Genomic DNA, 115,343 nt, shown 5'->3' with positions numbered 1-115,343 from the left:
CAAAGAACGTTTTCCGGTAATTTCATATCGAAACTGTGTCTCCCCTTCTGAAACTACCGGTTCAAACTGCAATAAATTATGAATATGATTCTGTCGGCACATATGAATCTGATATCCGGAATACGCGGGATCTGATGTAATAAACATATAACTCTGATTCAGATTTCTCTTATAACATATCTCCAATATAAATTTCCTCCATACATTCTATTTTGTTCTTGCTGCTTTCTTCCGCTGCCACCTTTACCCTGTCATGCAGTTCGTAGCTGACTACAATCAGGGTACAGAATATTGCCAATATCATTGGCACTATAACTGCTGCCTCTATGGTATAAGAAGCCGGCAGATAACATTTCTTTTTCCATTGTCTTATAAAATCAACAGAATAAGATATGCCGCCAGCAGAAACGGAATAAAAGGAATGGTGTCTTTTCGTCTTTTTCTGTGCATGAACAGCAATACCAGTGCATACAAAGAGGACAGGAAAAGTCCTGTCAGAAGTAGACGCATGGTATTGATTCCTCCAATGTAAATTCCCGCTACACAAAGTACCAGTCCATCGCCAATTCCAATAATTCCACCAGACACCAATGACAGAATAATAACTGCTGCCCCGACGGCAATCCCTCCTAACATGCTGTATAATGACTGGTTTCTCTGCCAGAGATGCAGCAAAATCCCACCAATGCCAAAACACAATACTCTTATGCTTTGTATTTCTTTTTTTCGGATATCTTCGATGGAACATATCCCCAACATTCCAAGTACAGAACATATTGTCATCATCCCCTTATCTCCTTGTTATTCGTTATTTTCTATCTGCTACTTACTGCTTATAACCTGCTATCTGCCGTTTCTTTCTTCTCATATTTTTCTGATACATTTATTTCCTCAGGAAGCTTTTCTCTTTTCACATTTTCCACAGGGCGAATGATTTCCCGCTTCTTCCAGCAAAATACGGTATACGGTACGCTTTAACCCACTGCAGGAAAGACTATTGTGCACTGCCTCTCCATATTCTGTTACAAATACTGTTTTGGTATCTTTCTTTCCTATGCGGCATTTTTCGCAATCTTTATATTTCGCTCCGGAATCATTCCGTAATCCGGATACCGTCTCTTCCGGCACCGCCAGAATGCTCAAATCCAAATAGGTACAGTCCGAAAACCAGTGATAGGATTTCCCTGTCTCTGTAATATAGACATAAGTTCCATCTTCATTTCCACTGCCTGTATAACCAATCCATTTATGCACTTTTGCCCGCTGATCCATGTCATAAGAAAATAGTCCCAATAACTGCAATGGATTTTCAATCCGATAAGATACACATAAATCAATATCATTTCCCATTAATTCAGAACGCCAAAAAGAGAACCCCTTTTCTTCCCCTTCCACATAAATTACCGGTGCTTTCAGTTCTTCTAATTTTCTTTGAAACAGGATTTTTGCTTCTGCAATTGGCACAACAGATTCCAGCCCGCTTTCATGTGTCATATGTGCATGAATGGCACTTTTTCTGGCGGCATATTGCAAGGCATATTCCACATCCTGCTGTAATTCCAATACCCGGAAAAGAAAGATTACCGATAGTATACAGATTACAAACAGTGGCAATGCGATAGCTGCTTCTATTGTCATAGACGCCGTTGTGGAGGCACATAAAGGTGTCTCTTTTCTGTTTGTAGAATTGCTATACAATAGATTTGTATTATCTGGGTTAGAGAGAGTTTTTTTATATTGATTTTTTATTTGAATTCTGAGAAGAGACACCTTTATGCACCCCCTTTCTTCTTTTGTTAATAAACATAGGAAAATGAATTTTTTTCCTGAAAATGATAATCTCCTTTGAAGCTTTCGCCACTTCCAAACCACCCGAAGAACAATGATTTTGACAGATAACTGCACTGTATTTCCATACTACCAATCATGCAGTCCATCCGAAAATTCTCCCGGTCCGGCAGCAGCCTGACATTCTGCTCCATCAGATTCATTGCCCGATAGGTAAGCTTCTCCTGTCCGGTAAGATATAATAAAATTCTTAAATAATCCCCATAACTTAAACCACTTTCACTGGTCTTACTTTTCTCTTCTTTTGCAAAGGATTCCGACAATGCTCCAACGTCTAATGTCCACTCGGCCTTTCCTTTTAAAAAAGGAACCTTGCCACCCTTTAAAAGCGTTTTTACATCTTTTATGCTTTCTGAAAATGCCCATGCCACAAGAATTCCTTCTTCTACCACCTTGACTACCGCCGGATTAGCTGTCCAGCCCGCAGTTACAAGCGCTATGGTATTCGCCAATGCCGTTTTCTCGGCATCCCCTTTCAAATAAATATAGTTTGCCACCTCACGAATCGCCAGCATGCGTTCTGCAACGCCAGCAAGGTTTGCCACATCAGAATCTTTCCCTGCAATGAGATATTCCATCTCATATTGCAACACTTCCGACTCACTCTGATTTCGGTAATCACTAAACTGCTTCAGTAAATATTCCCGGAAGAAAAGTCCCGTTGTCATATCCTCCTGCTGTGCCTGCCCATTTCCTGTAAAACAGGTTCTCTTTGCAATATCATCGGATAAATCAATGGTCTGTGTCGATACCGCTGATACATCTTCTACCACCAGTGACAGGATACTTTTATTCTTAAGTTCTTTTACATAATCCAGTGGATTCTCATTCTTCTGATTTGCGGCATTCCGTTTTGTGTTTCTTTCCAGCCCACTCTGTGTATCGGTCTCCTGAATAGCAGCTTCGAACTTCTTCTCGATGTCTTTATTGTCTTCCGTCAGTTCCTTTGCTTCTGTTGCCTTTTCATATAATTTTTCAATGGCCGCAATTCCCATGGTACGCTTTACATAATCTGCTGCCTGCCTTCGAAATTCAGTTCCCGCATCATCGGTTGCCATCGTATAATTCGTAATATAGCAGTTCTCTAACTGCATCTCATAAAGATTGGTATATGACATTTTTAAGAATCCCGGCTTCGCCTTAAGGTTCTCTTCTCCAAGTTCCTGCAATGACTGTTCCAGACTACTAAGTTCCGGCTCTCCTTTCCTGCCTGCCTCCAGGAAATAGAGATGATACTGCTCAAAAAGCGCGGTATCATACTCTGCCATTTTGGATTCCAGCAAAAGTTCCGTTTCCATTTTGCTCTGCGCCTCTAATCCATAGAGGCGTGCAGATTCCAGCAGAGTAAATACCAGACTTAAAATCATCGTCAATGCAAGGCTTAAGAACAATGTAATACTCCCTTTTTCCCTTGTTCTTTCCATTTTCTACAAAGAACCGGTCCGCTGGGTAATTGTCGAAAAGATACTGTTTAAAAGAACCGTCAGTTTTGATTTAAAAATAACAATCAGTCCAATCAGAACCACCAGAATCAGAACCACTTCCACAACACCTACCCCATCTTCCTCTTTTAAAAACCGGGTCAGACTTCCTTTTATTCTTTTTACAACGTTCATTGGATTTGTCCGTTTTACATTTACTACACCTTTCATGTTCCTTCCTCCTTTATTTACCTATTGTTTTAGTTACATATTGTTTTAGTTACCTGTTATCTGCTTACAGCCGAAACCTGCCACTGACAGCTTCTTACGGCTGCCTGGTAACTTATATGTGCATGGTCATACATGCAGGCACAACAAGAATGACCATAATCACCACCATCATCATTAGCATAGGAAACAATAATTTTGTTCCTGCTTCCTCTCCCAGTCGCTGCGCCATAGTCTTTCGCTGGGAAAATGCATCCTCTGATTCTTTTGCAAGAATTCTGCCGATTCCTACCGTTCCCTTCTTGAGATTCTGTGTCAGAATAGATGCAAACCTGCGATAGGATGCCAGTCCGCATCGTTCTCCAAACCGCTCATATGCCAGGCTTTCCCCCATTCCATCCTCTAATTCTCTTCTGGTAAGCAGCATTTCCTCGTAACCGGCACGTTTTGGCAGTCTTTGTTCCTTCCGTTTACTCTCATATGTATCTGTCAGCTTCTTCCACGCCTGACGCAATGACATACCGGCTTCTAATAATAATCCCAATCGACTAACCATTTCCGGATAATCTTTTACCAATTCCTCTTCCCAACGTTTTTTTGCATCCTGCTGTTCCTTTTTCCCACTCCATAGAATCACTACTGCTGCAAATATCCCCAGGAAGAGAAAAATAACCAACGGCTTCTCGGTTTCTTCTTCCCAGCGAAGTGCTACACCATCCATATTCTGTGGCAGCTCCACTTCTTTTTCTTCTGCATTTTGATTGTAAAGATATTGTTCTATCTTTTTCCCCAGATTGGTTTCATTCTGATTTTCTGAAGGATAAAGACAGATAGGAAAGGAATACTCTGCCTGATTTTTTCCATTCGATAAAATTGCGGTAGCATTCACCACCTGTCCCGGCAAAAGATTTTCTTCCTCTATATTTCCCTGTAAATCAATCCAGATATCCGGTTCCAGCTTCCATTCCACAGAAATGAGACCATTTTTAACACGTTCGCATAAAACCACCTGTCCACTGACATGGTCTGCCTGCTGCCCGTTTCGAAATACTTCTTCTGCTTCTTTTTCTGCCTCCGGCAATAACTCTTTCCATTCCTCTGCTGTTAAAGTGCGTTCCTGCAGATTTAATACAATCTGCCCTTTTTCCCCACTATCTTCTTCTATATAATTTAAGGATTCCTGATAGTCTCCTTCCCCCGGTTCATTTCTTATTAAACGGTTCTCCTTAAAATGAGAGTCCTGCTTTTGCATCCACTCCGCTGCAATTCCCAGTAAAACTGCTGCCAAAAGTACCAGAATTGCCAGCTTTTTCTTTTGCTTTAACATATACTTTCTCCAATACGTCTTACGATTTTCTCTGACCAAAGATATGCCAGTCCATAGAGAATAAGACACCCTGTCATAATCAGCACCCCCGCCACATTCCCATACAATGCTTCCAAAAAGCTTCCCGATGTCACATTGACAAATGCCAGTATAAATAAGGGAATTACATTCATTACCTTCTGTTCCATCTTCCTTGCTGTCAATGCTGTCTCTATGGTTTCCTGCAATTCCATCCGGTCTGCCATCTGCCGAACTGTATTTCCCATAATTGCAGTAAAATCCCCGCCGCTCCGCTTGGCATAAGAAAAAATTCCCGCAAACTGCTCTACATCCTCTATCCGGCTCCGCTCTGCAAAATCCTCTAACAGCTGCTCCAATGGCACATTACAGTCCATTTGGTGTATCATCTGGCGCATTTCCACCGCCATATCACTTTCCATGCCATACTGCTGTATCACATCTTTTTTTGCTTCCCGCCACGCATTTTCAATGGAATATCCTGCCCGCATTGCTCCTGCTGCCGATAGCAGTGCATCCTTAAACTGAAGCTTTAAATCATTCTGGCGCTGTATCTTAGCAGAATTCCTTTTGTTTCGAAGAAATACTGGACATAAACCAAATCCTGCAAGAATTGCCAGAGTGGACTGATAAAACAGCCAGCCTATCAGAATATCCAGCAGCAGAAATTCTCCAACATATAATAAAAACTGTCTTTTCTTAAAATGATATTGACGATAATCCGGCAGCCTGTAATTTTTCCTGATAGAGAAGTTCTCCTTTCTTCTCCCAGATTCCGCCGATGCTTCCCTGTTCTTTTTTCTCCCGGAACCGGAAGAGCTCGTGTAAACATACCTTGCCATTTTCTACCCCCTTCACTTCCACAACCTGCAGCAATTTTCTGCTGCCATCCCGAATTCTGCCAAGTTGTATGATAATATCAATGGCCGATGCTATCTGACTCTGGATTGCTGCCAGCGGCATATCCATTCCCATCAGCACCATCGTCTCAAGGCGGCTTACCATATCCATTGCCGAATTGGCATGTCCGGTACTCAGGCTGCCGGAGTGTCCGGTATTCATTGCCTGCAGGACATCCAGTGCTTCTGCCCCACGGCATTCCCCGACGATAATCCGGTTTGGGCGCATACGAAGTGCACTTTTTATCAAATCCCGGATGGTAATCTCCTCTGCTCCCGGAAGCTTGATATCCCGGCTCTCCAGACGCACCAGATTGGGTAGCCCAAGCAGCTGCAGCTCCGCTGAGTCCTCAATGGTAACCACACGTTCTTCCTTTGGAATAAATTCCGACAAAGCATTTAGAAATGTAGTCTTACCGCTTCCTGTTCCTCCTGATACAAAAATGTTATAGCCGGCACACACCAGATGCTTTAAAAAATCTGCCACTTCCCTTGAAATAGAACCCCATTCTATCAGTGTCTGCATCCGGACAGGCTCTTTGGGAAAACGGCGGATGGACAACGCTGTTCCATCTATGGCAATAGGTTTTAAGACAATATTTACCCGGGAGCCATCCGGCAGTCTGGTATCTACAATAGGATGTAATTCATTTACCATACGGTTACTGCCTCCTGCAATCTGCTGTATGACATCCTGAAGCTTTTCTTCTGATGTAAAGTGTTTATCCCACTGATAAAGCCTCCCTGCCTTTTCATAAAAGATTCCTTTGGTCCCATTTACCATAATTTCTGTAATGTCAGCATCCTCAATAAGCTCCTGCAAAATATCCAGCCTCCGCAGGGAATGAAAGATTTCCCGAATCATATTCTGCCGCATGGAAATACTCATAGGCATTCTATGGCTGTCTTCTTCCAAAGTCTTTTGCACCAGTTCTAAGATTTCTTCATCTTCCATGGTTCTTGAAATGTCCATCCGTTCCATTACCTGATGCTTCAAGCGTTCCTTTAAATTCTCCTTTGTCTCCATCTGAATGCCTTTCCCCCATACATCTTCTTACTCATTTACTTATGTACTTTCTTATCCATTTCCTTATCTACTTCTTTCCTAAGGCATTTCTTTTTCATTGTCTTCTTCTCTTTCTATTTCCTGTGCTATCCACTCTTTGAAATAGCCTGCTGCTGCAACCGGATTACCGGAATTTTCATATCTTTCACCTGTCTGCAATCGTTCCGGAATCTTTATAATCTGAATCTTTCCTTTTACTTCCTGTGACATAAGCTGTTGCTCTACCGTATCCATTCCATATTCCTGCTTTAAAAATGCATACACCCTGTCACACTCTTCGATAATTCTTCCCGTATCAGCAAGCTCCGGCTGTATCTCTAATATCACATAATCAAAGGACAATTCCTGCCAGATAATTTCTAAAAGCCTGTGATAATCCTGTGCTTTTACTTCACCCAATAAAACTGCCTGTTCTACCGGAACCATAATGCCAAGTTCACCCACAGTAGTAATTCCGCTCATCACACTGGCACCCCCATTGGTACTTCCAAGCCGGAGGGATAGCAGAACATCGGATAAATTATGGCTTTCTTCCATTTCCGGCAGCTTCATGCCGCAATATCCTCTGGTATTAATGTATAAAACCTTTCCCTTCTCTGCCAAAACCTGTGCCACAGCCAGTCCTGCCAATAAAGACAGCCCGTCATACCAGGGTGACAGCAGTCCTATGGTATGACCCTTCCTGCTTCCCCGCAGACAGATTTCCGTTGGATGCTCCGCCAGTAATGCATACATTTCCTGCAGGATGACATTGGCAGACTGATACTTATAAATATGTGGCAGTGCTGCCTCTCTTGCTCCCAGCCGCTCTTCTGCCAGACATACCATTTCTTCCTTTAAAGGAAGGCTTTCCGCTTCTTTTAATATTCCTGAATTAATCAGCCAGATATCTCTTTTTTCTCCATTTAAATCTGCCTCCACACTGTTCCAGTCTGTATATACTTCCGCCTTTGCCACATTTCCTGTCTCCAGCAGATATTCTGCCAGTTTATTTCCATAGGCACTGTCCGCATCGCAGATTGCAATTGATATCTGATTCATTACACCACCCCCAATGTCAGTAAATAGCCGCCCAGTACCGCCGGTGCCAGATGCATGCAGGAATCATCCATACCGGACTGCTCCCGATAAGGCACCCACTGTTTTCTCACCAGACTGCTCTGCATATAAGTTCTAAAATACAATATACGCTGTATTAATGTTCCCTGCCTTATCAGCCGGAACAATCCGTATACTGCTGCCAAACATAAGGAAAAAATAATTGTGTGAAGCACAATAGAATAATCTGTCATGCAGGAGAGTGCCATAAAAAGCTTAATGTCTCCGGCTCCCATTGCATGCATCAAGAATAATAAATAGAATAGAATCACGGGAATTAACATCATTACTGTTACCAGTATAATTCCCTTTTCTCCTTCTCCCCGGATATGTGCTGCATATCCTGTCATCACCCCCATGCCCGTCAGCCAGTTCGGTATTTTTGACTTCCATAAGTCAAAGCAAACTGCCAGTCCAAGCATAATTATCACTAGTATTGTTATAATTCCTTCCCCCTTCGCTGTAATCGCATTATACGATGTCCCCATGACCTTGTACATGTCGAATTGGGAAAGTTTTTTCTTTCGTCACATTCCACAAAATATTACATCAGACGATATGCCATAATTCCATAAAGCAGGGTAAATCCTCCTGCTCCCAGCAGTCCCACCGTTGTAAGGCTCCATGGATTCAGTCCCACCATAACGTCTATGCCATTCTTCGAAAGCAGCTGGTTGCAAAAGACAATTGCCACCGCTCCTGCTGCCATCCGGACAACAAAATTTAAGACAAGGTCTGCCCTCTGTTTTAAGATTCCGATAAACAAAACCAGCAGACAAATGCCTATAATCACCATAATTCCTGTTTCTTTACTCATTACACTGCTTAAAATCCTTTTCAAGTATCCATTTCCTTACCATTAACATATTTTTCTGCAAAAAAAATATTCCTTTTTTTGTATAGATTGGATTTTTCTGATTATACTTAGTAAAAAGAGGATTTATTTTCCATAAAGAAAGTGGGGATCGTATTGTTTGGAATTGTAAAAAACACACCTGCGCCGGATGCCGGCTACCGCTTACTTTTAGATGATTTAAACCGGACAAAGAATGATTTGGACTTCGCATATGCGAATTTTCAGAATGTTGTAGAACCGGATCTGATTGATGCCTATATTTATGAAGTAAATGCCATGCAGCTGAAATATAAATTTCTGCTACGCCGCTTAAAACAAAAAACAGAGGATTCTTACGCGAAGAATCCTCTGGAAGTATCTGACTCCTGAAAATTTTCATTTAATTGTTCTTTTCCATACGTCATACCCGCATATACCTGCTGGGTATTGTGCATTAAGGGTTCTGAGGTATCCTGCTTTGCGACCTCGCAGAAGGCCTGATACAAACCGCTCAGAACTCTTTTTGCATGGGCGATGCCGTCACCGCTCTGTTGATACATACTACACATCAGCTCCCTTCTGCAATAGGAATAAAGCGGATAGAGCTGTGTGGAAAGTTCATATTGAAAATTCAATGCCGCCTGAAGTTCTCCAATCACTGCATCAGCTTTCCGGACGTCTTCTTTGTATACATCAAAATCTTTTTCGTTCAGATTTTTTTCTGCTTCATCAAGATAAGAAAAGCAGATATCATATAAAACCACTACCAGTTCACTGCGGTTACTCTGGGTAATCCTTCTGGTAAAGTCCTGCTTCGTTCTACTATCCATGACAGTCTCCTTTGATTACTGAAGTAACTGTAATACCTGCTGTGGAATGTCATTTGCCTGGGACAATACGGAAATTGCTGCCTGGGACAATACATTCTGCTGTGTATAATTGGTCATTTCCTCTGCCATATCTACATCTGAAATACGGGAAAGTGCAGATGTCATATCCTCGCTGGTCTCATCAAGACTTCCTACAGTAGAATCCAGACGGTTCTCACAGGCTCCAATGGCAGAACGTACGGAAGATACTCTTGCCAGTGCATTATCTAATGCAACGATTGCCCGGTCTGCTCCGGTTACAGTTGTTACATCTAAATCATCCAGATATAAGGTCTCGGTATCAATCTCCGGAATATCTACTTTAATGGTCTGGTTTTCATTGGCTCCTACCTGAAGATCCATGGTTCCAATGTCGGTCACTTCTAATTTAGCAGTACTTCCTGCGGCAAGTCCGCTCTTGGTAAGAAAAGACATTTCAAATCCATCACGGTCTGTAATAGTTACTTTATTGCCATCGACTGCTGCAGTTGCAGTGGTTGAAAATCCGCTTCCTGCAGCATGAATATCTACCTCAGCATTGGTTCCGTAAGATACTGCCGGTGTCATGGAATTAAATCCAAGCTGTGCTGCCAACGCAGCATCGCTGATTGTGATTTCTACTTTGCCTGTCTCGCCATATGCAGTGGATTCAAAGGAAAGCTTACCGCCATCTGCTTTTACGGTAGTCTCGCCTAACTCACCGGCTGTTCTGATTTTCTCAAAGACCTGCTCATAGGTATCGGTTGCTTCTATTTCTACGGATGAACTGTTAATTTTCATTTTACCGGACGCTCCGATTGTTGCTGTCATATCATTAAATGCAACGGTATCTGCATCCTTCTTTGCAGTCTCAGCTGCCTGATTGATGGTTACGGTATAATCTGCTGCGGTTACATTACTGGATACTGCCATTCTTGTAGCGTTAGTTCCATATACTCTTCGCTGGATGCTGCCATCCAGTAAGGATTTGGTATTGAACTCGGTATCCTTGCTGACACGGTTAATTTCTTTCTTTAATTCTTCTACTTCCTGCTGAATTGCTTTCTTATCATCCGGTGTATTGGAATCACTGGCTGCCTGTACCGAAAGCTCACGCATTCTCTGTATCAGGGAAGTCACTTCATTTAAGGCTCCATCGGTTGTCTGTAATACGGAAATACCATCAGACGCATTCTGGGATGCCTGGTCAAGTCCTTCAATCTGTAAATTTAATTTATTGGAAATTGCCATACCTGCCGGATTATCTTTGGAATGATTAATCTTTAATCCGGAGGACAGACGCTCCATTGCCTCGGTTACTTTATTTTCTGTACGCAATAACTGTTTATTTGTAATTACCGCTGACATGTTATGGTTTACTTTCATTTATCTTAATTCCTTTCTTCCATTCATGCCCGCATCCTTGCGGTCTATTGACGTTCCATGTCTTATGTATTGTATATCGGACTACCTTTCTAAGGACTTAACCGCTTTTAGGAAACTTTCTGCCATTCCATAAAGCGTCTTTGTCTGGATTTCCATATCCGAAGGATTTTTTTCTTCCGGCTTGTCTGGATTTTTAGAAAAAGCTTCTGTGTTGTGACGGATTCCGTCTTTCTTTATTTCTCCGGTCATATAGCTGATGCTGACTTCCTGTCCCGGCTCCTGTGCAAAAAGATTTTCCCACTCTTTCGCATAGCTTTCAAATAATGCCGTTGTCTCTTTGGATTCTGCTGCAATATAACCGGAAATCTTTTCCTTGCCGGCACGAAGCTGCGCTGCCACTCTTCCCAACCGGTCTGTCTCAAAAACAATATCCACCAGACCTTTCTTTTCTTCACCACGGACAATCTTAAGTGAAACGTTACAGGTCTCGCCCTGTACCAGCACCGGAACTGCATATTCTTCTTTCTTTGCTGCCGCACTTCCCAATGCAATCTGGGTATGCATCATTTTCAGTTCCTGCAAATCAAGGCTTGTAAGATTATCCTCCGACATCATCATGGTCTTCATGACATTCTCTGCGGTATCTGCCAGCTTCCGCTGAGCCTCTGCCATTTCCTTCGGTGTCTTAACTGCCTCTGCAAAATCAGAAAATATTTTTTCTTTGATATTTTCCAGTTCCTCTGACAGATTTTCGCTCCGGTCTGCCATCTTAAACAGACGGTTAAATACCTGATTCCGGTTATTCATATAATCTGCCGCTGCAAGCACCCGGTTGACGGTTGCCGGCATATCAAGCTGTTCTAACCACTCATAGACTTCCTGTGGTGCCGCCGCTGCCCGGGACAGTTCCTGTACCTGTTCCCTCCGGTAAGCTGCCTCTGTTTCCTCTTCCTGCTCCACTTCTTTCATGGCATCTGCAAGTTCTTCCGGTGTCATGGAAAGCCATTTTTCATCTTCCATAAATGGTGCAATCTTCTCCGGTACCAGTCCATCTTTCACATCAGAAAGCCTATTCTTCTGGTACGCTCCCTCAATCTGTTCCGTAATGGAAATGCCGGCTCCTTCTTTGGTCTGTACGCCTCCAAAATCATCATCTACCTGATAATCCATGGCACTATGCTTTGCGGAACGAACCTGGGTCAGAAGTCCACGCAATGTAATATCTCCGCCCTGCTGCAGCAAGGCTCCGATTGCTGCGCCGTCTGTCTTTTCTACCTGACGGATTAGCCGGTATACACCGATATAAGCACTTCGTTCTTCTTCGCTGATTTCCTTATTCTGCTCTAATTTATAAAGGTATTTACTGAATTTTTCCTCTTCGGTAATGCCCTGTTCTTCCTGAATCTGCTCAGATACGGTATTTATCTCTTCAAAGCTCATATCCAGTGGATTCATGCCTTCTTTTATCATGGTACGAACAACTGCCGGTTTTAAATGGTCAAATGCCCGCTGCACTTCTTCATCCGCAGCTTTCATTTCCGCAATATTTTCCGGTGTCAGCTCCATCTGGTTATAAGCTAAGATTCTGACGGCACGCTGATTTCCATAGCTTGTTTCCAGGTCTAAATCCTTTAAAATATCATCCACATTGCGGAATGCCTTGGAAATGGAATCTCCCATGTCCTGACGTGGTGCTGTCATCATGGTCTCATATCGTTCCCCTGCCTTTTCAAAGGTATCCTTTAAGGCAGCTCCATCTTCATAAAGACTCTGCAATGTTGTTTCATCTACCGGATGGATTCCAAGGGCATATGCCGGCATCGCTTTTAATGCTTCAGATGTGTCCATGACATTCCGGAACAATGCCACATCGGCTTCCTTTGGTGCAATGCCATCCCCGGAAAGGAGTCTGCTGTAATATTCATTTTCCTGTGTTTTCAGTTCTTCCACCAGCTGGGACAATTCCATGGTATCAATGGAAATTCCTTTTTTCAGTAAAGAAAGGTTCGCTTCACTGGTCATTTTCAGTCTGGTTTCCTCTAACTGTCTTCTTGCAGTCAGAAGGTCTAAGCCGCTTTTCGTATAAGCTGTTTTATCCGCTGCCGCTGAAACTTTTGTGTCCTTGTTCTTTATCTCATCCGCAGCTTTTTTCAGATTCTCAATAGTAAGCGGTTCTCCGGAATTTACCACATAGGCAAGTTCCTCATCCGTTACATTGGTAATGACGTCCAATGCATCCTGCGCCTGATCCTTGAAATCATTTCCGGAAAGTACGACATCCTGCGGACGGATTCCATCGGAAATTGCCTCTGCCGATACCGCTACAATTTCTTCCTCACCAAGCGGAAGCTGTAACTGCTGCAATGTGGATAACTTCTCTAAATTCTCTGCAGTCAGTGGAATACCATTTTCAATGAGCCATCTGCCATCTGCCATATTCTGCTCATTGACATCCATACCGCTTTCGGATATTACGGCTTCTATCTGCTGCTTTAACGCATCATAATCAAGGTCTGTCATCTGCTGCATTCCGGCATAGGTTGCACTCCCGGAAAATTCTGCTTTATATAAATTTGCAGTGGTAACCGGCAACTCATTATCCAGCATATATTTCATGCTTCCTTCATCCGGTGTATGAAGTTCTTCCATCATATTGGCAGTCTCTGTAATATCTTTTACATTATTCTCCGTCACCGGGATATTTACGGTATTCAGGGCTGATTCTATATGCTGTGCCATTGCAGTGCTTCCTGCCATCGCTTCAATCTGGGCATCACTGAGTCCGTCCCCGAAATAGCTGATGTCCTCTCCTGATTTTGCCAGACGCATCTTCATCTTATCGGTCTCGGTTACTACCGTTGGAATCTCGGTATCTGTCAGGGAAAATCCATCCTCTTCCATTGCTTTTACATCTTTTCCCGTAGTATGGTCTGATGCAAAAAGCATCTCATTTTTCATCTGGGTTGCGTCCAGATTGGATGCCTGCTCCTTAATCTTCTCTAAGGCATTTTCCTCTTTTTCCGGCTTGCCATAAGTCGGCTGCTCTAACAGACGATCTGCCTTTCTGTCTTTTTCTATTCTTACAATGGATGCATCTTTCTTTGTATCTGCAACATTTTCCTGTCTGGCAGCTCCTATCATTACAACATTTGCATCTGTTTTCTGATTCTGTTCTATCCGCATGAAGTTCCTCCATTTTCACGGTCTTATCAAATGTCCTGCTATTTTATTATGTCGGCTGATTGAGCGAAAAACTTAAGTAGGCAGTGAAAAACCAGATAGCCTTTTCTTATGAAAGAACTATCTGGTTTCATACACTTTTTATTTTATTACTATTTTTCTATAAATTACTTTTGATTTACAGCTCTTCCGGCTTTGACAAATCCGAAAGGCTCATCTCCTGAGATGGCTTCTCCGGTGCTTCGCCATTTCCCGGTGCGCCACCCATTCCCTGACGGCTGATGGTTGTATCATCCGTTACGGTTATGGTCTTTTCTTCTCCGCTCAGTGTATGCGTTCCGTCATCGGAACTGTATGTTCCAACCTCTATCGTAATGGAATCATCACTGACGCTACTGACCTCGCCATATAAGTTATCGCTTTCCTCTGCCTCCGTAGAAACCTCCGTGTCGGTTGCTGTATTGTTTCCGCATCCGCTTAAAGTTGAAAAACTAAGTACAAGTCCTAACATTATAATATGTGAAGTTTCTGTGTTTTTTAATTACAAATTTCCAATCTTAAAATTCTACGATTACAGTCTCGCTCTGTACTGCATCCATTCCGGTATGAAGCTTCATATCCGGGTACTCATCTCCGTTGGTAAATACCAGAATGCAGGTTTTCTCATATCCCTGGGCTTTGATTTTCTCCGGGTCAAATTCTAAGAGCTTGTCTCCCGCTTTTACTTTCTGTCCCTGTTTTACAAAGTAGCGGAAACCATCGCCCTGCATATTTACGGTATCGATTCCTTCATGAATCAGGACTTCTGCTCCGTTTGATAAGGTTAATCCAACCGCATGTCTGGAATCATCCATTAATAAAGATACTGTTGCGGCACATGGAGCGGTAACAATATTTCCTTCCGGCTCAATTGCCAGTCCATCACCTAACGCCTTTGAGGAAAATACCTCATCCTTTACTTCTTCAATCGGAATTACTTTTCCCGACAGATATGCTTTCAGAACCGGTGTCTGGTTCTCTTCTGCAGAATTTTCTTTATTTTTAAAAATGGAAAACATCTCTATTTCCCGCCTTTCTTTTCTTTTTTCACTTCTATGCTGCCAAGCCTGGTTGGTTTACATAACTATAGACAACATCCTCGTCTTTCTACTGCTCTTTGCTTTCTTTTATGAAATACGCCTTTTCCTTTGTCTCCTTTTCATTGCTTTCATAATCAAGCTGATACAAAAATGAAAACATGCAATCCAATATAAAATGGAATGCGCTATATACCGCAAACGTATCTATTTTCTCTTCATAAGAGCCCTGCTCCTGGATGTCCACCAGGATGACTTCCTGACACATTTTCGCCACGGAGCTGTCTGGAGTTGCCGTAATTCCTACGCTGTACCGTTTATTCTTTTTCAGAAGCTTTAAGCTTTCTACCACATCCCGGTTTTCACCAGACTGGGAAATTGCAAGATTGACGGTGTGCTCCGTTGCTGTCAGCGCATAGCCCGGCAGGAAACAGGAACTCATCGTCAAGTTTACTATTTTACCAAAACGCAGCATTTTCTGTTGAAATTCCAGTGCTACTGTGGCAGATGTACCCACACTGAAAACATTAATCATATCAGCTCTGCTCATCCGCTGTACAATGCGGTGCAGCTGGTTATAATCAAATCCAGACACTGTTTTTCTTATAGTCTCCTTATTTAATTTTGCAAGTTTCCTTGCTATCTGTTCAAAAGAGTCATTCCCTGAAAAAGGATAGTTTGCATCTACTACGCCCTGATTTGCAAATGCTTCATATTCTGAATAAAACAGAATCTGAAATTTTTTATATCCATCCAGTCCCAGCTTTCTACAAAATCTTGTAATAGTAGACGGCGACGAAAAAGTCGCACGTGCCAAGGACTGAATGGACATATTCTTTACATCAAACCCATTTTTCATCAAATAAGCCGCAATACTTTTTTCAACATCTGTAAAGTCTGCCTGCTTCATCAGTTTTTCTATAATCATAGCACTTCCCTTTCTTCCGGCAGCCTTTGCCAAATAATTTTACATTTATTTTAGCAGAGAATCCACCGGAAAAAAAGGGAAGATATTGTAAATTACCAGGAATATGCTTTGCGGGTTCCCCGCATCAATTATATTCTAGTCATATTCTTTTACTTTACCGCTCTTAAGCAGGAATGCTGTAATTCCGAATCCCAAAACAATGGATACGATAATTCCTACGCAGTACATTGGGAAATTGACACATCCAAACCAGCCACTGAAAGCAAGCAGTCCTGAAAAGGAGAAGTTTGTTGCTGCAACACCGCCGATTCCAAGAACTAATCCTGCTGCTGCACCGGAAACAATCATTGTTCCAAGCAACCATTTGCTTCTTAAAATGATACCGTAAAGTCCAGGCTCTGTAATACCGCAAAGTGCATTGGTAAATGCTGCTGAACCTGCAGTTGTCTTGTCTCCTGCATTTTTTGCAAATACTGCCACTGCAAGGCAGATTCCAAGTGCTGCGTAGTTACCCATTCCACCTGCTGCCAGCGCCGGCTCAAAGCCCTGCTCTGCCATAATTCCAAGGAGAATCGGAGTAACTGCCCAGTGCATACCAAGAAGGATTACCAAGGAGAATAATCCACCAAATACAATGCCTACAAGAATCTTGCTTGCGCTTACTACACCGTATACGGCATTAATTCCGTTTGCAACAAGTCCGCCCAGCGGTCCAAATACAAGAATGCTAAGTGGAACAAATACAATCAAACATAAGAATGGAACAAGGATAAACTGCACTACCTGTGGCAAAATCTTTTTCAGCCATTTTTCAAAATAACTCATGCAGAATATTGCCAGTAAAATCGGGATAAAGGAACCGCTGAAATTATATGCGGTAAAGTTAATTCCCAATAAGGAAGCTTTCTCACCGGTTACCAGAAGGTCTGCTACGCCAGGATACATAATGGATGCACCCAGTGTTACGGCTACATAAGGATTACATTTAAAATGCTTTCCTGCTGTAAATGCCAACAGAATCGGGAAGAAATAAATCAGCGAATAAAAAATAGAATAAAAGGTCTGGTAAGTAAGACCTGTGCTGTCTACTACGCCAAAGTTTGCCAGTAATCCAATTAATCCGGATGCGATACCACCGGTTGCCAGAATCGGAATATACGGTGCATATACATCGGACATCATTTTTGTAAATCTGTCTAAAAGTCCGACTTTCTTCTTCCCTTCATCCACAGCTTCTGCTGGATTTTCTGCTTTTAATTTGGATTTCAGTGCCGGAACTTCTGCAAGCTGTGCATAAACATCACCTACATTTGGTCCGATTAATACCTGATAATATCCGGAGCCGATTAAGGTTCCCAGTACACCTTTTACTTTCTTTAAGGAAGCCTGATCAAATTTTGCTCCATCCTTTAATGTAAAACGGAGTCTTGTTGCACAGTGAATACAACTTTCAATATTATCTGTGCCACCCACGCCGGCGATAACCGCCTGAATTAATTCTGAGTAGTCTTTCATTCGTATTACCCCTTTCTTTTGTGTAATTCACATTTTTCTTATATATTTAATCCTGCTGCAAACCCTTCAAAATTTGCATTCATAATGTTCGATGGACTGATACAGTCCCCAATTGCTATGGTATCTTTACAAATTCCGTAAAATGCTTCTACAAGCTTTTTCTGTGCCGAAAGTCCGGTAGAAAGAATCAGGTTGTCATAGGAAATACTCTTCTCTTCTCCCTTTTCATCCTTATAAACAACAACATCTTCTTCGATTCTGCTGCAACCGCATTTTAACAGGCTGTGAAGATTCTCATACTGCAAAAACTTTTGACGTAATGCTTCCCGGTATAAAGAGTTGGCATTTGCTGCCAGTGTATCGGTCAGTTCCAGAATGGAAACATTCTTTCCCTGCTCGGCAAGTTCCAATCCTATCTCGCATCCAATACTTCCTCCACCGAGGATTACTATCTCCTGTCCTAGCTGTTCCGGATATGCAATTGCTTTTGTTGCAAGCTGTACCTTGGAACCGTCAATTCCCGGAATCGGAAGAATCCTCTCTACGGCACCAAGGGCAACTATCAATGAATCCGGCTGAAGCTCTTTTATAGACTCCGGTGTTGCTTCTGTGTTCAGACGAACCTCTATCTTTCTTTTTGCCATCTGAGTCCGATAGTAATTTAACAGCCGCTTAATTTCTTCCTTGTGTGCTTCCTTTTCAATGAAACGAAGCATGCCGCCCAGTTCACTTTCCTTTTCCAGTAATGTAACCTGATGTCCCCGGTCATATGCTGTCATAGCAGCTTTCATGCCTGCCGGTCCTCCGCCAACGATTACCACATGCTTTTTCTCTTTTACTTCCGGCAAATCCAGTCCCGATGGAACAAATTCCTCATTATGATATCTTGGATTTACGGAGCAGCCTACATTCCAGTGGTCTGTGGAAATGTGATAACAGTTGGAGCATCTGAGACACGGAACAATGTCTTCCGGATGCCCCTCCAATGCTTTCTTCGGCCAGTATGGATCAGCCAGAAGTGTTCTTCCAAATGCCACCATATCCACATAACCCTTTGCAATAATTTCATCTGCCATTTCCGGCGTCATAACGGCGCTGACCACAGAAACCGGAATCTTAAGCTCCTGTTTTGCAATTTTTGCCCATTTGAGATTCGGCATTTCTTCTTCCAGATTGGTTGTGATGCAATGCACATTTGCTTCAAACACTTTATCAATTCCAGATGAAATCTGAACGGTATCCACATACTGCTCTGCCTGCTTCAGGAAGTACATCACATCCTCAAAGCTTATGGAATCTTCAATCCATTCATAGGCACTGACACGCATATCAATCGGATAATCTTTTCCAACTGCTTTCCGGACGGTTTCTAATATCCGAAGTGGAAAACGGCTGCGGTTTTCGATGCTTCCGCCGTAGGAATCTGTCCGGTGATTGTAATGTGGGGAAAGGAACTGTGCCGGAAGCCAGCCATGTCCGAAGTGAAGAAAAATGGAATCGAAACCAATTTTTCTTGCACTTGCTGCGGTCTCGGCATACCACTGCAACGTTTCTTCCATCAACGCTTCATCCATTTCCTTTACTTCCACTCCATCCGGGCGGATAAATCCAGACGGTCCTTTCGCATAATCCACCGTTCTTGCATCCTGTCCTGCGTGAAAGATTTCGATAGAAGCTTTCGCTCCGCCTTTGTGAATCTTCAACACTTTCTTTCTGGTGGCTTCTCTTTCATACTTGGCAAATGGATACGGTTCTTCCGGACTTGCAAAACTGGAACGTCCCGGTTCTACTATTGCATGTCCCGCAATTACAAGTGCTGCACCGCCCAATGCTTTTTCTTCAAAATCATCACCTGTCGGTGTTGCCACAATTCTATTTTTTAATATCATTCCATTAATAGAAATTGGCTGAAATAAATGATTATACACGTTCTTCTCCTTTCTGCTGTATTTTATTTACCTTCATCTTAAGGCACTTAAACCGCAGAAACAAGCCACTGAAAACAACTGGAAAATATTTTTCACAATCTCTATTTTTCATCATTTATTTATGAAATTTATTATCTTTTTATAATTTAGGGCTTCACTTTTTGTTTTTTTTGTTTTTTAAGTCAAAAAAGCACGTTAACCAACCTGGCTAACGTGCTGCTTTGTTTTCTTATTATTCTTTGCTTCCTACATTACCCGGAATACTGCGACGCCAAACGGTGGCAGCGGATAGGAAATGGAATATTCTCTTCCATCACATTCCGACTTCACCGCCTTATAGCTTGCCGGTCTGCTCTTATCTGCTTCTGTTCCGCCGAAACGCTCTTCATTGCTGTTCAGCAGAAGGTGATAGGTGCCTTTCTTCGGTACACCCACACGGTAATCATCTCTGGCTACCGGAGTCATGTTACAGACAAAGAGAAGTGAGTTCTTGCCATTCTTGCTCTTGCGGACAAAGCTGTAGATGCTTCTGTCTGCATCATCTGCATTAATCCACTCGAAACCGTTCCAGTCGCTATCCTGCTCATACATTGCCGGATATTTGCGGTAAATATGGAGCAGTTCACGGAAGTATTCATTCATCTGTCTGTGACGTGGTTCTTCCATAAGATACCAGTCTAATTCCCGTTCTTCACTCCATTCACGAAGCTGTCCGAAATCCTGTCCCATAAAGAGAAGCTTCTTACCCGGATGTCCCATCATAAAGGAGTATGCGCTCTTTAAATTGCGGAACTTGTCTTCCTCATCACCTGGCATCTTCTCCCACATGGATTTCTTCAGATGCACAACCTCATCATGAGACAGCACCAGTATGTATTTTTCAGAGCTGTTATAGCTCATGGCGAAAGTCATCTTGTGATGATTATTTTTACGGAAATACGGGTCTAAAGACATATAATCCAGGAAATCATGCATCCATCCCATATTCCATTTGTATGTGAAATTCAATCCACCCTTGTCTGCCGGTCCGGTTACCATCGGCCAGGCGGTAGATTCCTCTGCAATCATGACAGTACCGTGATTTCTTCCGGTGATTAAGGTATTGATATGGCGGAAGAATTCGATGGCTTCTAAGTTCTTGTTCTCACCATATTTATTGGCAATCCACTGTCCGTCTTTCTTGCCATAGTCAAGATATAACATGGATGCCACCGCATCTACACGGAGTCCGTCAATGTGATAATGTTCAATCCACATTAAGGCACTTCCGATTAAGAAGTTCTTTACTTCAGATTTGCCATAATCAAAAATCTTGGTACCCCACTCCGGATGTTCACCCATCCGTGGGTCAGAATATTCATATAAAGGGCAGCCGTCAAAATCAGCCAGTCCGTGAGCATCCTTCGGGAAATGTGCCGGTACCCAGTCTAAGATAACGCCAATGCCATGCTTATGCAGGTAGTTTACCAGATAAGCAAAATCCTCCGGCGTTCCATACCGTGAAGTTGGTGCATAGTAGCCGGTTACCTGATAGCCCCAGGAACCATCGTATGGATATTCGGAAATTCCCATTAATTCTACATGGGAATATCCCATGCCTTTAACATATTTTGTCAGTGCTTCTGCCATTTCACGGTAGGAATAGAATCCCTCATCTTCTCTTCCCGGATGGCGCATCCAGGAACCCAGATGTACCTCATAAATTGCCATTGGCTCTGCATAGACATCTTCTGTCTGTTTCCGTTTGTCCATCCACTTATCGTCAGTCCATTTGAAATGCTCAATGTCTGCAATACGGGATGCTGTTCCCGGACGTACCTCTGCATAGTTGGCATATGGATCTGCTTTATACAATTTCCGGCCATCTGGTGTGATAATCAGATATTTGTATAAGTCTCCCAGCTCTGCCTTTGGAATAAATGCTTCAAAAATTCCAATTCCCGTCGGCTCTAAACGCTGCATTGGATTTACTGTCTCATTCCAGTCATTAAAAGTTCCAATGACATAGACTTCTGCAGCATGTGGTGCCCAGACATCGAAAAGAATCCCCTTTTTCTTCCTTATCTCTGCCGGATGAGCTCCCAGTTTCTTGTAAATATCATAGTGTGTTGCCTGGCCAAATAAATACATGTCCAGTTCTGTGAAGTTCCCCATTTATACTACACCTCGTTTCTTTCTTTCCTATTCTTCGAAATCCTTTTCATGGAGAATGACGTAATCATCATCCTTGTATTTCTTTGAGAAAAATACTTTCTTAATGCTGAATTTCTCGGAATTGGCAATTGCTTCGTCCACGATTTCTTTCACCTCGGTCAGCGTGGTCGCTCTGTCTAAGCGTTGAATGTTACTAATTCTGTTGTATAGAGCAAGAACCGCCATCTCATCTATTTCATAGGTCAGTTCGTGGGCATACGATTTTGCAAAGGATACCAGCTCGTCACTGGTAAATATCGGAAGCGTAATCTTCTCGGTAAATCGTCTGGCAAAGGACTCATCTCTTCCCATTGCTTTGGTGATTCCCTCTCTGGTATCTTCTGCGATTACAAGAATTCCGGTATCATCTGCTTCTAATGCCAGTGATAATTTCACGGCTGTTTCCCGGCTGATTCCTCCGATTTTTTCTATAATAAGACATCCACCGGCAACTTTCTTTAAAAGCTCCGGGATATTTTTCTGATTTAATGAAACGGCATCTATCTTTCCGACACGCTTGCCCGGCTTTCCGATTTCATTCTGGATTGCCTTCACCAGTGCGGTGGCAAGTACGGTCTTACCGCTTCCTCTTGCTCCCTGAATCAGGATGTTGCCACCTTTGATTCCCTTTTCTAAATGTTCAATGGATCCTTCCATTGCCTGACAAATCTGCGGCTCCATTCCGGATACCGGAACAAAATAAGTAAAGATAGCTTTCTGCTCCTTGGAAAGATGGGTAATCGGTTTTCTCTCTCCGATGTTATCCTCATCTGAATCCGGCTCTGCAATCTCCGGAAGTTTCTCCTCCGGCTTTGCATCCTCTGTCTCAGCTTCCGGTTCTAACTGTATCTTCGGTAAGACTTCTTCTGATTCTGTTGCTGCCACTTCTTCTGCTATATCATCCGGCAGTGCAATCTCTGGGAGTTCTTCTTCCGGCGAAAGTTCTGTCATTTCTTCTGTGCCAGCCGGCTCTTCTTCATCGGCAGCTGCAATACCTTCTCCTTCCGGAATTTCCATCGCATCTGCTGCATCTGCAGCCGCCTCTCCGTTCTGTCCCGGTACACCGGCAGCTAGGAATTCATCGATTTTCGCATTTGCCTGACTGATGGAATCAATCTGCTGCTGCAAAATATCATTCATATTGGCAACAAGCTGTCCGGCTTCTTCCTCCGGCAGCTTGCCTAAGTATTCTTTTTCTAATAATTCTTTGGAGGTAAGTCCTGCATCCAGCTGCGGAATTACATCTGCAAGACGCTCCATGATATCTCCGGCTTCTGCTAATGCCTTTGCCTTGGCAGATTCTAACTTCTGCTGCTCCGCTTCCTGTAATGCTTTCTCTGCGGCACGCTTGGTCTTCTCCCACTCCTCTAAAATATCCTGTATGCTCATCTGTCCGGTAATCTGTGCTTCTAATGCACTCTTCTCCGGGACTACCATACGCATCTGACCATCATAATCTTCGCCTAACATCTCCTGGAAATTAATTTTCAGGGAGCCATCGATTTCTTCATCGGTTGGGATATCCGCAAAACGCTCTTTCTGTGCTTCTTCATCCTGTGGGAGCTGTAAATAAGGAATCTCTTCTACAATTTTCTTGATTCCCTGCATGGTATCTGCCACTTCTTCCTTCTCTGTGGCATTCATAATCTGCTGCATGCTGCGGGCTAATTCTTCCTGCAGGTTTACCGTATTAAATTTCTCTGCATTGGTGGTTACCGGTTTAATCTGTACCGGCTCCTTGATAATCTCACCGGATTCCAGATAATCCTCCGGCCGCACTTCCACGATGCCGTCCTTCCGCTGTTTAAACTGGCGGTACTTGTCCTCCTGTGCCCGGTTTAATGGCTGATAAAGCATCTTTAATTCCAGTGCTTTCTCTACATATGGACCATCGCCAAACCAGAGAATCAGTTCATCACAGGCATTGATACATTCTTCGCTGCGTCCTGCCTGATGATATAAATATGCCAGTTCAAATGCCCATTTCTCGGTATATTCCTGTTCCTTTAATTCTTCGAGAATCTGAATTAAGACATCCAGACCTGCACCCTTTGCTTTATTCATCTCATAGCGGAGAATATATTTCAAATTATCATGTGGTGCAATCTCTACAAACTCATCATAATATTCCTGTGCTTCATCAAATTCCTTCGTTTTGATGGCAATCTCTGCCAGCTTATAGATAATCATTCGTCCGATAGGAGAACGGTCATATGCCATCAGGAGAATCTCTTTTGCTTCATCATAACGACCAATCTGTGCATAAATATCTCCGGCTTTCATCAGTGCGTTGACATTACGGACCTTTCGCCAGTTGATACTGTCAGCAATTTCAGCAGCTTCTGTATACTGCTTCTTCGCCATCAGATTTTTTATTTCATCTAGTTTTAATTTGTATTCATATTTATCCAAAATATGTCACCTCAATATCTATTTCAAGTAAACTTAAATTCATCTTTTTTCGTCAGGGTATACTGACCCCAATTATTGTTTTAAGTGTACCATAAGGGGTGCCTTCTGTCAAAAATAATCGAACCGGCACGACGGACTTTTTCATGTTTAAAAAAGAATGTGCCTTGCACATTCTCGCGCCTGCGGCGGTCGCTTGCGACATCTACCTTATACGCCGCAGTGCTCAGCCTTGCGGAGCGTTTTTTACTTTACAGGAAAGCAATTTCCTATAAAGTAAAAAATCCGAAGAATCATAACCTTTTATCTGCTATGATTCTCCGGATTATTTATTTCTTTACCAGAATTTACTTTTTCTCTTTTTTCTTTATGGATGGAATATGAAGTTCCTTTTTCTCAGAGGCTTCCTCTACCGGTTCCTCCAAAAGTACGATTTCATTGGTCTTTTCATCGACTTTTTCCAGGCGGATATATTCGTCCGTATCCTCCGGCAGCTTTCGCTTCCGCAGACAGTAATCCACGGTCTTATCAATAATATAATAGATGACTGCGAAGGTCGGAACACCAAGAATCATTCCGCCGATTCCAAAGAGTCCGCCGCCTACCATGATGGCAAATACCACCCAGAAGGAATTCAGTCCGGTGGAATCTCCTAAAATCTTCGGTCCGATAATATTTCCATCTACCTGCTGCAAAATAAATATAAATATCAGGAAATAGATTCCCTTAATCGGATCTGCCAGTGCGATGATAATAACGCTCGGTATTGCTCCGATAAAAGGGCCAAAGAACGGAATAATATTAGTCAGTCCCACAAATACGGAAACCAGCAGGGTATATGGCATCTTCATAATCAGAAGACAGATATAACACAATACGCCGATAATGGCGGAATCCAATAATTTACCGGAAATAAATCCACCGAATATTTCATTACTCTTCCGGAAGGTGTCAATAATTACATTGCCCCGCACCGGTTTGAAAATGGCATATACAATCTTTTTGGACTGACCGATAAATTTCTCCTTCGTCATCAGCACATAAACGGATACGATAAGTCCGATGATTGCATTCATCAGTACCTTTACCATATTGATTACACCACTGGTAATAGATGTAATGTAGGTCTGGATGTTTGGCAGGAAAGACTCCTTTACCCAGTTTTCAAGGTACGTTACCATATCCATCATGTTCGTTTCTAAGGACTGTATGATTTCATTATCTGAATTTGTCAGTCCATTGAACCAGTCAATAAATGAATCCACCTGCTTTGGCAGGGAATTTACCATTCCAGAAATACTGCTGATTAACTGCGGAATCATCATGGCAAATAGCAGGATTACAATTAATACAAAGACAACTACGGCTCCACCGGTTGCAATACTTCTTGCAATCTTCTTGCACTTCTTCTCTTTCTGCACTCTTGGTTCTAAGAAATGCAGCAAATGCTTTTCAAAGAATTTCATAATTGGATTAATGAGGTATGCAATCACAAGTCCGAAGGTAATCGGCTGTAATACCCTCATTATAGTGTCCCAGCCCTTTGAGACACCATTGTACCGGTATATCATAAAGAAAAACATTGTGCAGCAGCAGAACAGTACAAATACCAGCACTGCAAGGCTGATGTACCAGCGCATCCCATGTTCTGTTTTCTCGCTCTTTTTCTTATCTTCTTCCATTCCGTTCTCCTTATTTTTCCGGAATTTTATTTCCGGTTATAGTTAATGAGGCATCCTTTACGGATAATCTCTCTCTCCTCATCAGTAAGGTCACCCAAAGTTAATGAGAACTCGGTTAACTGTCCGCCTTTTACGGCATACGCTTTTACTTCCGGAGCTTTCTCTTCTACTGCTTTGCGGATTTCCGGTACAAAGAGATAGTCTCCGTTGGCAAATGGCAGTTCTCCTTCTTTGATGATAAATGGAAGCATACCCCAGTTAATCAGGTTGGAACGATAACGCTTGGTTGCATATTCGTTGGCAATGTTTGCCCAGCCGCCTAATACTTTCTGGCAGGATGCTGCCTGCTCACGGGCAGAACCGTCGCCTGGTTTTACTGCAAAAATGGTACTTCCGATTCCGGTATTCTCTTCATTGATATCCGGGAACTGTGTACGGATTGCATCTACAGCTGCCTTTAATTCCGGCAGCACTGCGTATGGTTCTTCGCCTGCTTCTCTTGCTGCTTCTGCCTTCTGTACTTCTTTGGCACGTCCAACGTATGCAGGGTCTTTTCTGGAAAGTGTGAACTCTGCCAGTCCCAGCGGATTAGAACGATAAGAAGATGTCTCTCCGGAAGGAATCAGCTCATCGGTTGTAGTTACCGGATCATGAATCTCGGATACTACCTTTAAGATGAGGTTATCGGTTAATGCTACCATCTTCGGCCAGTCTTTAATGTTTGGTCCCATCTGGATTTCTACGGATGGATCTGCTACACCATGGCTGTCAAAGACACGGTTCTCATATATGGTCTTATCAAAGAAATATTTCGGCTTGCTGAAGTTTACATCCACATCAGTTGCTGCGGTTAAATATCCCTTGTTTGCTGCGGTTGCTGCAATAGAACGGGCATCCATCAATGCTACGGATGCAATCTGGCCGTTCTGTACCTTGGAACCTTCACGATTCGGGAAGTTTCTGGTAGAGTGACGGATGGAGAATGCATTGTTAGCAGGTGTATCTCCTGCGCCGAAACATGGTCCGCAGAATGCAGTCTTAACGATTGCTCCTGTCTCCATTAATTTTGCTACAGCTCCGTTTTTCACCAGTTCCATGTAAATCGGGGTACTTGCCGGATATACGCTTAAGGTAAATTCATCCGGTCCGATGCTGCTTCCCGCTAAGATGTCTGCTGCATCACAGATATTTTCAAATCCACCACCGGCACAGCCTGCGATGATTCCCTGGTCTACATATAGTTTTCCATTGCGGACTTTATCCTTAAGATTTAAGTCTACTGCTCCATTGAAGCTTACCTGTGCTTTCTTCTCGCAGTCATCCAAGATGTCCATAAGGTTTGCATTCAGTTCTTCAATGGTATAGGTATTGCTTGGGTGGAATGGCATTGCAATCATTGGACGAATGGTGCTTAAGTCAATTTCAATCATGCCATCATAGTAAGTAACCTGTCCCGGATTTAATTCTTTGTATTCTTCTACTCTTCCGTGAATGTCATAGAATTCTTTCACTTTCTCATCAGTTGCCCAGATAGAGGAAAGACAGGTAGTCTCTGTGGTCATTACGTCTACGCCGATACGGTAATCTACGCTTAAGTTTGCAACACCAGGTCCTACGAATTCCATTACTTTATTCTTTACATAGCCATTGGCAAATACTTCACCGATGATTGCCAGTGCGATATCCTGCGGTCCAACGCCTTTTACCGGTTCTCCGGTTAAATATACGGCTACAACGCCCGGCATATTGATATCATAAGTCTGCTCTAAAAGCTGTTTTACAAGCTCCGGTCCACCTTCGCCCATTGCCATGGTTCCCAGTGCTCCGTAACGGGTATGGGAATCAGAACCAAGAATCATTTTTCCGCCACCTGCAAGCATTTCACGGGCAAACTGGTGAATAACTGCCTGATGAGGTGGTACATAGATTCCGCCGTATTTCTTTGCACAGGTCAGTCCAAACATGTGGTCATCTTCGTTGATAGTTCCACCGACTGCACAAAGGCTGTTATGACAGTTGGTCAGTACATAAGGAATTGGAAACTTTTCCAGTCCGGATGCTCTGGCTGTCTGGATAATTCCAACATATGTAATGTCATGGGAAGTCAGCTTATCAAATTTGATTTTCAGTTTCTCCATGCTGCCAGATGTGTTGTGGTCCTTTAAAATACCGTATGCAATGGTATTTTTTGCTGCTTCTTCTTTGCTTACCGCAGTGCCTGTCATGGATGCAATAGCTGCGGATGCTTCGCTATTGTCTTCTACTACGGTACATCCGTTTACGAGATATGCCCCTGTCTCATGTAACTTCATGAATGTTTCCTCCTGTTTTCTGAACTGATTACTATTTTATACCTCTTCCTATATAGGAAGAAATCGGCGGGGAAAAAGCCACCGCCGATACTCTTTTTCTAATTCGTTATTATAAAGAAACGTCTGTTAAAAATCAACCCTTTTCAAGGATTCCCCACGGTTTGCAAGGTTCCTTATTATGCCAGTGGAAAGGTAATGGTAACAGAGAATAAATCACCGTCCAGAGTTACTTCAAAGGTTCCGCCCATAATCGTGGTAAGATTCTGGGCAATGGAAAGTCCCAGTCCGCTTCCTTCCGTGGTTCTGGATTCGTCTCCTCTTGCAAAACGCTCCGTCAGCTCTGCCGCACTTCCATGCAGTGGCTGCTCGGAAATATTTTTAATAGAGAAGATTACCTTCTGCTCCGATGTCTCCATGGTCACATAGACTCTGGTATGTGCCATGGCATATTTTGCCACATTGTTATAAAGGTTCTCTACCACACGCCAGATTCGTCTGCCGTCTGCCATAATGACAACGGATTCCTTCGGCAGCTTTGTAATCGTGGTCAAATCCTTGGCTTCGAATTTCTCATTAAATTCACCTGCAGTCTGGTAAATCAGTTCCACAAAATTAATTCTTGTCATCTGAAGTGTAATATTTCCGGAGCTGATTCGTGATGCCTCTACCAGATCTTCTGTAAGCTGCCTTAACCGCTGGGATTTTTCTTCCAGTACATTCAGATAATTCTGCATCCGCTCACTTTCCGGCTTCTCCATTTTCATAAGGTTTACATAATTCAAAATAGAAGTCAGCGGTGTCTTGATATCATGGGATACATTGGTGATTAAGTCTGCCTTCATACGTTCGTTTTTGGTATTCTCTTCCACCACAAGATGCAGGCTGTCTCCAATGCTGTTTACTGCCTCTGCCAGCTTTCTGCTGTCGCTGTGCAGATGTTCCAGCGGAATCTTATAAGACAAATCTCCTTCGGTAATCTGCCGGATGCCTTTCATGATTTCCTGTTTCTGTACCACATCCCTTAAATACATTATCCCGATAATGATAATCTGCAGTGCCAGAAGAATCCCGCCTGAGATATGTCTTCGTGCGAAGAAACTATATGCAAAAAACAGGAACAACAACGCATTAAATACAAAAGTTACAATGACACGCACCGATGCTTTCCATGTTCCAAGCACCCGCAATGTGCTGACATATACCCAGTTCGTAAAGCTGTATTCCCAGAAAATTCCGGCCTTCATACGCCTTATAACACTGGTATAGAAAATCTGGAACACGCCGTCATAGATAAAGGAAATCACTCCTACTACCACAAGCATTCCCGGAATATCCCACTCATAGGACGCCGCAGAAAAGCTTAAAACCAATATCAGCACAGAAAATACAATAAATATCAAAAAGAAAAATTCCGTCTTAATATGGTCAATCCAGTTTAAATGAATCTTATCATCCTTATTATTTCGTCCTGCTGCAAGGGTAAGATAAACCAGTGTTACAATCCAGCCTAAAAGGCTTACCACAATGGTAACAATCGAAATCATGCCCCAGGGATGCAGGGTCATAAATTCTGATTTTGCTTTTGTAAAGCCATCTTCATTTGGAAATGTGGTATCTACCGCTACCAGAAAGACTGCATTATTTCCAATGCCGGACATGGTTCCGTCGATGTATTTGTAATAATAATCTTCCATTCCTTTTACATTGCTGCGGAATTTCAAATCCTTATCATTACAGTAGAGATAACTTCCCTTTTCTTTTCCGTAATCTAAAAGGTTATGCGCTTTGTCTCCAAATACATAAGAGGTAATATCTTCTTCCGTATCCTCTAACATATTTGTGTAGATAACCTGCTCATTTTCAATAAAGACATAAGATAAATTCGTCTCAGAATCATCAAATTCATTCAGCGCTTTCCGGTAGGCAGTTTCTTCCTGTCCGATACGGTCCAAAGTCTTTGCCAGTGCCTGATACAGCTCCTGGCCTTCCTCTTCCGTAAGCCTTCCCTCCTGTATGCCCTGGGCAATGGAAACACCGCCCTGTGGCAGGTATTTTTCCTCGATTTTATCGGCATACTGCACATATCCTTCCTTCGACCATGCCACCAGGTCACTTAAGGTATAATTTTCAAACTGTGCCTTGTCATTTTCCCCGTCATATTCTTCTGTGCCGGAGATACTGCCGTCATCATACATCCAATATGCCGAAGCACCATTCCTCACCAGCGTCATGGTATAGCTTTCTTCTGTATCGTTACGGATAATGCCGCTTCTTGCGTATTTGATAACATTGACCTGTTTCTCTGAATCGTATTCCCCGTTCGTTTCAAAATTCTTCCGGGTCATTAAGAAATTAGTCAGTTCCGTTACCTTCTGCTCATAGACATAGCCGTAGTAACTGGAATCCACGTAGCTCTGATTCGTCAGATTATCCATGTCTATCATGTGTTTTCCGTTTAATGCCGCTACCATAAAAACGGACATCAGCAGCAGGACAGAAAACAGTAACTGCAGGAGAATAATGGTATTTTTCCAAGCATTTCCATAGTGTCTGTTCTTCATATTTGCTTTCCTTCGTTAATTCTTCTCAACTTTATATCCAACGCCCCATACTACTTTTAAGTATCTTGGCTCCTTCGGATTAATTCAATCTTTTCACGGATATGACGGATATGAACAGCAACGGTGTTATCTGCACCAATTGCATCTTCATTCCAGATATTTTCATAAATTTGTTCAATAGAAAATACTTTACCCTGATTCTTTACCAGAAGCAGAAGAATATTATATTCAATCGGAGTAAGCTTCACTAATTCACCATCCACGGTGACTTCTTTCAAATCATCATTAATCATAAGACCGCCAACCTGATATACCGTCTCATTGCTTTCGCTGACATTGCCAAGCTGGGTATAACGGCGAAGCTGTGATTTTACTCTTGCTACCAGTTCCAGCGGGTTAAAGGGCTTGGTCACATAATCATCAGCACCGATGTTAAGTCCTAAGATTTTATCAGAATCCTCGGATTTTGCTGATAAAATGATAATTGGAATGCTGCTTTCCTCCCGAATCTTTAAAGTTGCCCGGATACCATCCAGTTTCGGCATCATGACATCAATAATCAGAAGATGCACCTCATTTTTCTTAAGCATATCCAGTGCCTGTTCTCCGTCATATGCTTTCAAGACATGATAGCCTTCCTGTTGCAGGTAAATCTCGATTGCTTCTACAATTTCTTTATCATCATCACATACCAGTATATTCATTTCGTCCTCCTGTCCTCATGCTCTATCTTTACTGATTTTTGAATACTTCATACTGCGAACACATAAACTACCTCATAATTATCTATAGCGTATCAGATTTTTCTTAATAGGAAAAGCGTACTTTTCTTAAAAAACATTTAAAATTGTGTTATACTATATTAAATCCGTATCTTTCATAGCATTTTGTTGTGAAAATATCTGTTTTATGATTGATTATTTTTGAAAGGACTGTTTATGAAGAAGCATTATACCTTTATTCCTTTAAAGGAAAAAGATTTATCCTCCTTCCGGAAAGCATTAATCAGCAGCCTGTGGTTCCGCCCCTGTGCCTGCCTGCTTGCCCTGATTGTCATTGGCATTATCGGTTACCGGAAGCTTGCGGTGCTCACCAGTGAGATGTATTTTCTTATTCTCTATGGAATTGCCGCTGGTTTCATTCTCTACCGCATGATAAGAGAACTTGCCAATCTGCATCAGGTCAGCACCCTGCGTAAATCCAGCCTGCTTCCTTTTATTCATACTGCCAAAGAAGACGATACCTTCTATTCGGAGGAATTATCCGGCGGGTTTATTATCCAGACCGAGCCAATTAATCTGGTAGAGTTATCCACCAGCAAAGAAGTACTCGCTGAGCTTGCCGCCAACTGCGAAACTCAGAATCCACTCTTTGCTTATCTGGAATCCTGCATCAACAGCGGTGATGAAAAATTAATAAACAAAGGCGTCATCTATATTGAGATTATTAAAAAACAATTGGAAAAAGGAAATGTGGATATTCTTGCCACATATGACAAATTAAAAAATTGCAGGGAGGAACTTCTCTAAAGTCCTTCCTGCAATTTGGTTTACGTAGTTCTATTTCTTTTTGTTATCTTTTTCTTTTGCTTTCCACTTGAAGTACTCTGCATCCAGATCCACCGTAACTTCCGGAATCTCTTTCTTTCCTTCGGCTGCATCTTCCTCCGGTTCTTCATCCTCTAAAGGAATTCCGGCTTTCTTAAAGTATTCCGGATTAATCCGGATTTCCGGCTTGATTGCCTGATATGGGGATTTCTTTTCTTCCCTCGGCTCTTTCTTCTCCTTTTCACGTTCCTTTTCCAGTTCGTGATTACGTTCTTCGATTAACTTCAGATACTTTTCGGTATCTACCATATCCTGAAGCTGGCTCTTAAGCTCTGACTGGTTCTCCCGGATAACCACCTTCTGGGTCTTCATATCATCCTGGGCTTTCTTCAGAATATCCTGAAGGGCATCTGTTGTATCCTGCATAATATGCTGTACCCGCTGAAGGGCATCATCGGTATACAACACAGCGGCTGCATAGACATCTTCAGCATTCCGGCTTGCTTTAAAAATCATGGCATCGCCTTTTTTGCGTGCCTCCCGTTCTGCCTTGTCCCTGCTCTGCTGTGTCACTTCATATTCATCCATCATCTCGTAAATACAGGCATTCAGATGATTGAGATATTCAAACATTTTCTTCTTCTCAACAATAATCTTCTCACCGGTATTGTCATAAAGTTCACTTCTGGATATTAATACATGTATATCCCGTAATACCCTCTCCAGTTTGTCCTGTGTACTCATGATATTCTCCCTTCACCTTGGCTATATATATCGTACAATGTCCGAGCCTGTCTCTGCAAGACCTAATTCCACCGGTTCTTCTCCCGCTGCTTCTAACAGTTCTACCACCCGGTCTGTATCTTCTTCTGCCACCAGTATCAGCATCCCGATTCCCATATTAAAAATATTTCTCATCTGCTCTTTGCTGATATTACCATCTTTATGCAGCATATCGTAAAGTGGTGGAATATCTTCTTCCCGCTGCTTTATCACTGCACCGGCAGCATTATGCATCAGAGTATGTACTGCCTTATCAATACCTCCATGAGCCACCTGTACGCAGGATTTGATTTCTATCTCACTCTGAAGCAATGCTTCCATGGCATCCCGGTACATACGGGTCGGTGCCAGAAGCAGATCTCCTAACGTAGAACCTAATGATTCATAATAGATTTCCATAGAAGTCTTCGTCAGATATAGTTTTCTCCGGGCTGCCACATAGCCGTTATTATGAAGTCCATTGGATGGAAGTCCAATAATAACATCTCCAGCTTTCACCTGTGCTATTCCTATTTTCTTCTTTTTCTCTACAACTCCGGCAATAAAGCCAACCAGATCATACTGGTCATAAGAGAAAATATCGGAAAGCTCCTTAATTTCACTTCCGGCATAAGTCACATTTCCCTGCCGGCAGCCATTTTCCATACCCTCTTCCATGTCCCGGATATATTCAAACTTGGGACGGGCACAGGAAATATTGTCATAAAAAAGAAGCGGTTTTGCTCCCATGGCATACATATCATTGATACAGACAGCTGCACAATCATAACCTACCGTGTCAAATCTCGACATTTCCGAAGCCAGCAGCAATTTTCCACTTACCGCATTAGTTCTTGATACCAGCATCGGCTCATCATATTTTAAGAACTCTCCCAAAGGTATTTCATTTGTCAATTCTTTTAAGTCAAACTTATCTCGCACTCTCTAACTACTCCAAACTTTTTTCATCTGTTCTATAGCATACCACACTTCCACTCATGTGTTAACTTTTTTTCAATTTTCTTCTGCGGATGCGGCGTATGACTTTGACAATCAATACGATTATGAAAATCAGAACAAGGAGTACCACAAGAACAACTCCCACAATCATTGCTGCATATTTATTCGGATTTTTCAGTCTTGCGCCAAGGCTCTTATCATCATCTACCACCTTGCGGTCATGAAGTCCGTTATAATATTCCGGCATCTCTGCAATACCATTTTCTCCTTCTTCAAAGGATTCCATATAGCGGGCAATGGATACCCATGCCTTTAATTCCTGGTCACCATCATAAATAATGCAGTCTTCAAAATCTTCTACTTTACTTCCATCTGCATTCTTTGGCACAATGGAAAGCAGTCCATATGACATATCCGTTACTGCACTAAGCATCTGGCCGCTGTAAAGGTCAGCTACGACGCAGTATAATTTGTCATCTTCAATTTCTTCTCTCTTATCATTCTTCGTCAGATATACATCTGTTACCCGGTTTAATATCAGACGGTTGGGATTATAGGTCATATTCAGTCCGGAGCAGTAAAGTCTTGCCGTTGTCATATAATCGGAAATGGAAGCATCAATCTCTGCTACCGTCTTTAATTCTTTTCCGGTCAGGTATACCTTAATCAGCGGGTAACCCGGCACACCATCTGCCCCGATTCCAAGGGAGAAGGAGTTAAAGACATCTGTTACCGTAATATCCCCCGGCACATAGGTATCACGGACAGTTCCGCTTGGAACGACTGCCACATCAATTTCTTCTCCATCATAATCCTTCGTATGGGTTGCCCCGTAAATATAGGCATCCGCCATAATATCTCCCAGATTATGTTCCGTATGCTTCGTATATAAATCATCTACTGACGCAAATTCATAATCATTTTCACACAATACTTCAGAAGCAGTGTATCCAAACTGTTTCAGGTAAGTATCATCAATATTGGCTTCAAAAGCATCTATCTTCTCCTGGGCCGCCTCATCTGCCTCAATATCCGGGCGAATCGGAATCAGATTATAATCCTCTACCTCCCAGCGTCCTTCGGCATTCTGGGAAAGGTGCATACTTCCTACATTAATGCCATATTCTCCGGCAGATACAATAGCTGTATTTCCTTCGATAATCGGCTCTTCCAATGTGGTATGGGTATGTCCGCTGATGATAACATCCAGCTCCGGCACTGCCTTTGCAAGAAGTTCATCCTCAGATTTCTTCGGGTCTTCACTGGTTCCACTGTGGGAGAGGCAGACAATCATATCCACATCTTCTTTTTCCTTTATGGCTGCCACAGTCTCCCTCACCGCCTCGATCGGATCTTTAAACTCAAGCGCACAGGTTGGTGCACAGGAAAGGGAATCCTTGCCGAATACTCCAAGCAATGCGATTTTTACACCGCCCTTCTCGATGACTTCATAATCCTTTACACCATAATGATCAAAGGCATCTTTTAAAAGCTGTCTCTCATCATTCATCTCTGACCAGTCAACATTACAGACCAGCAGGGACGGCACTACATCACCGCTGGCTGCCGCTGTATCAAGCATCTGCGCTAAGCCTTTGCTTCGATAATCAAATTCATGGTTTCCAAAGGTCGTTGCATCATAGCCAAGATAGCCTAACATCCGAAGCTCAGATGCCTCTTCTTCATAAACTGTCTGGAACAGTGTTCCCATGGAAAAATCACCACCGTCTACCACCAGTGTATCCGGATTTTCTTCCTTCTTCTCATCAATGACTGTTTTGATTCGTGCAAATCCGCCTGCTTCCACATTTTCTCCATCTACTACCGTACGGAAGCTGTTCAAATGGGAGTGGGTATCATGGGTAAATACGATATCCACCGACTTCGGCTTTTCTTCTGTTGCGGATGCTGTTGTTACCTGCAGACTGCATACCCCCATGCATGCTGCCAGTAATAGTGCTTGTAGCTTTGCTCTTATTTTTTGTCCCCTCATATTGTTCTCCTTTTTTTCTATTTTAGATGCGAAAGAAATTTTTAGGGTATTGTAATTTTGTTTTCTGGATTTATCCATTAGATTTTCTTTTAAGCAGAATACGCCTGCTTCTTTCAGACATTTTTGCTTTCTGCCGTTTTGTCTTTCTGGTTGCTTTGACCGGATACTTCCGACTGTCCGTCTGCTACGGATACCAACATTATGTCTGCAAGGGACTCTAAGAATTTCGATATACAATCTATATTTTGCGGCAACCGGCGCAAATTCACATCCATGTTCAGTTGCGCCTCGCTGGCACGTCCCTGCGCCAGCGTTGCCGGTTGCTGTCGAAATTCTAAGAGTCCCTAACAGACTGCATAAATGGTATCCGTATGCAGACGAACCGCCGGAAGTATACTATCAAACATTGGAAAGACAGGACGCTATAAGAAAAATAAAAATGTCTGAATTAGAAGCAGCTGTGTTCTGCTTTTGGAAATCGTTGGATAAATCCAGAAAACGAAAACAATACATAAAATCTCTTCCGTATCGAAATTCGTTTAAATACGGACTAACTCGTAGTTACGGGTTCCAAGTCCGATTTTTTCTGCATGCTCTACACAGGATTCCCAGTTGGTATCCGGATGCACCATATGAAAATGGTCTTTCTCATGAACATGCTGCATCTGTTCTTCCAATACACTGCCGTGTACTACCGGCTGCTTATTGCAGGCATCTGCACATGCCATGTCCAGTGCTACCGGATCGAAGGATGCAAACATTCCTACATCCGGGATAATAGGAATATCATTTTCTGGATGGCAGTCGCAGTTCGGTGACACATCACATACCAGCGAAATATGGAAACACGGGCGGTTCTGGCAGACTGCCTTGGAATACTCTGCAATCCGGTAATTCAAAAGATTGGATGCATCCCAGTTGGTTGGATTGACTGCGTCTTTTGGGCATACGCCGATACATCTGCCACAGCCCACACATTTATTTTCATCAATACCTGCCTTGCCATCTGTGATATGTGGTGCATCATGGGCACAGATTCTTACACAGGCTCCACAGCCTACACACAGGCTCTGGTCTACCGCCGGTTTGCCGGAGCAATGCATTTCCATTTTTCCGGCACGGGAACCACAGCCCATTCCAATATTTTTTAAAGCACCGCCAAATCCGGCCCCCTCATGTCCTTTAAAATGTGTCAGGGAAATAAATACATCTGCATCCATCACGGCTCTTCCGATTTTGGCTTCCTTCACATATTCCCCGTCTACCGGAACCAGTGCTTCGTCTGTTCCTTTCAGCCCATCTGCGATAATCACATGGCATCCGGTGGAAAATGGTGTAAATCCGTTTTCATATGCTGTATCCATATGATCCAGTGCATTCTTTCTGCTTCCTACATAAAGGGTATTGCAATCCGTAAGAAATGCTTTTCCTCCACATTCTTTTACAAGATCCACCACTACTTTGGCATAATTCGGACGCAGAAATGCAAGATTTCCTAACTCTCCGAAATGAATCTTAATTGCTGCATATTTATCTTCAAAATCAATATTTTTCATTCCAGCTGTAATACAAAGGCGACGCAGCTTCTGCAACAAATTTTCTGAGCCGCTGGTTTTAAAACTGGTATAGTATACTTTGGACGCTTCCATACGTTTTCCTCCTACTTGTTTTTACTTACTATTTACACACTTTTTATACTTCATATCATAATATAATCCGCCGCTTTTTTCAATAAAACGCAGACTGTTTTGTATCTTTGTGCGTTCCTAAAATTATTTCAGCACTCATCAAATCTGCATGCAGGTTTGAATTTTCTTCTATATATTCCACCAGAAAAAAAGCAGCATCCGGTTTCGTGGAATAAGACTTTCGCTTTTCCCCGATCGTGACGCTGCTTCTGTTATTTTTATATTGGCTACATTGCTTTTCTCTGTTCAAAATGTACTTCTGTCATCATTTCCGGATTCAGTACATGCTCTAAATCCGTTTCACTCATCAGCTTCCGTTCCAGAACGATTTCTCTTACACTCTTGTTCTCCCGGAGTGCTGTCTTTGCAATGTCGGCAGATTCCTTATATCCAAGATACGGGCAAAGTGCTGTGGAAATACCAACACTCTTGTCTACCAGACTGCGGCAGTGTGCCTCATTGGCTGTGATTCCATGTATACAATTCTTTGTCAGTGTCTCAACCGCTTCTTTTAAAGTATCGATGGAATCAAAAAGGCTGTAAAATACCACCGGCTCAAAAGCATTCAGTTCCATCTGTCCTGCCTCTGCCGCCATGGTAATTGCTGTGTCATTTCCAATGACATGGAACGCTACCTGGCTTACCACTTCCGGAATAACCGGATTTACTTTGCCCGGCATAATAGAAGAACCATTCTGTCTTGCCGGAAGGTTAATTTCACCAAACCCGGTTCTTGGTCCGGAGGATAACAGTCTTAAATCATTACACATTTTTGAAAGGTCTACGGCGCATGCTTTCAGTGCACCGGATACCATCACGAATCCATCCAGATTCTCTGTAGCATCAAATAAATCCTCTGCCTGCTTCAGTGGATAACCGGTTATCTTTGCCAGTGTCGGCACCACGTTAGATAAATATGCCGGAGAAACATTGATGGCAGTTCCAATTGCGGTTCCCCCCAGATTTACAGTAAACATTTCACATCTTACTTCTTTCAGCCGCTCATAATCACGTTTTACCATGGTTGCATAGGCATGAAAGGTCTGTCCGAGGCGCATCGGCACTGCATCCTGAAGCTGCGTTCTTCCCATTTTTAAGATTCCATCAAATTCTGCTGCTTTAATCCGAAGCTCCCTCTCCAGTCCATCCAGTTCTGCCAGCAACGGTTTTAACAGTTCCAGCACCGTAAGTTTTCCGGCTGTTGGAATCACATCATTGGTGGACTGGGACATATTCACATGGTCATTCGGATGAATCCGGCTATAATCACCTTTTCTTCCTCCCATCCATTCATTGGCACGGTTTGCCAGCACCTCGTTCATGTTCATATTGGCACTGGTTCCGGCGCCACCCTGAATAGCATCTACAATAAATTCATCGGCAAAACATCCACGAATCACTTCATCACAGGCTCTTATAATTGCTTCTGCCTTATCTGCCGGAAGAGCCAGCGCATTCCGATTACTCTGTGCCGCTGCCTTCTTTACTTTTGCAAGGTTGCGGATAAATACAGGATGCAGACTCTGTCCTGTAATCGGAAAATTCTGTTTTGCCCGCAAAGCCTGTACGCCATAATAAGCCTCCTTTGGCACTTCCATTGTTCCAATTGAATCGGATTCCATACGCATTTCTTCTGTCATGATGTTTCCCTCTCTCTTTCTTATTTTTTAGCCCTACTTAGTAACGCAAATAGCGTCAAGACAGTCTTATCCTGTCCTGACGCCATTGTCACAAGGGTTTGTTTTCAATTTTTATTTTTTGTTTTTTGGTTCTGTCCAAGACTAGCACTCTTTGACCAGAAGGTAAATAGTTTTAAGTCAAAACGTGCTTTATATTTGTTTTTAGTGTAGTTTTGATTAATTATTTTAATATTGTTTGTTGTTTTCTTTATTTTCTTAAGTGTCTGTCTTTTCAACAAAATAGAGGTATGATATAATACTTGAAAATAAGCCAACATACTTGTATGTGTAAAATCCAGACAGTGTATACAGCAAAATATTCTCCTGCCTCTGCGCAGATATGTATTCCACGGCAAGGGGCACTAAGGCATTTTGATAGGAATAGAAAAATAACCGGCAACCGGCACAAATTCACATCCATGTTCATCTGTGCCTCGCTGGTGCGTCCATGCACCAGCGTTGCCTATGTTTCTACAAAATGCCAAGTGCCTCTAACCGTGTCATAAATATATCTGCCCGCAGAGTCAGGAGGATATTTTCTGCAGCTGCCTGCCATTTGATATTCACCGGCTACAAAATTTTATATATTACTTTACCTGCTATTTCATTTGTCATTTTTCAGCATTATATTTGCAGATAAATTCATTTTTTACATCAACTGTATTTTTCAGGAAACGAAAGGAGCCTCTATGGAAAAAGAATTAGACAACATTGATAAAAGCATCATCCGGATCTTACAGGAAAATGCCCGCACTCCGGTCAAGGATATTGCAAAGGAAGTCTTTTTATCTTCCCCGGCGGTTTCTGCCCGGATTGAGCGGTTGGAAAAACGAGGGATTTTAACCGGCTATCATGCCACTGTAAATCCCATGCTCTTTGGCTATCACATTAAGGCTTTCATTAATCTTGAGGTGGAACCGGCACAAAAAAAGGAATTCTACCCTTTCATCGATAGAATTCCCAATGTGATTGAATGTAATTGTGTCACCGGTGATTATGCCATGCTGGTGGAAGTCATGTTTCAGACTACCATCCAGCTTGACCACTTCATCAACGAACTGCAGCATTTCGGACGAACCAAAACACTAATTGTATTCTCTACTTCTGTGGAGCACCGCGATGTGCCCGTGAACTGATGAATTTTGCAATTCCTTCCACCCCGATTGTCAGGTAACGGAACAGTGACTCTGCAGCAAAAGCAAATACAATCATCAGAAGAATACTAATCTTAGACATCTGACTCATGGCAAATAACTGGTTTAAGCAGATGCCGCAGAAAAGCAGCCCGGCGATATTAAAAATTAAAATTCCATATTTAAACTTATTCATCGGATGGCTGATTTTAATCAGAATCATAAATCCTACAACACATAAAAGCATGGTGGATGCAGTTGCCACATCGGAGGCAGGTATAGAAAATACTTCTCCGCAGACTACCAGCGAACCAACGATTAATACATCGGTCAGTCCTGCCGGAAATGCTTTTAATAATACTTTCCGTAAAAACCGTCCTTCAATACGGTTGCAGTTTGGCTCCAATGCCAGTAAGAATCCCGGTGCCCCAATGGTAAACATACTGATGAGGGAAATCTGTGCCGGCTCTAACGGATAAGTAATTGTCGATACCACTGCAAAGATTGCCATTAACAGAGAGAATATATTTTTTACCAGAAACAGGCTGGCAGAACGCTGCACATTGTTTACTACCTGCCGTCCTTCTGATACCACATCCGGCATATGGGCAAAATCGGAATCTAAAAGAACTACCTGCGCCGCCTGTGCTGCTGCTTCACTTCCGGACGCCATCGCCACGCTGCAATCCGCATCCTTCATTGCCAGAATATCGTTAACTCCATCGCCGGTCATTGCTACGGTATGTCCCGCATCCTGCAATGCATGTACCAGCTTCTGCTTCTGTTTCGGAGTTACCCGTCCAAATACGGTATAGCGGTCTGCCGCATCATAAATTTTCTCATCGGTATCCAGTGTGCCTGCATCCACATATTTCTCCGCATGCTCGATTCCGGCACATCGTGCCACTTCGGATACGGTCTCCGGGTTATCACCGGAAATTACTTTCACTGCTACACCCTGAGTCTTAAAATAACCAAAGGTCTTCTTCGCATTTTCACGAATTGGATTGGAAAGAATCACATAACCCAGCGGCTCCGGTTTTTCGGTCAGGGTTCCCTTGATATCACTGCCCGGATATTTTGCCAGCAAAAGCACACGATAACCTTTTTTCGTATATTCCCTGATTTCATCTGCAATTTCTTCAAAGGCATTTCCCATCACAAATTCCGGCGCACCCAGAAGATATTTTCCATCCTCAAATACAACGCCACTGTATTTTGTTGCAGAAGTAAACGGCATAACCTCCAGTGCTTTCCGCCGGGCAGCCATAAAGGTCTGTACTTCCGCTGTTTTATCTTTATTGCTGTCGGTATCACTATCTCTATCCTTATCTTTGCCCTTCCGCTCCAGATGATCACGAATTGCTTCCATAGTAGCATTATTATCCGGCACTGCTGACGCATAATCCCGAAGCAGAGACTGAAGAAATGTATTTTCCGCATCCTTCGCCGGAACAATTTTTGCCACTTCCATACCGGCTTCCGTTATGGTTCCGGTTTTATCGACACAGAGCACATCAACTCTTGCCAGTGCTTCGATACTCTTCATGTCATGGAGCAGTACATGCCGTTTTGCCAACCGCATGGTTCCAAGTGCCAGAGCTATGGTTGTCAGAAGATACAAGCCCTCCGGTATCATTCCGATAATTGCTGCCACCATGGAAACGATGCTCTTCTGGAAAGTCTCTCCATTTACGATATAGCCCTGCCAGAATAAAATGATTCCAATCGGAATAATCACAATACCAATCCATTTTACCAACTGGTTAATAGAGCGAATCATCTCGGACTGTTCTTCATTTCCCATCGCTTTTGCTTCTGCAGTCAGCCTGGAAATGTAAGAATGCTTTCCTACCTTCTCCAGTCTCGCATAACATTCTCCGGATACCACAAAGCTTCCGGACATCAGCCTGCTTCCCGGTGTTTTCTCAATTTCATCGGCTTCTCCGGTCAGCAATGATTCATTTACCTGAATCGTACCTTCCAGAACAACGGCGTCTGCACAAATCTGGGTTCCTGCAGTCAGTAAAATGACATCATCCTTCACCAGCTGCTCCGATAAAATTTTCTTCTGCTCTCCATCCCGGATAACAATGGCATGGGGTGCATTCAGAAGGCTCATCTTATCTAAGACTTTCTTCGCCCGCAATTCCTGAATAATTCCAATCAGCGTATTTCCGATGATGATTGGCAGGAAAGTCAGGTTCCGGAAAGAACCGACCACACAAAGCAGAATCGTAATGACCAAGAAAATAAAGTTAAAGTATGTAAATACATTGGACTTTACGATTTCCTTTGTGCTCTTCTCTGTGCTGATGTCTGTTTTATTTACAAATCCTTCTATAAAGCGTTCTTCTACTTCTTCCTTTGATAATCCCCGCAGGATACGTTTTTCTTCCGGCATTCTGTTTTCACTCATAAACTGTTTCTTCATCCTTTTCATTCTGTTTGAAATTCATTATATAGCTTTCCCCTATGGTATGGTATAAATATTTTCTTAAATTATTATAAACTATGTAGAAACCTTTCTTAAAACATATCCCCCTTTTTCACTCTACCGGAAAACAATTTTCTGTAAAGGAAACAAAGAATGTGCCTCGGCACATTCTCGCGCCTGCGGCGGTCGCTTGCGACATCTACCTTATACGCCGCAGTGCGCATCTTCGCGGAGCGTTTTTTACTTTACAGGAAAGTAATTTCCTGTAAAGTAAAAAATACCCTCTCTACCGTTTTCTACGGTAAAGAGGGTACCTTCCTTACATCATATTTTATCTTTTGTATACACCGTTTTTAATGTTTCACTTCAATTCGCACCAGCGCCTTACGCAATGCAAATTCCGCACGGAGCATATCTGTATCTGCAGCCTTAGCTGCAATACGGGCTTCGGCACGCTCTTTTGCTGCCTCGGCACGCTTCTCATCGATTTCATCCGGCCACTCGGCAATCTCTGCCAGCAGTGTTACCTTATCGCCCAAAATCTCTGCAAAGCCTGCATGAACCGCAGCTTCTTTTACATCTTCGCCATTGGTAATGGTCACAACACCGGGAGCAAGCACCGTTGTCAGCGGAATGTGGTCCGGATAGACACCGATTTCTCCTTCTGTTGTATTGAATTCTATCATGGTTGCTTCCCCGGTATAAAAGATTCGCTCCGGGGTAATGATTTCTACCTCAAATGCTTTCTTCTCGTCTGCCATGGCTTCACCCCTTACTTCATACGGGCACGTACTTCGTCAATACTTCCGGCATTCAGGAAATAGCTCTCCGGTACATCATCATGCTTTCCTTCTAAGATTTCACGGAAGCCGCGGATGGTCTCGGCTACCGGTACATATTTTCCGTCAAGACCGGTAAACTGGGTTGCTACGAAGAATGGCTGTGACAAGAAACGCTGTACTTTTCTTGCACGGCTTACTACCAGCTTGTCCTCTTCTGACAGCTCATCCATACCAAGAATTGCAATAATATCCTGTAATTCTTTATATTTCTGAAGAATCTCCTGTACTCCACGGGCTACCTCAAAATGCTCCTGCCCTACAATACGAGGGTCAAGGATTCTGGATGTAGAACCAAGTGGGTCTACTGCCGGATAAATACCAAGTTCTACAATTGAACGATCCAGTACAGTGGTGGCATCCAGATGGGCAAATGTAGTTGCCGGAGCCGGGTCAGTAAGGTCATCCGCCGGTACATAGACTGCCTGAACGGATGTAATGGAACCATTCTTGGTAGAAGTGATACGCTCCTGCAATGCACCCATCTCAGTCTGTAAGGTCGGCTGGTATCCTACTGCGGAAGGCATACGTCCTAACAGTGCGGACACCTCAGAACCTGCCTGTGTGAAACGGAAAATGTTATCAATGAATAACAGTACATCCTTTCCACCTTTATCACGGAAATACTCCGCCATGGTAAGTCCGGTAAGACCTACACGCATACGTGCTCCAGGCGGCTCGTTCATCTGACCGAATACCATGGTGGTCTTATCAATAACTCCGGATTCCTTCATTTCATAATAAAGGTCATTTCCCTCACGGGTACGCTCACCTACACCGGTAAATACGGAATATCCACCATGCTCGGTTGCGATATTATGAATCAGCTCCTGAATCAATACGGTTTTTCCTACTCCTGCACCACCGAAAAGTCCGATTTTTCCACCCTTCTGGTAAGGGCAGAGAAGGTCAACAACCTTGATTCCTGTCTCTAACATTTCTGTAGAAGTTGCCTGTTCATCAAAGCTTGGTGCTTTCCGGTGAATCGGCATATATTCCACATCCTGTGGTGGAGCCTCATTGTCAATTGGTTCGCCTAATACGTTAAACATTCTGCCTAAGGTATGCTCACCTACCGGTACGGAAATCGGTGCACCGGTTGCTTCTGCATCCATGCCACGGATTAATCCGTCGGTTGGTCCCATGGCAATACAACGTACGACATCATCTCCTAAATGCTGTGATACCTCTACTACCAGAACTTCACCATCTTTTCTGGTAATACGGATTGCTTCGTTAATTGCCGGAAGCTTTCCTTCGGTAAATTTAATATCCAATACAGCACCTATTATCTGAGTGATTTTTCCAATATTTGTTTCTGCCATCTTTTTCTATCACTCCTTATTCTCTATTCTTATAGATATGATTAAGAAATTGCCGATGCTCCGGCTATAATCTCTGTCAGCTCCTGTGTAATGGAACCCTGACGGGCACGGTTATACTTCAGTGACAGGTCACTGATCATATCCTCTGCATTGCTGGTTGCAGAATCCATTGCCTGCATTCTAGCACCATTTTCACTGGCTACTGCTTCTACCAGTGCTCCATAAAGAAGGCTCGTTACATACTTTGGTATGATTAAATTAAGCGCCTCCTCCTGGTTTGGCTCATAATTCATCAGCACATTATCTTCTTCCTGCTCCGGCATATCTTCGATATCCACCGGAAGAAGCTTGATTAATTTTGGCTCATGTACCACCGTATTCTTAAAATGTGTATAAGCAAGGTAAATTTCGCCAACTTCACCTTTTTCATAGGCTGCCAGCACTTCCTTTGCTAATACGGACGCCTCGTCATAAGCCGGTGTCTCAATCAGTTCCGGAAGTTCTTTTACAATCGAATATCCCTTATGCTCTAAGGACTCTCTTCCCTTATTACCAACTGCATAAATGGAAAGCCTGTCCTTTGGAAGATCACTCTCTGTAATCAGCTTTACGACATTCGCATTATACCCTCCTGCCAGTCCACGGTTCGAGGTAATTACAATCACTGCCTTCTGCCCGGAATCTTTACCGGTAAGGTACGGATGATTGATGGAACCGCTCTTTGCCAGCATGGAAGTTACGGTCTGATACATATAATTAAAATACGGATTTGCCTGTTCTGCATGTCCCTTCGCCTTTTGCAGTTTTACGGTAGAAACAAGCTTCATGGCCTTTGTAATCTGCTGTGTGCTGGAAATACTGCTTTTGCGCCGCTTTATATCACGCATGGACGCCATAGTCTCTCACCGCCTTTTACCATATTACATGCCTATTTGAAATCTTTCTTACATGCTTCAATTGCTGTAATTAATTTCTGCTCTGTTTCTTCGTCTAACTGCTTTGTTTCACGAATGGATTCGAAAATCTCCGGATACTTGGTATCAATGAGCTCTAATAATGCTTTTTCAAATGCCAGAATTTCATCCACCGGAATATCCAGTAAATATTTCTTGGTTGCAGCATAGATAATTGCTACCTGTTTTTCCACCGGCATCGGCTGATACTGTGGCTGTTTCAACATTTCACGGATTCTTTCACCCTGTGCTAATTTCTCTTTGGTATCAGCATCCAGCTCAGAACCAAACTGTGCAAATGCTGCCAGCTCACGATACTGTGCCAGCTCTACTCGGATTGGTGCTGCAATCTTCTTGATTGCCTTAATCTGCGCAGCTCCACCAACCCGGGATACGGAAAGTCCTGCATTGATTGCCGGACGGAAACCAGCGTTAAACATATCTGTTTCCAGATAAATCTGACCGTCTGTAATGGAAATTACGTTGGTCGGAATGTATGCGGATACGTCTCCTGCCTGTGTCTCGATAATCGGCAGTGCAGTCAGTGAACCTCCACCCAAAGCATCGGAAAGTCTTGCTGCACGCTCTAATAATCTGGAATGCAGATAGAATACGTCTCCCGGATAAGCCTCACGTCCTGGTGGTCTCTTAAGCAGCAAGGAAAGGGTACGGTATGCAGCAGCATGTTTACTCAAATCGTCATAAACGATTAATACATCCTCTCCGTTCTCCATCCACTCTTCACCAATTGCACATCCTGCATACGGTGCAATATACTGTAATGGTGCCAGCTCACTCGCTGTTGATACAACAACTGTGGTATAGCTTAATGCACCGAATTCTTCTAATGTTTTTACCAGGGATGCTACGGTAGATGCTTTCTGACCGATGGCAACGTAAATACATTTTACGCCCTGTCCCTTCTGGTTAATGATGGTATCAATTGCAATTGCCGTCTTACCGGTCTGCTTATCTCCGATGATAAGCTCACGCTGTCCACGTCCAATCGGCACCATGGAATCGATTGCCTTAATACCGGTCTGTAATGGTGTATCTACAGATTTTCTGGAAATAACACCGGATGCCACACGTTCAATCTGGCGGTATTTCTCCGTCTCAATCGGTCCTTTTCCATCAATCGGCTGACCCAGCGCATTTACTACTCGTCCCAGTAATGCATCTCCGACCGGAACCTCTACTACACGTCCGGTGGTCTTTACTGTATCACCTTCGTTGATGGAACGCTTATCTCCTAACAGAACCGCACCTACATTATCTTCCTCTAAGTTCAGCACCATTCCATATACTTCGCCCGGGAATTCCAAAAGTTCTCCCTGCATTGCATTTTCAAGGCCGTGAATTCGTGCAATTCCATCTGCCACCTGAATGACAGTTCCTACGTCTGCCACTTCCAACTGGGATGCATACCGCTCGATCTGCTCTTTGATAACGGAACTGATTTCTTCTGGTTTCAATTTCATGAAGCGGTTTCACCTACTTTCAACTGTATTTTGGATAATTCACTGGTTAGCTTCTGCAGCCTGGTTTTGATACTGCTGTCCACTACCCTGTCTTTTATGCGGATGACCATTCCTCCAATGAGTGATGCATCCACCTCATAATTCATTTCAATTTCTACATAATGTGTGGTTTCTAATAGTTTCTTTACGATTTCGTCTTTCTGCTGCATTGACAGCTCCATCGCAGAAATAACATATGCCGTTCCGATATTTTTATATTCTTTTACGGAATCCACAAAGCATGCAAACACACTTTCCATGTCCTTAAAGTGGTCTTTTTCTATCAGCTGGCACATCAATCCCACGATTTCGTCCGCGGTCTTTCCCTTGAATATGTTTTCAATGATCTGAATCTTCTCTTCTTTTACAATCTGCGGATGATTCATCAATTTTGCCAGTTCCTCATTCTCATGGAGAATCTCAAGAAGTGCTTTCGCATCTTCTAACCAGGCATCTTCACATCCCTTTTCCACGGCGAGTTCAAACAATGCATCTGCGTATGTTTTGGAAACTAATTTTGCCATGTTGTATCACCCATCTCTTTCAAGGTTTCTTCCACGAGGGCATCCTGTATTGTTGTATCAATGGATGCGGCTACCACTTTGCCTGCCATCATAGATGCAATTTCTATCATTTCCTGTTTCATCTCATCCATCACGCGTTTTTTCTCCAGTTCTGCCTCTTCATTGGCACGCCGGATAATCCGCGCAGCCTCTTCCTTTGCCTCGCCAATGATGCGGTTCTCATTGCGCAGGGCTTTGGTTCTGGCTTCACTTAAGATAACCTCCGCCTCTTTATCGACGTTCTTAAGCTTCTCTTCATACTGCTGTCTTAATTCTGCTGCTTCTGCCTGGTCGCTTGCCGCAGATTCCAGTTCCGTCTTTATCTTCTCCTGACGTCCCTTTAACATCTTACGAACCGGCTCGAAAAGGTTATAAGACATTACGGTAAACAATACGAAAACGGATATCGCCATAAGGATGGTATCATGCAATAACTGAAAATCAAGATTAAATAATCTGGTCATTTTCTTCCTGCTGTGCCTCCTTTCTTTTCGTAATCATTCTTTCTCACTTTATACCAGTGGTTTTACGAAAAGCAGAAGCATTGCAATCAACAGACCATAAAGACCGGTAGTCTCTGCTACTGCCTGTCCAAGAAGCATGGTTGACATAATATCTCCCTTTGCTCCCGGGTTACGGCCTACAGCTGCTGCTGCGTGTCCTGCTGCAATACCCTGTCCAATACCAGGTCCGATACCTGCGATAACTGCAAGTCCTGCACCAATTGCTGAGCATGCTAAAATTAAATCCTGTCCTGTAATGTTCATAATTATAAATCCTCCTTATACTGTTCTATTCTGTTTCCATCTGCTGGTTCACATATGTCATAGTCAACATACAGAATACATACGTCTGAATTGCTCCTGAGAACAAATCAAAGTACACATGAAGCGCTGCCGGCCAGACAATTGCAATCTTGGACAACAGTCCATAGACCAATGCCATCATTACGGTTCCTGATAATACGTTTGCAAACAAACGAAGTGACAGGGAAATCGGCACGGCAATCTCGCTGATGATATTGATTGGCAGCCACAGTGGCAGCCATGGTGGTAACGGCGAACACATATCTTCCCAGATTTTCTTTGGTTTCTGGTACTTTATCTGGCAGATATGGATAAGCGAAAAGGTGATAAGTCCCAACGCCAGTGTCGTTCCATAATCTGCGGTAGGCGGTCTTAGCCCGAATAATCCAGATATATTACTCATGAGAATAAAGATAAAAATGGTGCTGATGTAATTCACCAGCTTCGGTGCATTTTTCCCCATGACACCGTCAACCACGCCATCTAATTTTTCCACCATAAGTTCTACTACATTCTGGAATCCGCCCGGTACCTCCGTTGCCGCTTTCATCTTATGCTTTACAATAAACGAAAAGGCAATCAGTATCAGCATGATTATCAGAATACATACATGAGAAGTAGTAATCCATACCTCATGTCCGAAAATCTTATAGGAAAACAGTCCATGAATCATAAAATCTATATCCTGGGCACCCGCTGCTAAAATTCCGTTATCCACGCTTTCACCTCCTTATATTATATTTTTCTTCACCCTAAGAAGATTCATCACCTCTCCCTAAAAGTTTTAAAATTACTTTATGTGTAAAGGGTTGAACGTAAGCTCCAACCTTCAATCCCATTACTCCCACAAATGCTACAATCACATTGCCTATTTCAAAGTATGCCGTAACAAAAAAGACTGCTACAACTACGAGATACCGCAGCACATACTGCAATGCAATCCGTCTTGTCCTTCCGGATTCTGCCATATCCATACTGTCCCGCAGAACCACTGCCATATGGACTGCCATTCCGATTGCGGTTGCTGCTCCAATCAGAAGGCCGATGGAATATCCCAATTTGTCCTTTACAAACCAGATACCGGTAAATTCCACCACAATTTCGTATATAAGGATTCCCAGAATCAATTCCGGTAATGCATCATTTATCCTTTTTAACATCTGATTTAACCTTTCCCGTGTCTTTTTTCTGCCAAAGCCTCTGTGCCATCCGGTAGCAATTCTGGAATCCCGCTGCCGCCCCAAGGAAAAACAGCAGAATCACCAGCCACGGATGCCCGTATCTTCGGTAAATAAAAACCCCGAGTCCAACACATAAAAAAATAGGAACTATCATGTTGATACCGAACTGCATGATTAAAATCAAGGAATCATACACTTTATTTCTGTTCTTCATGAATAGCTCCTTCCCTTACATTTTCGTGAAACGCTCTGCAAAACGTGCCAGCATGATGACTCGCTTACGCTCATTATATCATTTTTGAGGAAATTGTCTATAAAGATTTTATGAAAAATGTCTATAAATCAGCTTTACGATTTTACAATTTTACATATTTTTAACAAATATTACCAGAACATTTTTCCCTTACCTTCGTCATTTGTTCAATTGGTTGTAAACCTCTGCAATTGATTGTTTTCTCGCCTGTCCATTACAAGGTAATATTTATTTCCCGGTTGGTGTGGGTGTACTGATAGTAGCGCACGCCTGCCGCATCTAACATCCGTTTGGAAGCAATAACTGCCGGTGTATTCTGATACTTGTCACTGTCATATACGATAGTCTTGATTCCAGCCTGAATGATTGCCTTGGCGCACTCATTACAAGGGAACAGGGACACATACATTTTCGCTCCCTCCAATGAACCACCCCGGTAATTTAAAATTGCATTTAATTCGCTGTGGGTAGTATAGAAATATTTATTTTCCAGGGGTGCACCTTCTCTTACCCATGGAAATTCATCATCGGAGCAGCCCTTCGGCAGTCCGTTGTATCCCATGGAAAGGATCTTGTTATCCTCACTGACAATGCAGGCTCCCACCTGTGTATTCGGGTCCTTGGAGCGCATTCCGGATAACATTGCCACGCCCATAAAATATTCATCCCAACTAATATAGTCTTCCCGTTTCTGGCTCATTTTATTTCCTCCTTGCTGCGGTTTTTCTGTTGCTATTTTACCATATTTTTTTATGGTTTTATACGGTTTCTGTGAGATTTTTACGGAAATGACACAGTTCTTAGCTGAATAAAGTACTTGCCGGGGCGAAGCCCGCTTCCTTCACTTGGGATACATGATAAAGGCTGTTAGGGGCACTTGGAATTTCGTCTGTTTCTAGGCAACACCGGCACAGGGATGTGCCGGTGAGGTGCAGATGAACATGGATGTGAATTTGCACCGGTTGCCGGAATAGACTGTATCTTTTTCGAAATTCTTAGTGTCCCTTGCAGGCTTTATGCCGTATTCAAAGTGAAGGATGTGGACTGCGCCAGACAGTAATGTAAAAAAGGTTCTCAAGCCTTTCAACTTAAGAACCCTTCACATTTCATATATCTTCGAACTTATTTTGTTCCGAATATTCTATCTCCTGCATCACCAAGTCCTGGTACGATATAGCAGTGCTCATTCAATTTCTTATCTAATGCTCCGATATAAATGTCTACGTCCGGATGTGCTTCCTGCATTGCCTTTACACCTTCCGGTGCTGCAATGATGCACATAAACCGGATATTCTTTACACCTCTGTCTTTTAACATCTGGATAGCTGCTATAGAAGAACCACCGGTTGCCAGCATCGGGTCTACAACAAATACTTCACGCTCATCGCAATCCTCTGGAAGCTTGCAGTAATATTCTACCGGTTTTAATGTCTGTGGGTCACGGTAAAGTCCGATGTGTCCGACTTTTGCTGCAGGAATCATTGCAAGCATTCCGTCTACCATTCCAAGACCTGCACGCAAGATTGGTATCACTGCCAGTTTCTTTCCTTTTAACTCTTTTACAGTTGTCCTGCAGATTGGAGTCTCGATTTCGATATCGGTAAGTTTCAAATCCCTGGTTGCCTCGTAGCACATTAACATAGCGATTTCGCTGATTAATGTACGGAACTCCTTAGAACCCGTTTCTTTTCTTCTTATCCAGCCGATTTTATGCTGAATCAGTGGATGATCCATTACAAATACTTTTGACATATCATTCTCCTTCGTTTAATAATTTCACTAATTTTTTTATACTCTTATTCATGGTCTCAAAGCAAAGCCCGTATGACTGAAGTGTGCCGCCGTAAGGATCTAAGATTTCCAGTTCATCCCCTACTAACTCCGTCAGTACCTGAACATTTTCTTCCTTCGCCTCCGGAAACATTTCCAATAATTTCTGTCTCTGCTGTGCTTCCATTGTAAGCACCAATGTATCTTCGCCAAAATCCCCTGCTGTAATCTGGCTTGACATAAAACCTTCCATGTTAATGCCATTGCTTATCATAACAGCTTCTGCCTTCTGATTCAGTGGTTCCGGGAATAATACCACAAGACCTCTCACTAACACTTCTACCGGATGATTCAGGGAATATTCCCGAAAAATACCGGCCGCCATGGGTGCCCTGCATGTTCCGCTTTCCGCCACGAATACAATGCGATCGTATGGCTTCATAAAAACCTCCTCTAAACTGTAATCACCTGATGTCCTGCAGCCTTCAGCAGACGATTCATAATTGCCTGCCCAATACGCGGAGTTGCAAAACTCTCGGAGTAAATAATATCTACTTCTTTCTCATCAAAGTCCCGCAACAGTTTATACAAATGCTTTGCAATTGCATCCTCATCACTGCGTGCACCAATACTTACCACTTCGCCTTCCGGATAACGGTCTATCGTTTCGTCTGTTCCGATGATTCCTACCTTCTTTCCCAGCAGAACCGCTTCCTTTGCCAAAGCATTAATCTTTGCTACTACCTTCTCTTCTTCTCCATCTACCAGAATCAAATCTGCTTTCGGTGCATAATGCTTATATTTCATTCCCGGTGCTTTCGGCTTCTGTAGCGAATCCGAAGCAATAATTCCAGGATCCATTTTCACTTCCCCGATTACCTTTTCTAACATTTTCGGTGTAATATAGCCCGGTCTTAAAATCATTGGTATGTCTTCTGTCAGATCAACAATCGTGGATTCAATTCCAATTCCCACAGGACCCCCATCCAGTATCATCGGAATTCTGCCATCCATATCAAATGCTACATGCTCTGCCAGAGTCGGACTCGGTTTACCGGATGTATTGGCACTCGGTGCCGCAATATATCCACCGCTTCTCCTGATCAGTTCCAGTGCAACCGGGTGATTTGGCATGCGGACTGCCACCGTATCCATCCCCCCTGTAGTTTCATATGGAACCTTATCATTCTTGCGCACAATCATGGTCAGCGGGCCCGGCCAGAATGCATCTGCAAGTTTCTTTGCTTCTTCCGGCATCTCCTGTGCGATTTTCTCCATGTCTGAAAATTCTGCCACATGGACAATCAAAGGATTATCAGATGGTCTTCCCTTTGCCGCATAAATTTTCTTCGATGCCTCTGCACTCAGTGCATCTGCGCCCAGTCCATATACCGTCTCAGTTGGAAATGCCACCAGCCCTCCATCCCGGATAATTGCGGCTGCACGTTCCAGTGCTTCTGTATCCATATTATTCTGATCTATTTTTATCACTTCTGTTTTCATAACGCCTATTATATCACGTTCCCTTTATGTGTTCAAGAACTGGAATTGTTTTCAAAATCCATTTCCATCGAAAATCGAAAACACCCGAAAACCGCACTTCCTACTTGCTATGTAGCTCTAAGTGTGGCATAATCAGTATGTTCACTAGAATATTATGGAAAGGAGTTTCCAGATGAAAATTACAAAAAGCGAATTTGGCATGACCAAAGATAATCAGCCGATTTCCCTTTATACTATTGAAAATGCATCCGGTGCTTCCGTTACACTTTCGGATTATGGATGTCGTATTATTAAGATTATGGTTCCGAATAAAGAGGGAAAACTGACCGATGTAATTTTAGGCTTAATGAATGCCGATGAGTATCTTGCTGATGATGCCAGCCTGGGAGCTGTTGTCGGTCGATGCGCCAACCGTATCGCCAAAGGGCACTTTACCTTAAATGATAAAGAATACAATCTTGCCATTAATAATGGGCCAAACCACCTGCATGGTGGTCCTACGGGATTTGGTCAGCGTGTATGGACCGGAAAAATTACAGATGATAAAGTTACTTTTACCCGCATTTCTCCGGATGGAGAAGAAGGTTATCCGGGTAACCTTACAGTTTCCGTTACCTACGGATGGTCTGAAGACAATGAATTATCTATTGTTTACGATGCAGCCTGTGATCAGGATACTGTATTTTCTGTTACCAGCCATGGTTATTTCAATCTGAATGGGGAAGGAAACGGTACCGTATTAGATCAGGAATTACGCATTGATGCAGATGCGATTACAGAACTGGATGACACACAGTGTCCTACCGGTGCATTTCTCTCTGTGGAGGGAAGCCCATTTGATTTCCGTGAGATGAAGAAAATCGGTGACGGCATTCACTGTGACAATGCCCAGTTAAAATTAGGTGGTACTTACGACCATAACTTTGTAATCAACGGGGATGGCTTAAGAGAGGCGGCTGTTTTACAGTCTAAGGAAAGCGGCATACGGATGACCTGCTTTACCGACCAGCCGGGTGTACAGCTCTATGTCCCTTGTTATACCCTTCATCAGAAAGGAATTGATGGCAAAGATTATCCGCCATATTCCGCAGTATGTTTAGAGACACAGCATTATCCAAATGCAATTAATATCGAACATTTCCCTTCTGTTGTTTTAAAAGCAGGCGAGAATTTCCGTTCCAAGACACTCTATCATTTTTCTGTGATGGGCTAAACCCGAAAAAAATATAAGAAAGCAAAAGATTCCAGACCATTATGGCTGGAATCTTTTTTGTAATCTTTCTTTATTTCTGATGCATTTCAATGCTGTTTCACTTTCTGTTTTTCTGTATCTGCAGTCTCATTACTCATGCCGGCTTCTTCTGTATCTGCTGTTTCATTGCCCAGACAGTCTAGAATTCCATCTGCAATAGCTTCTGCCACTGCCTCCTGATATTCCCCGGTAGATAATTTCGCGGCCTCCTCAGAATTACTTAAGAAGCCGCATTCTACGATTACCGTAGGATATGCCGTTTTTTTCAGGAGATAATAACTCTCATTGGCTTTTGCTTCCCGCTTATTTTCCGTATCCAGATGCGACCGCAGGCTTTCCTGCATAATCCCGGCAATTTTTCTGCCCTCCTCGGACTGTCCAAAATAGAAGCACTGAGCTCCGCTTATGGACTCTTCCGTATAACTGTTCTGATGGACACTTATGGTAAATAACGGCTTCGCCTCATCAATCAGCCGGCAGCGGTTACGCATATCTGCCACCTTTTTGCTGCCGCTCTCCCCTTTATCAAGACTTTCGTCTGTCTCCCGGGTCAGAATCACTGTTATATTTTCTTTTTCCAGACGGGCTTTTACCTTCTTTGCAATGGCAAGGTTAATGTCCTTTTCCAGTTCGCCGTGAATCCCGATTTTGCCCGGGTCATCACCGCCATGGCCTGCATCCACAACAATACATGGCTTTTCTTCTGCCGCCCTCATGCTGCTTACCAGCACTGCTCCTTCTTTTGATAACAGGCATACTGCCACCAGCAGAAGAACCGCCATATATAATTCCATTCTTTTTTTCAAACCACACTTCCTAATTCTTTTCTTTATAATAAATATGAAAGTGCCGGCTCAATTATCCTGTTTTATCTGTTAATCTACTTTAAACTTCGCAATTCCTACTACAATCCGTTTCAGTTCCTGTCCGGCTTCCACTACTTTGTCGCCATCCTTGGAGAATTCTTCGGAAATATCCATAACAACTTTTTCATGGGCCTCTCCTTTGCAGTTTTACACTTTAGTTATTTGTATATTTTATAATGGTATCCCAGATGCTGTCTGTCTCAAAGCCAAGCTTCCAGAAAGATATTCCCGCCAGTTTATTTGACTTCATGACTTCTAACTTCTTCTCAAGGGAAGCTGCGTCTTCTATCCAGACTTTATAGGTAACCCCATCATTTACATATTCTGCGTAATTCTGCCCATCTTCTTCCGACCAGGTCGGCGTTGCTCCATTTAATTCCAGACGTTTCTGTACCGTATCCATTCCAACAGCTTCGCTGGTCAAATCATATGGTACATAGTCCTCTGCTGCTGCAGCTGTTGTATCTTCTTCATCATCTGCTTTTGGTGTCTCTGCCCATATTCTTGTATAGAATGGACATCCCAGAATGATCTGGTCTGCAGGTACTTCCTTTAAGGTATCGGCTACTCCGTTGGTTACAAATCCAATGGATGCAACAGATCCTTCATCTGAGCCGGCATAATGCTCATCATATCCCATAATCACTACATAATCCGCAAAATTTGCCTGCTCTTCCCGGTCATAAAATGCAGTATAAGCACTCGGCACATAGTTGTCCACGGATAATACCACACCGTTGTTTGCACATTTTAAAGAAAGTTCACGGATAAACTGGATATAGCTGTCTCCCACTGCTTCACTGTTTAAGGATTCAAAATCCAGGTTAATTCCATCTAAATCGTACTGGATTGCTGCTGAAATAATCTGATTGACCAGATACTGTCTGGTAGAGGTATGGGTCAGAACAGCAGCTGTGTCCACGTCTTTATTTTCAAGATTGCTTACCAGTCCCCAGACCTCAATATTATTCTGATGGCAGTAGTTTACATAATCCAACGATGCAAGGTTTGCAATGTTGCCGTTATTATCATTTAAGTAGAACCAGGTCGGTGCGATTACATTGATTCCCTTGGTATTCTGCAATACCGTTGCAATGGTGCTGTTGGCATCCTTTGTTGTTACCTGATGCCATGCCATTTCTATGGTAAAGTCCTTGGAAATATGGGTAAATTCCGGCTCTGTAAAATCATTGTTCAAGGTTTCAGTGGTTACTTTTCCTACGAACTTATTCTTAAGGTATCCGATAACACCATCTTCTGTCATGGCTTTGGTCCAGCTGTCACCTGCATCCAAAATTGTCAGGGTCTCACCTTTTTCTAAGTCTTTCACGATCGGACTCTTGATACCGCCCTTTAAACGAAGCTGTGTTGCCTTCTTCGCCGGTGCTGTATCCACATCCCCCCACACGGTATTGATTACGGTACGATTCGGGCCTTCATATACTTCGTGGGTAATATTGGTATACTGCTCTACGAAATCAAGTGCAAGATACATGGTATTGCTGTCATTCCGGACAATTGTATAATCTGCACTCTGGTTTTCCTTCCCTACCTGATAAGTATTGCTGCCTGCTGCCACGGTAACGAGATTATCAGGCAGTGTATAAAGCAATACATTTTCATTGGCATCCCAGTAAAAACGGTCATTGAAGCGGTCATGTACCGTTTCATAATCCACATATACTTCGCCGTCTATATATTTGCCCGGTGTTTCTAACACTTCATGATCCACCACCAGCGAAATATCATCATCCGCCTGTAAATGATAATATTCTGTCATATCCTGATGCTCTTTACTCGGAATATATTTCTGAATGATTTTCGTTCCTACGGCAATCAGCAGCACCAGTAATATCAATACGATTACCACAATAACCGGTGCTAATTTCGTGTTTTTTCTGTTCCGTCTGCGGTTCCTGTTTCTATTTCTATTTCCATTTGTCGGTCTGTTCGTTCGCTGCGTTCTCTCCAAGCCTGCGTCCTCCTGTACTTTACTGTTCTATTTTCTTATGGTTTTCCATTTTTGTTTTCTTTGCCATAAGCATACGTCATTGGTGGGAAAATTTCAAGTAAAAACCACCTGGAAACACGCTTTGCGAATTTCCCGCGTAAAAAGAGGCACAGACTATAATTTTTGTCTGTGCCTCTTACCTTTCTTTTTCTTTACATTGTGCTGCATTCTGCAGCGGTGTGAGTAAGCATTCAGGGTAACCTTCTCACATCAAAAGCATATATTTCTATTTATTCATCTTTTTTTGTTTTTGGTTTCTGTTAAATTTACATACCTGCTTTCTACTTTCCTTTTCCAAAAGGATAAGCGTTCGTGATATGTTAAACTAAAGTTTTTAAAAACAGGCGCTCTGCTTCTTTTAAATGAAGCGGGTCCTCCATAAAAGGAAGGGTATGGATTGGTATGCGGTATTGTTTCTGAAAATCTTTTTTATCTTTTTTCATCCCAAACTGTGCCAGAAACGTCACGTTATCCAAATACTTTTCCTCTTCCCATATGACGGACATAAAATACTCTAATTCCTTTCGTTTCCATGGACTTAAGGAAACCAGAATCAGCTTCCGGTCACAGCGCAAGAATTCCCGACGAATCCTGTAAAACTCACTTCCGCCGTCTATGATGTAATATTCATAGCCCTGTCGGATATATTCCGGCATATTATCACTTCCCGCATTTGCAAAATAGTGTTTTCTGTCCGGCCGCCCCCATTTACCCTGCTGCTGTTTCTGCAGTTCTTCCAATTCGTGATTTCCACTTAATTCCACCAATGCCGTGTGACTTTTCAGACAGTCCGCACAGTAATGGGTCAGCGCAGTGCACAGATGCGTCACACCCACGCCCTGCTGCACACCAAATATTCCGATACTTTTTCTTTCTTCCATGGTTTGTTATCTTCTCCCTTCTTTCGAAAGCATTTGTGTGAAGAATGCTTCCTTTTCTCTGCCACCATCAAATGGCATTGTGTCCCTCGGATAACAGTACACTTCTCTTCCGATGAAAGCTGCAAATTCTCTCGCCTCCATGGGGCTGCTGTGATTACAGATAATTTTAAGATTTGGTACACAACGTAATGTTTGCCAGGCTTTCATGGAAGCCTCCCGCTTCCACAAAGACAGATTCACTACGAGTACTGTAATCTCAGCCTCTTCCATGCAGGCTTCTTCCACTGCAGCTCCATAATCGAAAATGAGTGTGTCTTCCCCGCTTCCGATTGACTCACTTCCCCGGAAATTCCGGCAGATGACGATATCTTCTTCGCACTCTGCCTCACGGCTCCGCCCAATTTGTTCCACCACATTACTTATCTTTTCCCTCTTTTCGGACTGAATTTCCCGATACAGGGCATTTGCGCCCCCCGCATTAAAAAATGAAGTCAGTGCAATGGCTATATGGGTGGTTCCGACTCCGGATTCTGCCCCCACAACAGATATGCTTTTTAAGAGATGCTCTTTCCGATTCCCCTTCTGCTTTAACGCACGGGTCAGTGCCTGTTGTAATTCCCCGGCGCTTTTGTAACGCTTGTTTGGATTTTTTCTTGTGGCTTTTTGTGCGATATGCCGGAATGCCGGGCTGCTTTTGTGAGAATGCTTCTTAATATAAAGTAAAAAAACAGCCCCGATTGCATAAATATCGCTTGCCGTATGCAGTTCATATTCCCCGTACTGCTCCGGTGCCGCAAAACCTTTTGTTCCATAGTTCTGATAATTTTTTCCACGACTGGTAATATATGATGCAATTCCAAAATCGATTAATTTTACCTGATTCCCACATACTATAATGTGTGACGGTTTTAAATCCTGATGTAATACCGGAAATGGTTTCTGGCTGTGCAGGAATGAAACGATTCCGCAAAGCTGTATGCCAATCTGTATCATATACTCCTGGGAAACTGACGTATTCCAAAGCAACTTCTCTAACGATTCCCCTTCAACATATTCCTCAATGATATAATAAAAGGCTTCATCTTCCTCTATATCATATACAATTGGAATTCCGGGATGTCGTAACTTAGCGAGAATGTTCGCTTCAGAAAGAATTGAAGACGGCATAGAACGTGTCTTTGAAATACACTTTATTGCACGATATGTCTCCAACTTCAGATGTCTGGCAAGATACACCTTTCCTGCTGCGCCGCTTCCTAACTCCGACAACAGCTCGTATCTGTCAAACAAAATTTGTGTTTCTATATGTTCCGCCCCTTCCTTCTTTCAAAGGAACCGGAACGCATCTCTTGGAATAGTTTATAGCACAAAGCAATTATGCTTTGCAATAGAAAATCTGTTTTTTTAGACTTTTTAGAAAACTTTAATATTTTTTACCGGGTTTACAAGTATTTTGCATTCCATTATAATATAGGCGTAAACTTCATACAATTTTCTATAGATAAGGAAGTGATTTTTATGAAAATTGAAAAAGTGAATGATAACCAGATTCGCTGCACACTTACCAGAGCAGACTTAGATGACCGCCATCTGAAGCTGAGTGAGTTAGCATATGGCACGGAGAAAGCAAAGTCCCTGTTTCGTGACATGATGCAGCAGGCGAATTATGAATTTGGATTTGAAGCCGAGGATATGCCTCTTATGATAGAAGCCGTTCCCCTGACACAAGATACAGTATTGCTTATTATTACCAAGGTAGAATACCCGGAAGAGTTAGACACCCGGTTTTCCAAATTTTCAGAGCCGGATGAAAATGAATATCCGGATTTTACAGATGCAAAGAACACTCCTGCAGCCGGAGCCGATGATATTTTAGGCTTCTTCAAACAGCTTCAGGAGAAGCAGAAGAGCGAACTTGCCAAGTCAGTGAAGGCTGCTGCCCCGGCAGAAGCTCCTGTCAAGAAGGCTGCCGCTCCTGCTCCGAAGCCTGTCGTAGAACCGGTGGTAGATATTACCCGGCTGTTCGTCTTCGACAGCTTAGAGAAAATCAGCAATCTTGCCCGTATTTTAAATGGCTTTTATAACGACCGGAATTTCCTTTACAAGAATCCGAATAAGAGTGCCTTTTATCTGGTACTGCACAAGGGACACCATTCTCCGGAAGATTTCAATAAGGTCTGCAACATCTTATCGGAATACGCTTCCACCGAGAAATACAGCCGTGCTTCGCAGGCTTACTTCGATGAGCATTTCCTGCCTCTGATTAAAGAGCAGGCATTACAGGTACTTGCTGGTATCTAGGTCAGAAGATATATGCCCTGCAGTAATCTGACCGCACAACTGTGGGAAACACATTTTGTATATTTTCCGCGTACGCGTAAATGAAAAGGGAACTGCCTTTCTGCCTCATATCACATGAGACAGAAGCAATTCCTTTTTCTTATTCTCTATTCTTCTATTTTATGTAACCTTCCATGTTCCATTTCATATACTTCATCACATAGCAATTCGATGTCTTCCCTGTTATGGCTTGCCAGCAATAAAGTTTTTCCCTCTTCTTTAAAAGAAAGAAACAATTTCCTCATTTGTTCAACCCCATCTTTATCTAATCCATTCATCGGTTCATCTAAAATGAGAATATCCTGATTTTCCATCGTTGCCTGTGCAATTGCAAGACGCTGCTTCATACCCAGAGAATATTTTCCCACCGGTTTCTTTAACTCCGGATCAAGTCCGACTTTTCTCATACTTTCTTTTACATATTCCCGATTTTTCTTATGATTAATCATATATAACAGTTCAAGATTTTTAAGTCCGCTGTACTGCTTTATAAATGCCGGTTCTTCAATAATTGTTCCCAAATTTTGAACCACATCCATATCTTTTCCAACCATTTTCCCACGAACTGTTATTGTTCCTTTTTCTACAAGATAGAATCCACTAATGCACTTAAAAAGTACTGATTTTCCTGAACCATTATACCCTACAATTCCATATATTTTTCCACTTTCACAAGTCAATGATACATCCTTTAATACTTTATGCTTTTTAAAAGATTTCTCAATATGTTCTACTTTAATAACCTCTGCCATAGCTATTCCTCCCTGCTTATCCAGTCTATTCTCTGAATCTGTCTCTGACCTGCAACCACCAGCAGAAACAGAATCAGAAAATAACCTACATAGATATATACAAAATTTGGTTTACTCAAATCATATCCATATCTCCAATTTCCCACATTTTCCCATGAAAATGGTGAAAAATATATAAGTCCTAATTTTGCACCGGCATCCAGATAGTTTACCATTGTAGAAAAGAAAATAAGCAGAATAGTGACTATATATGCACCTACTCTTCTAACATAAAGACTTAATGTATATAATAGCATTCCAATTACTGCAAATGCTAATATATCCATTAAAATTACATGCCCCATCATCTGGTAGGGTGTAAATGCTGACATTACTTTTGTATCCACAATCAGCGGAATCTGATATTTTTCCATACCATAAACAGAAACCGTCCTGTACAGACTTCCCCATGAATTGCTAAAATCAACTGCCGGAAAGTTCAATAAAATGCTTAATAATACCAGTATTACAGCTAATAAAATACTGCTTCCGAAAATATAAAAAATATTTCGACTTCCCCACCGCTTTTTTCCTATACGCTGTACAAAATATAATTCATTTCTCTCCATAAATGGAGCATTCGAATAAAAACATAACACACTTAAAAGTACAACCTTCATAAAGAAATCATCATTTTGAATAAAAGGTAATATTGCAAAACTGTCTTTTACGTTCAATTCCATTGCAAGATTCCGGTAGAGTCTTAACATATCATCTACCATAAATCCCCAAATGATAAGTAATGTCAAAAAACGCATGGACTTCATTCTGCAATAAAGATTCTGTATTTTTGACTGCAAATTCACATACTTTCCCCCCTTATCTCTTTTGTTACTCTGGCTGCAATCAAATTACCCAATACGATAACACAAAGTATTGTCATTAAGAATATGTATCCAAGACTTATCCATGCATTTCCAAATACATCTGTAGAAAACATAAATAGAGAATTCCAATCCCAAATACCACCTTGTGGAAATAATACGCCAAGATATGTAACTATAAAATAATAACCAGCCATAGGAATGCAGATTGCAAACATCTGATTCTTAGCCAATAGAGACAGCAGCATGGATACCAGACACAGAATGCCTCCTAACAATCCAAATATAATTGCAGAAAAAACCAAATATAATATTGGCATTCCATGCATTGCAAACCATCCAAAACAATTCCCACGCAAATCGACACCATTTGCTGTAAAAAATTCATCCTCTAACATCAGCAGGGGATGCCAAAAACTATCCTGCTGAAAAAAGAGTAACTGTCCTGCGAAAACAGTAATATCTGCTGCCAGAAATCCGCTTAATACTTTTGACCATATATAACTCTTTAAATCTCCACGCAAAATTTCATTCTGCCAAAAATGATGTTCCTGATCTTCTCTTAATGCATTTCCATATGCAAAGCTGCTAAATGCAAATATTGCAATTGTAACACTCTGAAATTTCATAACTTTATATCTGCTAATAACATCTATTGCCGGTTGTCCAACCTTCGCCATTAGATTCATCGTAATATATACCCCTATCACTCCAAGCCAAAATGGTGCTGAAGTAAATACCCTGTATAAATCCATTTTTAAATATTTTTTCAGCATATTACTACTCTACCTCCAGTTCAACCATCTCTTCTCCTGTGACAGCATTAATTGGTATATAATTATATGATTCATTCCGTCCTTCTCCCTGATATTTCCCAATCTGACATATCCATACCGGCACCATATCATATACCCCGTTCTTCTTTTGTAATGGATACATTACAAGCTGACATTTCCGAACAGTTATTGGTTCTTCCGTAATAACACTTCCATAGTTCTTTTCTAAAGCCTCTGCAATTTTATCAAAAGAAACCAGTGATAACTTCTTTTTTTCTAATTTGCAGGAATATAAAACAGGAATCTGAAGTTCCCCTAATCCATCTTTCATTGCATACACCTGCATATCGCCATACATTCCCGGATAATCCCTGATATTTTCATACCGGAAAATTTCGATTCCCTGTAAAGTCTGAGAAAAATAGAATAGATAACCCTCTTCCTCTTCTGACCATTCTTCTTTTGCATCTTCTTCGGATAAGCTGCCATCCTTTTGTAATATTTGCGTCTGCTCTTTTAAATCTTCTGCGTGCATACAATAGCTTTCATCATATTGCAGACTGCTTTTTTCTATTCCAAGCAGGCTCATTTGTTCACATGCATTTTCCCATGCTTCTTCTCTGCTAAAACCAGTCAAATCATCTGCGTCCTGAAACACACGCTCATTATCCATGGGATCCTCTGCTCCATATTCACCATTCATATGCAGTACCTGTACTAAATATCTCATTAACGGTTCTTTCCAGTAAAGTCCCTGTTCGGCATCTAAACGTAAAAATCCTTCTGATTCATTATCGTAAACTTCGGCATTCAACCTGTCCCCATTTCGGCTTTCTGTTTCAAAACAGCTTTCTTCATAGTTTAAATTATCCTTTAAGAACATTGTTTTCCACTTATCCGCATCCGGATAAACAATGCTTGCTGTTGATGCATATAAATTTTCATAATCAATATTTTCCCCTGTAATTATCTTTGCATCAAACACAAAACTATCGTTCACTGTTTTTTTATATTCTTCCGGAAAAGATACTGAACTCTGTTCCCTTTCTGTTGTATTTTCCGCTACACTCTGATATTTTGTCCGTTCATATGGCAGATGAGCCTGTTTCCATAAAATTGCTATGCATATTATTACTACTGTATAAAAGGCAATTGTTTTAATAACTTTTTTGCAGTTATTTATTTTCATATCTACTCCTTTTGCAGGTGGGGCTAACCCCACCTGCAATATATATAAGTTCTTTCCATTCTTTAAGATGTGTACCTTCCAGATATTGTTATGGTATGAGAATGTGCTGCGCGCCTGTGATTCATTTTTTACAGAAACAGCAAACGGACTTGCATCATTTGTCAATTTCCAATATTTTGGAAATAAATTTAAATATCACAAAATAGAATTCTCTTTTCTTTACTTAAAGAACCGGAATCCTCTGCTTACATTTCTCTATATCATTTTATTCTGGGAAATTTGATATCCAAGACTTTGAATATCAAATATAGCGATAACCGCAACTAAGAATTTTCTTGTCATCATAACTCCCTCTCCTCTTGTTTTCAATAACTATAAAAAGCTTAGTATTTTTCATTTTTTCTGTCAATATGAATTATTATCAAAACGAATTATAAATATTTGTATATTTTATACAATCTTACCTGTATATTTTAACTTCAAAACTCACTTTTTCTATCACACTATTTCTGTATCATTATAATCTGCAGAACCTGTCACTGACAGCTTCTTACGGATGCACGACTATAAAAAAAAGACCAGAACGCACGATATTTTCAAGCCTTACGGCATTCGATTATCGGACTGTTCTGGTCTTTCTCATTATATTTACTTCTTATTTAGCGTCTTTTGCAAGGAAATCATTGATTTCATCAACTAAAGACTGTGGCTCGATTCCATGAACCATTGCTGCCTGTTCAATTGTCTCCATCTGTGAAGATGGGCATCCCAAACAATGCATTCCTATGTTTAAAAGAATCGGTGCAATATTCTCATCGATCTGAAGTAATTCACCAATCATGGTATCCTTATTAATCTGTGCCATATTTTTTTCCTCCTTCTTGTTTTCAATGGTGTTATTATAATCCCTCCCGGCAAAATATGCAATTAGTTTTCCCTTTTGTCCACGATTATATACACGATTGCTTTTTCTTTAGTACATGATGGAGAAGTATTGTAAATCGCAATTTTTTGTATTAAAATAATTGCAAGCTAGATTCTAGCCTATACATTGTTTATTATTTTTAAAGGAGGACGATAAAATGGCATATGTAATTTCTGATTCATGTGTAAGCTGCGGTACTTGCGAAGGTGAATGCCCAGTTGGAGCTATCTCTGCAGGAGATGGAAAATACGAAATCGCTGCTGATACTTGCATCGAGTGTGGAACTTGTGCAGGTGCTTGCCCTACAGGAGCTATCAGCCAGGAATAATTTTCGTACTTAATTCAAAAGAAGCTGTTGGTTTTGCCACACAGCTTCTTTTTTTACGCGAGAATCTCGTAGTTATGCCCTCATTTGTGAAGGCTATGCTTCATTCGGTTTCCATTCCTGTTTCTTATGAAACAGCTTCTTCTCTTTCTTTCCCTTTGCCTTCAGGCTCTGACGAATCAGCTCGTCCAGTTTCTTATAGCGTTCTTCCTCCGCTTCATCCTGTTCCCTCATCAGATAATTCATTTCTTTTAATACATAATCCCGCACCAGTTCGCTGACTTCTTTTCCCAGTGCATGATTGTTTTCGGCAATCGCGCCTTTTACAATCTGTGCCATCATATGCTGGAACTGCTCCATCCGCCTTGTGTTGTCCTCTACCTCCGTGGAAAGAGTCTGCTTTGCCGGCTCCGATGCTGCTGTTGCCGCTAATAGCTCCGGTGCATCTTCCCTGCCGCCATTATGTATTAAAAGCTTGATTGCCTTTAACTGATAACCCTGCTCTTTCCATTCTTTTATCTTCATGAATTGCTCAATGTTTTCTTTTGTATAATAACGGTGTCCCATTTCGTTGCGGGGTACCGTAAGTTCTAACTCTTCTTCCCAGTATCTAAGTACATGGGATTCTACATTTACAAGTGCTGCAGCATCTGAAATCATATACCGTTGCTTGTCCATAATTGCTCCTCCTTTGCCACTGCTTCTTCTTTAAAATTATAACGCTGCGGCTTTTGTCAGTGCAATTATTTTCCATCGTATTATTCCGACATATTGTGCATGGTTCGCACAATTATTGACATTTCAGAAAGACTCCTGCAACATGTTTTACCACAATCTGGCTGCCTGCTGTCAATGCATTTCCATCTTCGTTCGTGGCTCCTGTCAGCTCCAGCGCATATTGTTTTCCACGTATCATCTGCTGGTCTGTACTCACCATGGTTCCATTTTCGATGGCATAAAATTTCTTATTTTTGCCGGATGCCGGATTGATTCCATTGGAACCGACCTCTACCTCTCCTGCAAGGTTCAGTAAAATGTAATCATCTTCCGGCTCTGCTATCGTATCAAAATCCAATGCATTTATCATTTCCAGTACAGCATCCCACGGCATAGCCTGCATGGTATCTGCTGATTCAGACTCTTTGATTTCCTTTATCTCAACGGATTTTTCCATGCCATCCAATGAAATCTGATATTTTTTATCATTTACTTTATCAAAAATAATGAATTCCGACTTTGCAGCATAACGTCCCAGAAGGTTTCCATCTTTCTCCAGATAAAATGCACCTTCCATTACCTGACAATCATCAGAAACCGAATAGCTGTCCTTTAATACTTTATCACATTCTTTTAAGACTTCACCAATTCCCATTTGATTTAAAGGAATAGAATCTGATAATCCCGTTATATTATCCACAAAACTATCTTCATCTTTACCAGCATTCTCTTCTTTCTCTATTTCTTCTGATTCTTCACCTTGTTCTTGCTGGGATTCTATTATTTGTCCAATCTGTTCCAGAAAAGAATTATTGTCTTCTATTAACCTTAGATTTGTTGTAGAAACCACTATCTTTTCTCCTAAATAGTTTTTTCCACCACAACCAGATAGAATTGAAATTAGAATAAATACTATTAAAATATTATAATTTTTCATGCACTCACCCCTTCTCTATATATAGAAAACTGCTCTATATTTTAGATATAATTTTTTTATGTATTTGTCAAGCCCTATGTGGAGATTTTTTAGGTAACTTTTTATTTCTTTCGGTGCAATTATTTTCGGTGTTCTTACCATCCGCTGTCCTATCTGCCACCGGCAGTTTCATTTAAAAGATATTACGCCGGATGATTTTTGTCCATTCTGTGGAGAAAAGCTTCATATTCTGTCTGGTAATGGGATTTTGATAAAGGAAAATGGATTTGCAGGAATCCGGAAAATGCGTTATGGTATACAAAAGATGCAGGAAGGATGGTTTTGCTTTATGTTTTTTATTATGGGAATTTCAAATGGTGAGAAAAAGCTGGCTTTTGACCAGTTAGAAATATGTAATTGCTGCGGAAAATATGGACATCTGGAAGTGTATATGACTTACATGTTCTTTTCTTTCTTTTTTATTCCGCTGTTTAAATGGAACCGCCACTACTATGTGCGCATGAATTGCTGTAATGCCACCACCGAAATCAGTGCCGACTTAGGCAAGGCAATTGCCAGAGGAGAGGTTAAGAAGATTCCTCTCGATACCCTGCATTTTGGTAGATATGAAAATCATATGAAACATTGCAGTTACTGTGGATTTACGACAGAAGAAGACTTTCAGTATTGTCCGAAATGCGGACGGGAATTGTAGCGGGGAACTGCGGCGTATAAGGTAGATGTCGCAAGCGACCGCCGCAGGCGCGAGAATGTGCCGAGGCACATTCTTTGATCCAAATACCTGACAATTATAAGAAACTTGCTTTGCTTGTTTTCTCATATTATCAGCTTTTCACATATCTTTGATTTCTGCTGTTCGGTTTATCCGGTATCGTCATCTGAATCAAATTCATTTTAAGTGATGGCTGAAGATAATTTCTTCGGAATCCCTCTTTCGAACTTAATCCAAGTTTTTCCATCAACGCTTTGCTTGTATAAGGAACATCATATTCCATAGCTTCAAGCAATTTTTGTACTGCTTCCGGAAGATATTCATTTTTCTCACTAATTTGAACAGAAATATCATCCAGAATTTTATCAATTTGAGACAGCATAAATTCAATAAAAATTGTAGACTCTCCCGCAACGTGGCACCGGGAAATGGCATCGTAATATTCATCCTGAAACTTCTCAATCTGGCTTTCAATCGGAATATATTCAAACACCGGTTTCCAGTCAGAGAGAATAGCCGTGTGCCACAGTCTTGCCATTCTGCCATTGCCATCCGAAAAAGGGTGGATAAATCCAAATTCATAATGAAATACACTACTTAAAATCAGTGGATGTACATTATCCTTCGCTTCTTTCATCCAGGTAAATAACTCATCCATAAGCTGTGGTACAAGTTGTGCCGGTGGAGCCATGAAAATACATTGATTTCCATTAAAGACACCTTCTTCACCGGAACGAAATTCACCGGATTCCTCCACAAGATACTTTGTCATAATTCCATGAAATTGTTTTAACTGTCGAATGTTATAAGGATTAATTTCTGAAAGACGCTCATAAGCAGCATAGGCATTCTTTACTTCCTGAATTTCTCTTTGTTCACCAAATACAGTCTTACCGTTAATTACATCCCGAACCTGTCCAAACGTCAATGAATTGGCTTCAATTTTCAAAGAGGAATGTATCGATTTTATTCTGTTATTCTTTCTCAGGTGCGGTTTTGCTTCAAGATTACTGATTGCTGTTATACGTCCTATCTTTTCGGAAATAGATGCTACATGAGATAATATTTTATTTGTTATAGTAAAAGGCGGTTTATATTTCCCCATATGATACCTCCATTAACTTACGTATTATCTTGCGTATTTTCTTCCTCATATTATACGATTTTTACAAAAATATTCAACTTATTTCATCGAAAATTTTCCTTCTACCCATATATATAAAAACCCCGGATGCTGCTTTTTCAGGCAACACCCGGGAATGTTTATTTCTCCATATTGGCAAATCTCGTGTACTGAGGCAGCCATACCAGGTTGACGGTTCCGATAGGACCGTTTCTTTGCTTAGCTACGATGATTTCGGAGATTCCTTTCATTTCACTGTCTTTGTTGTAATAATCATCACGGTAAATGAACATTACAACGTCGGCATCCTGCTCGATAGCTCCGGACTCTCGAAGGTCGGATAACATTGGTCGATGGTCAGGACGCTGTTCTACGGCTCGGCTCAACTGGGACAGTGCCACTACCGGCACATTCAGCTCACGGGCCAGCGCTTTTAAGGAACGGGAAATATCTGAGATTTCCTGCTGACGGGATTCGGAATGTCTGCCGGAGCCGGACATCAACTGTAAGTAGTCGATGATGATTAATTTCAAATCGTGCTCTAATTTATATTTACGGCATTTACTTCTAAGCTCGGATATGGAAATACCCGGCGTATCATCAATGATTAATTTGGAACGGCCCACGTTGCCTGCTCCTTCAATCAGCATTTCCCAGTCTGCATCTGTCAAATTACCGGAACGCAGCTTCTGGGCATCTACTCTTGATTCCAGAGAAAACATACGGTTTACCAACTGTTCCTTACTCATTTCCAGAGAGAATATTGCTGTTGTCTGCTGGGAATGAATGGCTACATACTGTGCGATATTTAATACAAACGCCGTTTTACCCATGGAAGGACGGGCTGCAATCAGAATCAAATCGGAAGGCTGCAGACCTGCCATCTGATAATCCAGATCCACGAAGCCGGTAGCAATTCCGGTTACGGAGCCTTTTTGCTTGGATGCTTTTTCAATCTTATCCAGCGCATTGATTACGACCTGCTTAATCGGGACATAATCTCCACCGCCACGATTCTGCACCAGATTAAAAATGCTCTTCTCGGTATCTGCCAGAATATCTTCAACACTTTCTTTTCCAAGATAACATTCATCTTCAATGGACTGGGTGGTCTTAATGAGCTTACGCAGAACTGCCTTCTCTTTGACGATATTGGCATAATATTTTACATTGGCGGATGTCGGTACGGATGTTACTAAGTCTCTTACAAATTCCAGGCTGCTGATTTCCGCCGGCACATCCTTTTCTTTTAACTTATTCTGCAATGTAATCAGGTCAACCGGTTCTCCTGCATTAAACAAATCCAGCATGGATTCAAACAGAATTCCATACTGCTTGTGATAGAAATCCTCTTCAATGAGAATCTCTCCGGCTGTCATAATTGCTTCTTTATCCATAATCATGGAACCGATAACTGACTGCTCGGCTTCCAGACTGTTTGGCATAATCCGCTTTACCAGTGCCTCTTCCATGGAGGTTCCTCCTAATCTACTCTTCCGTTACTTTTACACGTAATGTTGCAGTTACCTTTGGATGAACCTTAACCGGCACTTCATATACACCAAATGATTTGATGGCTTCTTTTAACTGCATTTTCTTCTTGTCTAACTCAAGACCCAGCTGATCATGCGTTGCCTGGGAAATCTCTTTGGTGGATACAGAACCAAAGGTTCTTCCGCCTTCTCCGGCTTTCATTTTCACTTCTACGGTCTTATCCTTTATCTCATCTGCCAGCTTTAATGCTGCCTGATAATTCTCTTCTGCAACCTTATCTGCATGTTTGTTCTGCAGCTTTAAGTCATTTAAGGTCTTGTTGTTTGCCTCAACTCCCAATTTCTTCGGAATTAACTGATTTCTTGCGTAAGCATCACTTACATTTACTACCTCACCTTTTTTTCCAAGGGATTTTACATCTGCTAATAAAATTACTTTCATTCTTCTATATCTCCTTCCTCAAGCATTTCGTCTATGGTGTCTTCTATGATGCGTTTTGCCTGGGACACGGTACAGTCACGAAGCTGGCAGCCCGCCATGTTCAGATGTCCGCCGCCCCCAAGACGTTCCATGATTTTCTGCACATTGATTTCATCAATGGAACGGGAACTTACATATATTTTGCCCTGATATTCGGTTAATACAAAGGACGCTTTGATTCCGACAATATTTAACAGCTCATCTGCCGCCTGGGCTCCTACGATGGTAGGGCTTTCAATCTTATCTGCCGGACAGATGGAAATGGCAAATGCACCGCGGTATACTTCCGCATGGCGGACCACTTCTGCTCTGGCTTTGTAGGCATCCATATCATTTCGAAGCATTTTTCTTACACGGGTTACTTCCGCTCCGCAACGTTTCAGATAAGCAGCTGCTTCAAAGGTACGGACACCGGTCTTAGTCATAAAGTTGCTGGTATCGATTAAGATTCCCGCATAAATACAGTCTGCTTCGTGGGGTGCCAGCTTGATATTTTCTGTAAAATACTGCAGCACCTCTGCTACCATTTCACAGGTAGAAGATGCATACGGCTCAATATAGGAAAGTACCGGATTGGAAATGACCTCACTGCTCTGGCGGTGATGGTCAAATACTACGATACTGTCGGTCCGCTTCAAAAGGCCCGGACACTCCGTATGGCTCGGACGGTTTACATCCACCACCATAACCAGTGTGTTATAATCCGTCAGCTCCAGCGCACGTTCACTGGAAACAAACATATCCGGTGGATAACCCTTCTCTGTGGTAAAACCTTCCTTCAATGGACGAAGGGATGAAGTTACCTGGTCTAAAACAATCTGCGCTTTCTTTCCTAATACTCTTGCGGCGCAGTAGATTCCGATTGCCGCACCAAAAGCATCTGTATCGGAAATGGAATGTCCCATAATCATAACATGCTCACGGCTCTCGATAATCTCCCTCAGTGCATGGGCTTTGACTCTTGCTTTTACACGGGTGTTCTTCTCTACCTGCTTGCTGTTACCGCCATAGTAGACAACGTTTTCACCCTCTTTGACTACCACCTGGTCGCCGCCCCGGCCCAGTGCCAGGTCGATTGCCATACGGGAATATTCATAATTCTGATTATAAGTATCACCGCCGACACCGATTCCGATACTTAAAGTCACCGCCATTTCATTTCCGACTTTGACCGTCTTAACATCTTCAATCAGACTGAACCGGTCGCTCTGCAGCTCCGCAAGATATTTATGCTGGAATACCACAAAGTATTTGTCCTTCTCAATCTTACGAACCAGTGCATCCATTTTCGTAAAATACTGGTTTACCTTCCGGTCAATCAATGCCACTAAAAGTGAACGTTTTACGTCTTCAATACTGTCTAACGCCTCGTCGTAGTTGTCTATGTATACAAGACCTGCCACCAGCTTCTGTTCTTCATTTTCACGGATGTAATTATAAAGCTCTGTCTCATCAAAAAGGTACAGCGCTGTCAGATACTGTTCATCCTCTTCAATAGATACAATGCTGCTGTTTTCCGCCATTTCCTCAAAATAAATCTTGCTCATTTCAATACGGAAATTATGCTCCTGCCAGACCATATTTACATCTTCCACGAACTGCTCCTGCTGAATCAGCTCTCTGGTAATGCCCGGGAAAATGCTGGTGATGGATTTATGGAAATTTTTGGTCTTTCCTGTAATCTCCGTAAATTTCTCATTGACCCAGAGAACCTTTCCGTTATAGTCCAAAAGTGCATACGGTATTTCGAATTCATTGAGCAGCTTCTTCTGCACCGTTCCGTACTGAGTGGCAAAATTAATCAGCTCATTCACCAGCACCGGTTTATTAACATTATAAGATATCACCACAACAATGAGATAAATCCCAAGGAAAATGGATACCAGTAACGCTGCCCCTTCATTTACAAAATACATCGGCACGTTCATGCATGCCAGCAAAATAGTAAGCATCAGCGGCCAGTACATATAATTTTTCAGATGACCCTTCAGCTTGATTTTTTTCTTCATAAATTTCTCCTATATAAATGCGGATATTTTTACACAATTGTTACGACCACATACATATACAGAGTGTATTATAGCATTGTTTCTCCTGTTTTACAATTCAGTTCCGGTACGAATGTATTTTTCGTAGGACCAAAGCAGATTTTCTATCTGTAATGCAATGCTTTCCGGGAAAGTTCCGGCATACTTCAGTGGTATTTTTATCCAGAAATCAAGATTCTGATAGCGTTTCTGTCCTCTGGTATTCGCCCTGTCCTGTTTTGCTGCCACCCGGATTTTCACCTGCGCCCGCTTCTGCTCCAGCAGCGGCACCAGAATATAATAAAACCGGTCATCTTTTAATGAAAGATAACCTGCTGCCTCGCCGGACTGCTTCTTTATTTCTTATTGGCTTACTTCTTCTTTGCCATCAAAATAATCTTTTACCATCTTCACCACGACGCCGGACAATAAGAATACCGCAATCAGGTTCGGGATTACCATAAGTCCGTTAAAAGTCTCTGCTATACTCCACATCAGTCCCAGATTCATAGTTGCACCCACGATGGCAACCAGTGAATAAAGGAGCATAAATGGCTTATTGGCTCTGCTTCCAAACAGGAATTCTATACAGCGGGTTCCGTAAAGTCCCCAGCCGATAATCGTTGAAAATGCAAAACAGCACATGGCAACTGCAGTAAAAATAGACACCCAGCCGCCATATACAGAAGTAAATCCACTGATGGTAAGTTCTGCGCCTGCTGCCGCACCATATCCAACCGGAACTCCACTGCAAAGAATGACAAGTGCAGTTAAAGTACAGATTACAATGGTATCTACAAATACTTCAAAAATTCCAAAGAAGCCCTGTTTTACCGGTTTTCTGGTGTCTGCACAGGCATGTGCAATAGAGCCGGTACCAAGTCCTGCTTCATTGGAAAAGATTCCACGGGATACTCCTTTTTTCATACTCATAAAGAAACTTCCCACTGCACCGCCTGTTACGGCTGCCGGGTCAAATGCGCCCCGTATAATAGAAGAAAATACGGTCGGAATGCTTCCTATATGTACTACTACGACACCTACTGCCAGCAGAATATACATAATTGCCATAAATGGCACCAGTTTCTCTGTCACCTGTCCGATTCTCTTGATTCCGCCCAGGAGAATCAGTGCAATCAGAACCGCCAGTACGATTCCGATAACAAGATTTAAGGTTGCTGCTCCATCTTCTGAGAGTAGATTATAATTATATAATGCAGAATCAATTGCTGTTGTAATGGTATTGACCTGTGTGGCATTACCGGTTCCGAATACCGTCAGCACACCAAATGCAGAAAACAGATATGCCAGCCAGTGCCAGTGTTTCTTTAATCCATTTTGGATGTAATACATTGGTCCGCCAACGTAATCGCCCTCTTTATTTCTTTCCCGGAAATGCACCGCAAGGGTTACTTCCGAGAATTTGGTACACATTCCCAGCAATGCGGATATCCACATCCAGAATACAGCTCCCGGTCCACCAATGGCTATCGCACCTGCCACGCCGGCTACATTTCCGGTTCCTACTGTTGCCGCCAGTGCCGTACAGACTGCCTGGAATGGAGTCAGTGCTCCGTCAGAGGCTTCTCTTTTCTTGAGCATCCGCCCTAATGTAATTTTCATCGCATATGGGAATTTACGAATCTGTAGAAAGTTGGTCCGGATACTCAAATAAAGTCCGACCCCGATAATGCAGATCATGGCTGGAACGCCCCAGATGAAATTATTCACTGCACTGTTGATGGATTCAATCATTGCTAACATTATGTGTTCCCCTTTTATCTTATTTTCCGGTGGGATGGAGGGGGAAAAACATATCCGGAGAGAAGATTATGAAAATCAGGTTTTCGGATGTCTCCTTTCCACCCTTCATCCCACCTGTAAAGTCAGTGTAACGCATGAATTATAGCATAATTTTTCTCAATTTACCATGACTTTAAACAGAATATAAGCCCGGGTGAATGCAGATTTTCTCTCCGTTGCGGAGAAGATAAATATCCTGTCCGCTTCCGTTAAATAATATTTTTTCATCCACGCTGGTATATACGCTTTTTACTGCCATAAGATAATGGCAGACCTCTGCATTGGTAGCATACCAGATATCTTCCCTGCCGCCTGTCATTTTGCAGAATTCTTCTATCACATCCCAGTTCTTATCCCGGTCAAATTCATAGCTGTGTCCCCAGACATAGAAAAGATACTGGAACTGTGGCAGATCAAAGGCAAGAAATTCTTTCGCATGTTCGATCAGTCTGTTGTTATGGTGACAGGTAGGATTCCATTCATAGAAATCCTGCGGATGCGTGTATTTTCCGCTGTCCGTTGCTGTTCTGGCATAATGGATGCCAAGGGAGGGAAGAAGTGTTTTTATTTCATGGCTGTAGGAACCATTCGGATAAGCATGACCGCAGACGATTTTTCCGGTCAGTTCTTCCAATGCCTCGCGGTCGTTTAATATTTCTTTTACTACATCCGTCATAGGGCAGCGGGCTATGGTCAGATGTTCCACGCCATGGGTTGCAACTTCATGCCCCTTATAAAGCTCCGCTATCCTGTCTTTTCCAATTCTTCTCTCTTCCTGCATACAGCCGGAATTCAGGTTGAAGGTTCCCCGGATTCCATAACGGTTGCATATTTCCAGTAAATGCACATCTGACCATAAGCCATCATCATAGCTTATGGTCAGTGCCTTATTCCGGAAACCCGGATATGTATAATAAATCACAATGCAATTTCCTTAAGATCAGCAAATGTTGTCATCGGATAATCCGTTTTCTCATAGAAAGCGGCATCTCCGATTCCGGCAGCCTTCATTCCACCGTTCTTTGCTGCTTCAATTCCGGCAACTGCATCCTCAACCACCAGACAATCCTCCGGTGCAAGAGCAATGTATTCTGCCGCTTTTAAAAATACTTCCGGATCAGGTTTGGATTTTGTAATATTGGTGCCGTCAGAAACTGCATCAAATACATCATCCAGTCCTACCTGTTTTAAAATAAATTTGGTATTCTTGCTGGAAGAACCAATCGCAACTTTTATGCCTGCTGCCTTTAATGCAGCTAAGGTCTCCCGGACTTCACCTGTTACATCATCCGGTGTCATGCTTTTTAATTCTTCTTTATAGTAATTATTTTTTTCTTCTGCCAGTGCTTCCTTTTCTTCCTGGGAAAGTGCCGGTCCATGGTAGTTTCTTAAAATAATTTCAAGGCTTTCCATTCTGCTTACACCCCGCAGCAGGTTGTTAATCTCTTCATTAAATAGAATTCCACGGGCATCCGCTATTTTTTTCCAGGCACGATAATGGAGTTTATCCGTATGAACTAGTACTCCATCCAGATCAAATAAAATTCCTTTAAATTTCATCTTGTCCTCCAATCTTATAAATCCGCTACCCATTTTCCAGCTAATGTAATCCAGTCCTGACAACGTTTCTGAATGCCGAATCCATTTTCTGTAATCTGTGTTTCTTCATTGGCAAGAGAGAGTCCATGAAGTCCTTCCGGGAAAATATGAACTTCTACAGAAACCTGGTTTTTCACCAGTTCTTCTGTAAACATCAGGGTATTCTGGATTGGCACCGACTGGTCGGTTAAAGTATGCCAGATAAATACCGGCGGTACCTGCTTTCCTACCTGATACTCCAAACTTAAAAGCTCTTCTAATTCTTTGCTCTTTTTCGTTCCCATCAGGTTTTCAATGCTGCCGTGATGTGCATATGTTCCGGATGTAATTACCGGATAAGAAAGCAGTAATCCATTTGGCTGCATCTGCTCTGCGGTAAGTCCTGTTTCTCTTGCCAGCCAGTCTTTGTCCCAGAACACACCAAGGCTTGCTGCCAGATGACCGCCTGCTGAGAAACCGGCTACGATAATCTTATCTTCTTTGATGCCATATTCCCCGGCATGTTCTCTTAAATATGCAACGCTCCATGCCAGTTCGCATAAGGACTGTGGAAATTCTGCCGGTGCCACGCTGTAACGCAGAACACAGGCATGAAATCCTCTGGCAATATACTGCACCGCAACTGCTTCTGCCTCCCGGTCGGAGGTAAATTCATAGCCGCCGCCCGGGCAGATAAGTACCAGCGGTCGGGTACGATTGCTGTCAATCTCTTCAAAATTATCTAAAATATAAGTATACAATTTTGCATCGGTCGCCTTTGGCGTCTGAACCGGTATTACGTTATATTTCATAACTTCACCTTCTTTTTTCTATTCTTTACTAATTCTCCTGATAAGATACTTCTGCCTTCCGGCTGCCTGCATCCACCGTATACTCCTGTCCATAGATGCAAAGTGAAACCGCTTCGCCTTCTAACAGTTCTACACTGCAGGTTTCTTTATTTACGCATATCTCTAACAGGCTTCCATGATAACGGACACGGAAATGATATCCCTGCCACTTTTCCGGTATGGATGGTGCTAAGAAAAGTGTCTCTTCTTCTGCCCGTAATCCGGCAAATCCATTGACAATTGCCATATAGCTGCCGCCCATATTGGCTGCATGGATTCCATCTTGGCTATTCTTGTGTGTATTTAATAAATCCATCTTGGCTGAATCGCCAAAATAGTAATATGCCTTGTCCTTAAGACCAAGTCTGGATGCCATAATACTGAATACACAGGTAGAAAGAGAGGAATCATGGGTTGTAATTTTCTCATAATACAGGAATGATTTTTCTTCCGTTTCTCTGTCCTGATAATCCGGGAAGAGATAGTGTGCCAGTACAGTATCTGCCTGTTTGCATACCTGATAGCGGTATAAATGCAATGGATGGTAATGCAGTAACAGCGGGAACTCTTCCTGTGGTGTATGCTCTAAATCCCACACCGGTTTCTCCAAGAAAGAATCGTCCTGCGGATTGATTCCAAATGTCTCATCATATGGAAGATACATTTTCTCCTGCGCTTCTTCCATTGCCTCGATTTCCTGCTCTGTCAGGTCATTTTCTTTACAAAATTCCTGATAAGCTTCTTTTTCTTCTGCCAGCCGTTTTGCAAATTTCAAAAACCACTGCATGCTGTATTTTGCGCTGGCATTGGTATAATAATTGTTGTTTACAATACAGGTATATTCATCCGGTCCGGTTACATCATTGATTACAAAGCGGTCTTTATAGTAGTTTCCTACATCAAGCCACAGCCGGTTGGTCTCTAAGAGAATCTTTAAACCCATTTCCTTGATGAATTCCCAGTCACCGCTGGTCTTATAATATAAAATAACTGCGTATGCAATATCTCCATCAATATGATACTGGGCTGTTCCGGATGGGAAATAACCGGAACATTCTTTGCCGGTAATGGTACGCCATGGATAGAGTGCACCTTTTTTATGTCCTAATAAAGCCGCATTTTCTTTGGCTTTTCCCAATGTCTTATAGCGGTATTCCAAAAGCTTTCTAGCGATTGCCGGATTGGTCATGGCAAAATACGGTACCATAAACATTTCCGTATCCCAGAAATAATGTCCTTCGTAGCCTTCACCACTTAAGCCTTTCGCCGCAATGCTGGAATATCCGTCGTAACCGGCTGACTGCAGAAGCTGATACATATTAAAGCAGAGGGATTCATTTAAGTCTCTGTCTCCCACGATTTCCATGGAAGAGTTGTTCCAGAACTCTTTTAAATATTCCTGCTGTTTTTTATAATAAGAAGCAATTCCCTGCTCCACTACTTTGGAAAGCTTCTCGTCTGCGGCTTTTCTGCAATCCTCTTCCCGGATAGAATCTGTAAAAATACTGTATTTTATGATTCTTACTTCATCTCCCGGCCGTATATCAAAGCGGTAGCTTACGTCCATTGCATGTGCGGTCTCATCATAGGTTACTACTTCTGATGGCTGGCGCTTCTGGTTAACAGTGACTATGTTTGCCACTGCACTTGCCACCTTAAGATGGCTCTCTATGGTAGAACTTACGAGACATGCACCGGATTCGCATATGTGAACATCTTCTTTTTTCAAATGATTGTGGCTTTCCCCTGCCAGTCTTGGGTCATTTGGATTAAAATAATTTCTGACCAGTCCTAAATGTCTGGAATGTATTTCTACTGTTCCGGAAAAATCAATGGACTGGAAGCAATAATCAATGGTAAAAAGGGAACGTTCTTCAAAGGAAGCCATTCTTGTAATATTAAAATGAAGCTGCTTTCCTTCCTTGTTGCTCCAGTCTACTTCACGTCTGGTAATTCCTTTTTCCATATCCAGCGTTCTTACATAACGGCAGTCTGCGTCATCCGCCATGGAAAATTTCTGCCCGTCAAAGGACACCTCTATGGTCTGGGTATCTGCCACATTTAACATACTCTCTTTGTCTTCCACGAGATTGCAAAGTTTTTCTGCCTGCTTCATAGGTGCAATATCATAAAAGCCATTAATATACATGCCCCGCATGGTGTCGAAATCTGCTGGAACGCCTTCTTCCAGGGTGCCGCGTACTCCGATATAGCCATTGGCATTATGAAAAATTGTTTCCTGCAGCTGCAGGCTCTTCTCATTTAATCCAATTCCTGTTACCTGATAAATTTTACTCATATACGCTCCCTCTCTTTAACCCTTTACTGCACCGGCTGCTACACCTTTGATAATATGTTTCTGGCAAAGCAGATAGAAAATGATAACCGGAATAATGGTAAATGTCAGTGCCGCCATTGCCATATTCCACTCGATGGTATACTGTCCAAAGAACAGTGACATTGCCAGCGGAATGGTCTTATTTTTGATACTGGTCAGTGTCAGTGATGGTAATAAGTAGTCGTTCCAGATCCAGATAACATCCAGAATAATTACAGTTACGGTAATGGATTTTAAAATTGGGAATACAATTCTCCAGAATAGCTGCCAGGTATTACATCCATCAATAATTGCGGCTTCCTCTAAGGATACCGGAACGGAGGATTTGATAAATCCATGGAATAAGAACACACCCATGCCGGCGCCAAAGCCTACATACATAAAGATTAATCCACCTAAGGAATCTTTAAACGGAATACCGAAGAATTTCCCAAACTGATTCATTTCCTGCATCAATGGCATCATAATGGTCTGGAACGGAATCAGCATGGTAAGAATCAGAAGTCCGTATAAGAATTTACTTAATTTATTATTAGAGCGGACAAACATCCACGCTGTCATAGCACTCAGTAATACGATAATTCCTACTGCAATTACTGTTACGATGATGGAATTCTTAAATGCCATTAAAAAATCCATTTTCTTTAAAGCGCCCTGGAAATATTCCAGTGTAAAATGTTTTGGAAAGGCGAAGATATTTTCATATAATTCTGCACGGCTCTTGAAGGCATTTACGATTACCATATATACCGGAACCAACCATACGCAGCACAACAATATTACCAGAATATTTACGATTATTTTTCCAACTGGTTTTCTCTTCATTATGCTGACACCTCCTTATCGCCAGTAATCTTAACCTGAATTAATGTAATCAATGCAATGATGACAAAGAATACGATTGCTTTTGCCTGTCCATATCCGAAATGGCTCTTGGTAAAGATTTCATTAAAAATATTCATGGACACCATTTCTGTTGAGTTGTTTGGTCCACCGCCTGTCAGTGAAACGTTTACATCATAAATCTTGAAACAGTTGGATAATGTTAAGAACAGACATATTGTAATGGATGACATAATCAGCGGAAGCTTAATGTTGATTAAAGTTCTCCAGAAGCCTGCCCCGTCAACCTCTGCAGCTTCGATTACATCATCGGAAATTGCTTCTAATCCTGCGATATATACAATCATCATATATCCTGCCATCTGCCATGTAGATACTACAATCATGGCACAGAAAGCCATTTTCTTATTTACAAGCCAGTTAAAAAATATGTTTGTTAATCCGGTCATATCTCCGATTGTACTCATTGCGTCTCCAAGAACGTACTGCCAGATATAACCTAAAATCAATCCACCAATCAGGTATGGTAAGAATAACATGGTTCTTGCCACATTACGCACCTTCAGTTTGGTTGTTACCAATACTGCAAATGCCAGTGCCAGTACATTGACAATTACTACAGTAATTAATGTAAATAATGTTGTTCTTACTAATGATGTCAGAAATTGTTTATCCGAAAAAATCTTTGCATAGTTGGACAATCCTACAAATACCTTTTCACTTTTTGCCAGTCCATCCCAGGATACAAGGGAATAACCCATTCCCGTGAAAAACGGAATGATTACTATAATGCAAAACATAATCATCAATGGAGCGGTAAATAATGCATACCAGCCTTTTTTTATCTTCATCTTTGTCCCTCATTCCTTTTCTAAAGTGAACAGGTGCTGCCAAAGGCAACACCTGCAATTAATGTTTACTCATTTGCTGCTGTTACGAATGAATCATTTAATGCTCTTAAGAATTCATCGGTTGTCATATCCGAGGAGAAGTATTCCTCTGCGTTCTGTACCAGGTAAGTTGTGATGATACCTGCAGGCCACTCCTCATTGAATGTCCAAGGAATGATGTTGCCTTCTGCGATTGCATCAGATACTGCCTGTGATAATGGGTCTAAGTTATCAGCTTCCATACCATCTACTACCGGAATGAATCCAAATTTGTTGGTAAGGTAATCAGCTCCTGTTTCACTTGTATATAACCAGTTTAAGAAATCTTTTGCTAACTGTTTGTCACTGTCACTTGCGTCTGTATTTACACACCATACAGATGGAATACCGACTGCGATGGATTTGTTGCCTGCGATTGGTAATGGAGCAATTCCCATATCAAAGTCTACATCATAGGATGAAAATAGGGAGTAGCACCAGTTACCCTGATGAATCATTTCTGTTTTACCGGTTGCAAAGTCACCACAGTTGTCATCATAAGATACTTCCAGTGGATTCTTCTGGTTCTCTTTGATTGCTTCGAAAATCTGTCCAAGTTCCTGGAACTCTTTTACGTCAGCGATGTTTACCTTTCCATCGTATACATCCTGACAGAACTGTGCCGGATCATCCTGTAATGCGAATGGAGTATTTAAAATCTGTCCGATTAAGAAGTACGCTTCCTGTGAAAGTCCAAGTCCTGTCTCCCCATCGGCTGCTGCATCTTTGATAGTCTGAACCAATGCATCGGTTGTATTAATCTGGTCTTCACTGATTAAGTTTTTGTTATAAACCAGTCCGAAGCCTTCTGCTGTCATCGGAACACCGACTGTCTTATCATCGCTCTTTGCAATAAGGTCATCATTAATCTTGTCTAAGAAACTCAAATCACTTAAATCCTCTAAGTAAGCGGACATTTCCGCAATCTCTGTGCTGGAAGAAAGTGAAAATACGGTAGGACCGGATTCACTTGACATATAAGTCTTTAAGTTCTGGTAATAATCATCTCCGGAAATCTGCCAGACTTCTACTTCTACACCGGTCTCTTTTTCATAGTCTTTAGCAAGTTCTTTCAACTGATCATAAATCTCTGTTTTCTGCTGGAAGATGGTAATCTTTCCTTTACTCTCTCCGCTTGCGCCCTCTGTATTGGAAGCATCAGATCCTCCCTTAGAACCGCATCCTCCTAATACCATGGAAGCACCTAAAACTGTTGCCAATACTAATGATACGATTTTTCTCTTCTTCATTTTGTACCCTCCTTGTGTTGCTTTGTTTTTGATAACTATACTTTACATAAATTTTACTAATTCGTCAATCCTCTTCGTTATCTTTCTACCTTTTTCACTGTTTTTACATGGTTTTGTTGTGCAAAACGACCGTTTCAAGACTTGTTTTTAGTAAATTTAGTAAATATTTACCTTTTTTTAGTAAAACAAGCAATATTATTATAGTAAATTTTCGCTACTCTCACAAACTACACGAAACACGCTTTGCGAATTTCTCGCTACTCGCGAAAAAAAGAAGAACCCTCTGTACCAGAAGATTCTTCCATGTCCTATTTTTTATCTTATTTTCTATCGTGTGGTCTTTCTCCAGTGAACCTTCGCGGCAATCTTAAAGGTGTCAAAACTGCAGCTTCCCGCAATATTCTGAAGCAGAAACTGGGCCGCCAGATAGCCTCTCTCATAATCCGGGATATCTACCGTGGTAAGTCCCATCAGTTCTGACATCTCGGTTCCATCGAATCCGGTTACTGCTATATCATCCGGAATCTTAAGACCTTCCTGCCGCAGTGCCTTCATTGCTCCGATTGCCATATTGTCATTCGCACAGACTAACACTTCCGGAATATTATCTGATAAAAGCATCAGTCTTGCTGACTGATAACCGCTCTTTTCATAATAATCTCCCAAGAAATAATTTTCCCGGCTGAATGTAATTCCATTTTTCTGCAATACATCTTTTAATGCCCGATAACGTTCCTGGTTATCCAGCGTATCTATTCCTGCAATATATCCAAAGCGGCGATAGCCTTTATCCACCAGCCCCTGCACCAGCTCTGCCATTGGCGCATAGTTATTGACTACCACGCTCTTAATATTCGGCACATCCATAATCCGGTCCAGTGCCACAATGGGATAACCTTCATTTGCCTTCTGGATTAAAGTGGAATTCTTACATTTCATATCCAGCATGATGGTTCCGCAAGTCAATGCCGGGTCCATAAATTTTTCACAGGATTTATTGGTACATATCATTAAATCATATCCTCTGGAATACACATAATCGCTGATTCCATGAATGATTTTCAGATAAAAGTTACGCTCATAATCACTGAAATTAAAAAGAATGGTATTGGTATCTTCTGCCGGCTTCTTATTTTTCCCCTTGTTAATATCATAGCCATTTTCCTTGCAAATCTCTAAGATCCGCTGTCTTGTCTCTTCCCCCACATTATTCCGGTGATTCAGTACATTGGATACGGTTGCCGGTGATACATTCGCCAGCTTTGCAATTTCTTTTACTGTCATACGCTTCCTCACTTTATTTTCTGCTCCCAAAGTAAATAATTACCTTTGTTTAACACCTCTTCAGTAAACGTATCACATTTTTTATATAAATTCAACTGAATGTTATAACAAAAAATGTGCCTTGGCACATTCCCGCGCCTGCGGCGGTCGCCTGCGACATCTACCTTATACGCCGCAGTGCGCATCCTCGCGGAGCGTTTTTTACTTTACAGGAAAGCAATTTCCTGATTAGAACGCTCATCTGCTATCAGCCGGTCAAATCGTCTTTCTTTTACAATCGGAAGCAGCTCATCCAAAAGCTGAAATGCATACTCTTTCCGGTCACTTAAGAAATAGCTGACTGCACACAAAAGATTCATTTCACATAAATCCATGACGCGGTCACCCTTTCGCAGCGGCTCCCTCAAATACTCTGCCAGCGAAAGCATTGCCAGATATTTTTCTTCCAGAATATATGCCCGCATCTTTATCATATATTTATAGGTATCCAGCATATTCAGTTCTCCAAATTCGCTGGGCGCCTCATTTTCCATCCATTCCGTTACTGTATCCACATCACCATCATACAACAGTCCCCAGGCTTTCATTGCTCCGAAATTCTCTAAAAGCCATCTACTCTGTTCCTTATGAAGCCTCTGATATATCTCTTCCAGAATCGGATATACCACCGCTATCTGTCCGGTTGCTATCATAATCCGCATCTGAAGGCTCAAAGCAATAAACAGAACAGCAATTTCGCCTTCTTTTTCTATAAATGGAATAATTCCAACTAATGTAGTAATTGCTTCAAAACATTCATCTCTCTGATAGCATACTTCTGCATAAGTTATTTCTGCAATTCCAAGGGAACTGTCTCCATAGAAGCATTTTACCCAGTCCTTTAGCTGTTCCTTCCGGTCATGCACATAATTTCCATACATGGTCATATCCCGGTTTTTCATGCATTCCCCTCCGACACGATTCAACACTTTTTATCTGTTTTTATAATAATTACGAATAACCTGCCTGTAAACTACCCGAAAGTGTAGGTTTTTCATTTACCCGGGAATTTTTTAAAACAGGGAATTTAAAACACTTGACCGGAAGATAAGTTAAAGTGCAAGAATTGCACTGCACAGTAAAACAGCAAGAGTCAGCTATTGCAAACTCTTGCTGTTCGAATATACCTTTAAAAAAGGGACTATTAATATTTCTATTTTCTCTGTAACCGCTTCTGCAGCACGCCCTTTGGATCTTTGATTAAAAACATTATCAGCCAGATGATTAATCCCAAGACCACTACGGATATTCCAAGAAAGAAATCATTCAGCATGTCCACCGGTTCCGGTGTAAAATACGCCGCCTTTAATTCTATGTACTCAACTACCGCATCTACCAGCCACATCAGTGTGGCGCCCCAGTACATAAGACTTAAGGTTCCTATTCGCATCTCGTTGGTGCCGTCCTTAAAATACCATACCAAAGTTACAATCACTGCCGCAATGGCTGCTGTAAGTAAAGTCATTACTGTATCTCCTTACCTGTTCCGATAACCGGACGTTTCTCGATGACATTGGATACTGCTACCATACCAGCCCACACAGCCGTAACAAGTACTGCCATGGCAACACCAGTTGTTGCCATCTCATGGAGCATTGCCATCGCATCCTCCGGATTTCCTGCTGCTGTTAAAAATGGGAACCATGGTGTCACTTCGCCATGCCAGATATGTTCAAATGCCAGCAGCGCAGAACCGCCCCAAAGCATATGGTTTAACCATTTTAATTTATGAGAAAATGGTGTCTTACTGCTCTCACTTAAGGTAACTTCCTCTTTATTTATGCGTTCCTCTTTCCCCTTTACTACATGCTCTGCAATTGTGGTAACCGCAGCTTCCGTTGCCGGAACTAAAAAACATGCCATATTTATATCCTCCTTATAAAACTGATACTTTTATTATATGAGGGAATTTTCTCAAAGTCAATTGTATTCGGCTGTTTCTGCGGGTTTCTTTCTACTGCATTTTTGCTCGAAGATATATACTATCACCGTAAGAATTGCGGAAGTTATCAACAAAAAGTAGAAATTTATTCCACGGGATACACACATGGATGCTGTAAGATAAGTGCCCGGAAATACTCCCGCGAAAATGCTCTTATACATCAGCTCCGTAATTCCCTGTGCTCCCGGCAGTGGCAGCATGTCCACGGCGATATAGACGGATGCCTGGAGCATCATGACTGTAAGCACATCTGTGCCTTTTAAATGAAAGCCAAGATATACAAGATAAGTCAGGAAAAATACACTGCATCTTTGCAGCACAGTGAATAATGTGGCCGCCACGATTTTTCCCTTATGTCCGGCAAAAAACTGCACGGTCTCACGGTATTTTTCCACAAAGCCGGAGAGTTTCCCGATTCGCTCCTCCGAATACTTCAGCAGATGAATCCGCACGCAGAACCGCTCTACTCCTGTCACAATATTGTGAAACAGCTTTGGCCCGAACATCACGATTAAAAGAAAAATCACCAGCACTGTATTTAACAGAAGTCCCAGATAAAAAAGCCACATATAGCTTCCCAGATAATTCTTTAGCGGATGATAGCCAAACAGCAGCATGAAAAGTCCAATCACCACCAGCACAAATTTGTAAAGCACTGCTACCGTCATTAAGACCACAGTACTTTCCGATATTTTTAACCCATCCTTTTTCATATGATAGAGCTGCATCGGCTGTCCGCCTGTAGCGGACGGTGTGATTCCCGAATAGAAAAATCCGATAAAGGAATATTTGATACACCTGCCTGCTGCAACGGGATTTCCCAGTGCCCGCAGAAGATAGCAGATCATCAGCCCTTCTGCCGATACGAAGAAAATCCCCAGACCCATGGCCCCAAAGAGATACCACGCATCCATTTTTCTTACTGCCTTTGCAACCTCTGTCATATCATTTCCCTTACAGATAGCAGAGAAAGTCAGTGCCGCCAGTAAGAGAAACAGCAGGACACTGATGAGATTCTTTTTATTCTTATGCAATTTCTGTCCGATACTGCTCCATACGGATGAGCTGCTTAAGTTCTCCTTCATAGATGACCTCTTTCTGCTCTAATTCATAAAAATCTTTTGGAGTTACCAATGAAAAATGCTTCGAAAAAAGCTTTAATCCATTCTCCTCTAGCACACGGGCAATAAAGGAGGAACAGGTATAGCGTTTCTCCCGGAAGAATTCCTTCTGCAATAAAATAAAAGGCAGCCCTGCGATGCAGTAATGATATTTGTAGCGGTTTTCATAGCATTTTTTCAGCTGCTTTCTGATATTTTCCTTCTGCTCCTCCGTGCAGTCTATGGCAAATATCATATAACGCGCCGTTGGAAATGCCCGCATGATTTTCTCCTTTTCTTCCCGCTCGAAGCCCGCCAGAAGCGGTATTGAAGGAAATCTTCTTCCCACACTGTAGCACTCATCCAGCATCTCGTCCATGCCAAGCACCACATGTATGTAATCCTGCCGGATGGCTTTGCGGATCATCCACGCAAACAGCCCCGGAGTATCTACTAATCCGATGTATAATTTTTCCATTTTCTTATCCTCTTATACGATTTCTGCTGTTTCTTACTGGAACTGGTACATTTTCCGTGCCAGGCGATAGCCGGTCAGGGTTACAAAACCGCCTGCCACACCCCCCGGCAGATAAGTAAATCCGCTTAATCTCCGGTATTTTAAAATGCTATAAAGCTTTGGATGCAGTGCCTTTATATGCTCCCAAAGATTCTCCCGTTTCGCATAAGCTTCCTTATCTCCAATCAGCAGCAGATGGATGGAAGAAATTGCCATCATGATAGAGATATTTCTTGTCATATAGGCTGCCAGCTTCGGATAAGTTTTTGATATCTCACCAAGGTTCACGCAGTCTGACACCAGTTTGGTCACCTTAATCTGCTGGTCAATCCGCTTCATTAAGACCTTTTCATTCACGGACTGGTCATCTCTTCCCAGGAAATAATGATACAAATCCAGATTCAGATAACAGATATTTTTCACATAAGGCAATGGTTTATATGCAAATATGTTATCCACATAAAAAGTATGCTTCGGCAATTGCAGCCTGCAGTCCCGCAATATCTGGGTGCGGTAAAGCAACGCATGCATCACAAGGTACTGGGACGGCTTAAAATTGCCCATGTCATTCCAGGTACAAAGCTTCTTCTCCGGAAATACATTGGTATAGCGCATTGGCTTTGTCTTATTCTCATAAAGGTGGTCATAGACATAATTGCAGACTACCAGATCCACTTCTTTTTCCTGCCACTCCCATTCCCGAAGTTCTGAAAGAAGCTCCTTTAAGCTTTCCTCATCCAGCCAGTCATCAGAATCCACTACTTTAAAATAAGTCCCTGAAGCTGCCTCAAGTCCTGCATTTACGCCGGAACCATGTCCACCGTTTTCTTTATGTATGACTTTCACAATATCCGGATATTCCTTTGCATACTCGTCGGCAATCTCTCCGGTTCTGTCGGTAGAGCCGTCATCTACAATGATAATTTCCCCTTCCTCTTTGCATACCAGAAGAGAATCTATGCAACGTTTCATATAATCCTGTGAATTATAACAAGGTACTGTAAATGTAATTTTCTTCATTTTCCTAACCTCCTGTATCTCTGTTTACTAAAACGAATGAACTTTCCTTTTATCTTCAATTTTCTTTTTGTGTATTACTCCATTAATACAATTACACAATTAAAGCAATTTGTCAATTTACATTTCCTTAAGATTTGTTAAACAATAAATAACAAATTTTTAAATCCGGCTTTTAAAATCTTATGTTTGACAAATTTTAAGTTACCCCCTATAATGGGGATAATTAAGGCAGTTACAGGCTTTGATGGGAACAAGTAATAGCAAAGGAAACCTACAGAGAGTCACCGGTTGCTGAGAGGTACAGGGGCAGCTTGTTATGAATACATCCCGGAGCTTCGCACCAAATATTCAATATTTGTCAAATCAAAATTAAACTTTACAAATAAATGGTTTGTGGAAATTTGAATGAGTAGGCTGCGACGGATTAGCACACGTTATCGATGCGTAAGTTGCCAGATATCCTTAAGGCACTGCAGATGGCAGTCCTGTCGGTGACGGACACTTACTGAGGCAGGTTATGCGAATAATCTGTGAAAAAAGGTGGTAACACGAGACTTCGCCCTCGTCCTTTCATAGGACGGGGGCTTTTTTATGCGGGAAACAGGATAAAAATATTTCCCGGAATTTTAAAAAATACATTTTCAGAAAGGATTTTTATTATGACTTTATATGACGAATTAGTTGCCCGTGGATTGATTGCCCAGGTAACTGATGAAGCCGAGATTAGAGAGCTCATCAACAATGGAAAAGCTACTTTTTATATTGGATTTGACCCAACTGCAGACAGCCTTCATGTCGGACATTTCATGGCACTTTGCTTAATGAAACGTCTCCAGATGGCTGGCAACAAACCAATCGCCCTGATTGGTGGCGGAACTGCCATGGTCGGAGACCCATCCGGACGTACCGACATGCGCCAGATGATGACACCAGAAACCATTCAGCACAACTGTGACTGCTTTAAGAAACAGATGAGCCGCTTTATTGATTTCTCCGATAACAAAGCTCTTATGGTAAATAACGCTGACTGGCTCATGGACTTAAATTACATTGAAGTACTGCGTGAAGTTGGTGCTCATTTTTCTGTAAACCGTATGCTTACTGCAGAATGCTACAAACAGCGTATGGAAAAGGGCTTAAGCTTCTTAGAGTTTAACTACATGATTATGCAGAGCTACGACTTCTATACCTTATACCAGAAATATGGCTGTAATATGCAGTTTGGTGGCGATGACCAGTGGAGCAACATGTTAGGCGGAACCGAGCTGATTCGTCGTAAACTTGGAAAAGATGCTTACGCGATGACCATCAACCTTCTTCTGAATTCCGAAGGTAAGAAAATGGGTAAAACACAGTCCGGTGCTGTATGGCTTGACCCGAATAAGACTTCTCCATTTGACTTCTATCAGTACTGGAGAAATGTTTCCGATGCAGATGTATTAAAATGTCTGCGTATGTTAACCTTCCTGCCGTTAGAGCAGATTGACGAAATGGATAAATGGGAAGGCAGCCAGTTGAACCAGGCAAAAGAAATCTTAGCTTACGAACTGACCAATCTAGTTCACGGCGAAGAGGAAGCCAAAAAAGCACAGGAGAGTGCAAGAGCATTATTCTCCGGCGGCAATCATGCAGATATGCCTGCTGCTGAAATTACAGAGGCAGACCTTCGCGATGGCGTTATCGATATCATGGGACTTCTTGTTTCTGCCGGACTTTGTGCTTCCCGTTCCGAGGCACGTCGTGCCGTAGAGCAGGGTGGTGTTACCATCAACGGCGAAAAAGTAACCGACATCAAGACCACATATACTCCAGATGATATCAAAAATGCAGAAGAATTTGTTCTGAAACGTGGAAAGAAGAAATTCTGTAAAATTGTAATGAAATAATCTATAAAAATAAGCCAAAAGAGTTGTACCGATTTGTCCTGATGGACATTCCGGTACAACTCTTTTTTGTCCTATAACTCTATTTCTTTCTGAATCTTATCGCTTTATAAATCCAAAGTCTTTCCATACTTTTCTAATACCTGTTTTGCCTGCTCTTCCGTTATCTGTAATTCTTCCTGCAGCAATGCCAGGATTTCGGCATCTGATTTTCCAAATTTACTACCGAGCTTTATGATTTCTACTTCTTTTCCCTCCTGCAAGCCTTCTTCTAAACCAGCTTTCTTACCTTCTTCCAACCCAGCTTTCTTACCTTCTTCCAGTCCGGCTTTTCTTCCTTCTGCTTCGCCTTGTTTTCGAATCCGCTCTTCTCTCTCAAAACTCTTCATATATGCAAGACCTACCTCTCCATCCCGCTTAACTGCCGTTACCATCCGATGTAACTTTTTCAAGTTTTCAGATGGAGCATTCTCTATGGATGAATGCTCCATGTAATGCAGTAGCTGTTTTAATTCCTCCGGCGGGTTTCCTTCCCTTCCCCTTGTATACAAGAATATCGTCTGTGCGCCATCCTCATATTCTAATTCCGGTACTTCGATACATCCATTTTTGATTGTATACACCATACGATTCAATCCAAAGGGATCATAAGTTGTAATAAAGATTACGATGACATTCCGAAGACTCCCATAGGTATCCCCTGCTGTCAGATTTCCTGCGTCAATCTTCGCATGGTAAAACCGAACTCTTCGGGGCAGTGATACGATTTCTTCTTTTCCATCATTCTGGTCTGGTTCTATATCAAAGATTTCTCCGTTCTCTTCATCCAGATACACATCCAGCCGAATGCCGTGAGTCTCTGTATTCTCTCCACAGAAGAAGCGCTGCGGCACTACTGTAAGCTTTCCTATCTGCCGACGCAGAATGCATTCCAAAATGTACCTCGCCGACTGTTCCCCGTAAATTTTGTGGCTGGTCAGGCTGTTTACCAGAAAGTCATCCACCAGATTCAGTTCTTCTAAAGTTTTCATGTTTCCTCCTTTTCCCATAGTGCAAGGAAAAGCAGGATGATATACTTGGCTTTTCGTAAGAACGAATTTTCATATCGTTCAAACTTATTTGTCAGGTACTGTTATCATAATCTCATTTCCGATTCTGAAATTCCACCTATCCAATGCACTATGCGTTCGTAAATTGTAATTAGAATTTAAAAGCATAGAATTCATTGAATTGATACCAGAAATTTAGATTGGCTTTTGCCACTCGAAAATCAGAATATATGCTTTGTGTTGATTGTAACAAATGCCCTTGAAGAAAACAAGTAAAATATTTATAAAACCGGTACCGTAAAACCGGTACCGAAGGCTTCTACCCCCGGAACCGGTCTTTCACTTTCTCCACATATTGAACACACAGTTCTTTCCGTTCTTCCACAAAACTGCTACAGCGCTCCTTCTTCTCTTCGAAGTAAATTTTACAGTACTCCTTCTGCTCCCCTGCCATATAAAGGTAACATTCTTTCCGGTCCCGCATCTGCCGTGCCAGCTTTTCCATTCTTGCACGGACGGTTTCCATATGTACGGTCGTATAAACCACATCAACTACAAAGAGAATATATAGGAAAAGTACCACTCTGGTGAGCACCAGCTCCGGAATTGCTGCGGTAAGCTGCATGATTACCGGATGAACGAAGCGGAGCAGTATCACGTTTCCGATTCCGAATATGATGCAGCCATAAAGACAGATTCTCCCGTTCAGATTATATCTGTATCTGGTATAATCCCACCAACGTTTGTGGAACATACACTCCATCGCATAAGAAGTAATATACTCTACTACGCCGGAGGTAAACATGGCTGCCACAAAGATTGCCGGCACATTTCCAATCCAGCCAATGAGCCAGTAATTAAGCACTGCTCCCGCTCCATAAATCGGAATCCACGGACCTCTTAAGTAGCCACGGTTGATAAATTTATGATATTTTATCCGGGAGCAAATGGCAGATTCATAAAGCCATCCTGCTGCACTGTAAATCACAAACCACAGGAAATAAATTCTGCCAGCTACCAGAAAATGCAGGAACACATTTCCGCATGTGCCCATAAATTCTCTTACCTGTACTAACATACTTCCTCCCTGCATCTGCGCTGTAAGGTCTCTCTGGTAGAACATCTCTTGTCAATCCAGCAGACAATCCAGCTTTCCAAGTATTTCGGCGGCACCAGCGTCAGCGGAAACATATGCTTCTTGATAATGTCATGCTCTATCGGAGTTAATTCCACATCCATGCTGGCATTCTGCAGTGCTACACCCGGATGGAAAAATCCATGCAGATGATGCGGCGTCAGCTGGTTATGCCAGTCATATAAGAAATAATCGTGAAGCAATGCTCCCCGGATCAGCTGCTCCATTTCTACCTGAAGCTGATGTTCTTTTGCAAAAAGGTAACTTTCATATGCCACCTGAACGCAATGCTCGTATACCGTGGTGGTTCCATGCTGAATATGCTCCCTGGACTGCAAAATTCTGGTTTCTGCCTCAACCTGCTTTAATATATTCATGAAATAAGTATCTTTACTATAAGCTTCCATTTTCTTTAACTTCCTTACTTCTCATCTTATTCCATCTTAATCAATATCATGTATTACGTCAATGCCCGGATTCTTACGATTTCCTTAACCTGTAACCATGAATGTTTTTTATAAATACCTGAAAGCTATAAAAACACCTTTTCGCAGCTTATCATTGCCCGCTTCGGCTGCTTGGAATGCATGGAAAGCGCAACTGCTGCCATCTGGTCTGAATCATTTTTTAATAAGATGGTTGCCTGCTCATCTGAACCAGTTGGTGATACCTTTCTCTGACTCACAACCTCTTCCGGCTTTTTATCCATGAAGCTTCTTACAATAGAAAGTGCATATACGCCAATGTCAAGCATTGCCCCGCCTGCAAGATTCATATATAAAAAAAACTTCATCTATGGAATCATAGACCTTTGCAATGCCATATTTTTCCGCAAATGCTACTGCTTTTTCATATTATCTCTTCCTTTTTTCTTAACTGATTTCTCACTTTTGCCATAATCTTATCATAAGAAAATGCATTTTATAAGAGGCTGCCACAGCCGGATTTTGGTAAAAAATCTATCCAGTGTAACAACCTCTTTTATGTCATATCTTTACTAAATTTACTTTATCAAATCGACGCAGTCCGGTTTTATCTGATACAATGCTTCTGTAAGACTTCCGTCTTCATTGCGGAAAACAACGGAAATCCGAAGTGTGGAAGCATCTTCTTTTCCATCGTTTCCTGACATGGTAATTGCATTGACGCTAAAATATTCATCCTCTGCAAGCCAGTTGGAAACTTCGCCGCTTCCGCCATTTGCAACATAATCTTCTTTTTCAATATACTGTGTTCCAAAATCTACCCAGCCATTTTCGTCCGGTGTAGCAGAAAATACCGGATAATCCTTTACGATTTCAAAATAATCCGATAAATTATCTGCTGTAATTCCATCCACGAAATCTCTGACCTGCTGATTCATATAGCCTGCTGCAGCTTTACTTTCTGTTCCGGTGATTATGCTAACTTCTGCTCTGCCGGCAGTTCCTTCCGTATCTGCTGTCTCAGCTCCTGCCGCAGCTTCTTCAAGCTTCTTAAGGTACTCCTCCGCTGCCGCCGGATCTGCCTTAGTGGTATCTAATGGCAGGGTAAAAAGTGCAATTGTGCCAGCATAGTCTTCCACTTTACGGTAAGAGCCACTTTCATTGTCCATTCGAAATGCAGCCGTTTCGCTCCCGAAGCTGTCCACGATTCCCAACTGTACGCCACGGTCTGCAAATATTTCCAAATCATCACATTCTATCAGCTCATAAAGAACGCCGTCTTTACAGAACCAGGTAAGTGTCTCATCCATGGTTGCTGCATTGGCATCCAAAAAAGACACGCCATTGATTAACGGTGCCACAAAGAAATTGCGGTCTTCCATATCCGTTCCGTCACTTTTTGCAATTGCAACAGCTGCATAAGTATGTGATTTGCTGACATTTTCCCGAGTTTCCTGTGGTACACAAAGCTCTAATTTTTCTCCGGACACCAGTCCTAATAAGGTAATATCATAGCCATTGCTCTGCTGCGTCTCATTGACGCTTACCGCATCCTCTCCGGCAAATGCCCGGCTCAATGCTCCATTGTCCGCTACTTCATCCGCAATCTGTGACGGACTTAGGAAATGATACGCTGCATAGGCACTGCTGCCGCCTAACAACAATACGGCGCAGGCACTTGCTGCGATTAATTTACGTGTTGGATGAAATTTTCTATTATGATTCATATTGACCTCCAAAGAAATATGTCCGGAGGCATGCAAAGAAGAAAAAGCCTGTTTATATCTTTCTTTATCTGTCATTTTCCCATTCCTCCTTTAATACATTTCTGAGCAGTCTGCGACCACGCGTCAACCTGACCTTCACGTTGCTTTCTGTCACATTCATAATCTTCGCGATTTCCCGGATGGTGTAATCCTCATAATAAAATAAATGTATGACGATTCGATACTTCTCTGGAAGCTTCATGACTTCTGTAAACAGTGTCTGGGCTTCTGGTGTCTCAAATGTCAGTGTCTCCATATATTCTTCTAACGGCACACCTTTCTGCCGCCAGAAAGAAAGATTGATATTCTTTGCTTTATTGATTGCCACCCGAATGAGCCATGCTCTGATATGCTGCTCATTTTCAAATTGTCTGTTGGTTGTATGATATTGAAGAAAAGTATCCTGCACCACATCATCGGCATCTGCTGCATTTTTACAGATATTGAAAGCCGCTGCAAATAAATGGTCTTTATACTTTTCCGCTAATACCTCAGTTGCTATTCTCATGAGTGATCCCTCATATTTCTTTTCTGTTTAAAAGGCCTTTCACTATATATACAAATGGGGATGGAAAAAGGTTACAAAAAAAGAGCTGACCGACCCAAACCTCAACTGTGCCACAGCTCTTTTTATTGTCCAAATCTTTTTATAAATTATAACATATTCCTTTGAAGCAGTTCTTCTATTTCACTCTTTTTTGGTATTGCACGGATAACACCTTTTCTGGTTGTCACTATAGCTGCCGCTGCATTTGCCAGCTTTAAAAGTTCCTCCAACTGCTTTTCTGTCAAATTATTAAAATCATGTTCCAGAAGATAATTCAGCACACTTCCCATAAACGTATCTCCTGCGCCTGTTGTCTCGATTGTCTTTACAGAAAATCCACTACATTCCACACGCATTCCCTTATAATAAGCGCGGCTTCCTTCTTTTCCCATTGTTAAGAGAATGAGTGGTATCTGATATTTTTCCTGAAGGCATCTGATTCCCTCATCATAATCTTCTTTTCCAGTAACAAACTGAATCTCATTATCAGAGATTTTCAATATATCACATTGACTAAATCCATAATTCATCTGTTCTTTGGCTAATTCTAATGAACTCCACAAAGGTTCCCTTAAATTTGGATCAAATGAAATGAGTGCTCCACTCTCCTTTGCCGCTTTAACCGCTTTCTTTGTTGCAGCTCTTACACTATCCTGTGTCATAGATAACGTTCCAAAATGGAAAATTTTTGCCTGGGAAATAAATGTTGTATTAATTTCATCTTCTGTCAGCATCATATCAGCACCCGGATTACGATAAAAAGAGAACTTACGGTCACCATCCGGAAATGTATGTACAAATGCAAGTGTTGTATTTACAGTACTGTCTGTAAAAAGATTGGAGGTATCAATTCCAATATCATTTAACGTATTTCGAAGCAATTTTCCAAACTGGTCTTTTCCAACTTTGCCAATAAATGCTGTTTTCTTTCCCATTTCATTTAACATTGCCAGAACATTACATGGCGCTCCACCAGGACATGCTTCAAACAAATCATTCCCCTGTTCACTCTGTCCATTCATCGTAAAATCAATTAATAATTCTCCCAATGCAATAACATCAAAGCTCTTTTTCATATTACGATTCCTCCTATATTTCTTCCTTTTGTTTTTATAGAAATGAAACCAGTTCTTTTCCGAACTGGTTTATCACTTCCTTTTCTTCTATATCATCATACCATGAAATGAAATTCATTTTTTCACGGTTCAATTCCATACACTTCTACATTTTCCAGCACAACACTTCCTTCCACTGCCTGAAAATATATTTTATTTTGTTCATTTCCCGCAAATACATTCATAGAATGATTATTTTGATAATTATCAGTAAATAATTCTAAGGAACTTTGATCAGATAAAATATGAACATCTAATACATCTTTTTCTTTTAAAAAGAGTATACTGTGTGATATCCCTTTACTCCATCCATCTGCCTTATTACGATTTACTTTTAATTCTCCATTCTTCAAATCAAATATACAAACTGTTTGATTTATTTCATCGCATCTTAATTTTACAAGTAATTGCTGTGCATTGCTCGCTCGTAAATTTATATTAAATTTCAGTTCAAATGCTATTCCATCATCTGATTTTAACTCTTGTTGCGAATCACAAATCACCAACTTGTCCTGAACATATTTACCAGTTTTTTTTCTACATTTTTTTAACTCCCGTATCGGAACAAAACTCAATCTTCCACTTTTGGTCATATTAACTTCGCGCGGAAAATTAAAGAATCCGCACCAGTCTTCCCTGTAAGTCGGTCCCCAGTCTTTAAAAAACGGCATCCATTCCCATTCATTTGCCCATGCAACCATAATTCTTCTTCCATCAGGTGCCTGAAATGATTGTGGTGCATAATAATCAAAACCCCAATCAATTTCTCCTGAAACATCATAATCAAACCTGCCGGTATCATAATCAAACGAACCGGTTAAATACACACAAGTCCTCTCTCCTGCATCGATAGGTGAAAAAGTTAAAACATACCGGTTTCCTATACGAAAGAAATCAGGACATTCCCACATGGTTCCCCATTCTCCCCTGCTTTCTGCTAATACATTTATAAATGCCCAATGTATCAAATCTTCTGAGCGATACAATAACGCCTGTCCTTTTTGATTTTTTGAAGCTCCGCATACCATATAATAGCTGTCTTCGTGTTTCCATACCTTGGGATCCCGGAAAGAATCTGGCGAAATCCCTTCCGGTGCTGTTAAAACTGGATTTTTTTCATATTTTTCAAAATGAATACCATCTTCACTATAAGCAACACACTGTGTCTGGACAAATCCATTTCCATGATTCGTTGCTGCTGTGTATATTAAATATAGCTTTCCGTCAAATTCAATTGCACTTCCGGAAAAACATCCACCCTTCAAATGATCTTCATAAGGTTCACTTGGTGCTAATGCAACCGGAAGATACTCCCAATGAATCAAATCATCACTGACAGCATGTCCCCAGTGCATATTTTCCCAAAAACTCTGATATGGATTATACTGATAGAAAAAATGATACTTTCCTTTGAAATATATCAATCCGTTTGGATCATTAATCCATCCCGTTTCTGCCATAAAGTGGTATTTCTGCCTCATTTTTCCCTGTGAAACTTTTTCTTTATTCTGATTAATTACTATTTGTGCCCGTTCAATTTCCTGAAGCATTTTTTCCTTTGACATCAATTGACCTTTCTGCTCCCTTTTCTATCTTGGCCATCTTTTTTCTTTCTCAGGAAGCTTTGAAAAAACATTATGTGGTTCCTTCTGATACCAGTATGCAACACTTGACAAATCATCCTGACGTTCAAATAAACCTTTATGTCCAACACCAATCTGTTGCACAGTAACCTTAAGCTCCTCATCAAAAAACACCGGATCCATGACATGCCAGCGATAAAAACCGCGCATTGGTGGACAATCATCATTATGATATAAATTATTTACCAGATCATCATGCCTTGAATAATATGGATATCCAAGAAAAGGAGTTGTATATGTCTGTTCTATCGTTTTTCCGTCTTCATGTTTGGCAAAACTCCAGGAACCTCCAAAATAATCTTCCATTCCGGTTCCACAGATTGTTGGATATTGTTCATCTCCATCAATATAAAACTTTACTTCTCCTTCACCCCACCAATATCTTTGAAGTGTAGACAATGCTATATATGTACCGATATAATGACCACTACCTTTTATTCCATCTGCAATAACATAATCTTTTCCCAGCTCGGTAAGAGCTTCTCTTCTCCAGCTTGCGTGAAAATATTCCGTTTCTTCTGGCAGATAATTGTATAAATTATAATCAATCTGATAAAAAAAAGCCGGAATTGCATTTGCATGCTGATTTTCTAATGTAATAACTGCTCTCTTTTTAAATGGCATCTGAATATAAGAATTTAACCCTCTGGATGGGACAACTGTTATAAGACTGGAATTAATATAACACTCTTTTCCAAATCCACAACAGAAAAAATCCCCTAACGGTACTTCTACTGATGGATTTTCCTCGCCGTCCCAATACATTCTGAGAACCAGGTCCCTAAGAACAAAGCAATCTCCTTCTGACGTTTTATTATCCGTTGTTATCCATATATGATGAATAATTCCCGGACCATCTATTTCTCCTAAAACAACCGTCTCTCCCGGCTGGATATCATTCAAACACGGACTGCCTTTTCTTGATTTTCCGAGAACGCTGGCTGCCATACCTCCCTTTCCCTTTTCTCCTGTCCTGTTTTCAGCATTAATCGCCCTGCTTTTTCCATGTGTCAGATAGGGAAGCATTGCTGCTGTTCCTGGCAGCATAATCATATTTTTATCCATTTTATACCTTATCCTTTCGTTGCACCCATAGTCATTCCAGCTGTTACCCATTTATTTAATGCAAAATAGATTACCAGTGGAGGAAGAATTGAAATTGCTATTGCAGCAAATGTTGAACCCCAGTCCACATTTCCAAATGCTCCGACATAATCTTTTAATCCCATTGCCACTGTCTTGGCTGAAGTATCACTAATAAATGTATTTGCAAAAATAAAGTCATTCCAAATCAGAATACTATACATGGAAGCAATTGTAATAACGGTATTTCTTGCTAATGGGAACACAATCTGAATAAAAGTCCGAAGCGGTGAACACCCATCAACAACCGCTGCCTCTATCAATTCATTCGGAACAAATTCGTAAAAACTTACAAACATCATAACTGATAAAGGTAATGCAAATCCTACCTGTGGTAATATTAAAGAAAAACTTGTATTTAAAATACCTAGTTTACTATAAAAAATAAATAATGGTATTAATGTAATCTGTACTGGAACCATAATTCCAAATGTAAAGAAAGAATAAATTGTTTTTGTTCCTCTTACTTTAAATTTTGACAATGCATATCCTGCAGTAGAACTTAATACTACAATCAGAATCAGCGAAATAACGGTCACCTTTAAACTATTCCACATATACATACCGATTTTACCATCTGATAAAACCTTAGAAAAATTTTCCAGCGTAATACTCTTTGGAAATGCAAATGGAGCTGCTGACAACTCTACGGTTGGTTTCACACTTGCAACAAACAACCATATGACCGGATATATCTGAATGATTAAGAAGAGAATAATCAATACTGCAAATATTATTTTTATTATTTTTTTCTTCAATGATTTCCCCTCCTATTCCTTCTGATGCGTTCTTTTTCAATTCTTTTTTCTTCTTTTTGTTCCTTTGAAGTAAAAATTTTTCTTAAAATATAAACAACTAAAATACTTTCAATAATAATAAACACCGCTAAAGTACTGCCATAACCATACTGGTTACTTGAAAACGCCTTTTTATACATATATGTAGACATTAATTCGCTGGCATTTCCCGGTCCACCACTTGTCAATAAAAATGGAATATCAAATCCTCTTAATGCTCCTGTCAAACACATCGTCAAAGTCAGAAGTATAATATCTTTTATCAATGGCATTTTAATTTTAAATAATATCTGCATTTCAGAAGCGCCATCTATTTTGGCAGCTTCATATACAGAAGGATCTAATGAAACCAGTGCAGCATAAAATATAACCATATACATTCCAGTAAATCTCCATCCTTCCGGTATGGATACAGCTGGTAATACAGTACTTACTTTCGCAAGCCAGGACGTTACCATTCCACCTAAACCTACTTTTTGTAATATCTGATTCAATAATCCCATAGGCTCTGTTGAGTACATACTTCTAAAAAGCTGTGTGATAGCAACTGTTGTAATAATACATGGTACATAATACAACGTTTTAACCAGTGTCACATGCTTTGTCATATATGTCAGCAATATTGCAAAAAACAGTCCAATTAATAATTGCATGGAAACTACAATAACAAGGTAAATCAGATTGTTAAAAAATGCCTTATAAAAAACTTCGTCGTGAAACATAGTCACATAATTTTCCAATCCGACAAACTGCTTTTTTCCTATTCCTCCCCATTTCATAAAACTTAATCGAATAGACTCTTCTATTGGATAAAATACTGCCAAAATATAGAACAATAATCCTGGAAGTAAAAATGCCAGAAAGGCCTTTTTGTTTCTTATAACGCCCATTATAACTCCTTCCTTTTCATTTATATAAATCTGTTACGAGATATGTATTACCAATCATGATAATACATATCTCGATATGTCATTTACTTATTTTGTATATTCTGCAATAGAATCATCTACCAGTTTACAAAAATCGTCTACTGATAAATCACCGGATGCCAGCAATAATAAATTATCCTGCATAACGGTATTGGTATTGGAATCAAGGTATGTATCCCAAGGCTTCAGGAAGTTTTCACCTGTAGACTGCATATCTTCCTGAATTTTCAGATAAAGATCTGAGTATTCAACATCATCCGGTAAATCGGTTTTAATTGGAGACATCTGCTGTTTTCCAGCATATAATTTACCATAATTATCAATTACATATAAGATAAAATCTTTTGTTTTTTCATCAAATGTTTCTGCATTAAATGCCATACCAATTCCAGAATTTATACAAAATTCATTTGGCTGTGTTTTTGCACCTTCAATAGTAGGAAGATAAAAATAATCAATTTTACCCTGCTCATATGCATCCTGCATAGCGCCGATTTCCCAGTCACCAATATAATACATTGCAGATTTTCCATCTAAAAACATTGATTGTGCTGTTGCATAGTCTGTTGCAGCAAATCCATCATTAAAATACTGACCCATTTCTTTCATAAATTCTGCTGCTTCTCTTCCGGTTTCACTGTCCATTTTCTCTTTTCCATCTCTTAAATTAATGATAAAATCATTTCCGGTTTCTCTAAATGGAAGCATTGCTAAGTATCTCTGTACCGGCCATCTGTCAACACCATCTACCGAAATCGGTGTAATTCCATTATCTTTTAAGGTTTTACATACATTCAGCCACTCATCCATGGTAGTTGGTGGTGTCAGATTATACTGTTCAAAAATTTCTTTGTTATACCATGTCATTTCCACATGATATTCTAATGGTAAAGTATACATGGAACCATCTGTAAATTCCTGATATTTTAATGCAATCGGATAGAAATCATCATATCTGTCATTATCTTTTAAAAATTGTTTTACATCTACTAACATTCCTGCATCTACCAGCTCCTGACAATATGGATCGGCATCAATATCAATTATATCCGGCATATTGCCTCCGGCAATTAATGTCTTTAATTTCTGTAAATAGGAAGGTCTGTCCGCTGTTGTTTCAAATTCAATTTTCCACTTTCCGCCTTTTTCTTTACTGTACTGATCTGCAATTTCATGCATTACCTGATCTATTTCACCATCCACAGGTCTTGATGTCATCCACGTAACAGTTACCACATCATCATCATCATTTTTTGCTTCTTTTTTTGTAGAACCACAGCCTGCAATCAACCCTGTTACCATTGTTGCTAACAATAAAATACTCATCATTCTCTTTTTCATTTTAATCCCTCTCTTTTCTTGTTTTTATCACAAAATTGTTTAATTCTACTTCTCCCTGTACCACATAAACACCGGCATAGCCACCTTTGTGATCATACATTCTGGTAGATAATACAATTTCATCATTAATATACACAATACAGATATCATCTTCTCTTATTATCAGTAAATGATATTCATCTGCATCCGGAAGCCTTCTGGATGTTTCTATCTGGTATGGTACATCACCTTTTATCTGCCACTGATAGATGCCCTTTTCTGAACGTGGCCACATATCCCATGCTACTTCCTTTTTCCGTTGATTCATTCTTAAAAAATAACCCTTTTCCATTTCAGAATCAACATGTAACGCTATTCCGAATTCATGTCCCCGCTTCACACAGACATCCATTTCAATTGAAAAGCAATCTTCCGGAATTTCATAGACACCGGAGCCTAAGGTATCACTTATTACATGAATTCCTTTTTCTGTCTTTGTTATCCGGCTATTATAGCCTGCTGCTGGTTTCATATCCTGTACTTCATCATAGAACTCTTTCACACCTGGAATAACACGGACTTTTAATGTTCCATCTTCCGGATTCTGAATCAATTCATGGAACACCATTGTTCCACCCCATTCCCATGGTCCAAAATCTTTATTTCCATATTTGCTTGCAATCCATCCAAATGCAAATCTTCGCTGTCCATCTGATGCGGTTTTGATTGCATAATCTGATCTGGTGTCAAAGACATCATCTTCCGGAATTTCCCATGGTCCATTTGGACTTTTTGAAATTCTATAATGTGTAGTAAATTGATCCGAAAAAGTGGAGAAAACCAGATACCAGTAATTTCCCATCTTGAAAATTTCAGGACATTCCATGGTGATATACATGCCAGGGGCATAAAACGGTTTTTCATAGGTCCATTGTTTCAAATCCTTTGACTTACACAATGCAATACAGCCTCCCCTTAATTCACCTCCTCCTTTAATTCTTGAAGCCAGAAGCATGTCATAACATTCATCTTCTTCGTTCCAGTATACAAATGGATCCCGCCAGTCAAATTCTTCATATTGCTTTCCATCAGAAACAAACAAAAATTCTTCTACTGTATTAAGATGTTCTAAATCTGTTCCTACTGCCTGCATTACAGACTGTACACTTTTTCCATTAATTTTTATATCTTCATTATACGCAGTAAAAAATGCATGATAAAGATTTTCTTTGTCTTTTATTACGGAACCAGTGTAAGCATTCTTATTTGGCTTGTCATCTCCTCCTCTCTTGATTGCTTCCCCTTTGTATTCCACATTTACAAAGTCTTTTGTTGTTACAAGATGCCAGGTAGTTTCTTCTGCATACTCTTTGTCTCTGATTCTTGGATCATGCAGATAATAACCATAAAAAGTTCCATTTTCATAATACGGTATTAAATCTCCAACCCATGCATCTTTTGGTCTGTACAATAATTTTTTCATATGCACCTCTCTTTGCACTATTTGCATGTTTTTTCTCGTTCTTTTTATGCTCAAATTTTAGCATATGCACTATTTATTTTCAACATACCTTTCTCAATTTTATCATTTTCTATTTTTTTTACATAATAAAAACTGTTGTTTTATACATGTTATACATCTTTTCATTGTTATTTTGTGCATTTCATGCATTTTTATTTTTCGCACATTTTCTTCTTCCTTTATTCTTAATAAAGTGTTACAATAAATCTGGAGGTGGAAGTATGAAATGCACGATTAAACAATTAGCCGAAGAATTAAACTTATCCAGAAATACTGTTGCTAAAGCTTTAAAAAACAGTAATGAAGTTTCTTCGAAAACAAAGCAGCGGGTTTTAAATAAAGCCAGAGAACTGAATTACAATAACATAAACAAAGAACTTTTTTCCGAATCGGGAGATGTTACTTCTCCATCTAATGTGAATAATGGTTCTATCCTGTTTCTTACCAAAACCTATGCACCAGACTCTGAATTCTGGACTGCGGTTTTAACAGGTATTGAATCCATCTTATCTAATGCACATTATCATCTTGTAATTGGAATCATGTCTGAAAGTGATTTGAAAAAAATGGATTTTCCTACTGCATTAAAAGATCCTTCCATTAAAGGTATTATTCTTGTGGAAATTTGTGATGGGGCTATCTGCAATGCATTGTTACAATATAATCTTCCAATTATTACTGTTGATTTACCAAAGGATTATAATCCTGCTTTAGATATGATAGATATTGTTACTATGGAAAACAAAAGAAATATTCACCGGATTGTAAATCATTTAATTTCCAAGGGTGCCGAGCGTTTTGCCTTTGTTGGAGATATTTATTCCGCAAATGTAGGACGAGGTTTTCAGGAACGTTTTGATGCATTACAAGAATGTCTTTCTGATAATCACCTGGAACTAGACCGGAAACATTGCTTATTAACAGAAACTTCTGATGAATTTCAGGACTTTCAAATAGTCGTTAAAAAATTACAAAAGATGGCTTCTGTCCCGGATGTATTTATTTGCGGGAATGACCGTACAGCAATCCAATTAATATATGCTCTTCAATTTTTGGGTTATCAGATTCCAAAAGATGTAAGTGTAGTAGGATTTGATGGTATTCCTGCTTCTGAAAGGATTACGCCTTCTCTCACTACAATACAGACTCCAAAAAAATACCTTGGTATTGCTGCAGCCCGCCAGATGTTAGAGCGGATACAATACCCAAACTCTCCTCATTCATATATGGAATATGAAACAAAACTTATTATCCGGGATTCCACAATATAGAATTAATTTTGAAAGGATATTATACTATGGAAAACTTCTTTTCACTTGATGGTAAATTTTTTCGATTTATCAACAAATTTACCAGTTTAATTGCTTTAAATTTTTTATTCATTATTACATCCCTTCCTATCATTACAATCGGGGTATCCTTTTACGCCCTTTATCAAACAAATTTAAAACTTTCACAAAATACAGAATCCTATATTGCAAGAACTTATTTTTTCTTTTGGAGAAAAAATTTAAAGCAGAATATTCTTCTTTGGCTACCTGTAATGATTTTATTTATATTTTGTCTGATTAACTTATACATTTTACCTTTTATGCCAGAAACCTTTTTCAGGTCTCTCACTCTCTGTATACAATTTCTTATTTTGTTGTTATTGCAGGGATTTCTTATTTATGCATTTTTTCTTCCGGATCAATACAGAACTACTTTAAAACATACCGTAAAAAATGCAGTTATATTGACTTTTAAATATCTTCCAGCTACTTTTTTATGTATTTGCATAAATGCACTACCAGTTTCTATTCCCATATTGTTACCAAAAATAACCGGATATGTGTTAGCAGCTTTTATTATAATAGGCTTTTCCGGAATTTCATTTCTGCATACTTTCATATTGCAACTACTATTAAAAAAAGAGAACCTCATCGGTTCTCTTTAAAAAGGCGTCTGCCGGATTTGAACCGGCGATAAGGGTGTTGCAGACCCGTGCCTTACCACTTGGCTAAGACGCCACATATTTAATTGTGTCAATTCACACTCATATAGTTTACCAAAGCAGCACAAATCCGTCAAGAGAGAATTTACAGATTTCTACCTGCTTTTTACACAATTCCATGCAAATTTATTTGCTTTTTTTACATAAGAACAGTATACTTATAATGTTATAAAATATTAAACCATTTTTAGGAGGAACAAATATAATGGAAAAAGGTAAGTTAGGAATCAGATTATCATTTTATGCAGTAGCCGCATTTATCCTTGCATTCTTAGGATACAGCACTGTTCTTGCATTACTGACTGGTTTCGTTCTCATCGTGGAGAAAAATGAATGGGCTTCCCGTCAGGTAATTCAGGCATTTTTCTTATGTATCTTTGCAGATATCGTAAATGGTATTTTAAACATTTTCGATTTCTTATACCAGATACCTCTTATGGGTTCTGTATGGGGAACAGCAATTTCTGTCATCGATGGTATTGTAAGCCTTGTAGTTCTGATTTTCTGTATCATGGCTCTTGTAAACACAGCCAAAGGAAACGAAGCAAACGTTCCTGGATTAAACGGACTTGCAAACTGGGCTTACGGCATTGTAGCTCCAAAGGTAAATCAGGCACAGCAGGCTTATTATGGACAGCAGCAGTTCAACGGACAGCAGCAGTTCAACGGTCAGTCACAGCAGTTCAACGGACAGCAGCAGTTCAACGGTCAGCCACAGCAGTTCAATGGTCAGCAGCAGTATCAGCAGCCAGAACAGCAGAATCCAAATCAGCCACAGTAGAATTATTACATAGCGAAAAAATTTAAGCGCAGAGCATTCATTGCCCTGCGCTTTTCTTATGCAGTTCTTCAAAAGATTATAAGGAAATCATCAGATAACGGATAACAAAGAGTGCGGATAATACTACTGTGATAATATTTAACTCCTTGAACTTTCCGGTAAAGATTTTAATTAATGTATAAGCAATCAATCCAACGGCAATTCCGTTTGCGATGGAGTAGGTAAGCGGCATCATGATTAATGCAAGATATGCCGGAATTGCTTCGGATACATCATCAAATTCCATATCTTTGATAGCACTTAACAAAAGACCACCTACGAAGATTAATGCCGGTGCTGTTGCACAGGATGGGATGATGCTTACAAACGGAGCAAAGATGATTGCTGCTAAGAACATGATTGCTGTAAATACAGAAGTCAGTCCGGTTCTTCCTCCCACGCTGATTCCGGAGATACATTCACCATAAGTGGTAACGGTGGAAGTACCAAATATAGAACCGCCAACCGTTGCAATTGCATCACAGAGAAGGCTCTTCTTTGCATTTGGAATATTTCCATCTTCATCTAACATATTTGCTGATTTTGCAGTTCCGATTAAGGTTCCGATGGTATCAAACATGTCAACCATGGAGAAAGTGATAATCAGCATGATCAAAGTTAAAATTGCCTGTCCTACCGAGCTTCCCATAAATAATTCCCGGAAACCGCGGAAACATGCGAATAAAGAAACATCTGCAAAATCTTTTACCTGGGCACCAAAGTTAATCTGGAAGCCATCAAATACAGTATTTCCGGTGAAAATTCCAAGAATAGTTACTACAAAAATACTGATTAAAATAGAACCGGTTACTTTTTTCTTATAAAGAACGGTGGTAAGCACGATTCCAAAGAAGGCTAAAATTGCACCCCAGCAAGCCACCGGATTTTCAGAAAAAGTAGAAAAATCCACCAACGATACCATGGTACTTTCATTTCCTACAATAAGACCAGCATCCTGGAAGCCGATAAATGCAAGGAACAATCCGATACCCACTGATATGGCAACTTTTATATTTTTTGGAATTGCCATTACAATTTTTTCCCGGAAGGAACATAAGGTAATCAGGATAAATAATGCACCGGAAATGAATACCATTGCCAGTGATGCTTCATAGGAATAACCCATGCCAAGCATTACGGTGTAAGTAAAAAATGCGTTCATTCCCATACCAGGTGCCTGGGCAAACGGCAATCTGGCAAGAACTCCCATTAAGAAGGTTCCTAAAAATGCAGACAGACAGGTGGCAAAAAATACGCCGTTGAATACCTTATCATACATATCGGTTCCTTCAAAAGGTGTGGCAAGCATTGCCGGATTTACCATGATGATGTAAGCCATGGTAACAAATGTTGTGATACCTGCAATAAACTCGATTTTTACGCTGGTACCATTTTCTTTCAGTTTGAAAAACTTTTCCATAATAAACGTCCTTTCTTTTGTTTTATCTAAACCAGTTCACAGACTGGAATAAATCGATTATTTATAATATCCAATAATCCCCGGTTGGTAATTGCCATCTCCGGAATGACGGCAAGGGAAATCTGAAGACTCATGGTGAGGATTGGATTCTTAAGGATACAGCCGTGTTTCCATAAATCAGCTAAAAGTCTATCTGTTTCCTCTACAAATGCCTCCATTGGCTTCTGGCTTAATATGCCAAGTACCGGAAGTCCCACAAATTGTTTCTCTTCTCCATCCCTTACATAAGAAAGACCACCCTGTTTTGCAATCACCTGATTAAATGCCAGCGTCATATCCGAAAGAGAAGTTCCAAATGCAATCAGATTCTGGGTATCCTGTCCTACCGAACCGGCAAATGCTCCCTGCAGTGCTCCTGCCTGGCTGATGATGCCGATTCCGATGGAACCATCTTTCCGGTAACGGTCTACTACTGCACAATACATTAAGTCATCCTCTAAAATGAGTGCACCGTTCTTTACCGGAAGCTTTCTCTCTTCGTGAATTGTCTCTAAGGTTCCGTCCACGATTTTTACAATATTGACTTTTACTTTGCCATCTATGCAGCCTTCCGGCAATGGAATCGTAAGTTCTCCTTCTTTTAAATCATCCCGCTTTATGGAATGGATCACTTCTTTCGGATAATCCATTCGCAGATAAGAAGCCTTTGCAATTTCTCCGTTTACAATAACATCCTGCACCTTAAAGTCTGTTAAATTCTTCACAAGTATCATGTCTGCACGATATCCTTCTGCAATGACACCTCTGTCCTTTAAGCCATAGGCTGCTGCCGGATAAACCGTAGCAAGCTTGATTGCCTGAAGCGGCTCCACACCTTCTTCCACAATCTGCGCCAGTGCATAGTTCATATGTCCATGCTCTGCCATATCTTTTGCTGTAATACAGCCATCGGTAGAAAGTAAAATATGGTCGCTGTCTCCTGCTTTATCTAAGAATTCTTTTGCACTTGCAGGCTCTTTTAAGGAGCCACGGCGGATAATGACATACATTCCTTTCCTGAATTTTTCTAACATTTCCTCCACCGTTACACTCTCATGGTCGGAGCTTACGCCTGCTGCAATATAGGTATCTAAGTCAGCTCCCAATACACCCGGCGCATGTCCGTCTATTTTTAAACCTTTTTCTTTTCCATAATCTAAGATTTCTTTTAAAGAAGCTTCCTTTGCAATGACCCGGTTATAATCCATGGCTTCTGCAATTCCATACATGCCATATTCTTCCACCATCACTTTGACATCGGAAAGCATCACCTGTCCATAACAGTCTTCATATCCCGGTGCTGACGGAACACAGGGAGATGCCATCCAGACCGGTGTAAGATCTGTCTCCTTCATCTCTTCCATCAGATATTTTGCACCTTTATGTCCTAAGACATTTACTGCATCATGAGGGTCTAAGACTGCTGCTGTGGTTCCGTTTTGTATCAGTGCCTCTGCAAAAGATGCACTGCTTAACATGCTAAGCTCCACATGGGTATGGGCGTCAATTAATCCCGGCAGGGCAGTAAGCCCTTCCCCATTGATTACCGTAAGATGCTCCTTTTCTTCTATTTCACTGGCATCAATATGCTCTGCAATTTTCTCAAAACGACCATCTTTGATATAAATATCGCCAGTTTTTATCTCATTTTCCAATACATCTGCAATTGCTGCATGTTTAATCAACAGGCTCATAGGATTCTTTTCCTTTCTGAAACAATGGTAGTTTCTGTAAAAATGTGATATCTGTCCGCTCTGCCGCTTTTCCCTCTGCCAGAATTGCAAGCCTGCTGCAAACCTCGCCTCCGGCTTTCTGCACCAGACGTTCTGCCGCAGCCAGGGATTCTCCTTTTGAAATCACATCATCCACAATTGCAACTTTCTTTCCCTTTAACTTCTCTGCATCCGTTTCATCCAGAAAAATGTCCTGATTTCCTTCTGTTGTAATGGAATGCACCGCATCCTGGATAAATGATTTCACATAGGACTTCACGCTTTTCCGGACTACCACAAATTCCTTCATATGAAGCTGCTTTGAAATTTCGTACGCCAGGGCAATTCCCTTTGCTTCAATGGTCAGGATAATTTCCGCTCCATTGGCAAATGCCGCCAGTTCCTTACCTGCTTTCTCAATCAGCTCTGTATCACTGATTACCACAAAACTTGCATACGCTGTTCCATCTGACAGTTTCACAAAAGGCAGTTCACGTTTCAGACCACATACTTCTAAATCATAATGTTCCATTTTATCTATATCCTCTTATCCATCATTATATATCCGCCGGAGAATGTTCTGTCCCTTCGGATGTATTGTAACTATGAAAAACACGAAAGGTACAACACGTCCCCGTATTGCACCTTTGCTTACATACATTTGCATTATAATAGAAATTGTTTTATAATAAAAATACTATTTTTACTTGGTTTCTATAATATTTTTATTATATTGTGTAGAGGGGAATTGTAAAAATATTTACTTCAATATAATTAGCCGGTTATGCAGGAAGATTATTTTATCTGATATGAAATGTCTGCAGTTCTTAGTTACATGTTTTTCTTGATTATAAACTGTCTTTCCATTGCTTTAAGAGGATAACTGCTCTGTCCGCCGAGTACGGATGCTGAATAATGTCTGCAAGGGGCACTAAGAATTTCGACCTATAACTGAATAAGCCTGGCAACCGGCGCAAATTCACATCCATGTTCATATGCGCCTCGCTGGCACTTCCCTGTGCCAGCGTTGCCGGATGCCAGACGAAATTTCAAGTGCCCCTAACAGCCCTTAAAATGCATCCGTACTTCGGCGAACCGGGAAGTTATCATGTCAAACATTGGAAAGACTGTTTTGATAACAGAAAGAAAAACATGTGCTTTAGAACTGCGGCATTTCATATCAAAAATAATCTTCCCTGCATACCCGGAACTATATTGGAAATCCTATATTTTTTACAATCCCCCCTACAAACCACATAAATTATATTTTCAAATGATTCCTACAAAACAAAAGAGGTATTTTATTATGACATTAGACTCCTACCGTAACTTTGTAACCATTGTAGATTGCGGCAGTATCGTAGCAGCTGCCAATAAGCTTCTGATTGCACAGCCTTCTTTGAGTAACCAGCTAAAAAATATTGAGAAAACCTATGGTGCGAAGCTTCTTCTCCGGGGAAACCGTTCTTTAGAGCTGACGGATGCAGGAAGAATCTTTTACAAACGTGCCAAAGAGATTTGCATGATGGAAGAGGGCTTACGAAATGAATTGCTGAATCAGAAAGCCGGCTTCTCTGAACTGTTGAAGATTTCAATTCCAGCCGGTAACTCTCCTTATTTTCTGCACAAATTTTTTGATGCCTTTATCGCAAAGCACCCGAAAGTAAATTATGACTTTTATGAGATTCCAAGCGAATTTGTTATTCCGAATGTCTTAAATGGAATTACGGAGATTGGGCTGATTCGCTCTGCCGCACCCGGACATGGTGCGCTTACACTTTATCCCTATGAAAGAGAGGATATTGTTGCGCTGTTTCCAAAAGACCATCCCCTTGCTAAAATCAAAGGAAAGCTTTCTGTCCCGGACCTTGCCAACTACCCGCTGGCAATTCCTTTTGACTGTCTGGATATTGTTTATGCTTCTTTTGGACACTATCTTCTTTCGCCAAATGTTTCCATGATTACTTCTCCGAAAACCACTGCCATTGAATGGGCGCGCTCTTTTGGAAGTGTAGCCTTAGTCTCCCTGACGAAAGAGGACATACGTGAAATTAAGGATATGTGCATCAAATATATTTCCGATGAAAACCTCTATATTATGAGTGCTTTTATTATCAGCAAAGACCGGCACCTTTCGAAGATTGCGAAGGAATTTTTGCAGGTGCATGGTATTGAAGTTTCTTAAGGTGCTCGCCAACTACGAGAAACACGCTTTGCGAGTTTCTCGAGTTATCGCGGTGCTCGTCAAATCTGCATGCAAGCATGCGATTTTTCTCGCTACTCGCGTAAAAAAAGAGAATCTATAAAAGATTCTCTTGAAAGAGGCGACAACCAGATTCGAACTGGTGATAAGGGTGTTGCAGACCCGTGCCTTACCACTTGGCTATGTCGCCATATTCTGTTGTAACACTTCCAGTATATGCAGTGGCACATTTTTTATGCCTCATATTCCGTTCGTGTAATGACTCCGACGGGAATCGAACCCGTGTTACCGCCGTGAAAGGGCGATGTCTTAACCGCTTGACCACGGAGCCAGATACGTTCCAACGACCGTCAGAACGTGTTTTAGTATACCATAGAGTAGTGGTGATGTAAAGCGTTTTTTAAGAATTATTCGTCATAATTTTGCTGGAGTAATTTTGCTCAAAATTTTGTCTCAAAATTATTCTCTTTAAGGGTACACTTCTTTTCCCCTTCTGTCCATCTTTTAAAATTTTCTTCTTGACATTACTGTCTTAGTGTATTATTGTAGTAATACAAATAAAGAAGGAGATATGTTTATGGAAACAATATTGCAAACAACGAATCTTTCCCGGCAATTCGGTAAGAAGATGGCTGTAAATAATGTAAATATGACCATTCACAAAGGTGATATTTACGGATTCATTGGAAAAAACGGTGCCGGAAAAACAACTTTTATGCGCCTTGTTTTAGGTACTGCTTTCCCTTCCAAAGGAGAAATTAAATTATTCGACGGCGAGCCTTTCGATAAAGCCAGACGCAAAATCGGTTCTTTAATCGAAGCACCTGGACTTTATAAAAACTGTACCGCCTATGAAAACTTAAAGCAGTTTTCCTTAATTTACGGTGGCACCGATGCAGAGATTAAGGAAATCCTTTCTCTGGTTGGGCTTGCTGATACCGGTAATAAAAAAGCCGGCAAATTTTCCCTTGGAATGCGCCAGCGTCTTGGTATTGCCATTGCACTTCTCGGCAATCCGGAGTTCTTAGTCTTAGATGAGCCGGTAAACGGTCTTGACCCTGCCGGAATGAAGGAAGTCCGTGATTTGATTTTAAAGCTGAATCATGAGAAAAATATTACAATTCTCATTTCCAGCCACTTATTAGATGAGCTGTCCAAAATCGTTACCAGATATGGAATTATCAACGACGGTATGCTGATTGAAGAAGTTACTGCTGCAGAATTAAATGAACGCTGCCAGCACAAACTGATTTTTACAGTAGATGATGTGCAGAAAACAACCGCTATTTTTGCAGAAACTATTCCGGCAGAACAGATTCGCATTGCCGGCAATCAGGTGATTCTCTCCTCACATCTTGAGGAAGCCGCTGAATTAAACAAACGTCTGGTTCAACAGGACGTTGCGGTAAATAGTTTCTGGGTGCATGCAGAAGGACTTGAACAATACTTTATGAAACGGATAGGTGGTTAATATGGGACAATTATTTAGATTTGAATTTCGAAAATTATTCCGTCAGAAGAGCTTTTACATCTGTGGCTGTGTGTTAATCGGATTAATTCTTCTGACCGCAGTAACATTAAATATGATTTACAGTTTATCACAGGGAAATATGGAAGCTGGCGGCGTAACCGTAAGTGCTTCTGACGATGGATTCCTTTATACCGGCATATATATGCTGGTTGGTGCAGTTTCTTCCAGCAACTTTACCATTATACTGGCTGTATTTCTTTCCCTCTTTGTATGCAGCGACTACACCAATGGCACTTTAAAAAATATCATTGCAAGAGGCTACAGCCGCACCCGCATTTATGCGGTAAAATACATGGTATCCTTAGCTGCCACAACGGTTTATACCATTGTCTGCTGGCTTACCGGATTCCTTGCCGGCACTGCATTCTGGAAAGTTGGAAGCCTTTCCGGTACCACAGGAGATCTGGTTATCACCCTGCTTTTACAGCTTCTTGGTAACTTTGCATATACCTCCCTTTTCTTCCTGATTGCAGTTCTATTTAAGAAAACAGGCGGTTCCATTGCAGTCGGTATCATCGGTCCACTGGTTTTATCCATGATAATCTCACTGGCAGACACCCTGACCCACAAGAAATCCTTTGATTTTGCCGACTACTGGCTGGATAACTGTATGGTTGAGACTGCAACAGACCTTATGGCTTCAAATATGATTACCCGCTGTCTCATTTGCTTCCTTATCTATGCGGTACTGTTCTATGTAATCAGTATCTTCGTAGGAAGACGCAATGAAGTGTAACTATATGAAAAACTCTTTATGAGTTATTCACCATAAGAACTTGCTACCGGCAGCTTCTTACGGATGCTGAGCAGCATAAAAAACTCCCGCAGATATGTCATGATATCATGAGCAAAATCAGTTCATCATATCATGATGTTATCTGTGGGCGTTTTTTTGTGCTATTTTTTAACGCTATTCTTCAGTGATACTTATAGTGCTATTTCTTAACGTTACTTCTAATGCTGCTTTTTAACGCCATTTCTTACACCTATGACAATTTCCATTTTTCATTTGCCCTGTAAGCTTGTTGCCTGTGTTCACCGTCATTGTGTTTTCACTATCCCGGAAGAGCTTCGTGCTTATTTTCTCAAAGACAGATCTCTCTTAGATTGCTTATTCCATCCTGTCCGCGATGTTGTCCTTCGTACGTTTTCTAAAATGAACAAAACGGAAAACTGCACTATTTACCATTCGCTTTTTTGTCATGTCATTTTTTATTTCCAGTTCATTATACATTATTTCTGACGATTTAAGGAATTTCCTATAAATTAAAAAACTCGATAGCAAAATCTGCTATCGAGCAATTAACTCCCCGAGTAGGACTCGAACCTACGACAGCGCGGTTAACAGCCGCGTGCTCTACCAACTGAGCTATCGAGGATTATTAAGTTAAAGAATGACGTTCGCCTGAAATCAGGTAACGTCATTGTTAAAGGTACATACCTTCAAAACTTCATACAGATTACTTTCCGAGTTGCTTTGGTCAAGCCCTCGACCGATTAGTAACAGTCAGCTCCAC

106 protein-coding genes, 4 tRNA genes and 2 pseudogenes (1 of these 112 running past the window's edge) are annotated in these 115,343 nt (G+C 41.3%); 15 read left to right on the top strand and 97 right to left on the bottom strand.

Features of this window, described 5'->3' with window-relative positions; translation table 11 throughout:
• The 12 genes from DV740_RS10050 to DV740_RS10000 form a co-directional block, all read right to left on the bottom strand.
• Positions 1-186 carry the 5' portion of a DUF6382 domain-containing protein gene (locus tag DV740_RS10050; RefSeq protein ID WP_117698111.1) on the bottom strand. 1,047 nt of this gene lie to the left of the window's left edge, so only the first 186 of its 1,233 coding nucleotides appear in the window; the start codon lies at positions 184-186; its stop codon lies beyond the left edge, outside the window.
• Complete coding sequence (locus DV740_RS15200) at positions 170-304, bottom strand: hypothetical protein (protein ID WP_256385589.1); 135 nt, start codon at positions 302-304, stop codon at positions 170-172. The genes DV740_RS10050 and DV740_RS15200 overlap by 17 nt, the downstream gene beginning before the upstream one ends.
• Positions 305-369: 65 nt before the next feature.
• Complete coding sequence (locus DV740_RS10045; protein ID WP_118057607.1) at positions 370-786, bottom strand: prepilin peptidase; 417 nt, start codon at positions 784-786, stop codon at positions 370-372.
• Between the two features lie 105 nt (positions 787-891).
• Positions 892-1,638, bottom strand: a complete 747-nt coding sequence (locus tag DV740_RS10040; RefSeq protein WP_118088016.1) for a TadE family protein — start codon at positions 1,636-1,638, stop codon at positions 892-894.
• Between the two features lie 158 nt (positions 1,639-1,796).
• Positions 1,797-3,239: a DUF5702 domain-containing protein gene (locus DV740_RS10035; protein WP_118088015.1), complete on the bottom strand. Its 1,443-nt coding sequence runs from the start codon at positions 3,237-3,239 to the stop codon at positions 1,797-1,799.
• A gap of 36 nt (positions 3,240-3,275) precedes the next feature.
• Positions 3,276-3,500: a Flp1 family type IVb pilin gene (locus DV740_RS10030; protein WP_022242873.1), complete on the bottom strand. Its 225-nt coding sequence runs from the start codon at positions 3,498-3,500 to the stop codon at positions 3,276-3,278.
• A 112-nt stretch (positions 3,501-3,612) separates the two neighbouring features.
• Positions 3,613-4,824 (bottom strand): type II secretion system F family protein, encoded by a 1,212-nt coding sequence (locus DV740_RS10025; protein ID WP_118088014.1) that lies wholly within the window; start codon positions 4,822-4,824, stop codon positions 3,613-3,615.
• Positions 4,818-5,333 (bottom strand): type II secretion system F family protein, encoded by a 516-nt coding sequence (locus tag DV740_RS10020; RefSeq protein ID WP_022242871.1) that lies wholly within the window; start codon positions 5,331-5,333, stop codon positions 4,818-4,820. The genes DV740_RS10025 and DV740_RS10020 overlap by 7 nt, the downstream gene beginning before the upstream one ends.
• Positions 5,334-5,541: 208 nt before the next feature.
• Positions 5,542-6,768 carry a CpaF family protein gene (locus DV740_RS10015; protein WP_118088013.1) on the bottom strand — a complete coding sequence of 409 codons (1,227 nt, stop codon included), beginning with the start codon at positions 6,766-6,768 and terminating at the stop codon, positions 5,542-5,544.
• A 78-nt stretch (positions 6,769-6,846) separates the two neighbouring features.
• Complete coding sequence (locus tag DV740_RS10010; RefSeq protein WP_117698787.1) at positions 6,847-7,848, bottom strand: hypothetical protein; 1,002 nt, start codon at positions 7,846-7,848, stop codon at positions 6,847-6,849.
• Positions 7,848-8,393 carry an A24 family peptidase gene (locus DV740_RS10005; RefSeq protein WP_158552112.1) on the bottom strand — a complete coding sequence of 182 codons (546 nt, stop codon included), beginning with the start codon at positions 8,391-8,393 and terminating at the stop codon, positions 7,848-7,850. Before DV740_RS10005 ends, DV740_RS10010 begins: the two co-directional genes overlap by 1 nt.
• 56 nt (positions 8,394-8,449) lie before the next feature.
• A complete protein-coding gene (locus tag DV740_RS10000; protein WP_117698791.1) occupies positions 8,450-8,722 on the bottom strand; it encodes a pro-sigmaK processing inhibitor BofA family protein in 273 nt (90 codons plus the stop codon).
• 153 nt (positions 8,723-8,875) lie between these two features.
• Between DV740_RS10000 and DV740_RS09995 the strand changes: the two genes are divergently transcribed.
• Positions 8,876-9,130, top strand: a complete 255-nt coding sequence (locus DV740_RS09995) for a YaaL family protein (RefSeq protein WP_227700759.1) — start codon at positions 8,876-8,878, stop codon at positions 9,128-9,130.
• Here the strand turns inward: DV740_RS09995 and DV740_RS09990 are convergent.
• From DV740_RS09990 to DV740_RS09925, 14 genes and pseudogenes are all read right to left on the bottom strand, one after another.
• Positions 9,094-9,570, bottom strand: a complete 477-nt coding sequence (locus DV740_RS09990) for a flagellar export chaperone FliS (protein WP_118088012.1) — start codon at positions 9,568-9,570, stop codon at positions 9,094-9,096. The genes DV740_RS09995 and DV740_RS09990 overlap by 37 nt on opposite strands.
• A 15-nt stretch (positions 9,571-9,585) precedes the next feature.
• Positions 9,586-10,974: a flagellin N-terminal helical domain-containing protein gene (locus DV740_RS09985; RefSeq protein ID WP_117841879.1), complete on the bottom strand. Its 1,389-nt coding sequence runs from the start codon at positions 10,972-10,974 to the stop codon at positions 9,586-9,588.
• A gap of 81 nt (positions 10,975-11,055) precedes the next feature.
• Positions 11,056-14,157: a DUF6240 domain-containing protein gene (locus DV740_RS09980; protein ID WP_118088011.1), complete on the bottom strand. Its 3,102-nt coding sequence runs from the start codon at positions 14,155-14,157 to the stop codon at positions 11,056-11,058.
• Between the two features lie 175 nt (positions 14,158-14,332).
• Positions 14,333-14,665 carry a hypothetical protein gene (locus DV740_RS09975; RefSeq protein ID WP_118088010.1) on the bottom strand — a complete coding sequence of 111 codons (333 nt, stop codon included), beginning with the start codon at positions 14,663-14,665 and terminating at the stop codon, positions 14,333-14,335.
• Positions 14,666-14,711: 46 nt separating this feature from the next.
• Positions 14,712-15,212, bottom strand: coding sequence for a PTS sugar transporter subunit IIA (locus DV740_RS09970; protein WP_118088009.1), 501 nt, complete (start codon positions 15,210-15,212; stop codon positions 14,712-14,714).
• An 88-nt stretch (positions 15,213-15,300) separates the two neighbouring features.
• Complete coding sequence (locus DV740_RS09965; protein WP_147342280.1) at positions 15,301-16,158, bottom strand: MurR/RpiR family transcriptional regulator; 858 nt, start codon at positions 16,156-16,158, stop codon at positions 15,301-15,303.
• Positions 16,159-16,293: 135 nt separating this feature from the next.
• Positions 16,294-17,673 (bottom strand): PTS transporter subunit EIIC, encoded by a 1,380-nt coding sequence (locus DV740_RS09960; RefSeq protein WP_118088007.1) that lies wholly within the window; start codon positions 17,671-17,673, stop codon positions 16,294-16,296.
• Between the two features lie 38 nt (positions 17,674-17,711).
• Complete coding sequence (locus DV740_RS09955; protein ID WP_199534948.1) at positions 17,712-19,601, bottom strand: oxidoreductase; 1,890 nt, start codon at positions 19,599-19,601, stop codon at positions 17,712-17,714.
• A gap of 246 nt (positions 19,602-19,847) precedes the next feature.
• The gene (gene glgB, locus DV740_RS09950; RefSeq protein ID WP_118088006.1) at positions 19,848-21,755 is read right to left on the bottom strand and encodes a 1,4-alpha-glucan branching protein GlgB; all 1,908 of its coding nucleotides are present in this window, start codon (positions 21,753-21,755) and stop codon (positions 19,848-19,850) included.
• Between the two features lie 27 nt (positions 21,756-21,782).
• On the bottom strand, positions 21,783-24,206 hold the full coding sequence (locus DV740_RS09945) for a tetratricopeptide repeat protein (RefSeq protein ID WP_118088005.1): 2,424 nt from the start codon (positions 24,204-24,206) through the stop codon (positions 21,783-21,785).
• Between the two features lie 344 nt (positions 24,207-24,550).
• Positions 24,551-25,885 carry an AI-2E family transporter gene (locus DV740_RS09940; RefSeq protein WP_118088004.1) on the bottom strand — a complete coding sequence of 445 codons (1,335 nt, stop codon included), beginning with the start codon at positions 25,883-25,885 and terminating at the stop codon, positions 24,551-24,553.
• Between the two features lie 26 nt (positions 25,886-25,911).
• On the bottom strand, positions 25,912-28,197 hold the full coding sequence (locus tag DV740_RS09935; protein WP_118088003.1) for a hydratase: 2,286 nt from the start codon (positions 28,195-28,197) through the stop codon (positions 25,912-25,914).
• A gap of 176 nt (positions 28,198-28,373) precedes the next feature.
• A complete protein-coding gene (locus tag DV740_RS09930) occupies positions 28,374-30,758 on the bottom strand; it encodes a sensor histidine kinase (RefSeq protein ID WP_118088002.1) in 2,385 nt (794 codons plus the stop codon).
• Between the two features lie 15 nt (positions 30,759-30,773).
• Positions 30,774-31,462, bottom strand: a pseudogene (locus DV740_RS09925) (response regulator transcription factor).
• Positions 31,463-31,696: 234 nt separating this feature from the next.
• Here DV740_RS09925 and DV740_RS09920 point away from each other — a divergent pair.
• Positions 31,697-32,287, top strand: a complete 591-nt coding sequence (locus tag DV740_RS09920) for a hypothetical protein (RefSeq protein ID WP_022242853.1) — start codon at positions 31,697-31,699, stop codon at positions 32,285-32,287.
• A 30-nt stretch (positions 32,288-32,317) separates the two neighbouring features.
• Here the strand turns inward: DV740_RS09920 and DV740_RS09915 are convergent, their stop codons facing one another.
• The 5 genes from DV740_RS09915 to DV740_RS09890 form a co-directional block, all read right to left on the bottom strand.
• Positions 32,318-33,049, bottom strand: a complete 732-nt coding sequence (locus DV740_RS09915; RefSeq protein ID WP_118088001.1) for a hypothetical protein — start codon at positions 33,047-33,049, stop codon at positions 32,318-32,320.
• Between the two features lie 21 nt (positions 33,050-33,070).
• Positions 33,071-34,009 carry a phosphoribosylformylglycinamidine cyclo-ligase gene (purM, locus tag DV740_RS09910; protein WP_118088000.1) on the bottom strand — a complete coding sequence of 313 codons (939 nt, stop codon included), beginning with the start codon at positions 34,007-34,009 and terminating at the stop codon, positions 33,071-33,073.
• 61 nt (positions 34,010-34,070) lie between these two features.
• On the bottom strand, positions 34,071-36,020 hold the full coding sequence (locus tag DV740_RS09905; RefSeq protein ID WP_118087999.1) for a bifunctional metallophosphatase/5'-nucleotidase: 1,950 nt from the start codon (positions 36,018-36,020) through the stop codon (positions 34,071-34,073).
• Between the two features lie 539 nt (positions 36,021-36,559).
• Positions 36,560-37,669, bottom strand: coding sequence for a DUF362 domain-containing protein (locus DV740_RS09900; RefSeq protein ID WP_118087998.1), 1,110 nt, complete (start codon positions 37,667-37,669; stop codon positions 36,560-36,562).
• Between the two features lie 266 nt (positions 37,670-37,935).
• Positions 37,936-39,348, bottom strand: coding sequence for an aspartate ammonia-lyase (locus DV740_RS09890; protein WP_118087996.1), 1,413 nt, complete (start codon positions 39,346-39,348; stop codon positions 37,936-37,938).
• A gap of 728 nt (positions 39,349-40,076) precedes the next feature.
• On the opposite strand from DV740_RS09890, the gene DV740_RS09885 reads away from it, so the two are divergent.
• Positions 40,077-40,523: an Lrp/AsnC family transcriptional regulator gene (locus DV740_RS09885; RefSeq protein WP_022242847.1), complete on the top strand. Its 447-nt coding sequence runs from the start codon at positions 40,077-40,079 to the stop codon at positions 40,521-40,523.
• On the opposite strand, the gene DV740_RS09880 is transcribed toward DV740_RS09885, so the two are convergent.
• The 15 genes from DV740_RS09880 to DV740_RS09810 all read right to left on the bottom strand — a co-directional run bounded on the left by DV740_RS09880 (position 40,486) and on the right by DV740_RS09810 (position 53,670).
• Positions 40,486-42,939, bottom strand: coding sequence for a cation-translocating P-type ATPase (locus DV740_RS09880; protein ID WP_242994289.1), 2,454 nt, complete (start codon positions 42,937-42,939; stop codon positions 40,486-40,488). The two genes, DV740_RS09885 and DV740_RS09880, sit on opposite strands and share 38 nt — an antisense overlap.
• A 371-nt stretch (positions 42,940-43,310) precedes the next feature.
• Entirely contained in the window at positions 43,311-43,718 is a 408-nt protein-coding gene (atpC, locus tag DV740_RS09875; protein ID WP_022242845.1) for an ATP synthase F1 subunit epsilon, read from the bottom strand.
• Between the two features lie 11 nt (positions 43,719-43,729).
• A complete protein-coding gene (gene atpD, locus DV740_RS09870; protein WP_117841866.1) occupies positions 43,730-45,121 on the bottom strand; it encodes a F0F1 ATP synthase subunit beta in 1,392 nt (463 codons plus the stop codon).
• Positions 45,122-45,162: 41 nt separating this feature from the next.
• Entirely contained in the window at positions 45,163-46,017 is an 855-nt protein-coding gene (gene atpG / locus DV740_RS09865) for an ATP synthase F1 subunit gamma (protein WP_118087995.1), read from the bottom strand.
• Between the two features lie 32 nt (positions 46,018-46,049).
• On the bottom strand, positions 46,050-47,555 hold the full coding sequence (gene atpA, locus DV740_RS09860) for a F0F1 ATP synthase subunit alpha (protein ID WP_022242842.1): 1,506 nt from the start codon (positions 47,553-47,555) through the stop codon (positions 46,050-46,052).
• On the bottom strand, positions 47,552-48,118 hold the full coding sequence (gene atpH / locus DV740_RS09855) for an ATP synthase F1 subunit delta (protein WP_118057587.1): 567 nt from the start codon (positions 48,116-48,118) through the stop codon (positions 47,552-47,554). Before atpH ends, atpA begins: the two co-directional genes overlap by 4 nt.
• Entirely contained in the window at positions 48,106-48,621 is a 516-nt protein-coding gene (gene atpF, locus DV740_RS09850) for a F0F1 ATP synthase subunit B (RefSeq protein WP_117698877.1), read from the bottom strand. Before atpF ends, atpH begins: the two co-directional genes overlap by 13 nt.
• Positions 48,622-48,669: 48 nt before the next feature.
• The gene (atpE, locus tag DV740_RS09845; protein ID WP_007890533.1) at positions 48,670-48,924 is read right to left on the bottom strand and encodes an ATP synthase F0 subunit C; all 255 of its coding nucleotides are present in this window, start codon (positions 48,922-48,924) and stop codon (positions 48,670-48,672) included.
• A 25-nt stretch (positions 48,925-48,949) separates the two neighbouring features.
• On the bottom strand, positions 48,950-49,636 hold the full coding sequence (gene atpB / locus DV740_RS09840; RefSeq protein WP_117698891.1) for a F0F1 ATP synthase subunit A: 687 nt from the start codon (positions 49,634-49,636) through the stop codon (positions 48,950-48,952).
• 79 nt (positions 49,637-49,715) lie between these two features.
• Complete coding sequence (locus DV740_RS09835) at positions 49,716-50,123, bottom strand: ATP synthase subunit I (protein ID WP_117841863.1); 408 nt, start codon at positions 50,121-50,123, stop codon at positions 49,716-49,718.
• On the bottom strand, positions 50,104-50,358 hold the full coding sequence (locus DV740_RS09830) for an AtpZ/AtpI family protein (protein ID WP_022242837.1): 255 nt from the start codon (positions 50,356-50,358) through the stop codon (positions 50,104-50,106). Before DV740_RS09830 ends, DV740_RS09835 begins: the two co-directional genes overlap by 20 nt.
• 253 nt (positions 50,359-50,611) lie before the next feature.
• Positions 50,612-51,097, bottom strand: coding sequence for a deoxycytidylate deaminase (locus DV740_RS09825; protein ID WP_022242836.1), 486 nt, complete (start codon positions 51,095-51,097; stop codon positions 50,612-50,614).
• A gap of 422 nt (positions 51,098-51,519) precedes the next feature.
• Entirely contained in the window at positions 51,520-52,149 is a 630-nt protein-coding gene (gene upp, locus DV740_RS09820; protein ID WP_118087994.1) for a uracil phosphoribosyltransferase, read from the bottom strand.
• A gap of 1 nt (position 52,150) precedes the next feature.
• Complete coding sequence (locus tag DV740_RS09815; protein ID WP_117841861.1) at positions 52,151-52,609, bottom strand: arsenate reductase/protein-tyrosine-phosphatase family protein; 459 nt, start codon at positions 52,607-52,609, stop codon at positions 52,151-52,153.
• 11 nt (positions 52,610-52,620) lie between these two features.
• The gene (locus tag DV740_RS09810; RefSeq protein ID WP_117841860.1) at positions 52,621-53,670 is read right to left on the bottom strand and encodes an L-threonylcarbamoyladenylate synthase; all 1,050 of its coding nucleotides are present in this window, start codon (positions 53,668-53,670) and stop codon (positions 52,621-52,623) included.
• Positions 53,671-53,842: 172 nt separating this feature from the next.
• Here DV740_RS09810 and DV740_RS09805 point away from each other — a divergent pair, with 172 nt between their 5' ends.
• Positions 53,843-54,883: an aldose epimerase family protein gene (locus tag DV740_RS09805; RefSeq protein ID WP_118057584.1), complete on the top strand. Its 1,041-nt coding sequence runs from the start codon at positions 53,843-53,845 to the stop codon at positions 54,881-54,883.
• Between the two features lie 86 nt (positions 54,884-54,969).
• On the opposite strand, the gene DV740_RS09800 is transcribed toward DV740_RS09805, so the two are convergent.
• The 4 genes from DV740_RS09800 to DV740_RS09785 all read right to left on the bottom strand — a co-directional run bounded on the left by DV740_RS09800 (position 54,970) and on the right by DV740_RS09785 (position 59,970).
• On the bottom strand, positions 54,970-55,728 hold the full coding sequence (locus DV740_RS09800; RefSeq protein ID WP_117841858.1) for an N-acetylmuramoyl-L-alanine amidase: 759 nt from the start codon (positions 55,726-55,728) through the stop codon (positions 54,970-54,972).
• Positions 55,729-55,942: 214 nt separating this feature from the next.
• Complete coding sequence (locus tag DV740_RS09795; RefSeq protein WP_199534947.1) at positions 55,943-57,760, bottom strand: glycosyl hydrolase family 18 protein; 1,818 nt, start codon at positions 57,758-57,760, stop codon at positions 55,943-55,945.
• A 359-nt stretch (positions 57,761-58,119) separates the two neighbouring features.
• A complete protein-coding gene (locus tag DV740_RS09790; RefSeq protein ID WP_118087993.1) occupies positions 58,120-58,680 on the bottom strand; it encodes a hypothetical protein in 561 nt (186 codons plus the stop codon).
• A gap of 6 nt (positions 58,681-58,686) precedes the next feature.
• Positions 58,687-59,970 carry a serine/threonine protein kinase gene (locus DV740_RS09785; protein ID WP_158561554.1) on the bottom strand — a complete coding sequence of 428 codons (1,284 nt, stop codon included), beginning with the start codon at positions 59,968-59,970 and terminating at the stop codon, positions 58,687-58,689.
• A 228-nt stretch (positions 59,971-60,198) separates the two neighbouring features.
• Here DV740_RS09785 and DV740_RS09780 point away from each other — a divergent pair, with 228 nt between their 5' ends.
• Positions 60,199-60,981, top strand: a complete 783-nt coding sequence (locus tag DV740_RS09780) for an adaptor protein MecA (protein WP_118087992.1) — start codon at positions 60,199-60,201, stop codon at positions 60,979-60,981.
• Between the two features lie 146 nt (positions 60,982-61,127).
• Here DV740_RS09780 and DV740_RS09775 read toward each other — a convergent pair whose 3' ends face one another.
• From DV740_RS09775 to DV740_RS09755, 5 genes are all read right to left on the bottom strand, one after another.
• A complete protein-coding gene (locus tag DV740_RS09775) occupies positions 61,128-61,772 on the bottom strand; it encodes an ATP-binding cassette domain-containing protein (RefSeq protein ID WP_118087991.1) in 645 nt (214 codons plus the stop codon).
• Between the two features lie 2 nt (positions 61,773-61,774).
• Positions 61,775-62,617 carry a hypothetical protein gene (locus tag DV740_RS09770; protein ID WP_117842364.1) on the bottom strand — a complete coding sequence of 281 codons (843 nt, stop codon included), beginning with the start codon at positions 62,615-62,617 and terminating at the stop codon, positions 61,775-61,777.
• The gene (locus DV740_RS09765; RefSeq protein WP_117947278.1) at positions 62,614-63,411 is read right to left on the bottom strand and encodes a hypothetical protein; all 798 of its coding nucleotides are present in this window, start codon (positions 63,409-63,411) and stop codon (positions 62,614-62,616) included. Before DV740_RS09765 ends, DV740_RS09770 begins: the two co-directional genes overlap by 4 nt.
• Positions 63,412-63,415: 4 nt before the next feature.
• The gene (locus DV740_RS09760; RefSeq protein ID WP_147337990.1) at positions 63,416-64,600 is read right to left on the bottom strand and encodes a hypothetical protein; all 1,185 of its coding nucleotides are present in this window, start codon (positions 64,598-64,600) and stop codon (positions 63,416-63,418) included.
• A gap of 655 nt (positions 64,601-65,255) precedes the next feature.
• Complete coding sequence (locus tag DV740_RS09755; protein ID WP_118057756.1) at positions 65,256-65,465, bottom strand: DUF1858 domain-containing protein; 210 nt, start codon at positions 65,463-65,465, stop codon at positions 65,256-65,258.
• 217 nt (positions 65,466-65,682) lie between these two features.
• Here DV740_RS09755 and DV740_RS09750 point away from each other — a divergent pair, with 217 nt between their 5' ends.
• The gene (locus DV740_RS09750) at positions 65,683-65,853 is read left to right on the top strand and encodes a DUF362 domain-containing protein (protein ID WP_022242564.1); all 171 of its coding nucleotides are present in this window, start codon (positions 65,683-65,685) and stop codon (positions 65,851-65,853) included.
• A gap of 93 nt (positions 65,854-65,946) precedes the next feature.
• On the opposite strand, the gene DV740_RS09745 is transcribed toward DV740_RS09750, so the two are convergent.
• Positions 65,947-66,528, bottom strand: coding sequence for a MerR family transcriptional regulator (locus DV740_RS09745; protein ID WP_022242563.1), 582 nt, complete (start codon positions 66,526-66,528; stop codon positions 65,947-65,949).
• Between the two features lie 112 nt (positions 66,529-66,640).
• Entirely contained in the window at positions 66,641-67,417 is a 777-nt protein-coding gene (locus DV740_RS09740; RefSeq protein WP_147342279.1) for a hypothetical protein, read from the bottom strand.
• Between the two features lie 415 nt (positions 67,418-67,832).
• Here DV740_RS09740 and DV740_RS09735 point away from each other — a divergent pair, with 415 nt between their 5' ends.
• Complete coding sequence (locus DV740_RS09735) at positions 67,833-68,198, top strand: zinc ribbon domain-containing protein (protein WP_118088291.1); 366 nt, start codon at positions 67,833-67,835, stop codon at positions 68,196-68,198.
• A gap of 130 nt (positions 68,199-68,328) precedes the next feature.
• Here the strand turns inward: DV740_RS09735 and DV740_RS09730 are convergent, their stop codons facing one another.
• The 20 genes from DV740_RS09730 to DV740_RS09635 form a co-directional block, all read right to left on the bottom strand.
• Complete coding sequence (locus DV740_RS09730; protein WP_118087989.1) at positions 68,329-69,321, bottom strand: Fic family protein; 993 nt, start codon at positions 69,319-69,321, stop codon at positions 68,329-68,331.
• Positions 69,322-69,479: 158 nt separating this feature from the next.
• The gene (dnaB, locus tag DV740_RS09725; RefSeq protein ID WP_117699176.1) at positions 69,480-70,811 is read right to left on the bottom strand and encodes a replicative DNA helicase; all 1,332 of its coding nucleotides are present in this window, start codon (positions 70,809-70,811) and stop codon (positions 69,480-69,482) included.
• Between the two features lie 16 nt (positions 70,812-70,827).
• Positions 70,828-71,274 (bottom strand): 50S ribosomal protein L9, encoded by a 447-nt coding sequence (rplI, locus tag DV740_RS09720; protein ID WP_117842217.1) that lies wholly within the window; start codon positions 71,272-71,274, stop codon positions 70,828-70,830.
• Positions 71,271-73,322: a DHH family phosphoesterase gene (locus DV740_RS09715; RefSeq protein ID WP_117947274.1), complete on the bottom strand. Its 2,052-nt coding sequence runs from the start codon at positions 73,320-73,322 to the stop codon at positions 71,271-71,273. Before DV740_RS09715 ends, rplI begins: the two co-directional genes overlap by 4 nt.
• A gap of 90 nt (positions 73,323-73,412) precedes the next feature.
• Complete coding sequence (locus tag DV740_RS14815) at positions 73,413-73,589, bottom strand: hypothetical protein (RefSeq protein WP_158561553.1); 177 nt, start codon at positions 73,587-73,589, stop codon at positions 73,413-73,415.
• Between the two features lie 114 nt (positions 73,590-73,703).
• Positions 73,704-75,104: an alanine/glycine:cation symporter family protein gene (locus tag DV740_RS09705; protein WP_118057752.1), complete on the bottom strand. Its 1,401-nt coding sequence runs from the start codon at positions 75,102-75,104 to the stop codon at positions 73,704-73,706.
• 172 nt (positions 75,105-75,276) lie between these two features.
• The gene (locus DV740_RS09700) at positions 75,277-76,065 is read right to left on the bottom strand and encodes a polysaccharide deacetylase family protein (RefSeq protein ID WP_242994288.1); all 789 of its coding nucleotides are present in this window, start codon (positions 76,063-76,065) and stop codon (positions 75,277-75,279) included.
• Complete coding sequence (pgmB, locus tag DV740_RS09695; RefSeq protein ID WP_118057750.1) at positions 76,062-76,703, bottom strand: beta-phosphoglucomutase; 642 nt, start codon at positions 76,701-76,703, stop codon at positions 76,062-76,064. The genes DV740_RS09700 and pgmB overlap by 4 nt, the downstream gene beginning before the upstream one ends.
• Positions 76,704-76,717: 14 nt before the next feature.
• Positions 76,718-77,533: an alpha/beta hydrolase gene (locus tag DV740_RS09690; RefSeq protein ID WP_118057749.1), complete on the bottom strand. Its 816-nt coding sequence runs from the start codon at positions 77,531-77,533 to the stop codon at positions 76,718-76,720.
• 28 nt (positions 77,534-77,561) lie between these two features.
• Entirely contained in the window at positions 77,562-79,871 is a 2,310-nt protein-coding gene (locus tag DV740_RS09685; RefSeq protein WP_118057748.1) for a glycoside hydrolase family 65 protein, read from the bottom strand.
• Between the two features lie 15 nt (positions 79,872-79,886).
• On the bottom strand, positions 79,887-80,735 hold the full coding sequence (locus DV740_RS09680) for a carbohydrate ABC transporter permease (RefSeq protein ID WP_022242550.1): 849 nt from the start codon (positions 80,733-80,735) through the stop codon (positions 79,887-79,889).
• Positions 80,735-81,604, bottom strand: a complete 870-nt coding sequence (locus DV740_RS09675) for a carbohydrate ABC transporter permease (protein ID WP_022242549.1) — start codon at positions 81,602-81,604, stop codon at positions 80,735-80,737. Before DV740_RS09675 ends, DV740_RS09680 begins: the two co-directional genes overlap by 1 nt.
• Before the next feature lie 65 nt (positions 81,605-81,669).
• The gene (locus DV740_RS09670) at positions 81,670-82,932 is read right to left on the bottom strand and encodes an ABC transporter substrate-binding protein (protein WP_118057747.1); all 1,263 of its coding nucleotides are present in this window, start codon (positions 82,930-82,932) and stop codon (positions 81,670-81,672) included.
• A 327-nt stretch (positions 82,933-83,259) separates the two neighbouring features.
• A complete protein-coding gene (locus tag DV740_RS09665; protein ID WP_118057746.1) occupies positions 83,260-84,216 on the bottom strand; it encodes a LacI family DNA-binding transcriptional regulator in 957 nt (318 codons plus the stop codon).
• 206 nt (positions 84,217-84,422) lie between these two features.
• Positions 84,423-85,157 carry a hypothetical protein gene (locus DV740_RS09660; protein ID WP_118057745.1) on the bottom strand — a complete coding sequence of 245 codons (735 nt, stop codon included), beginning with the start codon at positions 85,155-85,157 and terminating at the stop codon, positions 84,423-84,425.
• A 251-nt stretch (positions 85,158-85,408) separates the two neighbouring features.
• Complete coding sequence (locus DV740_RS09655) at positions 85,409-85,720, bottom strand: hypothetical protein (protein WP_118057744.1); 312 nt, start codon at positions 85,718-85,720, stop codon at positions 85,409-85,411.
• Positions 85,720-86,118, bottom strand: coding sequence for a hypothetical protein (locus DV740_RS09650; protein ID WP_118057743.1), 399 nt, complete (start codon positions 86,116-86,118; stop codon positions 85,720-85,722). Before DV740_RS09650 ends, DV740_RS09655 begins: the two co-directional genes overlap by 1 nt.
• 57 nt (positions 86,119-86,175) lie before the next feature.
• Entirely contained in the window at positions 86,176-87,282 is a 1,107-nt protein-coding gene (locus DV740_RS09645; protein WP_118057742.1) for a lysylphosphatidylglycerol synthase transmembrane domain-containing protein, read from the bottom strand.
• Positions 87,224-87,775: a hypothetical protein gene (locus tag DV740_RS09640; protein ID WP_117947264.1), complete on the bottom strand. Its 552-nt coding sequence runs from the start codon at positions 87,773-87,775 to the stop codon at positions 87,224-87,226. Before DV740_RS09640 ends, DV740_RS09645 begins: the two co-directional genes overlap by 59 nt.
• A 33-nt stretch (positions 87,776-87,808) precedes the next feature.
• On the bottom strand, positions 87,809-88,834 hold the full coding sequence (locus DV740_RS09635; protein WP_118057741.1) for a glycosyltransferase family 2 protein: 1,026 nt from the start codon (positions 88,832-88,834) through the stop codon (positions 87,809-87,811).
• Positions 88,835-89,493: 659 nt separating this feature from the next.
• Between DV740_RS09635 and tyrS the strand changes: the two genes are divergently transcribed.
• Positions 89,494-90,720, top strand: a complete 1,227-nt coding sequence (tyrS, locus tag DV740_RS09630) for a tyrosine--tRNA ligase (protein WP_118057740.1) — start codon at positions 89,494-89,496, stop codon at positions 90,718-90,720.
• Positions 90,721-90,824: 104 nt separating this feature from the next.
• On the opposite strand, the gene DV740_RS09625 is transcribed toward tyrS, so the two are convergent.
• The 13 genes from DV740_RS09625 to DV740_RS09565 form a co-directional block, all read right to left on the bottom strand.
• Positions 90,825-91,748, bottom strand: a complete 924-nt coding sequence (locus tag DV740_RS09625; RefSeq protein WP_118057739.1) for an Rpn family recombination-promoting nuclease/putative transposase — start codon at positions 91,746-91,748, stop codon at positions 90,825-90,827.
• 337 nt (positions 91,749-92,085) lie between these two features.
• Positions 92,086-92,844, bottom strand: coding sequence for a putative ABC transporter permease (locus DV740_RS09620; protein ID WP_158561552.1), 759 nt, complete (start codon positions 92,842-92,844; stop codon positions 92,086-92,088).
• Positions 92,838-93,308 (bottom strand): phosphohydrolase, encoded by a 471-nt coding sequence (locus tag DV740_RS09615; protein ID WP_118057737.1) that lies wholly within the window; start codon positions 93,306-93,308, stop codon positions 92,838-92,840. Before DV740_RS09615 ends, DV740_RS09620 begins: the two co-directional genes overlap by 7 nt.
• Positions 93,309-93,433: 125 nt before the next feature.
• A complete protein-coding gene (locus DV740_RS09610) occupies positions 93,434-93,694 on the bottom strand; it encodes a Gfo/Idh/MocA family protein (RefSeq protein WP_330415621.1) in 261 nt (86 codons plus the stop codon).
• Positions 93,695-93,904: 210 nt separating this feature from the next.
• Positions 93,905-95,128: a hypothetical protein gene (locus tag DV740_RS09605; RefSeq protein WP_118087987.1), complete on the bottom strand. Its 1,224-nt coding sequence runs from the start codon at positions 95,126-95,128 to the stop codon at positions 93,905-93,907.
• Positions 95,118-95,600 (bottom strand): RNA polymerase sigma factor, encoded by a 483-nt coding sequence (locus DV740_RS09600; RefSeq protein ID WP_118057735.1) that lies wholly within the window; start codon positions 95,598-95,600, stop codon positions 95,118-95,120. The genes DV740_RS09605 and DV740_RS09600 overlap by 11 nt, the downstream gene beginning before the upstream one ends.
• 146 nt (positions 95,601-95,746) lie before the next feature.
• Complete coding sequence (locus DV740_RS09595; protein WP_117699239.1) at positions 95,747-96,715, bottom strand: PfkB family carbohydrate kinase; 969 nt, start codon at positions 96,713-96,715, stop codon at positions 95,747-95,749.
• 122 nt (positions 96,716-96,837) lie between these two features.
• Positions 96,838-98,304 (bottom strand): glycoside hydrolase family 32 protein, encoded by a 1,467-nt coding sequence (locus DV740_RS09590; RefSeq protein WP_330415648.1) that lies wholly within the window; start codon positions 98,302-98,304, stop codon positions 96,838-96,840.
• Positions 98,305-98,343: 39 nt separating this feature from the next.
• A complete protein-coding gene (locus tag DV740_RS09585) occupies positions 98,344-99,450 on the bottom strand; it encodes a glycoside hydrolase family 172 protein (RefSeq protein WP_118057761.1) in 1,107 nt (368 codons plus the stop codon).
• A 20-nt stretch (positions 99,451-99,470) separates the two neighbouring features.
• Positions 99,471-100,298 carry a carbohydrate ABC transporter permease gene (locus DV740_RS09580; RefSeq protein ID WP_022242530.1) on the bottom strand — a complete coding sequence of 276 codons (828 nt, stop codon included), beginning with the start codon at positions 100,296-100,298 and terminating at the stop codon, positions 99,471-99,473.
• Entirely contained in the window at positions 100,295-101,227 is a 933-nt protein-coding gene (locus tag DV740_RS09575; RefSeq protein WP_117842185.1) for a carbohydrate ABC transporter permease, read from the bottom strand. Before DV740_RS09575 ends, DV740_RS09580 begins: the two co-directional genes overlap by 4 nt.
• Positions 101,228-101,314: 87 nt before the next feature.
• On the bottom strand, positions 101,315-102,607 hold the full coding sequence (locus tag DV740_RS09570) for an ABC transporter substrate-binding protein (protein WP_117699248.1): 1,293 nt from the start codon (positions 102,605-102,607) through the stop codon (positions 101,315-101,317).
• 1 nt (position 102,608) lies between these two features.
• Positions 102,609-104,069: a glycoside hydrolase family 32 protein gene (locus tag DV740_RS09565; RefSeq protein WP_118057733.1), complete on the bottom strand. Its 1,461-nt coding sequence runs from the start codon at positions 104,067-104,069 to the stop codon at positions 102,609-102,611.
• A 146-nt stretch (positions 104,070-104,215) separates the two neighbouring features.
• Between DV740_RS09565 and DV740_RS09560 the strand changes: the two genes are divergently transcribed.
• A complete protein-coding gene (locus tag DV740_RS09560; RefSeq protein ID WP_242994285.1) occupies positions 104,216-105,379 on the top strand; it encodes a LacI family DNA-binding transcriptional regulator in 1,164 nt (387 codons plus the stop codon).
• Positions 105,380-105,405: 26 nt separating this feature from the next.
• Entirely contained in the window at positions 105,406-106,044 is a 639-nt protein-coding gene (locus DV740_RS15430) for a YesL family protein (protein ID WP_118057731.1), read from the top strand.
• A gap of 2 nt (positions 106,045-106,046) precedes the next feature.
• Here the strand turns inward: DV740_RS15430 and DV740_RS09550 are convergent.
• A tRNA-Cys gene (locus DV740_RS09550) sits at positions 106,047-106,117 on the bottom strand.
• A gap of 189 nt (positions 106,118-106,306) precedes the next feature.
• Here DV740_RS09550 and DV740_RS09545 point away from each other — a divergent pair.
• Positions 106,307-106,882: a hypothetical protein gene (locus DV740_RS09545; RefSeq protein ID WP_117699226.1), complete on the top strand. Its 576-nt coding sequence runs from the start codon at positions 106,307-106,309 to the stop codon at positions 106,880-106,882.
• Between the two features lie 76 nt (positions 106,883-106,958).
• Here DV740_RS09545 and DV740_RS09540 read toward each other — a convergent pair whose 3' ends face one another.
• Genes DV740_RS09540 through DV740_RS09530 form a run of 3 tightly spaced genes read right to left on the bottom strand, consistent with a single transcriptional unit; the run spans position 106,959 to position 110,624 of the window.
• Entirely contained in the window at positions 106,959-108,341 is a 1,383-nt protein-coding gene (locus tag DV740_RS09540) for an NCS2 family permease (protein WP_117699227.1), read from the bottom strand.
• Between the two features lie 26 nt (positions 108,342-108,367).
• Positions 108,368-110,074: an adenine deaminase C-terminal domain-containing protein gene (locus DV740_RS09535; RefSeq protein ID WP_118057811.1), complete on the bottom strand. Its 1,707-nt coding sequence runs from the start codon at positions 110,072-110,074 to the stop codon at positions 108,368-108,370.
• On the bottom strand, positions 110,058-110,624 hold the full coding sequence (locus tag DV740_RS09530; RefSeq protein WP_022242521.1) for a phosphoribosyltransferase family protein: 567 nt from the start codon (positions 110,622-110,624) through the stop codon (positions 110,058-110,060). Before DV740_RS09530 ends, DV740_RS09535 begins: the two co-directional genes overlap by 17 nt.
• Before the next feature lie 774 nt (positions 110,625-111,398).
• Between DV740_RS09530 and DV740_RS09525 the strand changes: the two genes are divergently transcribed.
• On the top strand, positions 111,399-112,277 hold the full coding sequence (locus DV740_RS09525) for a LysR family transcriptional regulator (protein WP_117842179.1): 879 nt from the start codon (positions 111,399-111,401) through the stop codon (positions 112,275-112,277).
• 137 nt (positions 112,278-112,414) lie between these two features.
• On the opposite strand, the gene DV740_RS09520 is transcribed toward DV740_RS09525, so the two are convergent.
• Positions 112,415-112,485, bottom strand: a tRNA-Cys gene (locus tag DV740_RS09520).
• Between the two features lie 69 nt (positions 112,486-112,554).
• A tRNA-Glu gene (locus DV740_RS09515) sits at positions 112,555-112,626 on the bottom strand.
• A gap of 246 nt (positions 112,627-112,872) precedes the next feature.
• On the opposite strand from DV740_RS09515, the gene DV740_RS09510 reads away from it, so the two are divergent.
• The 3 genes and pseudogenes from DV740_RS09510 to DV740_RS15425 form a co-directional block, all read left to right on the top strand.
• Positions 112,873-113,766: an ABC transporter ATP-binding protein gene (locus tag DV740_RS09510; protein ID WP_118057810.1), complete on the top strand. Its 894-nt coding sequence runs from the start codon at positions 112,873-112,875 to the stop codon at positions 113,764-113,766.
• Position 113,767: 1 nt separating this feature from the next.
• The gene (locus tag DV740_RS09505; protein WP_118057809.1) at positions 113,768-114,562 is read left to right on the top strand and encodes an ABC transporter permease; all 795 of its coding nucleotides are present in this window, start codon (positions 113,768-113,770) and stop codon (positions 114,560-114,562) included.
• 282 nt (positions 114,563-114,844) lie between these two features.
• Positions 114,845-115,006 (top strand): annotated as a pseudogene (locus DV740_RS15425) (IS91 family transposase); the annotation flags it as partial.
• Positions 115,007-115,132: 126 nt separating this feature from the next.
• Here the strand turns inward: DV740_RS15425 and DV740_RS09495 are convergent.
• Positions 115,133-115,205, bottom strand: a tRNA-Asn gene (locus tag DV740_RS09495).
• Positions 115,206-115,343 lie beyond the last annotated feature (138 nt).

It is taken from the genome of Roseburia sp. AF02-12, from assembly GCF_003461765.1.
GTDB classification, from domain to species: domain Bacteria; phylum Bacillota; class Clostridia; order Lachnospirales; family Lachnospiraceae; genus Roseburia_C; species Roseburia_C amylophila.
This window is presented reverse-complemented; position numbering and strand designations above follow the sequence as displayed.

Coding starts and splice junctions, on each gene's coding strand:
- DV740_RS15200 (WP_256385589.1), bottom strand. CDS start 304: ATGATATTGGCAATATTCTGTACCCTGATTGTAGTCAGCTACGAACTG.
- DV740_RS10045 (WP_118057607.1), bottom strand. CDS start 786: ATGATGACAATATGTTCTGTACTTGGAATGTTGGGGATATGTTCCATC.
- DV740_RS10040 (WP_118088016.1), bottom strand. CDS start 1,638: ATGACAATAGAAGCAGCTATCGCATTGCCACTGTTTGTAATCTGTATA.
- DV740_RS10030 (WP_022242873.1), bottom strand. CDS start 3,500: ATGAAAGGTGTAGTAAATGTAAAACGGACAAATCCAATGAACGTTGTA.
- DV740_RS10025 (WP_118088014.1), bottom strand. CDS start 4,824: ATGTTAAAGCAAAAGAAAAAGCTGGCAATTCTGGTACTTTTGGCAGCA.
- DV740_RS10020 (WP_022242871.1), bottom strand. CDS start 5,333: ATGCGGGCAGGATATTCCATTGAAAATGCGTGGCGGGAAGCAAAAAAA.
- DV740_RS10015 (WP_118088013.1), bottom strand. CDS start 6,768: ATGGAGACAAAGGAGAATTTAAAGGAACGCTTGAAGCATCAGGTAATG.
- DV740_RS10010 (WP_117698787.1), bottom strand. CDS start 7,848: ATGAATCAGATATCAATTGCAATCTGCGATGCGGACAGTGCCTATGGA.
- DV740_RS10005 (WP_158552112.1), bottom strand. CDS start 8,393: ATGGGGACATCGTATAATGCGATTACAGCGAAGGGGGAAGGAATTATA.
- DV740_RS10000 (WP_117698791.1), bottom strand. CDS start 8,722: ATGAGTAAAGAAACAGGAATTATGGTGATTATAGGCATTTGTCTGCTG.
- DV740_RS09990 (WP_118088012.1), bottom strand. CDS start 9,570: ATGGATAGTAGAACGAAGCAGGACTTTACCAGAAGGATTACCCAGAGT.
- DV740_RS09985 (WP_117841879.1), bottom strand. CDS start 10,974: ATGAAAGTAAACCATAACATGTCAGCGGTAATTACAAATAAACAGTTA.
- DV740_RS09980 (WP_118088011.1), bottom strand. CDS start 14,157: ATGCGGATAGAACAGAATCAGAAAACAGATGCAAATGTTGTAATGATA.
- DV740_RS09975 (WP_118088010.1), bottom strand. CDS start 14,665: ATGTTAGGACTTGTACTTAGTTTTTCAACTTTAAGCGGATGCGGAAAC.
- DV740_RS09970 (WP_118088009.1), bottom strand. CDS start 15,212: ATGTTTTCCATTTTTAAAAATAAAGAAAATTCTGCAGAAGAGAACCAG.
- DV740_RS09965 (WP_147342280.1), bottom strand. CDS start 16,158: ATGATTATAGAAAAACTGATGAAGCAGGCAGACTTTACAGATGTTGAA.
- DV740_RS09960 (WP_118088007.1), bottom strand. CDS start 17,673: ATGAAAGACTACTCAGAATTAATTCAGGCGGTTATCGCCGGCGTGGGT.
- glgB (WP_118088006.1), bottom strand. CDS start 21,755: ATGGGGAACTTCACAGAACTGGACATGTATTTATTTGGCCAGGCAACA.
- DV740_RS09940 (WP_118088004.1), bottom strand. CDS start 25,885: ATGGAAGAAGATAAGAAAAAGAGCGAGAAAACAGAACATGGGATGCGC.
- DV740_RS09935 (WP_118088003.1), bottom strand. CDS start 28,197: ATGAAGTTACATGAGACAGGGGCATATCTCGTAAACGGATGTACCGTA.
- DV740_RS09930 (WP_118088002.1), bottom strand. CDS start 30,758: ATGAAGAACAGACACTATGGAAATGCTTGGAAAAATACCATTATTCTC.
- DV740_RS09920 (WP_022242853.1), top strand. CDS start 31,697: ATGAAGAAGCATTATACCTTTATTCCTTTAAAGGAAAAAGATTTATCC.
- DV740_RS09915 (WP_118088001.1), bottom strand. CDS start 33,049: ATGAGTACACAGGACAAACTGGAGAGGGTATTACGGGATATACATGTA.
- DV740_RS09905 (WP_118087999.1), bottom strand. CDS start 36,020: ATGAGGGGACAAAAAATAAGAGCAAAGCTACAAGCACTATTACTGGCA.
- DV740_RS09900 (WP_118087998.1), bottom strand. CDS start 37,669: ATGGAAGCGTCCAAAGTATACTATACCAGTTTTAAAACCAGCGGCTCA.
- DV740_RS09890 (WP_118087996.1), bottom strand. CDS start 39,348: ATGACAGAAGAAATGCGTATGGAATCCGATTCAATTGGAACAATGGAA.
- DV740_RS09885 (WP_022242847.1), top strand. CDS start 40,077: ATGGAAAAAGAATTAGACAACATTGATAAAAGCATCATCCGGATCTTA.
- DV740_RS09880 (WP_242994289.1), bottom strand. CDS start 42,939: ATGAGTGAAAACAGAATGCCGGAAGAAAAACGTATCCTGCGGGGATTA.
- atpC (WP_022242845.1), bottom strand. CDS start 43,718: ATGGCAGACGAGAAGAAAGCATTTGAGGTAGAAATCATTACCCCGGAG.
- atpD (WP_117841866.1), bottom strand. CDS start 45,121: ATGGCAGAAACAAATATTGGAAAAATCACTCAGATAATAGGTGCTGTA.
- atpG (WP_118087995.1), bottom strand. CDS start 46,017: ATGGCGTCCATGCGTGATATAAAGCGGCGCAAAAGCAGTATTTCCAGC.
- atpA (WP_022242842.1), bottom strand. CDS start 47,555: ATGAAATTGAAACCAGAAGAAATCAGTTCCGTTATCAAAGAGCAGATC.
- atpH (WP_118057587.1), bottom strand. CDS start 48,118: ATGGCAAAATTAGTTTCCAAAACATACGCAGATGCATTGTTTGAACTC.
- atpF (WP_117698877.1), bottom strand. CDS start 48,621: ATGACCAGATTATTTAATCTTGATTTTCAGTTATTGCATGATACCATC.
- atpE (WP_007890533.1), bottom strand. CDS start 48,924: ATGAACATTACAGGACAGGATTTAATTTTAGCATGCTCAGCAATTGGT.
- atpB (WP_117698891.1), bottom strand. CDS start 49,636: ATGATTCATGGACTGTTTTCCTATAAGATTTTCGGACATGAGGTATGG.
- DV740_RS09835 (WP_117841863.1), bottom strand. CDS start 50,123: ATGTTAAAAAGGATAAATGATGCATTACCGGAATTGATTCTGGGAATC.
- DV740_RS09830 (WP_022242837.1), bottom strand. CDS start 50,358: ATGAAGAACAGAAATAAAGTGTATGATTCCTTGATTTTAATCATGCAG.
- DV740_RS09825 (WP_022242836.1), bottom strand. CDS start 51,097: ATGAGCCAGAAACGGGAAGACTATATTAGTTGGGATGAATATTTTATG.
- upp (WP_118087994.1), bottom strand. CDS start 52,149: ATGTCAAAAGTATTTGTAATGGATCATCCACTGATTCAGCATAAAATC.
- DV740_RS09815 (WP_117841861.1), bottom strand. CDS start 52,609: ATGAAGCCATACGATCGCATTGTATTCGTGGCGGAAAGCGGAACATGC.
- DV740_RS09810 (WP_117841860.1), bottom strand. CDS start 53,670: ATGAAAACAGAAGTGATAAAAATAGATCAGAATAATATGGATACAGAA.
- DV740_RS09805 (WP_118057584.1), top strand. CDS start 53,843: ATGAAAATTACAAAAAGCGAATTTGGCATGACCAAAGATAATCAGCCG.
- DV740_RS09790 (WP_118087993.1), bottom strand. CDS start 58,680: ATGGAAGAAAGAAAAAGTATCGGAATATTTGGTGTGCAGCAGGGCGTG.
- DV740_RS09780 (WP_118087992.1), top strand. CDS start 60,199: ATGAAAATTGAAAAAGTGAATGATAACCAGATTCGCTGCACACTTACC.
- DV740_RS09775 (WP_118087991.1), bottom strand. CDS start 61,772: ATGGCAGAGGTTATTAAAGTAGAACATATTGAGAAATCTTTTAAAAAG.
- DV740_RS09765 (WP_117947278.1), bottom strand. CDS start 63,411: ATGCTGAAAAAATATTTAAAAATGGATTTATACAGGGTATTTACTTCA.
- DV740_RS09760 (WP_147337990.1), bottom strand. CDS start 64,600: ATGAAAATAAATAACTGCAAAAAAGTTATTAAAACAATTGCCTTTTAT.
- DV740_RS09755 (WP_118057756.1), bottom strand. CDS start 65,465: ATGGCACAGATTAATAAGGATACCATGATTGGTGAATTACTTCAGATC.
- DV740_RS09750 (WP_022242564.1), top strand. CDS start 65,683: ATGGCATATGTAATTTCTGATTCATGTGTAAGCTGCGGTACTTGCGAA.
- DV740_RS09745 (WP_022242563.1), bottom strand. CDS start 66,528: ATGGACAAGCAACGGTATATGATTTCAGATGCTGCAGCACTTGTAAAT.
- DV740_RS09735 (WP_118088291.1), top strand. CDS start 67,833: ATGTTTTTTATTATGGGAATTTCAAATGGTGAGAAAAAGCTGGCTTTT.
- DV740_RS09730 (WP_118087989.1), bottom strand. CDS start 69,321: ATGGGGAAATATAAACCGCCTTTTACTATAACAAATAAAATATTATCT.
- dnaB (WP_117699176.1), bottom strand. CDS start 70,811: ATGGAAGAGGCACTGGTAAAGCGGATTATGCCAAACAGTCTGGAAGCC.
- rplI (WP_117842217.1), bottom strand. CDS start 71,274: ATGAAAGTAATTTTATTAGCAGATGTAAAATCCCTTGGAAAAAAAGGT.
- DV740_RS09715 (WP_117947274.1), bottom strand. CDS start 73,322: ATGAAGAAAAAAATCAAGCTGAAGGGTCATCTGAAAAATTATATGTAC.
- DV740_RS09705 (WP_118057752.1), bottom strand. CDS start 75,104: ATGTTAGCAATGATTGAATCCATCAACAGTGCAGTGAATAATTTCATC.
- pgmB (WP_118057750.1), bottom strand. CDS start 76,703: ATGAAATTTAAAGGAATTTTATTTGATCTGGATGGAGTACTAGTTCAT.
- DV740_RS09690 (WP_118057749.1), bottom strand. CDS start 77,533: ATGAAATATAACGTAATACCGGTTCAGACGCCAAAGGCGACCGATGCA.
- DV740_RS09685 (WP_118057748.1), bottom strand. CDS start 79,871: ATGAGTAAAATTTATCAGGTAACAGGAATTGGATTAAATGAGAAGAGC.
- DV740_RS09680 (WP_022242550.1), bottom strand. CDS start 80,735: ATGAAGAGAAAACCAGTTGGAAAAATAATCGTAAATATTCTGGTAATA.
- DV740_RS09675 (WP_022242549.1), bottom strand. CDS start 81,604: ATGAAGATAAAAAAAGGCTGGTATGCATTATTTACCGCTCCATTGATG.
- DV740_RS09670 (WP_118057747.1), bottom strand. CDS start 82,932: ATGAAGAAGAGAAAAATCGTATCATTAGTATTGGCAACAGTTTTAGGT.
- DV740_RS09665 (WP_118057746.1), bottom strand. CDS start 84,216: ATGACAGTAAAAGAAATTGCAAAGCTGGCGAATGTATCACCGGCAACC.
- DV740_RS09660 (WP_118057745.1), bottom strand. CDS start 85,157: ATGAAAAACCGGGATATGACCATGTATGGAAATTATGTGCATGACCGG.
- DV740_RS09655 (WP_118057744.1), bottom strand. CDS start 85,720: ATGACTTTACTTACAGCAGCCATTGCGGCAGTGATTGTAACTTTGGTA.
- DV740_RS09650 (WP_118057743.1), bottom strand. CDS start 86,118: ATGGCATGTTTTTTAGTTCCGGCAACGGAAGCTGCGGTTACCACAATT.
- DV740_RS09645 (WP_118057742.1), bottom strand. CDS start 87,282: ATGAAGGAGAACTTAAGCAGCTCATCCGTATGGAGCAGTATCGGACAG.
- DV740_RS09640 (WP_117947264.1), bottom strand. CDS start 87,775: ATGGAAAAATTATACATCGGATTAGTAGATACTCCGGGGCTGTTTGCG.
- DV740_RS09635 (WP_118057741.1), bottom strand. CDS start 88,834: ATGAAGAAAATTACATTTACAGTACCTTGTTATAATTCACAGGATTAT.
- tyrS (WP_118057740.1), top strand. CDS start 89,494: ATGACTTTATATGACGAATTAGTTGCCCGTGGATTGATTGCCCAGGTA.
- DV740_RS09625 (WP_118057739.1), bottom strand. CDS start 91,748: ATGAAAACTTTAGAAGAACTGAATCTGGTGGATGACTTTCTGGTAAAC.
- DV740_RS09620 (WP_158561552.1), bottom strand. CDS start 92,844: ATGTTAGTACAGGTAAGAGAATTTATGGGCACATGCGGAAATGTGTTC.
- DV740_RS09615 (WP_118057737.1), bottom strand. CDS start 93,308: ATGGAAGCTTATAGTAAAGATACTTATTTCATGAATATATTAAAGCAG.
- DV740_RS09610 (WP_330415621.1), bottom strand. CDS start 93,694: ATGAAGTTTTTTTTATATATGAATCTTGCAGGCGGGGCAATGCTTGAC.
- DV740_RS09605 (WP_118087987.1), bottom strand. CDS start 95,128: ATGACAGATAAAGAAAGATATAAACAGGCTTTTTCTTCTTTGCATGCC.
- DV740_RS09600 (WP_118057735.1), bottom strand. CDS start 95,600: ATGAGAATAGCAACTGAGGTATTAGCGGAAAAGTATAAAGACCATTTA.
- DV740_RS09595 (WP_117699239.1), bottom strand. CDS start 96,715: ATGAAAAAGAGCTTTGATGTTATTGCATTGGGAGAATTATTAATTGAT.
- DV740_RS09590 (WP_330415648.1), bottom strand. CDS start 98,304: ATGCTTCAGGAAATTGAACGGGCACAAATAGTAATTAATCAGAATAAA.
- DV740_RS09585 (WP_118057761.1), bottom strand. CDS start 99,450: ATGATTATGCTGCCAGGAACAGCAGCAATGCTTCCCTATCTGACACAT.
- DV740_RS09575 (WP_117842185.1), bottom strand. CDS start 101,227: ATGGGCGTTATAAGAAACAAAAAGGCCTTTCTGGCATTTTTACTTCCA.
- DV740_RS09570 (WP_117699248.1), bottom strand. CDS start 102,607: ATGAAAAAGAGAATGATGAGTATTTTATTGTTAGCAACAATGGTAACA.
- DV740_RS09565 (WP_118057733.1), bottom strand. CDS start 104,069: ATGAAAAAATTATTGTACAGACCAAAAGATGCATGGGTTGGAGATTTA.
- DV740_RS09560 (WP_242994285.1), top strand. CDS start 104,216: ATGTTATACATCTTTTCATTGTTATTTTGTGCATTTCATGCATTTTTA.
- DV740_RS15430 (WP_118057731.1), top strand. CDS start 105,406: ATGGAAAACTTCTTTTCACTTGATGGTAAATTTTTTCGATTTATCAAC.
- DV740_RS09545 (WP_117699226.1), top strand. CDS start 106,307: ATGGAAAAAGGTAAGTTAGGAATCAGATTATCATTTTATGCAGTAGCC.
- DV740_RS09540 (WP_117699227.1), bottom strand. CDS start 108,341: ATGGAAAAGTTTTTCAAACTGAAAGAAAATGGTACCAGCGTAAAAATC.
- DV740_RS09535 (WP_118057811.1), bottom strand. CDS start 110,074: ATGAGCCTGTTGATTAAACATGCAGCAATTGCAGATGTATTGGAAAAT.
- DV740_RS09530 (WP_022242521.1), bottom strand. CDS start 110,624: ATGGAACATTATGATTTAGAAGTATGTGGTCTGAAACGTGAACTGCCT.
- DV740_RS09525 (WP_117842179.1), top strand. CDS start 111,399: ATGACATTAGACTCCTACCGTAACTTTGTAACCATTGTAGATTGCGGC.
- DV740_RS09510 (WP_118057810.1), top strand. CDS start 112,873: ATGGAAACAATATTGCAAACAACGAATCTTTCCCGGCAATTCGGTAAG.
- DV740_RS09505 (WP_118057809.1), top strand. CDS start 113,768: ATGGGACAATTATTTAGATTTGAATTTCGAAAATTATTCCGTCAGAAG.